Source organism: Enterococcus sp. AMC2644, from assembly GCF_058216475.1.
In genome coordinates, this window is sequence record NZ_CM177095.1 from 2,278,045 (window position 1) to 2,370,000 (window position 91,956).

A 91,956-nucleotide genomic window follows, 5' to 3' on the forward strand; every position below is an offset into this window, starting at 1 on the left:
AGTGATTTGACAACTATTTTAAATAGTTTGTTAAATCAGCAATCTACTGAACTATTTCAGTTGAAGACAATACTTTGGGATGAGACTGGAAAGCAACATCAAAAATTTTATGAAACGTTTTTTGAAGAGAAAACAACGTTATATGATGTTGACTGGGAATTCATACAAGGAACAGAAATTCAAGGCAATGTTATTGGTGGTAACATTCGGTGCTTCCTTAAATTATCAGGAACACGTTATTTACCCGACCTAAGGAATAAGGTTCTATTTCTTGAAAGTTTTGGTGGAGATAAGAATGCAATTTTTTCTATGTTGCATCATTTATTTCAACTGCCAAATGTAGAAAAAATCAATGGTATTTTATTAGGAACTTTTACTAATTATCAGAAAGTAGAAAGTTATCCTATTGAAGAATTGGTAAAAGACGTGTTATCTTTTGATGTGCCTATTGCTAAAACACTACAAATTGGACATGGAAAAGATTCTCGTGCACTTTCTTTAGGAAAAGATATTCAATTACATTCGTGACTATCATATCATTGGTTCTTTCTAAAAAAGGATGTTATTATAAAGATACATTCATGAAAAGGAGAGATACACTATGGTAAACAAAGAACAAGTTGAAGGTAAAGTAACCGAAGCTAAAGGGAAAGTAACTGGTGACGACTCCGAAGAATTAAAAGGCAAAATCAAAGAAAAATATGGTGAAGCCAAAGAAAAAGCTGAAGAACTAGTGGATGATGTTGCTGGTAAAGTGAACGATTTATTTGATAAAAAAGATAAAAAATAAAATCTAATAAAAAAATCAGAGAGTGTGCAAGCACAGTCTCTGATTTTAGACAAATAGATTGAGAATCTCTATTTTAGAGGTTTTCAGTCTATTTTTTTTGTTTATAATTTTTGTTGCATACGTAAGTCACGTTTGGCAAACCACCAGTTACGGATATTGTGAGAATAGACGAGTGTAACACTGGTAGTTATTATCAAAGCAGTTTGTATAAGCAAGTCTCTCCAAATATATGGATAGTCATTGGGAACGGTATTTGTTAAATTAATATTCAATAATCCAAAGAAAATGAAACTACCAATAATTATAGAAAGGCAGACCGGCAATCGGATTTCTGGTGACGTAACAAATTGTCCGTTATTTTCCAGAGAAACTTTATGGAAAATCCGTTCACTGAGATATAAAAATAATATGCTAACAAGTAACATCGCAGCTAGAAAAGTTAACGGAGTACCGGTTTTTCCAGGAATATTAACCAGAAGAGCCGATAATGAAATAAAGCGAACTTTTGGGAAAAAATTCGTGATTAATAAATTTAAGTTTGAATAAGCCCAAGTCGAATTTTCTACTAAAAGAAAAATACCTGCAAGGGTAGATAAAATACTAAAAACCAGATTTCCTAACATTGTTCCAAATAAACTACCAGCTGTCAGTGCAAAAACCAGATAGATCCAATGACTGAATCCAGAATACAGCAATTGCGTCAAGGTCACGTTCATATAAGGTTTTGGAATTCCCAAATAAATAGTTATCAGATAGATAAAAGTGACGAGAGCTAAACATCCGAGTAGTGGCAGTGCCAAATAGACTATTTTTCCAAGAAATAATTCTCGACGTTTGAAAGAAAGTGAGAATAAAAAACGATTGAAATTTGTTTTTTGATCAATAAAAAACAAGAGAAAACCTAAACAAAAAACTAGAAAAACAACTAAAGAGATATCATTATAAAGTGTTGTTACATAATGATTTCCAATTTGATAGGCATTGTCATCATCTTCCAGTAATGCAATCGAATCATCTGGATGGGCAGATAGTGTTTCTTCAGCAGATGGCAGGTAATGACTTTGGGATTGATAAAAAATAGTTAGCGAGCTATCGCGATATTCTTGAATTGATCTATAATAAACAGGAGTTTCGTAATGGTACTCTTTAATCTGATAATCTTTATCTTTATTATAAATTTGACTAAACTTTGCTGAGTACAAATAATCTTTTTGTTCATGCCAAGAATGAACAGAACTAATTCCTGAGCCAACATAAATTAATGTAAATAAACCTATCAAAACAAGTAATATTTTTCCGTAACGTTGATAATAAATATTTTTAAGTAGTGGATTCATACGTACTTCAACTCCTTCATCAGTGACTCGTTTGCTAAATTTGCTTCAAATAAATCTTCTAATGTTAATGGTAACTCTTCAAAAATGATTGGTTCTAATGCATTGATTTTATTTGCTAATTCATCAGTAAAATTCTCAAATAGAGCGGTAACTACGCGACCTTGGAAATCAAGTGCTTTGGAATTTTGTTTGATTAAATCGGGAACTTTTTTTGTTTTAAAGACCATTTGAATTTTTTTAGCTTGTTCACGAACATCTTCCAACCGATAATCGTGTGTAATTGTGTTGCCTTTTAATAGTAAGGCACGGTCAATGATACTTTCTAATTCATTGAGATTATGTGACGCAATCAAAGCTGTTCGTTTGGTCTCACTCATATTTTCTAAAAGTAAACCAATAACTTTTTTTCGGACAATGACATCTAAACCATCAAAAGGCTCATCCAATAACAAGTAGGTTGCATTTGAAGCGATAGCCAAGATCATTTGAAAGAGCCCTTGCATTCCTTTAGACATACGATTATAAGCTAGACGTAAAGGTAATTGATGTTCTTTCATCAATGCTAGAAATAAATCTTGATCAAAATTTGGGTAGGCTGATTGATAAAATAAATTAATTTTTTTCAAAGAATAATGACCTAAAAAATTTTCTTTTTCATCAATATAAAAAATATGCTGGCGTTCTTTAGGAAAGTGTTCGATATTTTCATGGTTAATCGTTATTTCGCCGCCATCACTATAATAATGACCAGCAATTGTTCTAAAAAGTGTTGTTTTCCCTGAACCATTACGCCCGATAAGTCCAACAATTTCATTTGTTGTTAAATCAAAATTGATATCTTCTAAAATCGGTTTTTGATCAATCTTTTTGGTAAGATGTGAGACCTTCATGCTTGTGAACCTCCTAAGTCTTTTTTAGCTTGTGTTAGCCAAGTTTGAATTTCTTCATCGGTAACTTGTAAATGTTTAGCTTCAATCACTAAAATGTGGAATTGTTGCTGTAATTCTCGGATTTTTTGTTCATCACGAGGCATATTTTCTTGCCTCTTTACGAAAGTACCTTTCCCTTGAACGGTTATTAGTACTTGTTCTGATTCAAGTACTTTATAGGCTTTACTCACAGTATTAGGATTCATTAATAACTGTTTAGCCATTTCACGCACTGAAGGTACTTTTTCACCAGGTTCTAAAATACCATGAAGAATATCTTCTTTAATCCCGATGACTAGTTGCTCATAGTAGGGACGACTGCTGTTTTTATTAATTGTAACCATGGCGTGTTCCTCTCTGTATGACTTGAGTGTACTATATACAGTCATACACTTATTTATGTGTACTATTATGCGTGGTACACTTTGGATTTGCAAGCTTTTTTTACATATTTTTGTTAAACTAAGAGAAAAAGGAGGAAAATCATGCGTAAAATTGTGTTTTACGGTGCTATCAGTTTAGATGGTTATCTAGCAGATGAACAGGATAATTTGCAGTGGTTGTTTGATACGGATTTAGCAGGCGTGTCAACTTATGAGTCATTTGATAAACAGGTTGATACAGTTGTTATGGGCAGAATAACTTACGAAGAAACAAAGAAAATTTTAGATGGTGAACCTTTTTATGTAGGAAAAGAAAAAATTATTTTTTCACGAACACGATCAGGAGAAGTGGAAGAAGGTCGCTATGTTTCTGATAACCCTATAACTGTTCTAAAAGAGCTACAAAAACAAGAAGGTAATATGATTTGGATTGTGGGCGGTGGTGGTTTATTTACAGAGTTGCTAGCAGCCGATATGATTGATGAGTTTTGGATTCAGATTGCTCCGGTACTTTTGGGAAGAGGTAAACGCTTATTCGAAGAAGGTGATTACCAGAAACGTTTGGAATTTGTAGAAACTACACAAATGGGCGAATTAACGGAATTACATTTTCGGAAAATAGCAACAAATAAACAATAGCCAAAAAACACATATTGAATAATTGAAACCCTTTTCTTAAGATAGAACTTAAGGAAAGGGTTTTTTTAGGAAAAGAAGGAGCAAAATGACAGCAAATTACAACGAAATGTTCTTTGATAATGGTTATGAAACAAGTTAGCAGCACTGGACAATAGTAATTGAATGATTATTTCCTTATTAAACGAAATGTCTTCTTTATCAGGTTTATTGATGTTGTTAGAGCAATCATTGAAAGATGTATATTGTTACATTGCTTATCTTTTCCATCACAACATTTAGGGTTACAAGAAGCAGCCGCTTAATTATACGAAAGAAGAGGTGTTTACATGACAGAAGTAATTGCTTATCTAGACGACAATAAAGAATGGAAGAAAGAAGATATTGTAGCAGAGGATTTAACTTGTATTAACTACGCGTTTGCTAATATTATTGGTTTAGAGATTGTTCGAGAGTTAAAGAAAATTCATTTGATTAATGAATTAAAGATTGAATACCCTCATTTAAGAACGTGTATTAGTATTGGGGGATGGAGTGCAGATGGTTTTTCAGAGGGAGTGGCAACAAAAGAAAATCGCCAAATATTAATTAAAAATTTAATTAACTACATGCAAAAGTATCAATTTGATGGAATTGATTTGGATTGGGAATATCCAGGGATGGATCTTGCAGGAATTAAAGCATCAACAGACGATGCTCAAAATTTCTTGTTTTTTGTACAAGAATTGCGACTTCAATTAGATAAATTGAGTGAGGAAAATCAAAAAAATTATTGGTTAACAGCAGCTATCGGTGCAGAGAAAAAGTTACTAGATACAATGAGTCCGAATGACCGCTATGACTATATTGATTCTCTCGATTTTGTTAATGTAATGACTTATGATATGCGGGGGAGCTTTACTAAAATTGCAGGGCATCATACTAACCTAGCATCCTATCATCAGTTAGAAGGAGAATTGAGCGCACAGCAAGCAGTGAAAAATTTACAGGCAAAAGGTGTGCCAGCTCATAAAATTGTTATTGGAGCAGCTTTTTATAGCCGTATATGGACAGGCTTTCCTAAAAATATTGTTCATCCGATAGGGTGTCAGGCGGAGACTTATGGAAATCAAACAGAAGATTATCAAATGCTGAAACATAAATTAACAAAATATCCAGAATATACATTTTGGGACAATGAAGCGCAAGCGCCATATTATTTTGACGGAGAAGAATTTATTTCTTATGATGATTTACAATCAATGAAAGAAAAAGCTCTCTACGTCAAAGAAAATAATTTACGAGGGCTTATGTTTTGGGAATATTCTTTAGAACTTGTTGATTTATTACCACCAGCTGCTGAAATTCTACGTAGATAATAACTAATTAGAAGCTATCAAATCGTATCTTTTACACTCTTGCAAGTTGTAAGAGTGTTTTTTAGTTAGTCTAGGAAAGTAGCTGAATTTATCTTGAGTAGGACTTTAAAAAAAACTAAAAAGTGAATAGCGATAACTGCTACTCACTTTTTAGTTTTTTAAGATTAGTCGCCTAGAAAGTTCTTTAGGCTAATTTTTCAAAAAATTCAATATACTTGTTAGTAATTAATTGGAAGAAATTAACTGTATCGTCAATAAAAGTACCATCTTCATTTAATAAATTAGTAACATTACCAATATAGGCTTCTGGTTGTTGCAATGTTGGCATATTTAAAAAGACTAAAGACTGACGTAAATGATGGTTAGCGCCAAATCCACTAATCGCTCCTGGAGAAACACTCACAACTAAAGCAGGTTTTCCATCCCAAGCGCTTTCGCCGTAAGGTCTTGAACCTACATCAAGTGCATTTTTAACTGCTGCTGGAACTGAACGATTGTATTCAGGTGTGAAGAAGTACACGCCATCAACGGTTTTAAGTTCTTCTCTAAAACGTGTCCAACTTTCAGGAACGCTGCCTGCTACATCTAAGTCTTCATTGTAAAGAGCTAAATCACCAACTTCGATAAACACTGCTTCATAGCCTTCTGGTAACAATGTTGCAAATGTTTCTGCTGCTTTACGGTTAAATGAATCTTTACGTAAACTGCCGACGATAATTCCAATTTTTTTGCTCATGATAATTCCTCCTTTAATGTTTACATCTCTATCTTACTAAAAGTTAGTTAAAAAGACAAAAGATAACTACTCCTCTTTTTTATATTCTAAAAGATCACCAGGCTGACAATCTAAAATACGGCAAATTGCTTCTAAAGTTGAAAAGCGAATGGCACTGACATGCCCATTTTTTAGTTTTGAAAGATTAACTTTACTAATTCCAACTTTCTCAGATAATTCGTTGAGACTCATTTTCCGATCAGCCATTACTCGATCAAGTCGCAAGATAATTGCCATTTTATAGCACCATCCTAAAAAATTATTTCTTGTTCATTTTATTTTAGCAATCAATTTAATGAATAACAAATAATAATTAATGTTTATCGTTAAAAATAAAAGAATATATAGTTTTTTTGAAAAAAAGTTTAACGTGTAAAGAAAAAACTCTTTACACCTTTGGGAAAAACTGTTAAACTAGCTCTTGTGATTAAAACCAATGGAGGTGTAAATAATGGCAGTAAAAATTCGTTTAAAACGTATGGGTTCTAAAAAGAGTCCTTTTTACCGTATTGTAGTAGCAGATTCACGTTCTCCTCGTGACGGACGTTTCATCGAAACAGTAGGTACTTATAATCCTTTAACAAACCCAGCTCAAGTAACAATCAAAGAAGATTTAGTTCTTGATTGGTTATCAAAAGGTGCGCAACCTTCTGATACAGTTCGTAACTTACTTTCTAAAGAAGGCGTTATGAAAAAACATCACGAAGCTAAATTCTCTAAGAAATAAGGAGATAAAGTATGAAAGATTTGACAGATTTAGTCTTAACAATCGTTCGTCCTTTAGTAACCAAGCCTGACCAAATTTCTTTAGAAATTGTGGAATCAGACGATTTCTTTGAATACAATTTATCTGTTGCACCGGAAGATATTGGTCGCATCATCGGTAAACAAGGTCGTGTAGCAAAAGCTATTCGTACAATCGTTTATGGGGTGCGTACAGAAGGACCTAAGAAAGTTCGCCTAAATATCTTAGACGGTAAATAAGCATAAACACCAAGTTATCTTATATAGGATAACTTGGTTTTTTTGTTATTTTTAATGAGAAACTAATAAAAATTTTGTATGAAAAATCAGTCTTTAGCACCATGTTCCTTGACCAAATTCCAAGGATAATAGAAAATAAAGAGAGGGGGCGATTAAATGGAACAACTAATTGCTTTAATTATCGTAATTTTACTTATTGTGTTTATTATCAAAGTTGGTTCAGCCATCTGGCGTTTATTAGGAATTTTATTGTTGGCCTTTCTTGTGTGGGTTTTCCGAGCGGAGATTCTAGCACAGATTAATGACTGGGCACGGACGTTAGGTTCTGAGGGTTTTTTAGAGCAGGCAAAACAATTTTTTGTAAGTATTTGGGGAAATTTAGTTCGATGGTTTGGTGATTTTATTGATCAATTTTAATCACCACTAGTAATAGATGAAAGAAGAGGCGAGAAGGATGAAAAAAATAGCATTCGTTGGTATTCCGATGTTTTTACTCTTATTGGTGGGATGCGGACAAAATAGCGAGAAACCAGAAGAAACAGTAACAACAACTGAAACCGAAGTAGCAGAAACAACTCAGACAAGCGATTCATCAAAAGCAGAATCAAGTACGCGAAATACTACAGCTGAGGGGTCAACGACAGCAGAAACGAATGCATCTACATCGATCGTTGAATCAGAAACAAAAGAAACATCGACAGCATCATCTGAAACTCCCGCATCAAGTGAAGAAACGACAGATGCAATGACACAATTACAAACGAACTTTCCTAATGTTGCTTTTCCAACAAATGTTCCACATACACAAGGAAATTTTGTAAATGTTGCAAGTTCAGGTGATGAAAACGAATTATCAGTTTTGTATTATGATATGTCCGAATCAATGATTTTGAATAAGAAAGAATTGAATTTTGAAACACCTATAGCACGTTTCCAACAAGCCGTTTATCCATCAGAAACGGAAGCAAAAATTGCTGTGGAGTTACGTGTAGATACGAGTGGTCAACCAGTTGATTTAGGTTATAACATTACTGGTTATCAACAAGGAGCTGCTGGATCTTCTTATGTAGCATGGAAAGAAGGTAATTGGAACTTGTTAGTACGTGCAAACAACCTTGAACAACAAGATCCAGTAGCGATGGCCAAACAAGTTGTGGAATATCTTGAAGTAGCCTTATTACCAGCACCACAACATATTGGTCAAATTACTATTGATATGGGTGGTTCTGGCTATGAAACGAATCTAGTAACATGGCAAATTAACAATGTCGTATATACTATCAATCACCAAGACCCAATGGCAGCTTTAAAAATGGCTGTTTCAACCTTACAATAGCTAAAAAAATACCGTTGAAATTTTTCAGCGGTATTTTTTAATTACAAATTTTAGCTATCTTAAGCAAATTTATAACACTTACATTTAGTAAGTGTTATAATGAGGTGAAAACAGATGAAAGAGGGTACATAAGATGACTATTCAACAAGCAAAATTTCAACTATCTGAACAAGCACATCCAGGAATTGTTGCTTTAAAAGTAGCTGATTTACAAAAGATGACACAGTATTATCAAGGGATTGGTTTACATGTATTAGAAACAACGCAACAACAAAGTATTTTGGGTGTAGAACAAACGCCACTATTAATTTTAGATCAAATCGCCTATCCTAATGCACTAACTCGCAAAACAGGTTTGTATCATGTGGCATTTCTATTGCCAACCAGAAAAGATTTAGGGAACGCACTTTTTCACTATATTACAGCTAAAATCCCTATCTTAGGAGCTAGTGACCACGGATATAGTGAAGCATTGTACCTTACCGATCCGGAAGGGAATGGGATTGAAGTTTATCACGATAAACCAATGTCTGAGTGGGACATTCGTGAAGACGGAGAAATTGTAGGTATAACTATTGAGATGGATGCTGAAGGCGTGTTAGCTGCTGGAGATCGTAGTCGTAAAGATTTTCCTAAAGGAACAAAAATTGGACATGTTCATTTAAAAGTGGCCGATTTAGAAACAACTGAAACATTCTATACTGAAATTTTAGGCTTTTCATTGAAAAGTGACTTTGGGCAACAAGCAAAATTTTTTGCAGCAGGGAACTATCACCATCATATTGGCACAAATATTTGGAATGGTCGTCAATTACCACCAATGGATGCGCAAGATTTAGGTTTGGAATATGTGACTTTTTTTGTAAATAGCCAGACAGAACTTGATAGATTAGAAACAAACTGGCAAGTAAAAGAAGTCCTTTATGAAAAGCTAGACAATCAATTACAAATTATTGATCCAAATGGTATTAGTTTTTATTTTCAAGCACAGTAATACCGAATAATTCATAACAAAACACGAAACAATTTCTTAAAGAAAAAAGAATTGTTTCGTGTTTTTTGTTTGTATTTTGGAACATTAATGACTAGAAATACGATTTAATGGTAAAATAAAGCACAATAAGTCATAACGAGGTGAAAAAATGTTAGAAGTAAAACAAGTACATGTCGCATTTAAGAATCAATTGATTTTAAACAATGCCTCTTTTACTATTGAAGATAGTGCGATTGCTTTTTTGATTGCACCAAACGGTATGGGGAAAACGACATTACTCAATGTTATTTGTGGTTTATTACCAAGTAAAACAGGTGGCATTAAGTGTAATGGTATTTCTTTACGTTCTAAGCGTCGGGCTTTTTTGCAACAACTATTCTTTGTACAAAGTACAGAAGATTTATTTGGTAATTTAACAGTGAAAGACCACTTACACTACGTGAAAAAAATGTGGCAATCAACAATAGATATAACACATATATTAAAACAAGTGGGACTGATAGATAGTCAAAATAAGCAAATCAAGCAATTGCCTTTGGATAAAAAGCAACTTGTATTATTAGCGATGGCGATTGTCAGTGATGCCTCTGTTTTACTAATGGATGAACCATTGAGTGGATTAGATATGGAAACAACACGAAAATTTGAGGAAATTTTTATGGAATTACGTGAACAAGGGAAAACGTTACTAATTACTTCTCATCAGTTAGATAGTGTTGCGCGAATGAGTACGCACCTATTATTTTTTAAAGACCAACAAATTCTAACTGTTGAAAACATGGGACAAGATATCACAATGCAATATGCAGAAATGTATTTAACTTAGGAGATGAATGAGATGTTTGAACAAATGCGTATAGAAGTGAAGCGCTATATAAAATCAAGGTTTGCATTTTTCTCTTTTTTATTATTAACATTGCTTTTTTTTGCAAGTTTATTTAGTGGAACGGTGAAAGAAGAAACGCAACAATTAACAAATTTGGGCGCCATTCAAGAAACCATATCACAAGTACAAGCGAAAGCTAATCAATTATCAAAAGATAAACAAATAGAAGAAGCGGATCGTGAAAAAGAACGATTAACATATTTGGAGCCGCTGGTTTTAGACTATTCATCAACAGGTGATGCTCAAAAACGGAATGAATTAAATTTAGCATATGCCAATTTTAATTTACAAGAACTTGTTGCAGGACGCCAAAAAGAGATTCAATTGATTCCTTATCCCGATAAAGAACATGAGATTACGCAAGCTACCTTGCAACAAGATGTTTTGTATTATCAATATCTTGTGGATCATAAATTAACGGAAGTGCCGGATAGTAGCAGGCAACCAGCGGTCAATTATTTATCCAATCAACTTATTTATCGGCTGTCGTCCACTTTATTATTTGCTTTTTTAGCCATTCAGGCAGCACACTTCTTTATGATTGATAAACGCCAAGGCTCAATCCGTTTTCTTAATGTACTACCGATTTCCAAGCATAAATTAGTCATGAGTAAAGTTTGGACATTCTTTTTATTGAATACAAGCTTGTTTATAGTGGTGGCAGTTATCGCTTTAGCAGTAGTCACCATTTTAAATGGATTTGGTCATTTAAGTACACCGATTGTTCAATCAATGGTTGGAAAAACGGAAGTAGCAACTCTGGGAGAATTCTTACTTGCATATAGCAGTCTTTTTATCGCAGGTGTTTTCTTCATATCTATGTTTAGTGCGTTTATTAGCTTGTTTACTCGCCATTTTATTTCGCACATAGCTTGGTTATTTGCTCTATTGGTGATTGTACAGTTTGGCTGGTTGCAAGCGAACAATGCCCATGAATGGTTTTATTATCTCCCATTCCATTATTTAGATATTTCAACAATGTTATTTGGTGAAACTTCGATGTTTATGCATCCCGTCGGATTAGGTGTTGTTATTTTAGTTGACTGGGCAGTGGTCTTTTATGTATGTATTTTATTGACATTTGGTTTCCGCAAACGCTTATAAACAAACGTCTTATGTAGAGCTTGTAACTACATAAGACGTTTTTATTTAGGGAATAGAAGATGAGGATTATAACTAGTAAGTCAAGAAACGAGTGCTCAGGGTGCAGAAGGAAGATTAAAAATTGAAAGTATTGTAGTTTTGTAACATAAGGTTATTAACAATGAAATATATCACCTATACAAAGTTAGTAGATTTATATAGATGTTTCATTTCATTTATTTAATTGAGCCACTCGAATAAGATAACCTACTAGAAAAATAAAACCGCTAGCAAATACATAGGCAAAATAATAATTTTTAGTATATATATATATAATGATACTAAGAAGCAATGTAGCAGTAAAGAGCATTAAAAGAGTGATACTCCACAAATCATGTCGCTTTTTGTTTAGACCATTTGTTAATAGAATCAAAGTTAGTTGTTGAACACAATAAAGGCCGATTACAACAAAAAATGCTACCATTTGTTTTGTTGCTGCTAAGCAAATAGAAACTAGTATAATCATATAAGGGCTAGCTGCTAGTATATAATACGAGGCGTCTTTTAAATTCTGTTCTTCACGTTCATCTCGTTTATTTTGAAACCAATTCATCTTATTTACCTCCTTATTTATCAAAAATAAATAAATCTTCAATCAAACAATTAAATACTTGAGAAAGTTTGTATGCTAATTGTAGAGAAGGATTGTATTTTCCTGTTTCTAAAAAATAGATAGTTTGGCGAGAAACATTTACTAATTTAGCCAATTCTTCACGTGTCAGACCTTTTTTCTCTCTTTCTTTTTCTACAAGGTTTTTCAAATTTTACCTCCTTTGTTAAGTAAGTTTAACAGCCTCCTTTCGTTAAGTTTACTTAACGAAAGGAGGCTTGTCAACATAAAATACACAAAGACATTTACAGCCTTCGTGTGTGTTACTTAGGTGCCATCCCTGCTAAAAGAATTTCTGTCCATTCCTCAGTATAAGGCAACATTCGTTCATAGATAGCTGGATGTGACATGCCTTCAACTAGAGATTGAAAATATAGAATTAAAAATTCGTCTGAATATTTTAAGTCAACTTTGCCTTCTTTACGGCCACGGTGAAAGAGATCAAGTAGCATATCAATACTTTCTTTTGTATATTTTTCCATCAAGATAGACAAACCATTTTCGTTTTTTTCGGTCATATAAACCATCATATCTAAATAAAATTGTTTGCTAATTTGATTAATTGCGCGCATTTTATTTTGGCTTAAGGCGATTAATGTTTCTTCAAAGGGGAGATTTTTTTCCATTTCAGCATGGGCTTGTTGGCGAATTTGATCGATAAATACTGCAAAAGTTTCATGAATCAACGTCTCCTTATTACCAAAATATTTAAAAATAGTAGTTTTACCAACATTTGCTTCTCTGGCGATATCTTCAATCTTTAAAGCTTGGATACCTTGTTTCTGATTAATCAAGGCAAAGGTAGTATCAATAATTTGTTGTCTTTTTTCTAATGCTCTTTTTTCAAATCCGTTCATCAAATATCCTCCATTAACAAACTTTTTTTAATTAATTGTTCGCAATTTTCTTTCCTATATAGTATAAGAAATAAATTACATACTTTCAAATAATTAAAGTTCATAACTTGATAAAAATTTGTTTGACGTCAGATTGGAAGCTCACTATAATGGGTGCATGCGTAAGCAAGGGAGGTTCAGAAAATGACAGAAGTAGTCAAAGTAAAAAATGTTCAAAAAAAATTTGGGAAATTCCAAGCATTGTCGGACGTTACATTTACTGTTGATGCAGGTGAAGTTGTTGGATTTATTGGTCCAAATGGTGCGGGAAAATCAACGACCATTCGGATTTTATTAGGAATTATCAATCGTCAAGCAGGAGAAGCTCAAATTTTTGGGAAAGATGTTTGGAAAGACAGCTTAGACATTCATAAACGAATTTCCTATGTGCCTGGTGATGTAGCTTTATGGGGAAGTCTAACAGGTGGCGAAATTATTGATTTATTTATGAAATTGCATGGAGGTGGAGACCAGCAAAAACGAGACGAATTGATTCAACGCTTTGAACTGGATCCCAAGAAAAAAGCGAAGAGTTATTCGAAGGGAAATCGACAAAAAGTTGGATTGATTGCAGCACTATCTGTTCACTCCGATTTATATATTTTTGATGAACCGACATCTGGTTTAGACCCGTTAATGGAAGCTATTTTTCAAGACGAAGTAGAAAAGTTGAAACATGCGGGAAAGGCGATTTTACTTTCGTCTCATATTTTAAGCGAAGTAGAACGTTTAGCAGACAAAGTCGTAATTATTCGGCAAGGCAAGGTCGTTGAAACAGGAACACTAAACGAATTACGCCATTTAACACGTTCAACAATCACTTTAGAAACAATCCAAACAATCAGTAATTTTGCACGAGTAGTCGGAGTACATGATTTTCAACCGCAAGATAAACATAATGCAGTTTTTTCGGCTGATAATCATTTTATTAATGACATCTTAGTTGAAGCTACCAAGTTAGGTGTAAAAAAATTTGAATCTGTCCCCCCAACGTTAGAAGATTTATTTATGCGTCATTATGAAGGATAGCTTAGGAGGGGAATAAATGAATGGAAAATTTGCTCGTAGCGGAGTATTATTTGTCCAATATTTGAAAAGAGATTGGACAAAAATTATTTTTTGGCTCATTGGATTAGGGATTTTTTCTGGTGGTTTTGTACCAGCTTTTGAAGAAATTTCTAAAGGGCAGGGCTTAGTTGGGATGCATGAAACCCTGAAAAATCCTGCGATGATTTCTATGGTCGGCACCACCACTGCAAAAAACGCTACCGATTACACGATTGGTGCTATGTATGCTCATACGATGTTACTTTTTTGTGCGCTATTTGCGATGATTGTTACTGCTTTGCATGTGGTTAGTCATACTCGTAAAGAAGAAGAGTTAGGTTTAACTGAGCTGATTCGTTCTTTCCAAGTGGGGCGCCAAGCTAATTCGTTAGCAGTTGTTTTCGAAATTATTCTCATCAATAGCATATTAACAATCCTCATTGCTAGCATGATGGGATTTTTTCAAGTGTCATCAATTGATTGGGAAGGTTCATTTTTGTTTGGTTTATCGATTGGTATAGCGGGTATTTTTGGTGGCCTTCTGGCACTCGTTTTTGCTCAACTTATGCCGGATTCATCTGGGGCAACTGGTATAACTTTGGGAATAATCGGAATACTTTATATGGTACGTGCAGGAACGGACGTCTCTAACGAGGATTTGACAGCGTGGAATCCGCTAGGCTGGACCTATCTAACATATCCTTTCACTGAAAATAATTGGATGTATCTTTCTTACTTACTGATAGGTACATTAGGCTTGTTTATCTTAGCAGTACTTCTAGAGAATTATCGGGACATGGGAGCTGGTTATCTACCTGAAAAAACAGGACGAGTGTATGCTAAACAGTCGTTACTTTCTATTCGTGGATTTTTGATTCGGATTAATCGGGGAATGATTGTCGGTTGGCTAGTTGCTTTTGCAGCATTAGGTGTTGCCTATGGGTCAATCTATGGCGATATGCAGAAATTTTTAGATAGCAATGAGTTGATGAAACAAATGTTTACACATACTGGCACTTCGATTGAAGCTTCTTTTACGAGTACGATTGTTGTTGTTTTAGTGATGTTCGTAGCCATTTTACCGATTGCGATTATCAATAAATTGTTTGCTGAAGAAACTCATTTACGCTTTAGTCAACTTTATGTAACGAAAGTAACGCGTGCAAAATTATTTGTAACAACTATTCTTTTAGCAATGCTAGTTAGTGTCATTGGTGTTTTTCTATCTGTTGGTATGCTTGGCGGAAGTGCTCTTTATGTAATGAATGAGTCTGCTGCTATCACCTTTTCTGATTTTCTAGCAGCCGGCTTTAATCTTTACCCAGTAATATGTTTTTTCATAGGGATCTCCGCTTTTCTTTTAGGTTGGTTTCCAAGATTAGGTATGGTGAGTTATATTTATTTAAGTTATGCGTTCATATTGGATTATTTTGGGGGGATTTTAGATTTACCTGATTGGTTTGCGAAAACGGGAATCTTTAAGTGGCTACCTAAATTACCATTGGAGGCTTTTGATTTTGTAGTTTTCAGTAGTATATTGGCAATTAGTTTTTCACTGATAATAGTTGGATTTTACGGGTACAAACACCGTGATTTATTGGAAGGTGCGTAGCTTTTTTGTTAAAATAAAAGAAGAAGCTATCCGTAGAAAGGATGTTAATGATGCATAAACATATATTAGCCGCAATTGATGGATCAGCAATGGAGCGTAAGGTTATTGCAAAAGCTGTAGAAGAAGCAAAGCTAAAGGAAGCAAGCTTGACAGTAGTCCGTATATTAGATACTCCTAGCTATTTATTGAATTCACCCCGTTTGATGAAAATGATGGAAGGTACACGCAAGTATTTAGTAGCAGAATTAGCTAGTATCAAACAAGAGATTGCCAAAACCTTACCCGAAGAAAAGTTATCAGTGGTGGTTTCTTACGGTAACCCTAAACAACAAATTATTGCCTATGCTCAGGAAACAGAACGAGCTATTGATTTAATTATCATAGGTGCAACAGGAGAATCTGAAGAAACACTTGCAGGTTCTACAACAACGTATTTAATTAATCGGGCACCGTGCGATGTACTGGTTGTGCGTTAAAAAAGGTTATTTCTGAGATAGAATAAAATGACCCCCAAAGTTAAATTTTTGGTTTAACTTTGGGGGTCATTTTATAATGGAGTCTCTTTTGTCTCTAATAAAGCAGAAGTTAGTTGAATAAGTGCTTCTTCAATTTTAGAAAAATCATTTTCAGAAATTTTAGAATTAATTAGAATAATTGGAACAAGGTTTTGGAAATTAGATAAATAATCATCCATCTCATTCAAAGCTGTTGAACTTAAAATAATATCAGCTTGATGGATATCAGTTGTAAATTCGATAAAATATTGATTACAAAAACGTGTCGAAACGCGAAATTCAATATGTTTTGTATATAAGAAAGTTAAGTCTGAACGAATAAAAAATTTAACTCTTGGAAAGAATATTTTTCGAGGAACGAGGTAAAAACATAATAATAAACTTTCAATTTTAAAATATTTATAAGTTGTTTCAGATGTTTTTTGAATAAATGTGTGCCATAAGCTATCGTATCTATCAAACAAAATTGGGTAAAGCATTTTTAGCTCATCACTATAACGAGTAGTGAAATTATTTAAACTATTTTCATCGGGTTCAAAAAAATAATTAGCCAATAACTGTTTCACAAACTTTTTATAGACAAATTCTTGTTGAATGTCTGTTAGCGGCAAAAACTTTTCTTCAAATAATTCAATCCAAATTTCAACGTCTTTCAACGGTAAAGTTTTTTCAAGAGCAGCTAAATTTACTTGAAGATGAAAATCAATAATGTCAGAACTATAAATAGCCATTACTAATAACAACCAGTCTTCATCTTTCCAATCTGTTAAGAAAGGTGGACGTTTTGGAGAAGCAAAACTTTCTAAAATTTGTTTCTCGTGTTCATTATAAATGAGTTGCCACCCATGTTTCATTGCTGAATGAGTAATAAACACCCATAGAGATAAAATTTCAATTGTTCGACTATTAGTATCAAGTGCTAAATATGATGCGATTTGTTCAGATAGTTGATTAATGGTCTCTTTATTTTCTGCCCAGGAAATAAAAGAAAATTGGCGATGAATAGTAAATAAAAAAACAAAGAAGAAAGAACGTAATTTGTATTCTTCACCATTAATCGTAATTTCATTGGATAAGGTGATGTGAATGTCATGTTTTTTTAAGGATGCATTAATTTCTTTAATTTTCCGCCGCAACTGTGATTCACTAATATAATGGCTATTGCAAAAGGTAAGTGTTGAAATTGAGCGCTTGAGTAATAACTGCTGAAGCAATTCATAACCTAGTTCCGCTGAAAAAATAGTTGCGAGTAATTTTTGATAGTTAATGCAAGCTTGCCGAATTAATTTAATTCCATTTCGTTGATCAATAATCAGTGTTGAAACATCAGTAGGATAGGTTTGTTCAATTTCTTCTTGTAATTCCCGACAAATTTTTTTAATCGTTGATTGACTATAGTCACCCACAATTTGTGTGAGTTCACGACTGGAAATAAACTGTATTTCTTCTTCTAAAGCAAATAAAATATTTTGTTTCAACCAGGCAGTTGAAGAAATTCCGTACATCATAATTGTTGGTCCTTTCCTGATACATACTTGAGATGGATAAAAGTTAAATAATTGTTATTTTAAATTTAGTTATAAATAGTATAGAAAAAGAAAAACACTTTTATTTTATATAAAACTTATGTGTCTTATTATACTTTTTTTCGATGGAAAAAAGATACTACTTTCATTGAATACCCACACTGGTGCAAAAGATGAAAGGGTTATGATAAGAAATATATCAAGTATTATGTTAAAATAAAAATTGTAAGCGGATACTTCGTTCTTGGAGCGAGATGATTACTGTGGTTACTAATTTAAACACTTTTTTATTAATTAGTATAGGTTGTATCCCTTGATAGGATGCGAACGAACGTATTTTTTTATTAATGGATTATCCAGTGTAGGTTAAAAAATGATGGTTATTTTGAAAAAAAGCGTTGTACAATGAATGTATCGATAACAAAGAGAGCAGCTATCAAGTAACATTCTAAGAATCATTTTAGACACTAGAGACACTATTTCTTTTGATTTAAAAATAATCATACGATAAATTTAGTTATCAATTTATGCGTATCCTTTTTTTTCAATAACAAAACATTATAAATTTGTTCGAAATTCGTACGTATTTTGATTTGCTGTTTGCTCTTTTTCGATTGCTCCATTTATCTCCATATATTATATATCATTTTAAAAAGGAATGCGTATTATTTTCTTTTAAGCAAAACTTGTATGATTTATTTTTAAATGCAACCATTTTTTGTAAAAAGAGGTGAAAGTATGAATAAGGTATGGAAGTGGCTAATAGGAATTTTTTTGCTCTTAACAATTAGTATTTTTACTTTTGTGATGATTGAAAATCAAACCGTAACGTATCTCCCATTTAATTTGCTTTCTATGTATGATTACCCACTTATTGGTGGCATCATCCCTTACTTTTTATTTTGGGGAAGTGTGATTTGCTCAATTATCCTTTTAGTCTTGCTCGTAGTGGTAATTTTTTATCCAAGCGCGAAGCATTCAATTACTTTGGAGGATGAAAATGGCAAATTAATAATTCAAAAAAAAGCAATCGAACATTTTGTTTTACAAATTGTTCGCAAGGAGCCTTTTCTTGAAAATCCCTCAGTTAAGGTAGTGATGCATAAGAAAAACATAAAAGTAAAAATTCAAGGGAAAATGCGGAAAGTAATTGCTGTTCCACAACAGCAACGCTTGTTGATTGAAGAGGTCACTGCTGAACTTAGACAATTGTTAGGAACCTCAGACAAACTAACGACAAAAGTTGTTTTAGAAGATTATCAAGAAACGAAAAAAAACAACGACTCTCATCGTGTAGAATAAAGGAGAGGATCACATGAACAGACTATTTCAACAATACCAATATCCGATAATAGGTGGAGTGGCAGGTTTGATCTTGGCGATTCTTCTCATCACTGTCGGCTTTTTCAAAACAATATTGGTTATACTTTTAACAATTCTTGGCGCGTATCTAGGTTTTTATTTGAATTCGATTGGTTTTTTCGATTCATTTAAACGACCTAAAATATAAAATAATTATTAGGAGGAATTAACATGGAAAAACAACCAAATGTACCAGTAGTACCAAATAAAGAAGTGGCACCAAAAAATATTACAGGAGAACTTACTTTTGATGATAAAGTAATTCAAAAAATTATTGGCATTGCTTTAGAGGAAATTGATGGCTTATTAACGGTTGATGGTGGATTCTTCTCAAACTTAGCTGAAAAATTAGTTAACACAGATAATGTAACATCAGGAATTAGCACAGAAGTTGGTAAAAAACAAGTTGCGGTTGATATGGATGTAGTTGTTGAATATGGTAAAGATATTAAAAAGATTTACGATGAAGTGAAAGAAGTCATTTCACGAGAAGTAGGGAATATGACACATCTTGATGTCATAGAAGTCAACGTAAACGTAGCAGACGTTAAATCGAAAAAAGAATATGAAGAAGATAGCCAAACTGTTCAAGATAAAGTAACAGATGCAGCAAGTACTGCAGGTAGCTATATTTCAAAACAATCAGCCAAAGCAAAACGTGGCGTAGATAAAGGGGTTAATGAAATTCAAGAACGTACAGAGCCCCGTGTAGAATAAACGCGATGGGTAAATGAGAGAAAAGGAGAGGAACAGCATGGGATTATTATGGTCATTAATTGTAGGTGGCATCATCGGAGCAATTGCAGGTGCAATTACTAACAAAGGTTCCTCCATGGGAATTATTGCAAATGTTGTAGCTGGGCTAATCGGTTCAGCAGTCGGACAATCTTTACTAGGTAGTTGGGGACCAAAACTTGCTGGTATGGCACTTTTACCTTCAATTATCGGAGCAGTGATTGTTGTAGCAGTCGTATCATTCTTTACTCGAAAGTCTGCATAAGGTCAGTTAATTCCCCAAAATTCTTACTCAATAGGAAGTAGAATTTTTATAATAGAGGTGAGTAGTTTATTGAAAAGTAAGCTACTCGCTTTTTATTTGTCATTTTGTATAGATGTAAGTATTTCAAAAAATCAATTGGTTGTTACAGAGATATCTATTTTGGTTTAAATAAAATTGTCCCACAAGCCGTAAACGATAGGTAATCAATAGATGATGGCAGATAGCTCAAAAACTAATAAGAGAAAATAAAAAATGAATTGTTAAGCAATGTCTGAAAATTACTTCATCTGGATAGGAAGATCTACTAGTAAATACCAAGCAAAGTTCACTATCAAATGAAATACTTAAGTGGTAGTTATTTGAATGCTTTTTAGGTAGAATAGTAGAAAAATAAGAATGACAAGAAAATTTTCTTTACACCATTTATGAAGTATGCTAAGATGTTTCAGTGAGTGTAATGCTCAACTATTACAATATTCCGCTGAAGTGGCAAAATACTTTATGAATATTTGGAAATAAGGAGAATGATAAATTATGAATCCATTGATTCAAGAACTAACTCAAGAACAATTACGTACTGATATCCCAGCTTTCCGTCCTGGAGACACTGTTCGCGTACATGCGAAAGTTGTCGAAGGTACTCGTGAACGTATCCAGTTATTCGAAGGCGTTGTTATCAAACGTCGTGGTGCTGGAATTAGTGAAACTTATACAGTTCGTAAAATTTCAAATGGTGTCGGTGTAGAACGTACATTCCCATTGCACACTCCACGTGTTGCACAAATTGAAGTTGTTCGTTACGGTAAAGTACGTCGTGCAAAATTGTACTACTTACGTGCATTACACGGAAAAGCAGCTCGTATCAAAGAAATCCGTCGTTAATTTTTTATTATCAGACAAACGAGAAACTCTTGTTAAATCAAGGGTTTCTTTTTTTTGTTCTTTTTCTTGACGTATGTATAAGTGCTCTCTGTCAACAAGAATTGATGAGTTGGTTTGAGGGAAAGAGTCCCTTGTACAACAACCCCCTATTCACCCATCACGAGCTATACGAGTCGAATAAGTAGATTCAACAAATTCGTTTACAATCTAATTATAAAAGAAAAGACTGCAGATTTCATCCAGCTTCTTGGACGTTATCTGCAGTCTAAATCCTTGTTAAATCAAGGGTTTCTTTTTTTATGTTAGTTTAATTTGAATTTATTGTCTCTCGCTATGATTATTAGTTAATTGTTAATGCTGATTTTATTTTGCAATACGATATTTTTAAATAATAGAAATATTCTTGTAAGTGGATATTGTCTCATCAGTTAATTTGCCATCGCTAATTAGTAGTTGAATATCTTGTAAGTCAGCAAAATTTATAATAGATTTTTTACCAAATTTTGTACTATCAATAAGAGCAATTGTTTGATCTGCTTCTTTAATCATCATTTTTTTCAACTCTGCTTCATACATCTTAAAATCTGATAAACCATCTTTAGCTGAAATTGCATAACTAGAAGTAAAAAATGTATCAATATTAAATTTTTTAAGCAAGTCAAGGCCTAGACTTCCTTCAACTGAATTTGAATTAGCAGTTACAACACCACCTAGAATAATGACTGTAAGTTGATCATTTTCTTTTAATAGATTGGCAGTTCTTAAACCGCTTGTTAGAACGGTTAATGGATCAGAAAAACCTAGAAGAAGTTGTGCAAGTTCATAACAAGTTGAACTCGCATCCAATAAAATACATTCATTGGGATGAATGTAGTTAAAGGCTTTTTTCGCAATGTTCTGTTTTTCTACTAAATTAACACTTTTGCGAATGTCATATGCTCGTTCCGCTTCCGTAATAACTTTATCATCATTTTTTGTTGCACCTCCATGTGTGCGAATGAGAAGATCTGTTTCTGCTAGTTTATTTAAATCACTTCTTATAGTTGCAGCAGATACATTGAGACAGGTAACTAAATCTTTTACTGTAAGGGAATTTTGTTTTTCTAATAACTCTAATATTTTTTGTCTGCGTTCATTTGTAAACATTATCGACTCATCCTGTTCTAAATTTTATCATGCTTTATTATAACAAATGATTTGAAAGTAATCAATAAATCGACTTCACTTATCGAAAGAAAACGAAAATAAATGAAAAGAATAGAAAAATAATGTTGACTTATAGAAAATATATGATAACATTTGATTATAAACGAAAGGAAGGTGCAAGCAAATGAAATTAGCGGTTGGTGCAGATGTTAATGCATTTGATTTGAAAGAAGAGATTAGAAAATATTTAGAAGACGAAGGGTTTGAAGTTGTAGACTATGGTATTTATAGTTCCGATCCTGTAGATTATCCTGCAATTGCTGCAAAAGTGGCAGAAGGAATTTTAAACAATGAAGCTGAGCGAGGAATTTTATTCTGTGGAACCGGAATTGGTATGGCTTTAGCTGCTAACAAAGTAAAAGGAATCCGCGCAGCACAAACGCATGATACATACTCAGCTGAACGCGCAGAATTAAGTAATCAAGCGCAAATCATTACAATTGGTTCAAAAGTTGTAGGTGTTGAGCTAGCAAAGGAAATTGTAAGAGCTTACTTATCAGTAAACTTTTCATTTGAAGGTTCAGGAGCAAATTCCGCTAGAAAAGTAAAAGAAATCATGGAAATGGAAAATAGATAGAAAGGAAGAGCTAAATGAAATTTTTCTTAGATACAGCAAATATTGAAGAAATTAAACGAATTAATCAGCTAGGTTTAGTAGATGGGGTTACAACAAATCCAACAATTATTTCTAAAGAAGGAAAAGATTTTGAAGAAGTTATTAAGGAAATTTCCCAAACAGTCGAAGGGCCAGTAAGTGCGGAAGTAATTTCTCTAGAAACAGAAGGAATGGTAAAAGAAGCAGAAAAGATTGCCAAATGGGCTAGTAATGTAGTTGTAAAAATTCCAATGACAGAAAGTGGACTTCAGGCAGTCCATGTTCTTTCAAAAAAAGGAATTAAAACTAATGTGACGTTAGTCTTCACTGTTGCACAAGGATTGATGGCTGCGAAGGCTGGTGCAACTTATGTAAGTCCATTCTTAGGAAGATTAGATGATATTTCATCTGATGGATTAGCACTTGTTTCTGGGTTAAGACAAGTATTTGACCGATTTGGGTTTAAAACAGAGATTATTTCAGCAAGCGTTCGAAATATTCAACACGTTGAAAATGTTGCTTTAGCTGGCTCTCACATTGCAACAATACCAGGGAACTTATTCCCTAAATTGTGGAGTCACCCGTTAACTGATTCAGGAATTGAAGCATTCATGAAGGACTGGGAAAATTTTGAAAAAAATAAATAGACAAACATCAATAAAGAGAGTGCCAATTGTTGCAATGAGTTATAAGAACTACTTAAATGTACCACAAGAGGTAGCGAATCTTGTTAATGATATTATCTTAGGTGTTAAAGAGTATACTTCAATGGAATTTTTCTTATTTCCAAGTATGGGAACAATTGAAACGATAGCCAAGGTATGTGAAGGAACAAATCTAGGCTTTGGCGTACAAAATATAGCACATCAAAAAAATGGTGCATATACTGGTGAATTTTCTATAGAAAGTTTACTTGCAATTGGTGGAAAATATGTAGAGTTAGGTCATTTTGAAAGAAAAACAATTTTTCACGAGACGAATCAGCTGATAAAAGAAAAAATTAAACTTGCATTATCACAAGAGATTATTCCAGTTATTTGTGTTGGAGAGATAACACAATGTGAGGATCAACAACTTGAATCATTTTTGATGAACCAATTAGAAGAGTTGTTATCTGATATTCCTTTGCATGAAGCTCAAAATATAATTCTTGCTTATGAACCTGGTTGGGCAATTGGTCAGGATCAAACTGCAAGTATTGAACATATTCATAAAGCACATGCTCTTATTCGTGAATGTTGCCAACAATTGTTCAATTATTCTGTTGCGCAAAAAATTCGCATTATTTATGGAGGATCTGTTTCTATGTCTGGGGCAAGTGAAATTGTTAATCATCCTGATGTGGATGGGGTATTTGTTGGACGTTTTGGACATAAAGTTGAACAATTTTTGGAAATTGTTCAACGCGTTAGTCAAATGAAGGAGGAGTAGCTGTTGGATGGAATTTTATTAGTTTCCCATAGTAAAAAAATTACAGATGGATTAAGAGAAATGATAGAAGAAATGATTGGTGAGGATAATCAATTCCCCTTGTATTCGTTAGGAGGTACAGAGGACGGTCGATTGGGGACAGATGCACTGAAAATTCTTTCTTGTATAGAAGAATGTAGTGATAGTGAGAATATTTATATTTTTTGCGACATTGGAAGCGCTTTTTTAAGTGCGGAAACAGCAATAGATATGGTGTCAGATGAATTGAGGGAAAAAGTCAGTTTAATGGACTATCCATTAGTTGAGGGTGCTTTTGCAGCAGCAGTTCAAGTATCCATTGGTCAATCAAAAGAATTAGTTTTACAGGAACTGAATAATCTATAAAGGAGTGTTTTTCTGATGAAATTTATTCGATCATTTATCGGTTATATGATAGCCGGTGTTTTAGTTATGGCAGTATGGGGATCATTGACACAAGCGGGTGGAATTTTTGGAGGGTATTTAGCAGCAACTATTCTTGTAGGCCCTCTTTGGTTTATGAATCATTATATAAATCTTGTTGATAATAAAAATGATGCCGCTTTCGTAGACATGGGACTGGCAATTGGTGTGTGTGGTATTTTTCGAGATATGTTTTTAACTGGTTCTCAAAGTCTTATTGATTCATTGCCAACAATATTGATTGTTTCTTTGGGGGCTATTGCCGGTGGTCTTGTAGCAGCAGCAGTTGAAAAAGACATGGCGAAAGAAGAAGTTGCTGTTTCTGAAATAGAAAAAGACAAAAATGAGTTTGAAAAAATAGATGCACAAGGAGGAGTAGAAATATGACCTTAGCTATTGGTATTGCAACGTTTGCCGGTGGATTTATATTTCCGTTTTTTATAAGAATGTCATGGGGGAAAATGGTTGATGTTTGGGGCCCTATCGGTGGTTGGATGGCAGCTGCTTTCATTACTGGAACAATTTGGACGCTAAATCATGGTATTCAGACACCTATGATTTTTCAATCTGGCGTATCTTGGGTAGATATGGGGTTAGCAGCTGGAATAGGTTGCTGGGTAGCTACTGCAAGATTAGGAATGAGTAAAAGTAAATCAGTAAAAAACTTAATTGCTGCAGTTTCTGGCGGCATAGTAGGGGCAGTATTATTGTCCATGTTTTTATAAAATAGAAAATTGAAAAGAGGGAAAAAGATGAAACGTTTAGTGAATGATGGATATGATGTAGTAGAGGAAATGTTAGAAGGATACGTACATGCAAATAAAAAATATGTACATTTAGATAATGAAAGCCATAGAGTAGTGGTAAGCCGTTTAATGAGTGAGGAGCCTCGGGTGCGAGTAATTGTTGGAGGTGGCTCAGGGCATGAACCTTTATTTTTAGGATATGTTGGGAAAGATTTTGCTGATGCAGCAGTTGTTGGAAACGTCAATACTTCACCTGCACCAGATGCGTGTTATCGATCAGTTCAGGCAGTTGATTCTGGTAAAGGATGTATTTTTTTATACGGTAATTATTCTGGAGATGTGATGAATTTCGACATGGCAGTTGAAATGGCGGCTGAAGATGGTATTCAAGTAGAAACAGTTTTTGTGACAGATGATGTATGTTCAGCAAAGGAAAGACAAAACCGTCGTGGCATTGCTGGTGATATTCCTGTATTTAAGGTAGCTGGTAGTGCTGCTGCAAAAGGGTATGATTTAGACAAAGTAACTCGTTTGACACAAAAAGCAAATGACAATACTTATTCGATGGGAGTGGCTCTCTCTTCTTCTACATTGCCTGTTACTGGGAAAGAAATCTTCTTTATGGAAGATGGTGATATGGAAATTGGTATGGGTATTCATGGTGAACCAGGCCTAGAGCGAAGAAAAATTGATCCTGCTGATAAAGTTATTGATGAAATTATGGATCATATTTTGGCAGATTCATCTTTGTCTAAAGAAGATGAAGTTTATGTACTGTTAAATGGTTTAGGTGGACTACCAGTAATGGACCAATATATTTGTTATCGACGAGTTTTCCAAATCCTAGAAGAAAAAGGAATTAAAATTCATCGATCTGAAGTAGGTAATTATGCAACATCGATGGATATGATTGGTATGTCAGTAACATTAGTTAAATTAGACGAGGAAATCAAAGAATTGTTGGATGCACCTTGTGATACACCATATTACAAGATTTAAGTTTAATGAATTGGTAATTAATAATGATTATAAAACTAACTATAAAATCAGGGTAGCTTTATTAGAGATTAAATTACTTCTCTTGATTTTTTAGAATACATGGAGGCTTGAATAATGAGTAACGAATTATATCTTGACAAAGATTTTTTTAAACAATCATTACTTGATATGGGAATATTAGCAGAAGAGCAGCGTGATTATTGGACATCATTAGACTCAGATATTGGAGATGGAGATCATGGTGTAAATTTGAGTATTGGCTTTCGTGGAATCACTAAAGAAATGGATCAATTAATTTCTTCTACAAAAGATATTAGTACTTTTTTGAAAAAAGCTGGAATGATTTTACTATCAAAGGTTGGTGGAGCTTCAGGTCCATTATATGGTAGCTTTTTTATGAAAATGGGAGAAACGGTTAATGGAAAAAATGAAGTGAATTATCCAGAATTCTTAGGGATGTTACAGTCTGGTATTGCAGCAGTTCAATATAGAGGGAAAGCCGAAGTTGGTGATAAAACGATGATAGATGCATTTATCCCAGGACTAGAAGTGATCAATGAATTTTCGACGGAAGAATTACCTCCAGTCCATTTTGAAAAATTTGTCCAAGCGATGAAACAAGGTGCTGAAAGTACAATTCCTTTAGTTGCAAACAAAGGAAGAGCAATGCGTCTAGGAGAACGTGCCATCGGGCATAAAGATCCAGGATCCGAATCTTCTTGGATGTTAATGGAGGTTTTTAATAAAAATCTAAAAGTTAGAAGTGATATACAATGAACAAGCGAAAACCTATCGTAGCGATGAGTTGGGCTATGAGACAAAACAAAAGAGAGGACGCAATTTCCTTTGCAACAGCATTGATTCAACAATTAAATCAAGATAATGAGGTAGAAAAAATTATTTTTCCTTCAATGGGTACGTTATCCGCAGTTTCAGAAATAACGAAAGAGACAACTATTGAATTAGGGGCACAAACAATGTCTGATAAAGCACATGGAGAGTACTCTGGTGAATATTCTGTTGAATCTCTGGTTGATTGCGGTGGAAAATATGTGGAAATTGGACATTGGGAACGTCGAGAACTATATGGTGAAACAGATGAGCAAATTAATCGAAAATTGAAATTAGCAATAGACTATCATATTTCTCCGATTTTATGTGTAGGTGAAAAAGAAAAAGATCCAGATAAATTACCATATAGTCAGTTGAAAAGGCAATTATTTAATGCATTATTAGGTGTACCAAAAGAAGAATTAAATCATGTGATTATTGCATACACTCCTCGGTGGGCAGTTGGAAAAACACTTGCAGCTAGTGCTCCCCACGTACATGAGGTCGGTCAGTTAATTAGATCTATTCTAGAAGAATTTTATCCCCAAAAATTTGTTGAAGACGTACGTGTTATTTATGGTGGGTCAGTAAGTCCTGAGAATGCACGATTAATAACATCTAATGATGCAATTGATGGCGTTTTGGTTGGGCGTTTTGGTAGTGAACCACATCGCTATGCGGAAGTCGTTTCAGTTGTTGAAGAAAATAAATTAGAAAAAACAGTAAAAGTTTTAGATAGAAAGAGGTAATCAAATGTTCGACAATACAGATCAACTTGGAGTAAATACTGTTCGTACATTAAGTATAGAATCTATTCAAAAAGCCAAATCCGGTCATCCGGGATTACCTATGGGAGCTGCACCCATGGCTTATACTCTTTGGACAAAATATTTAAAAGTAAATCCAGCGACCTCTACAAACTGGGTGAATCGTGATAGATTTATTCTTTCAGCAGGACACGGTTCAGCGATGCTTTATAGTTTACTACACCTATCAGGATACGATGTGACACTTGATGATTTAAAACAATTTCGTCAATGGGAGAGTCGAACACCTGGACATCCAGAAGTGGGGCATACTGATGGTGTTGAAGCGACAACTGGCCCATTAGGACAAGGAATTGCAATGGCTGTTGGGATGGCAATGGCTGAAGCACATCTAGCAGCAACATATAATCGTGAGCAGTTCAATGTGATAGACCATTATACTTATACTCTTTGTGGTGATGGTGATTTAATGGAAGGTGTTTCTCAAGAAGCAGCTTCAATGGCCGGTCATTTGAAATTAGGTAAATTAATCGTGTTATATGATTCAAATGATATTTCTTTAGACGGTCCAACTTCAAAAGCCTTCACAGAAAACGTTGGTCAACGTTTTGAAGCTTACGGTTGGCAGCATATCCTTGTAAAAGAAGGAACAGATTTAGCAGCTATTTCAAAAGCAATTGAAGAAGCACAAGCTGAAACAGACAAACCAACATTGATTGAAGTGAAAACAGTGATTGGTTTTGGTGCACCAAATGCAGGTACCTCTGCTGTCCATGGCGCACCATTAGGAGCAGAAGGCATCCAAGCAGCGAAAAAAGCGTACGGATGGGACTATCCTGAGTTTGCTGTACCAGAAGAAGTGGCGGCACGTTTTAAAGAAACAATGGTCGACAAAGGTGCTGAGTATGAAGCAGCTTGGAATGAACTATTTGCAGAATATGAAACAGCTTATCCAGAATTGGCGAGTCAATTTAAACAAGCCTTTGCTGGTGAACTTCCAGAGAATTGGGAGGCAGAATTACCAACTTATGAAGTGGGCTCAAGCCAAGCAAGCCGTGTATCAAGTAAAGAAATGATTCAAGCTTTATCCAAAGCTGTTCCTAGTCTATGGGGAGGATCAGCCGATTTATCAGCTTCAAACAACACGATGGTTGCAGCGGAGAAAGATTTCGAACCAGGACAATACGAAGGACGAAATATTTGGTTCGGTGTTCGTGAATTTGCGATGGCAGCTGCGATGAATGGGATTCAATTGCATGGTGGAACACGTGTCTATGGTGGAACCTTCTTCGTTTTCGTAGATTACTTACGTCCAGCAGTCCGTTTATCTGCTATTCAGAATGTTCCAGTAATTTATGTCTTAACACATGATTCAATAGCAGTTGGTGAAGATGGACCAACTCATGAACCAATTGAACAATTAGCGAGTGTTCGTTGTATGCCAGATGTTCATGTCATTCGCCCAGCAGATGGAAACGAAACGCGTGCAGCTTGGAAAATTGCAGTAGAATCAACAGATACACCAACTATTTTAGTATTAAGTCGTCAAAATCTACCTGTTTTAGAAGGAACAAAAGAACTTGCTGATGAATATGTGGCTAAGGGCGGTTATGTATTATCACCACAAAAAGGAGAGACTCCTGAGGGGATTTTGATTGCGACTGGATCAGAAGTTTCTTTAGCTATAGCTGCTCAAAAAGAGTTAGCGATTCAAGGAAAAGATGTTTCTGTAGTTTCTTTACCAAGCTTTGACTTATTCGAAGCACAAGATGAAGTATACAAAGAGTCTATTTTGCCTAAAAAAGTAACCAAACGTCTAGGTATTGAAGTAGCTTCGACATTTGGTTGGGAGCGATATGTAGGAACAGAAGGAAAGATGATTGGTATTAATCATTTTGGTTCATCGGCTCCTGGAGATAAGATTATGAAAGAATATGGTTTCACTGTTGAGAACATTGTAACTGTATTTAATAACCTTTAATCTATACGATGAAGATGAAGGTAAATAGTAATATTAATTGGGAAAGAGTCAATGTACAATTATCGTTTTCCAACATACTATTATTTATTTTAAGAAACTGATATCTTTCTAACTTCGTAAAAAAAGACAAAGGTCGATAGAGTTCTTAATAGGACTACAAATTGTCCACCTTTTTATATAAGAAAAAAATTATACTGTACGAATACTTATTAATTGTAAGTGGAATTAATCTATAGTATACTAGCTTCTGTTATAACTTATTGAAAAGGTGGAAATTGATTTGAAAAAGATTTTAGCTGTTAAAGCAAATAATCGCCCGGATGGCGTCTCTGCAAAAATGTTTGATACGTTTGTAGAAAATTTAGATAAAAATAAAGTGGAAGTAACAACATTTGATGTTTATGCACAATCAATGCCTTATATCGGTCAAACATTATTTGATTCATTTGGCAAATTAGCACAAAATCAAGAATTAAATGAAGAAGAACAAGCATTAATGACTATTCGTCAAGAAGTAATGGATAAATTTGCAGCAGCTGATACAATTGTTTTTGCTTTCCCAATGTGGAACTTAACCATTCCAGCAGCTTTGCATACCTTTATCGATTATATTTTCCAAGCAGGTTTTACATTCTCTTATAATGAAGATGGTTCAATGAATCAATTATTAGCGGATAAAGAGATTGTTCTATTGAATGCTCGTGGTGGCGTTTATTCAGGTGATATGAGTGTGATGGAAAATGCTGTTACTTTTATGGAAAAAGTATTTGGTGGCATGTTTGGTATGACAATTACTGAAGAAGTAATTATTGAAGGTCATAATGCGGACCCTTCAAAAACGGCTGAGATAATCGCCGATGGAATGGAACGCGTTGCCACAGTAGCAAAAAAGTTTTAAGATAATAAATCGGGATCTGTGACATAAGGCAAAACAAGACGAAAATATCCGAACAAAATAGAATGTTAGCCAAACTTCTATTGTTCGGATATTTTATTGTTAGTCAACTTATGTCGCAGTCCTATTTTTTATATAGAAGAAATCACTTAATTGGATGAATGACAAAGATAAAATAATTAATGAAGGATAATGGACGCCCCCTTTTTTTGTCTGCATAATTAATTTTGGGAAAGGTCTCTAATAATCTACATTTTTAAGTAAACGTAATCCATTGAGAATAACTAAAATCGTACTGCCTTCATGTCCAATGACTGCTAGTGGAATGGTTAAAATTTGTAAAGTATTAATTGTAATTAATAATAGAATAATTGAGATACTAAAAATAATATTTTGCTTGATGATTTGTTTCATTTTTTTCGATAATTTATGGGTATAAATCAATTTTGCTAAATTATTTTCGAGAATCACAACATCAGCAATATCCATCGCTATATCTGTTCCTTCGCCCATTGCAATACCAATAGTCGCAGTAGCTAGTGCAGGCGCATCGTTCACGCCGTCACCTAACATCGCATTTTTTCCAAATTTTTGTTTTTGTTCTTTTAAAAAATTAACTTTATCTGCTGGTAATAATTCGGAGTGATATTCAGCAATGTCAATTTCATGGACAATAGTTTTTGCAGTATGTCGGTTATCACCAGTTAGCATTAGTGTATGGACATTTACTTCATTAAAATACTGAATGACTTCTTTTGCACTTTTATTTAAGGTATCTAAAAGAGCGATTGTTCCTATAAATTGTTGGTTACATTCAACATAAATGACCGTTTTTCCTTGCATTTTCCATTCTTGAATCAGAGGGATATCTTCGTAAGAACCGACTTTTTTTCCGATATAATATGTTTTGCCATCAATCACACTTTGAATGCCTTTCGCTGTTAATTCTTCAACTAGCAATTGTTTTTTAGGATGATTTGGCCAATGGTTAACGATTGCTTTTGCTAGAGGATGTGTACTTTTTTCTTCTAAACCAATGACAATCGGAATGATTTCCTCTTCAGAAATAGTCCAAAAAGTATCTGTAACATCTGGCTTACCATTCGTTAATGTGCCAGTTTTGTCAAAAGCAATACTTCTAATTTCTGCTAGTTCTTCTAAATAGGTTCCTCCTTTAAATAAAACACCATGGCGAGCACCATTACTAATGGCACTTAATAGAGCTGGAGTACTACTAGCAACCAAGGCACATGGACTAGCAACAACTAATAAATTTACCCCTCGATAAAGGCTCTCATTCCATGACCAATTTAGACCAAAATGAAAAATTAAAATAGCTAAAGGAACACCAAAGAGAATGAACATGACATAGCGATTTTCAATTTTTTGAATAAACGTTTCGGTTTTCGTTTGACTATTTTGTGCCTCCGCTACTAATTGAATAATTTTTGCAAAGACGGTTTCAGATTTATTTTTATTTACTTCAACAATTAATTCATTTCCTAAATTAATCGTGCCACCAAAGACATCATCATTTTTACTTTTTAAACGAGGGAGGCTTTCACCATTGACGATAGATTCATCTATCTCAGAAGCTCCTTGTAAAATACGTGCGTCGGTAGGAATATTTTCACCTTTAAAAACTGCTAGACGGTCACCAATCGCTAATTGATCAATATCTACCATTTTATACTCGCCATTGTGAAGAAGTTTTCGTCCAACTTTTGGTTGCCGATTTATCAAATGATTAATGGCATGAGCACTTTTGTCTGTTGCGTATTCTTCCATCAAATGACTCAAACTAAATATAAAAATGAGGAGTGCACCTTCCCGCCAGTCGCCAATCATTCCTGCACTAATTGCAGCAATAATCATTAATAAATCAACATTGAAATGCTTCTCTTTCACCAATTCTTGTAAACCTTCAATAGTTATTTCTAATCCTCCAAAAATAATGCCCATAAGATAAATAATCCAACTACCATCCCAATTCATGAAGTCCGCTATTAAACCAGCTATTAGACTGAGAGTACAGGTAATTGTTCCTAATAATGTCAACATAGTTATATCCCCCTTCGTAAACAAAATAGCACTACGATAATTATTTAGGAATCGGAATCCCTTAATTGATAAAGAGAATCGTTTCATAATTTATACTATAGTTCCGGGTTTGTTTACTTTTAAGAAGTTAGAGTGTGGTATGATAAGCTTAGAATAGAAGGTATAAGTTAAAATTTTTTATTTGGAAATTATTATCAAATAATAAAGGTAACTGAATATGACGAGTGGCTTTCTAATGTTGCAGATAGATAGTAACTAATTGATAAAAGATTGCAAAATAAGAGATATATGAAAATAATTTTCGAAAACGAATTGCGGATAAGTACAGTGAGAATAAATGATGTTGTATTGAGTTTATACGAAAAATTATTTTTGTATTCGTACTGGTGAAAATGAGAAGGAGAACCTGTATTGCTGAAATCTTGATGAATGAAGGGAGCGGGATTAATTATTCGAATAAATCATGTATAAAATAAGCAGAGTCTTCTTTTCAAAAGTCGAATTAAATAGGAGGTATTAACATGATTAGCGAAAAAATTTTAGAAGTCGATCCATTTTTAAAACCTTATATTTCAGATATTCGTTTGAGAAGTCAGAATTATTTAGATACAAAAAAGCGACTGCTCACAACAGAAAAAAGTCTTTCCAATTTTGCGAATGGTCATCATTATTTCGGGTTTCATAAACAAGAAGAGGGGTGGTTATATCGAGAGTGGGCACCAAATGCAAAGAAAATTGCACTGATGGGTGACTTTAATCAATGGAGCCGTACTAGCCATTTATTAAAAAAAATTGATAATGGTATTTGGGAAATTCAGCTTACAGAAAAAGATAAGCTGATACATGGTTCTAAAGTCCGCATTGAAATTACGACAGAAAATGACTCATTTGAGCGTATTCCGACTTATTGTAAGCGAGTAGTACAAAAGAAAGAGACGGTGGATTTTGATGGGGAAGTTTGGGAACCATCGAAACTTTTTGAGTGGACTGATAAAAATTTTAAAAGAAATCCTGAAGAACCCGTTTTAATTTATGAAAGTCACGTGGGAATGGCTGGAATTAAAGAAGGAATTTCAACGTTTATGGAGTATATTGAAAACGTTTTACCTAGAGTGAAGCAACTAGGATATAACACCATCCAATTGATGGCGGTCGCTGAACATCCATATTATGGTTCATTTGGTTATCAAGTATCCAATTTTTTTGCAGTTTCTTCTAAATTTGGCACGCCAGAAGATTTAAAATTATTAATTAATACTGCTCATAGTATGGGTATCGGCGTATTGTTAGACATTGTTCATTCACATTCTGCGACAAATGTAGTTGAAGGGCTTGCAGCATTCGATGGCACAGAAACACAATTTTTCCATGAAGGTTCTCGCGGTCTTCATCCTGAATGGGGATCAAAATTATTTAACTATGGAAAAACAGAAGTCATTCATTTTCTATTGTCGAATGTTAAATATTGGCTAGAAGAATATCATTTCGATGGTTTTCGCTTTGATGCTGTGACATCAATGCTTTATCATCACCATGGTTTAGGGGTCGCTTTTGATCACTATGATAAGTATTTTTCTACCAATACAGATACCGAAGCTGTAACATATTTACAATTAGCAGCAGAAGTTGCCAAAGAAGTTAATCCAGATTGTATTTTAATTGCGGAAGACATGAGTGGTATGCCAGGAATGTGCTTACCAATTGAAATCGGCGGTATTGGTTTTGATTATCGTTTGGGAATGGGCATTCCAGATTTTTGGATTAAAACATTAGAAAATGTTTCAGACTATGATTGGAATTTAGGTGAAGTTTGGCATGAATTGCTACAAAGACGTCCACAAGAAAAAGTCATTGGTTATTGTGAATCACACGATCAGGCATTGGTAGGAGACAAAACAATCATGTTTCGCTTGGCAGATCAAGAAATGTATTGGAAGATGGATGTTTTCTCACAAAGTGATCTTATTGATCGGGCAATTGCACTGCACAAAATGATTCGTTTAATTACGTGTACCTGTGCAGGTGAGGGCTATTTAAATTTTATGGGAAATGAATTTGGTCACCCAGAATGGATTGATTTTCCAAGTCCTGAAAATAATTGGAGTTATACAAAAGCCAGAAGACGTTGGGATTTAGCAGAAGATACCAACCTAAGATATCGTTTCTTACAAAATTTTGACCATGCAATGATTGAGTTAGTAAAAGAAACTAATTTATTAGCAAAACCCTCCAAGTTATTATTCCATCATGAAGACAAAAAATTATTAGCTTACCAAAAGGGAAATAGTGTCTTTATTTATAATTTTCATCCGGTAGAACAGCATATGGTTAGTTTGCAAGTTGATGGCACAAAGGCTAAATTAGTGTTACATTCTGACTGGCAAGATTTTGGTGGTTACTTAGATCAGGAAAATGAGCAAAAACCTTCAGTAAGCTCAAACACACAATTTAGTGTTTCAATTAACAGACGTTCCGTAGCAGTATATCAAATTTGATTATGAAGCCGAACAACTTTAAAGCAAGCTTTGCTTTAAAAGTGTTCGGTTTAATTATGTTCGACTATTGCTTTCTATTTGTTCTAATACTACTTCGGCATTCAAACTAACATAAGAATCAATTGTAAAGTTCATCATTTTTATAGCTTTAGGGACTCGTCTTAGAAGAAGATGATTGAGAGAAATTACTGGATCAACTAATACAATTTGTTCATTTGTAAAGCGATATTTTTCTAAGGATTCTAATTTTATAACGATCACTTCCAGTGTATCGTGGCTCATTAATAGGACATTGCGCGCTAAAATTTTAACAACACTTCCTGAAAGAGAAGAATGGTCCACAAACAATACTTTTTTAGTCAAATTTATTCAGCTCCACTATAGTTTTATTATTTAATTAAGTATATTAATTAAATAGAGATTTGTAAATAGCTAATAAAAAAACTACACCTAAATTTTGGAGTAGTTTAATAGCCTGAATAATTCATACTTTGACTTCAAACCGTCTGAAACTGCCTAACGGCAGTCTTCATTTACTTTTTCATTTTCACCTGTTAAGTGATGCAAAAAGAACCCCATTCTGATATGGTAAAGGTGTCGAAACCAACCATAAGAAAGGAGTTCTTCTCATGACTAGCTTACACAAAAACCAGGTAAAATTCAATTCAAATTTGACTATTTCACATACAGGTGGTCGCTTATCGAGTGATTCGGGTTTGGTCTTAGTTAAAGAGGTGATGAATACCTTCGACTTTTCACACGTAGCTAAACAGTGGCTCCATATTAAAGACAAACGTGTTTACTTCACACATGATAACTTAGCGATATTAGAACAACTCATTATGCAGTTAATTGCTGGGTACTCGGCAGACTCATCAGCTAATCTATTAAGACAGGATCCAGTCTTTCAAGCTGTACTCGGTAAAAAAGAGTTGGCCTCACAATCGTCAATCTCACGGTTTTTAGATCGTTTCACCGAGGAGAACATGGATCAACTCCAAGCATTAAATCAGTCGCTGATTGATAAAGCGCGTTTGATTCGCAATGACACCGAGTTAATCATTGATGTCGATTCCACACATTCGGATACCTTTGGACGCCAAGAACAAACAGATTATAATGCCCATTATCAAACCTACGGCTATCACCCATTAGTTGCATTTGACGGATTGACCGGAGATTTCCTAAAAGCTGAACTGCGTTCAGGCAATCAGTACACGTCTAAAGGGGTAAAAGCCTTTATCGACCCGCTGTTACACCACTACAAGAGCACGTTACCTCATACCGAGATATTGGTTCGGGGTGACAGCGGCTTCGCCACACCAGAGGTGTATGAATCTTGTGAAGCAACTGAAAGCCAGTACGTTATCCGATTAAAGAGCAATCGGAGGTTAAGTCAGTTAGCTGAACACTCTGTTCTTTATGGGGATAATAAAAAATGGGAAGACCGAGAAATACAGTATTTTTCACTCCCTTATCAAGCACAATCCTGGTCAAAACCCCGTCGCGTTTGTATTCGATCAATCCGTGAAGCAGGAGAGCTTCTTTTTCACCACGCATTCATTGTGACGAATCTATCCGATAATGTCTCGCCTGAAGTCATATTCTCTCTTTACGGCAAGCGTGGAACAATGGAAAATTTCATCAAAGAAGCGAAATCAGGCTTTTATTTTGACAAAACAGATAGTCCGCGTTTCCTGGAAAATCATGTCAGAATGATGATCAGTGTCCTGGCTTACAACCTCGTCAATTTTTTAAAGACCATTGGATTTGAACAAGTGAATCGGGGGATGACGATTCATTCTATACGATTGACATTGCTTAAAGTTGCCGGAAAACTCGTTAAAACAGGTAGACAAGTCTATCTCAAACTGTCGAGTTATCATGTGTATCAAACTGAATTTTATAAGGTTTTTGAACGCCTACGGCGATCTAGGCAATGGATTTAGGCTAGTTATCGTAAAAATTTTTAACCTATTTTTCCAAGGGATCAGTCTGCCCTTAAATAGACAAATAATTTTTATTATAGCCTTCTTCCGTATATATCCTGTTCGAAAACACATTATTTTGGAAGAATGTATCTGCCTAATTTAAATATAGGCACTTTGTTCAAAAAAATAGCTTAAATTTAGAGCTATGAATTATTCAGGTAATAGATAAATTGTTTACGAAATTTAAGCGGCGTACAATGATATTTTTGTTTGAATTTGGTAATGAAGTAGCTAATGTTATTAAAACCTACAAAGTAACAAATTTCTGAAATAGAATGATCGGTCGTTTGCAATAGTTTTTTTGCTTTATTTAAGCGAAAATCAATTAAATAATTGATTGGTGAAAGTTGTGTGTATTGATTGAATAATGCAGTACATTTATTTTTGTTAATGGGGATTGACTGAGCAATATCGCTAACTGAAAGTTGTTGTTGGTAGTTTGCATGTACAAAGTTAAGTAATTCATAGATATACAACGGGCTTTTTTCAAAATAGGTAGTGCTTGTTTGAACTTGTGACAATAGACCCAATAATAATTCAAAGACACTTAGATAGTTGATTTCGGTTGTTGACAAGATTATTTTTTTTAAAATAGTTTCTTGCCTAGTAGTCAAATGAATAGACGTGAAGATAAAATTAGGGTTCTGTTGAATCATAGCTAGTACTTTTTGATAAAATAACTCATTAATAAGAAATGGAGAGAAATCAATGCAAAGATATTCCACTTTATCAGTAAGTGGTTTTGCACTATGTAACTTTGAACTATTAATTAGAATACCTGACGAAGCGGATAAGGAAATTGTGCTGGTTTCGATAGAATAGTTAAGTGTACCATCAATAACCCAAATAAATTGAAATTCTTCGTGCCAATGAGGCATAATGGTATCTTTTTGTTGTTGATTTAACGTTCGATGATAAATTGCTAGTGGGAAATCATCAGTTACATGTTGAGTGATTTCATTTTGTGATTCGTTAATTTCAAAATACATTTTTTTGCTCCTTACAGAATAATGATAAAAATAGCTAGAATATTGAAAGATTTATAGATGTATGAAAACTATAATAATATAATACAAAAAAGAAATAAAGAGGGGGATACTTATCAAAACTAGAGGAATTCTGTCTGCCTGTGGAGCAGCAAGCTTATGGGCAATTTCGGGTATTTCAGGGCAATTGTTATTTGATCAATTTCATTTTTCAGCAAGCTGGTTAGTGTCCACTCGATTATTCATTGCAGGTCTAGTTTTATTAACAATTGACTTGTTTAGAAATAAGTACAAAATATTTCAACCATTTGCCAATAAAAAAGATGTTGTTGAATTACTTGCTTTTTCTATTTTAGGTATGTTTTTAGTTCAATTTACGTACTTTAAAACTATCGAATTAAGTAATGCTTCGTTTGCAACAATCGTCCAATATACAGGTCCTTTTTTTGTCGTTCTATACGAGTCCTTAAAAGCAAAAAAATGGCCATCGTTAATAACTATTTTTTTGATGGGAAACACTTTACTTGGTGTAACTTTAATTGCCACAAAAGGCAATCTATTAAATTTATTTACTTCTACTAATTCGTTATTGTGGGGAATTTTGTCAGCAATTGCCTTAGCGTTTTATTCCATTCAACCAAGAGCTTTGTTACGAAAATATGGTAGTTTTACGATTGTAGGTTGGGGGATGCTTTTAGGAAGTATAGTGGCTAATAGCTTTCATCCAATGTGGCGAGTAGATGGCATGATAACGTTGGACTCGTTAGTGCAAATTTTAATAGTTGTTATTTTTGGGACAGCAGTTGCTTATCTAATTTATTTATCCAGTTTAAAGTTTATTTCTTCTTCGTTGGCGAGTATCTTAACTGCATTTGAACCCATTTTAGCTACAATTATTTCTATTTTATTTTTTCATTTAGCCTTTTCATGGGTAGAAGTTATGGGCTTTATTTTTGTGTTAGTCTCTATTTTATTTTTACAGAAGCGAGTTTAAAAGGAACTAGAATGTGATTTTCTAGTTCCTTTTTTTACAGATAGTTTCAGTTCAATTGATTTATTAGAAAACTAGCACTTCTTTTAATTGTAGTAATTAAATAAATTAGAGACTTGATAATGGACAAATTGTAACAATAATAGTGAAAGAAATGAACAGTCGGGTTTCTCAAGCACTTCAATTGACTTTGACCAATTTTGACGTATAATAAGTTTAGATTTAAAACTTACATAAAGTAAGCTTTGGGTCTGTCAGTCGAAATCTAAAATAGTTTTCGATAAATTTTTATAGGAGGTTTGTAAAATGGCAAAACAACATTATGACAGAAGTAAACCACATGTTAATATCGGAACAATCGGACACGTCGATCATGGGAAAACGACTTTGACGGCTGCAATCACTACAGTATTAGGAAAACAAGGCCTAGCAAACCCGCAAGATTATGGTAGCATTGATGCAGCACCTGAAGAACGCGAACGTGGGATTACAATTAATACAGCACATGTTGAATATGAAACGCAAGCAAGACACTATGCTCATATCGATGCTCCAGGGCATGCAGACTATGTAAAAAATATGATTACAGGTGCCGCACAAATGGATGGTGCAATCCTGGTCGTTTCTGCAACAGATGGTCCAATGCCTCAAACACGTGAACATATTTTGCTTTCACGTCAAGTTGGAGTAAAACATTTAATCGTCTTTTTGAATAAGATTGATTTAGTTGATGATGACGAATTGATTGATTTAGTAGAAATGGAAATTCGTGAATTACTTACAGAATATAATTTTCCTGGTGATGACATCCCAGTTATCAAAGGTTCTGCCTTATTAGCTTTGGAAGGTGATCCACAAGCTGAGGCAGCAATTATGGAATTGATGGATGCTGTAGATCAATTTATTCCAACACCAGATCGTGAAAATGATAAACCATTTTTGCTACCAGTTGAAGATGTTTTTTCAATTACTGGTAGAGGAACAGTGGCATCAGGCAGAATTGAACGTGGGACAGTTTCTGTTGGTGATGAAGTAGAGATTATCGGTATCAAAAATGAAACCAAAAAAGCAATAGTAACAGGAATTGAAATGTTTCGTAAAACTTTGGATTATGGCGAAGCAGGAGATAATGTGGGGATTCTATTACGTGGGGTTACTCGCGATGAAATCGAGCGTGGACAAGTATTAGCTAAACCAGGTTCTATTACACCACATACGCAATTTAAAGCGGAGATTTATGTGTTAACTAAAGAAGAGGGTGGTCGTCATACGCCATTCTTTAATAACTACCGCCCACAATTTTACTTCCGTACAACAGATGTAACCGGAACGATTCAATTACCAGAAGAAGTTGAAATGGTTATGCCTGGTGATAATGTAACAATTGATGTTGAGTTAATTCACCCTATTGCGGTTGAACAAGGAACGACATTTTCTATTCGTGAAGGTGGACGAACTGTTGGTTCAGGAATGGTTACAGAAATTAAAAAATAATCAAAATTCACTAGATTTTTTAGGGAATGCTGAAAAATAACAACTACTCTTTTACTGGTGTTGAATGTGAATTCTTAAAACTAGTTGAAAAGAAGTTGATTATGAGAAAAGCTCCTCTTTACAATTAGTTCTATAAAACTAAGTGGCAGTAATAAAAGTCCTGATTTTCGGAAAATTGAAAATCAGGACTTTTTTAGTAACTCCATTTTTCTAAGAATCCCAGCTTTTAACGATTGAAAACGCATTATTTGACACAAGTTTGATACTCCGCTAGACTTTTAAGTAACATTTTTTAAGAAAGTGTTGCAAAAGGAGGAGAAAAAATGGAAAGACCGTATGTAAAATCATTAGAAAAAATTGCTATCCAATTAGGGTTATCCTTAGATAAACCAACGGCAACAATCTATGGTATCATGAATGGCTATCAACTTTGTTTGACTCCATTCAACGAGACATATCGTTTCACATTGAAGTTCTCACTGAAACAAGCAGATAAATTACCAGATGTTAATTTATTAAAAGAAGTTGTCACAGAATCAAAAAATATTGTTGAGTGTAAAGTGCAAGGGCATCAAGTTTTTTATATATTAAAAACTGGGATGACTGCGAATAAAAGTAGTGAAAAGTTACAAACTATTTTAGCATTGATTACGCAATTTCTAACTACACATCATTTTCAAAATTGTTGCCAAAATTGTCATGCAGATGGCGAAGCAATTTATAATGTAGCTGGAACCCCAGCGATTTGTTGTGAAGCATGTTTTAAAGAATACTCTGAAACATTACATGCGAATGAACAAGCAGAAAAGCAGAAGAAAGAAAATCTTACAGCTGGAATAATTGGCGCTTTTTTAGGTAGCGTAGTTGGGGTAATTGCAATTATCGTGTTAGGACAGTTAGGCTATGTAGCGGCGTTATCTGGAATTATCTTAGCCATTTGCTCGTTAAAAGGGTATGGATTACTTGGTGGAAAGTTAAGTAAACAAGGCATTATTATCAGCAGCATTCTGATGGTTATTATGGTTTATGTTGGAATGCGTTTGGACTGGTCTATTAGCGTTGCCAGTTATTATCCTGAAGCGGACGTTTTCACTGCTTTCCGAATCTTGCCACAGCTACTACGTGAAGGCTATTTAGAAACGAATGCGTATTATGGTAATCTTGCGATGCTGTATCTGTTCACAGCGTTGGGTGCTATTCCGACCATTTTAAATGTTTTACGTAATCGCAAGTTAAGTAGTGAAAGTTACAAATTAAGTTAAGGCAAGAAATAAAAAAGATAGACAGAAAAATTATTTTTTGTTATTCTAAGAGAAATAAATAACTATACAGGTTGGGCGCAAGCTTTCAAGACAAATCCCCCAAGGGTGAGGGGGAGTCTTGTTAGCTTGCGCTTTTTTGTATTGTTTAAGTGAATGGAAAGGATGTCAGAGATGCAAATTTATCAAGAAACAACAGAAAAAATAATGGAAAAGTATGAGGTGAATCAACAAAAAGGATTATCTGATCAACAAGTTTTGTTCCAACGAGAAATATATGGCGAAAATCGTTTGCCTGAGGAGCAAGCAGCACCTTATTGGAAAATTTTTTTGAAAAACTTCAAAGAACCAATTGTGATTGTTTTAATGGGAGCGGTTCTGTTATCGTTAGTCAGTGCTTTTTATGCGATTCAGGTTAAAGGTGATTTTTCACATGGGGCGGAATCGTTATATGAAGCAGCAGCTGTTTTTATTTTAAAAGAGGTCTTTCATATAAAAATTTGGTAGAAGCAGAAAACAACATAGGTCTATTGTGAAACTATGAAGATACTTGATTCGATAGACTAGTGATTTGTATAGTTTTATGACTCTAGAGATATTTTTCTAATGTTTGTTTTGTAATTGAAAGTTGAATTAAAAAAATTGTTAATGAAGCTTTTGATTCATGAATTAAGCAGAATTAATAGGTAGCTTATTAAAAAAGTGAAAGAGGGATCAATGAATGAACGATTAAAAGAAAAAGCGGATAGACGTCTCTTTGTATCTAGAATATCATTCATTCCTAATAATAAAATTTGACGAATATAGAGATGAAATAGCAAAAAACTCTTTTGCGAGTAGTATTTATCGCAAAAGAGTTTTTTTATTGTTCTTCTTTTTGAATTTCTGTTAGAATTTTTTTCATTTGATCAGTCAAATCTAACTTCTCTAACATGTCTGGACGACGTAAATAGGTTCGACGTAGGGATTCTTTTAATTGCCATTCTTCTATTAATTTGTGGTTGCCATTCATTAAAACAGCAGGAACATCCATCTCGTTAAATGAAGCAGGACGTGTGTATTGAGGATGTTCTAATAGACCAGTTGAATGTGAGTCTGTTTGAGCAGAAATATTATTACCTAAGACATCGGGTAATAAACGAACAGTAGCGTCAATCATTACCATGGCACCTAATTCACCACCAGTTAAAACGTAATCACCTAAGGAAACTTCGTCTGTAACAAGAGAGCGAATGCGTTCATCATAGCCTTCATAATGTCCGCAAATAAATACAAGATGTTCTTCTTCTGAAAACTCTTCAGCCATCGCTTGATTGAATGGTTTCCCAGCTGGATCAAGTAAAATGACGCGTTTTTTAGTCGTGGGTGCTTCTTGTTCGATGGCTTTAATGTTGTCATAGATTGGCTGAACTTTTAACAACATACCCGCACCGCCACCGTAAGGATAATCATCAACGGTTTGATGTTTATTATCCGAATAGTCACGGAAATTGGAAACATTCATTTCCAGTAATCCTTTTTCACGCGCCTTACCGATAATTGATTCACCCATGGGGCCTTCAAACATTCTTGGAAAAAGTGTTAAGACATCAATCCGCATCATCCAACAACCCTTCTGGAATTTCTACATGAACTTCATTAGACTCTAAATCAATTTCCTTGACCACTGATTCGATGTATGGAATTAAAGCATCTTTTTGCCCTTTACGTTGAACGACCCAAACATCATTCGCACCCGGAGATAAAATTTCTTTGATTTTTCCAAGCAAATTACCTTGCTCATCGATGACGTCTAAACCGATAATTTCATAGTAATAATATTCATTTTCTTCTAAGTCTGTTAAGAATTCTTCCGCTACTTTTAGAATACCATCGCGAAATGGTTCTACATCATTAATGTTGGGGTAGTCATTGAAGGTTAACAAGTCAAAATTTTTATGTTTACGATGGCTAGCTACAGTTAAATCTAAGGGGTCTTTACCTTTGCGGAACAAAGTTAGTTTTGCCCCTTTTTTATAACGTTGATCTGGGAAATCGGTTTGTGAAATTACCCGCACTTCACCACGAATCCCATGAGTATTGACGATCTTACCGACATTTAAATATTCAGTCACTTTTTTTCCTCATTTCTTTTAAAGTCCTACTTATTTTAGCATGGTTAGCCATTGAATTCTAGATTTCTTACTTTGAACTTTTATGTTATAACTAAAAAGAAGGAGATTAACTGTATGAAAAAAACAATTTATTTAATTGAAGATGATGAAACGATTGTGACGGTTGTGAAAAAACATTTGGAAAATTGGGATTATTATGTTACGTCACCGCATAATTTTCAAGAGATAGTGGCAGAATTTCAAACTATTACCCCGGATTTAATTTTGCTAGATATTTCGTTGCCGTATTTTAATGGTTTTTATTGGTGCCAAGAAATCCGCAAGTTTTCAGAAGTACCGATTATCTTCTTATCATCTGCAGAAGAGAAAATGAATCAAATTATGGCAATGAATATGGGGGCGGACGATTTTATTGCAAAGCCTTTTGATTTAGGGGTTTTAGTAGCTAAAATCCAAGCGCTTTTACGCCGTAGCTATCAATATGGACAAGCTGTTTTAACCTATTCACTGGCACATGTGACGTTCAATCCCTTAGAAAACCAATTGAAATCTGCTACTGAGTTAGTGACATTATCACCGACTGAAACACGAATTTTAGCAGCTTTAATGCAAAAACAAGGAGACATTGTTCCGCGTGAAGAAATTATTCAAGCGTTATGGAATAGTGATGAATTTATTGATAACAATACGCTGGCTGTCAATATGACGCGTTTACGTAAAAAGTTACAAAGTATTGGTATCGAAAATGTGATTCAAACAGTTAAAAATCGCGGGTATGTGATTGAAAAGGAGTTTAAATGAAACTGATTGGGAGCTATTTGAAAGAAAATTTGAAGGTTTATGTGATGTATGGACTGTTTACAGGGTTAACTTTGGCAACGATTTATTTATATGAGCTACCATTTGATTTGTTTTTAGATGTATTTTTATTTTTGACGTTTATTTTAGTGGTGTATTCTTTGATTGAGGGGTATCGTTATCGCCAAAAAATCAAGCAATTACAGCATCTTCAAGAACATCCGCTAACTTTACAGAGTCTGGCGTTTTTTCCGCAAGCAAGGCAGAAAAATGAAAAAATTTATCAAGAATTATTGCGAAGACTTCTTCAAGAAAAAGAAGTACAACAACAACAATTTTTCGAACAGCAAGAAGTATTTTTAGAAGATTTTGGTTTGTGGATACACCAAATTAAAACACCCATTGCAGCTTTAGATTTACTTGTACAAACTACCGAGAGAGATCGGAAGTTAATGAAGAATGAGTTGTTTAAAATCAATGAATGTTTACAATTGATGTTAAATTACTTGCGACAAAATTTAAACCATGAAGATTTAGTAATCGAAAAAGTCCAATTAGAGCCAATTGTCAAAGAAGTGTTAAAAAAATATGCTATTTTCTTTTCTCAAAAAAACTTGCGACTAGTACTAAAAGGGTTGAATGTAGCAGTTTACACCGATCGAAAGTGGCTCGTGTTCATCTTAGAACAACTAATATTTAATGCCATTAAGTATACAGAAAATGGCGAAATTGCAATTTTTTGGGAAGACCAGTTAATCATCTCGGATACAGGAATAGGTATACGTCCCGAAGATGTTCCGAGAGTATTTGAAAAAGGCTATACAGGTTATAATGGTCGTGAACAGCAACGTGCTAGTGGTTTAGGTTTATATTTATGCACAATGGTGGCTGAAAAAATTGGGCTAACTTTGTCACTGACTTCTGAGGTTGGAAAAGGGACAAAATTAATCATCGATTTTCCAATTGAACAAGACTTTAGCGAATAATCCAAACTTACTGAACTGTAAGCTTGGATTTCTTTTTGTAAGTAGTGAAATCAAACAACTAAAGGTATGATAAATAAAAAGGGGGAGCATAATGTCACGCTTATTAACAGTAAAAAATGTGAAAAAAACCTATCAAAGCCGTTTGAATGGTCAACCAGTTGAAGCACTACGTCAAATGAATTTTACAGTGGAACAAGGCGAATACGTAGCAATTATGGGAGAATCTGGTTCAGGAAAAAGTACCTTACTTAATTTAATTGCAACGTTAGATAAACCAACAGCAGGTTTAATTCAACTTGAGCAAATGAACTTAAGTGAAATTCCAGAAAAAGACGCAGCCCATTTTCGTCGTGAACATTTGGGATTCGTTTTTCAAGATTTTAACTTATTAGAAAATTTTTCTGTCAAAGATAATATTTTGTTACCTTTAGTCTTATCACGTATGTCCTATTCTAATATGCAAACACGATTAAGTTCGGTTACTACTGCTTTAGGAATTGATACTTTAATAGAGAAATATCCGTATGAATTATCTGGTGGTCAGCAACAGCGAGTAGCGATTGCACGGGCTATCATTACACAACCAAAATTACTTTTGGCTGATGAACCAACAGGTGCCTTAGACTCAAAAACATCTAGCCAATTGTTGCAAGTATTTGAACGTTTGAATGGCAATGGTCAGACTATTTTAATGGTCACGCATAGTTCTTTAGCTGCTAGTCACGCAAATCGAGTTCTTTTTGTTAAGGATGGTCAAGTTTTTCATCAGCTATATCGTGGTGAAAAAGACAATCAACAATTTTTTGAGACGATTGCAGAAACGATGACTGCTTTATTGGCAAAGGGGGGATAAAATGTTTTTTGCGAAATTAAGTTGGCAAAACATCCGTAAGAATCTTCCAATCTATTTGCCATTTTTGATAGCAATGACTCTAATGGTAGCAATTAATACGACGATTTATTTATTAGTCCACAATGCTGGTATGGATACTCTCACAGAAAGTGGGGGCGTACGCTACGCTTTTTATCTTGGGCAAGTAGTAATTGTCGTGTTTACTTGGATTTTTGCCATTTACGCTAATCAATTTTTGATGAAACAACGGACACGTGAACTGGGTCTCTTTCATATTTTAGGATTAGGAAAACAAGAGTTATATCAAGTTGTTTTTTGGGAAGCTATTTATGGATTATTACTTTCTTTGCTTGGCGGTCTGCTGACAGGATTTGTATTATTTAAATTTACAGCACTCGTTTTAGTAAAAATGTTAGACATTGGTAAAGTCTTTACGACACAAATGACAATGGCTAGTATCGTTACCATTTCCTTAGAATTTTTATTTATTTTTGGTGTCTTATTTGGATTAAATTGTCGTCAAGTTTATCGAACGAATCCTATTGAATTATTGACAAGTGATAAAAAAGGTGAGAAAGAACCGAAAGCGCGAATCATTATGACAGTGCTTGGTGGCATTTCTTTGGCCATTGGTTATGGCATTGCGCTGAGTATTCATTCGCCAATGCAAGCAATGTTTTTATTTTTAATTGCTGTCTTACTGGTTGTTTTGGGGACGTATTTATTATTTATTGGAGGAAGCATTACTTTACTGAAATTTCTAAAAAAAAGACCTCAAATTTATTATCGACCACGTTCGTTTATTGCAATTTCAGGGATGATTTATCGTATGAAGCAACATGCGGCAGGATTAGCAAGTATTTGCATTTTGTCAACCATGGCGTTAATTACGATTGCGATGACTGCTAGTTTATATTTTGGACGACAAGCGGAATTGGATGCAGAATATGTATACGATGTTACCTTCACTCCTTCAGTAAAAACGACTAAAGTTCAAGATGCAACCTATGAATTAGCAAAAAGAATGGATATACAAATTACCGACTCGTTCAATATAAAAACGTTTCAGTCATTGCCTTATGGACAGAAAAATGGTGAATTAATAGGGATAAGTGACTCAGACTCAAGTCTTGGTGGCGTTGCTGACCTTATTTCAGCGACGTATTATCGTTTTATTATTATTGATGAATACAATCGTGTAACTAATTCGAGCTATACATTGAAAACGGATGAAGTGATTATTGATCAGTTGGATCATGTAATAAAAGGAAAAGAAATTCATTTTAAAGATAGTCGATCCTTTAATATAATCAAAAATACCAATCAATTAGCTCCAGTGTTTCAAGAAGTTGCTTTACCAACGGTGTTGCTTGTTTTTAGCAATGAAGAGCAAATCGAACAGGTACTAAAAGAGACTTTCTCTGAAATAAATGAGGATAGAAGAGCTATCGAAAAGGAGTATCGTTGGTCGTTTAATTTTGTAGAAAATGAGCAGAAGCAACGCCTAAAATTCGTTGAAAATTTCTCAAATATCATTCGAAAAAATAGCTTTAATTACCAACAATCGTATTCCTATGGGTTGAAGATGAAAGATTTAGCAGTTGAAAGCACACGTATATTTGATGGTAGTTTCTTTTTTATTGGATTACTGTTAAGCATTGTATTTATGCTAGCAACTACGTTAATTATTTATTTTAAACAAATTTCAGAAGGCTTAGAAGATCGCCGCCGTTTTGTTATTATGCAAAAAATTGGAATGAGTCAGCAAGAAGTTAAAAAGACCATTCATCAACAAGTCATTATGGTTTTTTGCTTACCTTTAGTAGTAGCACTAAGTCATTTAGTATTTGCTTTTCCAATGATGAAACAACTACTTGTATTATTTGAAATTACTCAAGTTAATACCTTTATTAAAGCTACCCTAAGTGTTGCTAGCTGTTTTGTTTTCCTTTATATAGTTGTGTACTTGTTAACAGCAAAAATCTATTATCACCTCGTTGAACGAGAAATTTAATTACCATGAGTTTTGCTTGTTTGAAACGAGAGTGTTATAATAAAGGAAAAGGAGGCGCTTACAATGTTAGAAACTTATAAAAATTTATTAGTTGCTGTAGATGGTTCCGCCAAATCAGAAAAGGCATTTGATGAAGCAGTTGCAATTGCTAAACGTAATCATTCAACGGTCTACTTAGCATGGATTATTAATGATGTTGAGTTGACAACAAGTGCATACGCGTTTTCCAAATTATTACAAGACGAAAAAGCTTTTGTTGAAGATTTCATGGAGAAAAAAGTTGAAGAAGTAAAAGCTGATGGAATCGATGACGTACATGTAGTAATTGAAGTTGGGTCACCCAAGCGTAAAATTGCTGTAGATATTCCAGAAGAATACGATATTGATTTAATTATCATGGGTTCCACTGGTAAAGGCGCAATTTCGCAAGCTTTAATTGGCTCAACAACGGCATTTGTTGTTAATCATGCGGTTTGTAATGTCATGGTTGTTAAATAAGCATAAAAAAGAACGAGCAAAATTTTTGCTCGTTCTTTTTGCTGTGTATTATTAGGCTCCAATGAATGGTGCAGGATTTACAAAACCTGACCAAATACCTGTTCCAATACCAAAGTGTAGATGAACACCAGTGGAATTACCTGTTGTTCCCATACCACCGACAGTTGCGCCTTGACTAACTGCTTGTCCATTGGCAACACCGATACTACTTAAATGCAAGTAGTGAGAGAAATAACCATCACCATGGTCAATAATGACATAGTTTCCGCCACTTGGATCAAAACCAGTTTGCACAACTGTTCCAGATTTTGCTGCAAAAATTGGGGTACCTGATGAACCAACCAAATCAATGCCATTATGGAATTCTGTTCCTGGACCTGTTGGGTTCGCACGCATACCGAATGGACTTGAAACAGAAATACTACTTACTGGTGATGTCCAACCAGATGAATTTGAAGAGGATGAAGAAGGTGCCTCAACTTTGTCTTCTACAGCTTGCTCAGTGGCTACTTCTTCAACCACAGGTGTTTCCTGACGTTCAACTTTTGTTTCAGTAACAGGTGTTGTCACTTCTAGATTTTTACGATCTACTTTAGTTGTGGCTACATTGGGTTCAGAGGCTTTCACTTCTGCTTGCGTTGCTGCTTGTTCAGCGTTAACTTCTGCAGCTTGTTCTTGTGCTTGGCGTTCTGCTTCAGCTGCAAGGGCTTCTTCTTGAACCTTTTTACGAGCTGCTTCTTCACGAGCACGTTGCTCAGCTAAGGCTTTTAGCTGTTCTTGACGTTTACGTTCGGCTTCCTCTTTTTGTTTTACAAATTTTTGTTTTTGTTCTTTTTCAGTAGTTACTGACACTTGAATTTCTTGAATCGCTACTTCTTGATCTAATTGAGCTTCAACTAATTCTTGCTGCTTTTCATGCAGTTCAGCACTTTTTTCTTCAATTATACGTATACGTTCTTCGGATTCAATTGATAATTCTTCTAAACGTTCTTTATCTTTTTGTTGCTCTTGTAAAATTTCATTATTAGCATCCACAATAGTGTTTAATGCTAGGGCGCGTCCAAAAGCTTCATTGATTGATTCAGAATTGAGAATAGCTGATAGAAAACCATCTGTATTATGGTTAACTTGCACATCACGAGCCTGTTCTTTCAACTTGTCATCTCGTTGCGCAATCACTTCTTTCAAATCCGCAATCTCTGCATTTATTTCATTTAGGCGTTGTTCTTCTTTCAATTTGGAAGCTAAAACATCGTCTATTTCTTGCTCAATTTGATCAATGCGTGTTTGAATTTCTTGTAATTTTTTCTCTGCATTTTGTTGATCTTTTTCTAGAGCTTCAATTTTTTGATCTTGTTCTTGAATTTTTGCATCAAATTCATCTGCTACAGCAAGAGCAGGACCAGCCAGTAAAACAGCTAGTAAGGTAAGTGATGCGACTTTTTTTAACTTAATCATAGATAACCTCACACTTTTTTTAATGTTCACTTTATCCAATATAATGAAAGAATGTGAGTTTTGTGTGAGGGAATGACAATTTGTTAAAAAAATCTTTAATTTTAATCTAATTGAAATAATCCTAAACGATTTGACACAATCTGTTATTTGGAAAAAACATTCTGCATTGTATAATGTGGGAGAGGTGAGATATAATGAATATACAATTACTATCGCATCAACCAGAAAGCTATCAGACCTATGTACAATGGTTAAAAAGCGAATTACCATTTGTAACCTGTACGCTTTCTGATAAAATTGAAAAAAACCAAGATTTAATTTTTGTGTTTCCAGACCAATTTAAACGTTTTGAATGGCGATTAATTTCGGAAGAAGCTAAAGAAAAGACCTGGTATATCTTTTTTGATGATTCATTAACGAGTGAAGAACGTTGCCAATTACTAAATGAAGGAATGGACCTAATTTGGGAATTTTCGATGAAAAAAAATGAATGGATTGCGCGTATTAAAGCAATCTTTCGTTTAATTGAACGTTATCGTTTACCCGAAGCATTAAGTTTTAATGAAGACGAATTAATTTTGCAAACAGAAACTCAACAAGTTTATGTTGAACGAGATGAAGTTTTATTGACAGCTTCTGAATATCAGTTATTGTTACAGTTTATGCAACATCCTAATCGAATTTATTCACGTGATGAGTTGTTAGTGTTATTAAACAATCAAAGGGGAACTCATCGAGCAATCGATACCCACATAAAAAATTTACGTCGGAAAATTGCATTAAAAGGCAGAAATTTCGAGTATATTCGGACTGTCCATGGACGCGGTTATCGTTTCCAATATCAATTAGATGACTAAGGAGTGAAACTTTTGGATAAAGAGAAAAAACGTCAAGCGTATGAATTGTTGTTAGCTCAACAAAAGGGATTATTAGAAGCAGAAACGAATTGGATTGCTAGTCTATCGAATTCTTCTGCCATCTTAAATGAAACATTAGAAAATACCGTGTTTGCTGGTTACTATTTATTTGAAGAAGGCGAACTAATTTTAGGCCCTTTTCAAGGTAGAGTGTCTTGTACGCGAATTAAATTAGGCAAAGGTGTCTGTGGCGAATCTGCTGAAAAACAAATAACATTGATTGTCGATAATGTGAAGGAGCATGAGAATTATATTTCTTGTGACTCTGCAGCAATGTCTGAAATTGTGGTTCCAATGATCAAAGATGGAGAATTGATTGGCGTACTAGACATTGATAGTGGTCAAACTCATAGCTATGATGCCATTGATCGTGAGTTTTTAGAAAAATATGTCGAATTAATCTTAAGTATTAAATAGGTTTTTAATATCGAACGACCTTAAAAACACTTAAATGTAAGAGAATGGCTATATCTCTTATGTTCAGGTGTTTTTTGTTTGGATACAAACGGAGGACACGTCTCTTTTAGATAATGACTAAGTGATTCAACCAATTACTGTTTCTTTCCCGTATAAAAAAATCCCCTAACTAAGACTTATTGTTTCTTTGTCCTAGTTAAGGGAGTATATCAGTGAATCTGTTTTGTTTTATTTTCCATTACCTGAGAGAATCCCGTATAACCAATCAAAAGGTGCAAAGAATAGTTCTTCCATAATCTCGTCCTCCTTTTTATATAAAAAATAGTAGCATGAAAAACGATTACAGCCAGATGAGTTTTGTTACATTTTGTGAAATTTTACGTCAATTGTAACAAAGGAGGATTAGTCAAGACTGGTCAAAACATTTTAGTTGAAATCAATTTTAGTTATGTTATACTAATATTCGGTAGCAATACCCCCTTTATAAGGGGGGCGTTACGGATTCGACAGGCATAGTTCGAACTTGAATTGCGTTTCGTAGGTTACGTCTACGTAAAAACGTTACAGTTAAATATAACTGCTAAAAACAATAACTCTTACGCTTTAGCTGCCTAAAAACAGTTAGCGTAGATCCTCCCGGCATCGCCCATGTGCTCGGGTCAGGGTCCTATTCTAAGTGGGATACGCTAAATTTTTCCGTCTGTAAAATTTAGAAGAGACTATCAGACTAGCAACATAGATAGCCTGTCACTCGGCGATTTATTGAGCGAATCTCTTAAATAGAACTGACTATGAGCGTAGATTTTTGAGTGGCGATATGTTTGGACGCGGGTTCGACTCCCGCCGCCTCCATATGGCTAAAAAGCTTCAAACCTTTGATAATCAATGGTTTGAAGCTTTTTTTTATATTCATTATCGGCAAGAGGTGTCAGGTCCTACTTAAAAATTTGCATGAAAATGAACTGAGTATGAAGCGAAGATGCGCTTTTTTTAGCTAATTTGGTTCGATTGATTCTATGTATAGGAGAAGTGGAAATGTTGATTAATCCCAAAATAAGACAAAAGCTTACTGAAACAAGTCATGAATGTATTGTTTCAGTAAGCTTTTTTTAAATTAAGTCAAAATGTTTCAAGGCGTGAATAATTCCGCCTTCGGTATTTTTTTTCGTTACGAAACTGGCAATTTCTTTTAAACCATCGACCGCATTTCCCATAGCAATTTTATGGTCACAAGCTTCTAATAATGCAAAGTCATTATTACCATCACCAAAACCGAATGTTGGTACATGTTCTAAATGCATTAATTTTTGCAATGTATGGACTGCTTTTCCTTTTGAAGTTCCTTTATTAACGGTATCAATCGAATAAGGACCATTGCGGTAAAAGGTTAGTTCTGGAAACAGCTCATGATAGTAATCATCACCATCTTGAGAAAGGATTAATAACATGTTAACATCCTTTTCTTTGTAACCTAAGGGATCAATCATAGGCATTTCACTATGAATGAAGTTATAAGCTTTGTGCATATTATCGTTATAATTAGTTGTCCAGTAACCGGTCGGATTATAAAACGATAAAGCATGTTGTTTTTGCTCAACTGCATGAAGCATCCGTTCTGAAATTGTTGTATCAATGGTTTCACTATAAACTTCTTTGCCATCAATGCGGATAAAAGCACCGTTCATAGCGATGTTTGACGTAATTCCAGCTGCATCACGGATATGATAAATTTCAGCTTCAGTACGTCCAGTTGCGATAATGGGTAGAACCTTATTGTTTTTTAATTGTGTCATTGCTTCAGTAATTTCAGGGGTGATTTTGGAATGCTGATTCAATAATGTACCATCTAAATCAAAAAAAGCTAGTGCTTGATAAGTCATAAATTACTCTCCTTTAAACCGTATCTTCTTTATCTTAACAAAGAATGAAAAAAAGACAAATATTTATTGTAGAAAATATGAAGTTGTTGGTGTGAAATGAAATTTCGAGTATACTAGAACAAGAATGGAAACTAGGCATGTCAAAATGATTTTTTTGTATGGTGATGGCATTTTTAGGCATGAGCTTAGCGTTTTTAGTATGGTCAATGAAGATAAATCAGTTGATTTATGGGTATCGTTCCTATTTGTCAAAACAAAGTGACGCACATTGGGCTTATGCACAAAAAATCAGTCGTCGTTTCTTTTTGTCGTTTGGTTTTATTATGATGGCTATCGGCTTTTTTTTGAATGAGACATATCGAACAAACTTTTTTATAGTCGAAATGCTAGCAATTCCTTGGGTTAGTGCACCGATGTTTGGTTGTATTGAAATGAAATTAAAAAAGTTTGATTTACAACATAGAGGTGAAGAAGAATGAATATATTAATGATTGAAGACAATGAATCTGTATCAGAAATGATGCAAATGTTTTTCTTAAATGAGGGCTGGGAAGCAACATTTAAATACGATGGGAAAGAAGGATTAGAGACTTTTTCAGCAGAGCCTAAGAAATGGGATATGATTACCCTTGACTTAAATTTACCAAGTATGGATGGAATGATGGTCGCTCGTGAGATTCGTAAAATATCAAGTACGGTACCGATTATCATGCTAACAGCACGTGATTCTGAAAGCGATCAAGTTATTGGACTAGAGATGGGGGCGGATGATTATGTAACAAAACCTTTTAGTCCGTTAACTCTGATTGCTCGCATGAAAGCTTTGCATCGTCGTAGTGAACTAGCTGAGAAAATAACTGTCTCTGCTGATGACGATCAAACTTTTGATGTAGAAACCGACCACTTTAAAATGAATACTAAAACTCGTGAAGCTTATTTAGATAATCACCCAATCGATGGTTTAACGCCTAAAGAGTTTGATTTACTGTATACTTTAGCGAAAAAGCCTCGTCAAGTTTTTTCTCGGGAACAACTATTGGAGCTTGTTTGGGATTATCAATACTTTGGTGATGAACGTACAGTAGATGCACATATTAAAAAGTTACGACAAAAAATTGAAAAAGTAGGACCACAAGTGATTCAAACTGTCTGGGGCGTTGGGTATAAGTTTGATGATTCAGGTGTTGCCTAATGCGATATCTTTATCAACAATTACTTGCTTTTTGGTTTGTTATTGGGATTACGTTGATGACATTGGGGATTGCTTTTATTCAAATGACAAGACAAAGCATTGAAACCAATAACTACAATCAACTACTAGGCTATGCAAATGCAGTGGTAAAAGTGATGCGGGTAACAAGCGATACAATTCCTTCCTATGATTTAGAATTGGATTTGATTCGTGCGTTGAATATTTCAGAAATGACTTTGAACCAACAAGACGTGACTTTTGTGTTTTTGAAACAAGATGGGGATGTCTTATATCCTGTGGCTACTGATAAGCAAATTGTTTTTCCTGCCCAAGAATATTGGAATAAATTACAAGAAGGGCAAACACCACAAGTGACATTACAACAGGATATTTTTGGACAAAAAGGTACGACATCTTACACAATGATTCCTGTAAACTTAAACGATGAGTTTTATGGGGCATTGATTGTGACCCAACCAGCTCGGAATATTCAAGATACTGCTAATGAATTTACATTGAATCTAATAAAAGGCTTTGCGTTATCAGGAATAGTAGCTCTAATTATTAGCTATTTTTACGCAACGTTTCAAGTTAGGCGAATTAATCGGATGAAAAGTGCTACAAAAGAAGTTGCTAGCGGTAATTTCGACATTATTTTACCTGTCCATAATCGGGATGAATTTGATGAACTAGCAGAAGATTTCAATCAAATGACTTTCTCCTTAAAAGAATCACAAGAAGAAATTAAGCGCCAAGAAGAGCGCCGTCGACAATTTATGGCGGATGCCTCTCATGAAATGCGTACACCGTTAACAACAATTAATGGTTTATTAGAAGGTCTAGAGTACAATGCTATTCCAGAAAATCAAAAAGAAAATGCGATACGCTTAATGAAAAATGAGACAGAACGTTTAATTCGTTTAGTGAATGAAAATCTAGATTATGAGAAAATTCGGACCAATCAAATTTCGATTATTGTAAAAAAATTCAATGCGACAGAAGCTTTAGAAGCAATTCTATCTCAATTAGAAAGCAAGGCCGAAGCTGCTAATGACCAACTAGTTTTGGAAACTACCCAAGCAGTTGATGTTTTTGCTGATTACGATCGATTTGTTCAGATTATGGTGAATATTATTCAAAATGCGATTCAATTTACAACGGATGGTGAAATTCGTGTAAAAATAGAAAAAGGGTATTTAGAAACCATTATTGAGATTTCAGATACTGGTATCGGTATGTCTGAAGAGCAGTTAAAAAACATTTGGGATAGGTATTATAAAGTCGATCCTTCCCGTAAAAATCGTAAATTTGGTGAGTCTGGCTTAGGGCTTCCAATTGTGCAACAATTAGTTCGTTTGCATAAAGGAAAAATTGATGTGCAAAGTGAATTAAAACATGGCACTACATTTAGAATCAGTTTCCCTGATACTGAAATTAAAGATTAAAAGATAAAGGGTCTATGACATAAGTTAATTGACAGTAAAATATCCGAATAATTTCGCCTTGATTTGGCGTAACTCATTCTAATTGTTCGGATATTTTCGTCTTTTTCCTTATGTCATAGACCCTTCAATATTTGTTTTAAAGTAGTTTGTCGATATATGGCGTAGAAGTTAGTTGTGGATCTGAGCTGAATAACAGAATTTTTAATTGTTGTGATTTGGCAAGTTTTTGGCAAAATGGCAATAACCATTGAATCTCTTGGACGGTTAATGATTCACAACAATGCATTAAAAAGAGAATCTTCTTTTGTTGTAAAAGCTGACGAATCAGTTGTAGTTTGAGTTTATCTAATGAAGAAAGTTCCTCTATTGCCTGTGTAAAAATAGCTGGTGATAGTTCCACATATCTCAAGTAGAAAGGTAATTTGAACTTCATCCGGCGTCTCACACCTAATAATAAGTTATCTTTTAGTGATAAAAAAGGTAAGAGTTGCCAATCTTCACTAATACTCCCAATATCTTGGCGTCGAGTAGGTATAGCTTGGAACAGCTCTTGTTTACAGTTATCATGTGCAATTAAATAGAAACCCGATTCTAGTTGATTTAATGGGATGAGTTGTTCCAATGTCGGTACCTCCAATAACTATAACTTGTAAGTGTAGTAAAACCAATTAGCGTAATGATTAGGAACAATGTGCGCATGGTTGTTAAAAGTGTTGTAAAGAAAATACTTAACCATTGTTTATTGGTTAGTTGTATTGATGCCAGTAACGCATCATTGGTTGTTGGAAAGCGAATAAACAACTGATTCAGCGTATGGTTTTCACCTAATTGAAGGTTAGGTGAAGTACCATTTAGATGATTCATAAATTCTAAATGAATCATTAAAATTAATTTTCCAATGGAATATTGAAAAAATAGAAAAAGAAACGAAAAAATCATGGTTACTATGAATAATGGAATGAGACATTCACTTAAATTTAAGCGAACCCAATTCCAAAATGAACTTCCAGATTGGTACCAAGCAGCAAATTCTTGTGCTTTTTTTCGTTGATAAATAAATACTAGAAAGAAGAAAATAAAGCTAAATGTTACTAGCAAAAGGGAACGTAGTTGGTCATAATAAGCCAATAATTTTTGACTGTCTATCTGTAATTGCTGGAAAATCACTTGTTTTTCTTCTTGATAACCAGAAGTGTCAAGCAAGTCTTGTGTCTGCTTAATTAGAACAGGTAGAGACTCTCGCAGACTGTCGATTAATAAAAATAAACAACTACTTATGGTCAAAAAGATTATGTAAATAAAGGTAGCGCGTTTATGGTACTTCATGCTAGCTAAAGCAAACTTGAACACGATTTTCTTCCTCCTTCCTTATCATTAAGTATATAAGAGGAATTTGAAAAAAATATGAATATCTTATATTAAAAAAAAGAATCCGTTCAGTCTTGTGACCGAACGAATTCTTTTTTCACTTTGTTTCGCTTTCAGAAGTCGAAGTAGCTGTTTCTTCTGGATGATATTCTTTGTAAGATTTTGTATTGTATAAATCAACGGTTGATTGATTACTATTTTTTGAGAAGAGACTAGTTGATTGATTGCCCAATGTTTTTTCTTGTTCAACTAAGCGTTCCATAATATTTTTATAGCTATATTCAGATGGATCAATTGGTTCTAAATTGCTACCTGTATGGAAACGAAGCAGATCACCATTGTTAACTTTATCAGAAATTTCTAATTGACGGTTCGCTTCTTTTTGTAATTCATCAATTTGTGCTTGTAATTCATCAGATGGTTCTGTGATTGGCAGTTGGGTTTCATTGTCATACAACGTACCATTATAGAACGTGTATTTTGAAGTCATAAATGAACCATCACGGAACACAGCTAAATCTTGATGATTTTTAGAGAATAAATCTTGTCCTAATTGAATATAGTTTTGTGTATCAATACCTAACAAGTGTAATAAAGTTGGTAGGGAGTCGACTTGCGCACCATACGTATGATTGATTCCACCGTTTTCTTGTCCAGGGATATGAATCATAAATGGGACACGTTGCATTTGAGCATTGTCAAAATCATTCCAAGAGCTACTTGTTTTACCAACTAATTCTGCTAGGCTACGGTTACGACCATTTGATACGCCATAGTGGTCACCGTATAAAACAATAACTGAATTATCATATAAACCACTTGCTTTTAAGTAGTTGAAGAATTCTTCGACTGCTTTATCTAAATAATTAGCAGTTGCAAAATAACCATTCACTGTTTCGTCTGGTGTATCTGCCATTGGGAAACCAGCGTCATCATTCGTAAACTCAGCATATGGATAGTGATTCGATACAGCAATAAATTTTGAATAAAACGGTTGTTGCAAGTGTTCTAGATATTGCGTAGATTGTTCGAAAAATGGTTTATCATGTAATCCGTATTGGAATGAGTTATCTTCGTTTACATCATAATAAGAGGCATCAAAGAAATAATCATATCCAAAACGTTTATAAATTTCATTACGATTCCAGAAGTTTCCTGAATTTCCGTGGAAAACTGCTGTAGTATAACCTTGCGTTTGTTTTAAAATATCTGGTGCTGCTTCAAAGGTATTCTTGCCACCGAATTGAGTAAAGAAGGCACCTTGATTTAGTCCGAATAAAGAAGTTTCCAACAATGTTTCAGCATCACTTGTTTTACCAGCTTTTACTTGATGGAAGAAGTTATCAAAGCTATAGGTGCTTTGGTCATGGTAGATGCTATTAACAAATGGCATCACTTCATGTTCCACGCCATTTTCATCTTTTAGTTTATAGTCAATTAAAAATTGTTGAGTACTTTCTAGATGAATGTAAATGACATTTTTTCCTTTAGCAATACCGAACATATCATCATTTGGTTCAGCATAATGCCCTTTGACATAATCTTCCACTTCTTTCATGTCATTTGGACTTGCTTCAGCACGAACTTGAGTAGTCTTGTAAGTTTGAACAGCATCATAAGCAGTAAATGCATTAATCCCTAAGTATTTGACAAGATAATCGCGCGAGAAGGTTCTTGTTAACAATCCTGAACGATCGGTTTCTGCTAAGAAAAGATTACCGGAGAAAACCATGACAGCTAGCGTAGATACAGCTAAAGCGACACGAGCACGAATGGGGCGTTCATCCATTTTAATTTTTTTCGTCATTAATGCGCCACCTAATAAGATGAAATCAACGAAATAAAAAATATCAGTTGGATGGAACAACTTCAAGGCACTGTGTCCTAAGCCTTCTGCAACTTTGCCTGCACCTAATATCGTATTGATTGTAATAAAGTCAGTAAATTCACGATAATAAGTGACGTTTGAGAAAAGCAAGACTGTCATAATAAAATAAATTAGTATCATTGTGATATAGGACAGTTTTGTTCGCCTCACATATAAGGCAATGGATAACAGTAACAAAGTCGTTGCAATTGGATTGATAAACAGAATAAAATACTGCATTGGACTTTCGATTCCTAGATTGAATTCAGTCATATATGCAGCGATATTTTTAATCCAAAACAAAACAGCCAATAAGCTGAAGAAGCCCATACGAGTGTTTAAGAAATTTGGTATTTTTAAATTTTTCAAAGGAGTACTCCCCACTTTCTTGAAATCTTTCGTGAAAAACAGTTTCACTTATTTTCAATCATCTCTATTATTCTACTAAGTACAAGAAAGTGTGTCAATGAAATAAGAAGAACCTTTGGTAAATTAAAATTTTCTTTAAAATCAGAGGTGGCAGACAAAAAAAAATGTTTTTGTTATACTACATACAACGAGTACAAAGCAGGTGGAGGAAATATGAACATAAAAGTGACGCAACAAGCAGCTAAAAAAATTAAAAAAGGCTATCCTTTAATTCAAGAAGAAGATTTGATACAAAAAATTGATACAAATGACTGGGTAACGTTTACTGATTCAAAAGGAACTTATTTAGCCCAAGGTTATTTAGGCCGACAAAATAAAGGAATTGGTTGGTTATTAACAAGGGAAAACTGTGCCATCAACCATGAATTTTTTGTACAACGCTTTGCAACTGCTAAAGCAAAGCGACAAGCTTATTATGTAGATAGTCAGACCACTGCTTTTCGAGTAATTAATGGTGAAGGTGATGAATTAGGTGGCTTAATTATTGATTTGTATGCGGAGTATGCTGTTTTCTCTTGGTATAATGAAACGTTTTATCATCAAAAAGCTACAATAGTAAAAGCTTTTCAAGAAGTTTTTCCAGAAGTAAGAGGAGCTTACGAGAAAATTCGTTTTGAATCGACCTTACCAGAAAGTCAATTTGTCTATGGCGAGAACGCTCCAGAACCACTGGTAATTAAAGAAAATGGAATTCAATATGCTACATATCTTAATGAAGGGCTGATGACAGGCATTTTTTTAGATCAACGTGAGGTGAGAGGTCTATTAGCAGAAGGCTTTGCTTCAGGAAAAAATGTATTAAACATGTTTAGCTATACAGGTGCTTTTTCAGTCGCAGCAGCAATGGGTGGAGCGGTGCAAACCACAAGTGTAGATTTAGCTAAAAGAAGTTTGCCTAAAACCAAAGAACAATTTGTTGTGAATGGGTTAGAAGAGAAGCACCAAAAAATCCATGTAATGGATACCTTTGAATATTTTAAATATGCTAAGAAAAAAGAATTAAGTTTTGATTTAATTATTTTAGACCCACCAAGCTTTGCACGTAATAAGAAAAAAGTTTTCCGTGTGGCAAAAAATTATGGTGAGTTAATTGAAGATAGTGTGGATATCTTGAATGAAGACGGTGTGATAATCGCTTCAACAAATGCAGCTAATTTGTCGCCTCAACGTTTCCAACAAATGATTGAGGATGCTTTTGTAAAAAAAGGTGTGGGATTTGAAAAAATAGCGACATATCATTTGCCGAGTGATTTTGCTGTGTATCAACATTTTCCAGAAGGCGATTACCTAAAAGTTTATTTCTATCAAGTGAAAAAATAAAAATGAGGTGTTTTTTTTGTTGCAAGTACGAAATGTGGAAATTGGATCAGGAAGACCAAAAATTTGTGTGCCGTTAGTAGGTTTGACAAAAAAAGAAATACTTGAACAATGCCTGCGAGCAAATGAATCAGCAGCAGAAATTATTGAATGGCGCGTAGATTATTTTAGTGAAGTAGCTGATTTGGAAAAAGTGTATGATGTGGTAGCAGCACTGCGTGAAATGACAGATAAAGTTTTGTTGTTTACATTTAGAACCAAAGAAGAAGGTGGCGAACAGTCTATTTCATTAACTGCGTATCAAAGCTTATATACCAATATTGCGTATTTAGGTTTAGTTGATTTAATGGATGTAGAATTGAGCATGGCGCAATTTTTAGGTCGAGATTTCATTAGCGATTTAAAAAACGCCGCAATCAAAATAGTTATGAGTTCGCATGATTTTGATCAAACACCTGCCGATGGTGAATTAGTTTATCGAGTTAACGTGATGAACCAGTTTGGTGCAGATATTGGAAAATTAGCAGTAATGCCTCATAATTTACAAGATGTTTTACGAGTAATGGGCATTCCCAAAAAAGTTCAAGTCTTTAACCAACTCCCATTAGCAGTAATGGCGATGGGTGACTTAGGAAAAATTACGCGAGTAAGTGGCGAAATTATTGATTCAGTTTTTACATTTGGTTCATTGGATCAAGCATCAGCTCCCGGTCAGATTCCCGTCGAGCAATTAACGCTAATTCTTGAGGCATTACATGTAACTGAATAATAGGAAGTGACAAATGTGGCAAAGAAAAAAAGTGTCAAAACTAACGCTATTCGTCTAATTGAACAACAGAAAATCCCTTATGTTGAACATCAATATGAATGGTCTGAAGATCATTTGAGTGCAACGGACGTTTCTGAGCAATTAGGTGAGAAAAAGAATATTTACAAAACATTGGTAGCAGTTGGCAATAAAACGGGACCATTAGTAGCTGTAATTCCTGGAAAACATGAATTGGATTTGAAAAAAATTGCTAAAGCCAGTAACAACAAGAAAGTTGAGATGCTCCACTTACGTGAGTTAGAAACAACCACTGGTTATATTCGTGGAGGTTGTTCACCTGTAGGAATGAAAAAATTATTTCCGACCTATGTCGATCAATCTGCTGAATTATTGACCACAATGATTGTTTCGGCTGGTCGTCGCGGTTTACAGATGGAGTTAGCTCCACAAGATTTAGTAAAAATTACACGAGGGAATTTTGTAGATATTATAGAATAGATAAAATCGTAGCAAGTTAATATCCGAACTGATGAGAGATACTCTAAATCCAGAGTGCTCTATAGTTCGGATATTTTTGGTTGTCTATATTTAGTTAGACTTGTTTAATAATGGAAATAAGACGCAACTTCAGCCGCATGTTTTCCAGCAGAATGACCAGTACAAAAAGCAGCAGTAATATTAAAGCCACCTGTATAGCCATTAATATCAATCAGTTCGCCTCCAAAAAATAATCCTGGCATTCGTTTACTTTCCATGGTTTTGGGATTGATTTCTTTTAAGTTAATGCCGCCACCAGTCACAAATGATTTTTCTAATGGGAAAGTTTTAACGATTTGAATAGAAAAATTTTTCCATAAGTCAACAATTGCAGCTAGCTGATCTTCAGTTAGTTGATTTGCTGGTAGATCTCCTAATTCTAATCTTTCTAAATAAAAATGTAAGAGCCGCTCTGGTAAAAACGATTGTAAAGCATTTTTTAGGACTTTTTTAGTATCAGTGAGAGCATCCTGGATCAGTTTAGTTAACTCAGCTTCTGATAAGTCTGGGAAGCAATCTAAGACAACCTTGACATATTTTTGGGTTTCTAGAAGCTGATTGACAAACGATGAACAGCGTAATGCTGCAGGTCCGGATACACCAAAATGGGTAAACAACAGATCCATTTTATGACTAGTGACTGACTTGCCTTGTTCATTTAAAACCGATAAACAAATATCGCGCAAAGAAATTCCTTGTAAGGTTTTCTCACAAATGAAAGGTTCTTCGGAAATGAGAGGGGACTCTGTTGGATAGAGTGGCGCGATGGTATGACCAACTTTTTTCGCTAATTTATAGCCATCACCTGTTGAACCAGTCGAAGGATACGTCCTTCCGCCAGTAGTTAAGACCACGCATGGGGCATAGAAAGTCTCAAATTCAGTTTCCACACCAGTAATTTCTGTTTCGTGTAAAAGTTTCGTAACTACTGTATTGGTGGCAATAGTGACACCTAATTCTTTCACACGATTGACAAGTGTATCGACGATAGTCTTTGATTTGTTAGTAACAGGAAACATGCGGCCATGATCTTCTTCTTTTAATGAAACGCCTTGAGACTCGAAAAAATTCATAATATCTTGATTATTGAACTGGGCAAACGTACTATACAAAAATTTTCCATTTCCTGGAATATGTTGAATCAAATCATCTACCATGCGATTATTTGTAACATTGCAGCGTCCACCTCCAGTCATTAATAATTTCTTACCAAATCGCTTGTTTTTTTCAATTAGTAATACCTTTGAATTGCTTTCTGCAGCTGCGATTGCAGCCATTAATCCACTTGTTCCGCCTCCGACAACGATTACGTCATAGGATGATTCCATATATATCACTCCAATGTAAATAGTCTGAAAATTTAAACTTTTTGTAAAAAAATGCGTGCAAAATCAATTTATTTCTGCTAGAATTCATACTACCAAAACAAGGGGGTATTTTCATGACAAAAGCATCAGAATATGTAAAAAGCATTCAAGAAGAAATTCACGCAAAGGATGCCAATCAACCAGAATTTTTACAAGCAGCAGATGAATTCTTAACAACAGTTGTTCCATTCTTGGAGAAACATCCAGAGTATGAAGATAGCAACTTGTTGTCTCTTATTACAGAACCAGAACGTTTCATTCAATTCCGTGTGCCATGGCAAGATGACAAAGGAAACTGGCAAGTAAATCGTGGTTACCGTATTCAATTCAACTCAGCGTTAGGCCCATACAAAGGTGGTTTACGTTTCCATCCGAGCGTTAACTTGAGTATTTTGAAATTCTTGGCTTTTGAACAAATTTTCAAAAATAGCTTAACTGGTCTACCAATTGGTGGTGGTAAAGGTGGAAGTGATTTTGACCCTAAAGGAAAATCAGATGCAGAAATCATGCGTTTCTGCCAAAGTTTTATGACAGAATTGTCAAAATACATTGGCCCAAGTTTAGATGTTCCAGCTGGTGATATTGGTGTAGGTGGACGTGAAATTAGCTACTTATATGGTACTTACAAACGCTTGAAACAATATGATGCAGGTGTATTAACTGGTAAACCATTAGACTTCTGGGGTAGTAAAATTCGTACAGAAGCAACTGGTTACGGTGCCGTTTATTTTGTAAAACATCTTTTAGCTGATTTAAATGAAAACTTTGAAGGTAAAACAGCTATTATCTCTGGTAGTGGGAACGTTGCGATTTACGCAATTGAAAAATTACAAGCTTTAGGTGCAAATGCCGTAACTTGTTCAGATTCAAATGGTTTCATCTACGACAAAGATGGGATTGATCTAGCTTTACTAAAAGATATCAAAGAAGTAAAACGTGAACGTTTAACCGCTTATGCTGAACAACGTCCAACTGCAGAATACTATGAAGGTTCTGTTTGGGACTTTGATGTAGATGCTGAACTTGCATTCCCATGTGCAACACAAAATGAAATCAATATTGACCAAGCAAAACGCTTAGTTAAAAATGGTGTTCGTGTAGTTGCAGAAGGTGCAAACATGCCAAGTACCCTTGAATCAGCAGAATATTTCATCGAAAATAACGTATACTATTGCCCAGGTAAAGCAGCGAATGCTGGTGGAGTTGCAGTTTCTGCATTAGAAATGAGCCAAAACTCTCAACGCTTACAATGGGAAGCAGAAGAAGTAGATACGCGTTTAGATGGTATCATGAAAAATATTTATGAAGCATGTCGTGACACTGCAAACGAATTTGATGCAGAAAACAACTTTATGTTAGGTGCAAATATTGCAGGGTTTGCCCGTGTTGCCAAAGCAATGTATGCACAAGGTCTAGTTTAGACAAAATTTACTTGAAAAAAAGAACTAAAAAAAGTAAAGTAGTAGTTGTAATGACTACTACTTTATTTTTTAGGAGGATTCAAGATGGGACATATTTCATTTGACCATTCTAAGTTAGCGCCGTTTGTTCGTGAACATGAGTTAGACTACATGCAAACACAAGTTACTGCAGCAGATAAAGCGTTACGTGAAGGAACAGGTCCAGGACACGATTTTACTGGTTGGATCGATTTACCACAAAACTATGATAAAGAAGAATTCGCTCGCATTAAAAAAGCGGCGGAAAAAATTCAATCTGATTCTGACGTTTTAGTTGTAATCGGTATCGGGGGTTCTTATTTAGGTGCTCGCGCAGCAATCGAATTTTTACAACATTCATTCTACAATGTTTTACCAAAAGAAGAACGTAAAACACCACAAGTCTTCTTCGCTGGAAACTCAATTTCTTCAACTTATTTAGCTGACTTAATTGAAGTAATCGGTGATCGTGACTTCTCAGTGAACGTTATCTCTAAATCAGGTACAACAACTGAGCCAGCAATTGCTTTCCGTATCTTTAAAGAATTATTAATCAAAAAATATGGCAAAGAAGAAGCAAACAAACGTATTTATGCAACAACTGACCGCGCTAAAGGTGCTGTAAAAGTTGAAGCAGATACCGAAGGCTGGGAAACATTTGTGATTCCAGATGATGTTGGTGGGCGTTTTACTGTCTTAACACCAGTTGGGTTATTACCAATCGCTGTTAGTGGAGCAGATATTGATGTCTTGATGCAGGGTGCGGCAGATGCTCGTGAAGCGTATTCAAATCCCGATTTGAAAGAAAACGAAGCGTATCAATATGCTGCTTTACGTAATATTTTATACCGTAAAGGCAAAGCAATTGAAATCTTAGTGAACTACGAACCAGGTATGCAATATTTCTCTGAATGGTGGAAACAATTGTATGGCGAGTCAGAAGGAAAAGATCAAAAAGGGATTTACCCTTCAAGCGCTAATTTCTCAACTGACTTACATTCTGTTGGTCAAACAATTCAAGATGGTACACGTAATGTCTTTGAAACAGTTGTCAAAGTTGAAAAAGCCCGCAAATTAATCGACATCCCAGTTCAAGAGTCAGATCTAGACGGTTTAGGCTACTTAGAAGGTAAAGATGTTGACTTTGTGAATACGAAAGCTTTCGAAGGTACGCTATTAGCACATACTGACGGAAACGTACCAAACCTATTAGTAAAAATCCCAGCAATGGATGCTTACACTTTAGGACATTTAGTCTACTTCTTTGAAATTGCAGTAGGAATCTCAGGGTACTTAAATGGTGTTAATCCATTTGACCAACCAGGTGTAGAAGACTACAAACGTAACATGTTCGCCCTTTTAGGCAAACCAGGTTTTGAAGAACTAGCAAAAGAATTAAACGCACGTCTATAAAAGCTTTAATTAACCGCTTACCAAGTTTAGGGTGTCCTAAGCTTGGTAAGCGGTTTTTTATGTATAATTCATGTTAGTTTAGTAAATTTTTTAAGTGACATCTGCTGATACTCGGCTAAGAAAATATCTGGCATATTCATTTGTTCAAAATCCTGATAAGTAAACATACCTTGAGTTATATGATGAAACAAAATCGAAAATGCCGTTCCGTGTCCACAAATAATGATTGTTTTTGCAGAATGATTTAAGATTTCTTGATAGATAGGCAGGATGCGCTGCTTGACTTGATTAAAAGATTCACCATTTGGTAAGTGGTAATCAAAATCTTGCCATTGCTTTTTAGCAAATGCTGGGAAATCATTTACCCATGTGCCAACTTTTCGCTCTCTTAAAGCTACCTCTGTTGAAATTTCTAAATTTAAATGTGCAGCAAGTGGTTGGATAGTTTGAATTGTTCGTACGTAGGGACTGGCAAAGATTTTTTCAATTGATTTATCTTGAAAAAAATCAATCAGCTGAAAAGCTCTTTTTTTCCCTAGAGGTGTTAGCGGTGCTTTCTGGTCGTTTTTATTGGTAGTATCCCGAATTGAATGGCGAACAAAATAAATCTGTTTCATGAAAGGTCTCCTTAGTGATTAATAGTCGATCAATTAATTATACGCAATTTGAAAGAAATAAAAAACCGTCTTTAGTTTGAATGAACTAAAGACGGTGCTAATACGGACTAGGTGAAGTCATGAATTGAGATCCTTTCTATATTAAGCCATAGTTTTTAAGTTTTTGATTGCTTCTTCAATAGTTACGCCATAAGCGATACGCGTATCATCTTTGCTATCAATTGCCATAAACATATTTGTTTGTGTGTCAAAGGCAATGCGATATTCTAAATTTGCTTTTGTGAATGTCATATGAATTCCTCCTTTGTACTAATCATTCAGCCGCGACTTTAATGTAGCACGAATAAGACGAATTTTCAAAGATAAACCTCAAACTTATTAAAACATCTTAAGAAATTACTTACTTTCTTTCAAGCCAATAAGTAGACCAAGGGTGAGCATGAAAAAAATCGTTGTTTGGATAAAGACCATATGTTATTCCTCCTTTATTTTCTAGTTCTAGTATAAAAAATAAAAGAAGAATATACACGAACACAGCAAGAACAAAGAGATAACAAAATTGTCATGTTCTTTGTTTCCACTGTGTATCAACAATTAGCCAACGCCTAGTACAAAGTTTACTAGTTTATCAGAATAAGTCATTGTGTCGTCGGGTTGTCTAATCGTTTTATTTAAAATTCCCATCTGATCGGTAATAATTCCGTCTACACCATAAAAAAGCATTCGATTCATGGTATCTTCATCATTAGGTGTCCATACATAAACTTGTTTATTATCAGCATGAGCAGAATTGATAAAATTACGATTTAAAGTTGTATATTCCATTGTTAGAAAATCCGCTTGTGAAATCGGTGGACCTACTAAACTAAAAGGTAAAATATAACCGGCCTTTAACTCAGGTGCTGTTTGCTTAATCTCTTCGATAACTTGAAAAGATAAGCTTTGAATAATATGTCCTTTTTCAATCAATCGTTCTTCATATCTATCTAAGAATGTTTGAACTAAATGAGAGACATCATTTTTTTGAGTTTTAATTTCAATCATTAAAGGTTGTTCTAATTTATCTGCTGCATCAAGATAGTCATCAAAAGTACTGATTTTTGATTTTTTTCTATTTTCTTTAACTGTTAGTGCCAAAGCTTCAGCTAAAGTTGATTCTTCTGGTTTTTGTTTAAATCCTGTTAGTGGTTTGAAATTAAAGTCATGATACACAATAAATACATTGTCTGTTGTTAATTGGACGTCCATTTCGATATAGTTAGGATGAAATTCTTTGCTAGTTTTTTTCAAAGCTGCAATCGAATTTTGAACGCCATTGCTATTGCTGACACCTCGATGAGAAACTGTTGTTGGTGTCTTAAGTGTGAAATTGGTTAAATAATTATGATTGTATAAACTTACTCCCACACCAAAAAAAATAGCAATAACTAAAACTGTTGTTTGCATTAATCCAGAAAAACGAGCAGGGGCTTTTTCTTGAGTTTCAAACCATTTGGGAATTTCTGGTAGAAATCCTTCGTCATCCATAAAATCAATTGTGACATAAAAAATAGCAACGGTAGATAAAACAATATTGACTAACAATACTGCTTGTAACAAAGTCATTGCAAAAACAGCACTAACTAAAGAATAATCTGGAAAAAATGATTCAACAGCTATTTGAATTGAAATAACGATGAAAAAACTTAAAGATACAAGCAATAATGTACTCCCTGTAATAATGACTAGCTGAGCGATAATTGCCAAAAACCGTTTTTTAGTTAAACGCCAACTTTCTTTTACAGCCAATTTAAAGGGACGATCACGCAAAATCATTTCTGGTAAAGCAAAAATCACACGAATTCCTAGATAAATCATTGCTAAATAAAATAAAACAAAGGAAGATACAAGAATGAGTCGATTGGCAAAAATAAAATCAACAATAAATGCAGGAATTTTAACTTTGGATAGTAAATCAGAGTGAAATGAGAAACCACCAATTGGTAAAACTAAAAAGAAATAGAAGAAGAAAAAAAGAATAGTTTCAATTCGTACTTTTTTTAATTGTAAAAATGTGACCTTTAACAGTTCTGTCAAACGAATGGGTTGTTGTTTTTTTATGAAATAAACACTTAATAATAAAAAAGTAAATTCAAAAAAAACGGCCAGTACAATACCAATTAAAACAATGAACAAAGAAAGCGAGACTCCAGGGTGATTGGTGAGGATTTCACCAATATTATCAAATGAAATATAATTGATTTGACCTTGTTTTAAAATAAATTTTGTTGAGCTGCTTAGCAATGGTATCAGTAAAAAAAGCATGAAACCATGCATAAGTAACACATTTTTGAAGTAAGAACGTGTCCCTAATAAAAAGTCTCGAGTATTAATAAGACTATGTTTGAAATAATTCACTGTAATCACCTTTTTCTTTCCATGATTCTCCCATCATACTACAAAAAAACAAGCTATCCAAGATTTTTGGGTAGCTTGTATCTTCTTTTAAAATAGTTGTGTAAGGAATGATCCACCATAAACTAATCCCATGCTGTAAAGCAAAATAGAAGCGGGTTTAGCTAATAAAATAATCCAAATATATTTTTTTACAGAGATATTTGTTAAACCAGCCATTAGACACAAGGCGTCATCTGGAGCAATGGGTAAGAAAATTGCGAGAGCAAACAACTTATCAAAACGACTTTGATTTTCCAGCCAGCCTGCATATTTATCATAAGTTTTTTCGCTAACTAGACGCAAAACTAATGGTTTACCGTATTGGCGACTTAACAAGAAGATGATTATTGAACCAAGACAGATACCGATGTAGTTATAGATAAACCCTTCGACAGGACCAAATAATAAAACGCCTGCTGCTAAGGAAATTCCTCCTGGGATAATCGGGATGATTACTTGTAAAATTTGAATCAAAATGAATAAAATAGGTCCAGTAAGTGTCGAGTGTCCTACGAGACTTTGTAAGGCATTCATATCTTTAAAGACACCTAGTTGAAAGAAATAAACAGTTAGTACAATTGAGACTGCCATCCCGCTAAATGAAATCAAATTTAGAATTTTTTTTGTTTTTGCTACACTCATTAATAGACACTTCCTTTGCCGTATTTATCTTGATTATAATCGGAAACTATTAAAAAAGCATACATCTAAAGACCTAAATTTGATTAATTTATCTTTTTATTAAACTTTTTATGAAGGCTACTTTTTTTCCATTTGATTATAATCCGTTCGACTAAACCTGTCATCATGAAAGCGGCAGCAATGCTACCAGCAGTGATTATAACAATCATGATATTTTCAAAGGCAATGCTGTTATTTCCTAAGACCAATTCACGAACTGCTTTATATGCGGGACCTCCTGGAACAAGTGGAACCAGACTGGGAATATTAAAAATAATCATCGGAATTTGTTTTTTTCGAGAGAAAAAAATACTAAAACAGCCTATAACAAATGCTGCTAAAAAATTAGCAATACCTAAGCGACTACCATTTGTATAAACACTGACATAGACTAACCAACCAATACAACCAGTAATCCCGCTTGCTAGAAGGGCTCGACGAGGAACATTGGTTAGAACTCCGAAAGCAACCGTACTAAAAAAACCAGCAATGATATGCACGAAAAGCATCATAAAATATTCCCTCCAAATAGCATAAAGACTGTCGCTATACCTACACCAATTGATGCGGCAATGATAACGGCTTCTGTTCCTCGAGCTAAGCCACTAATTAAGTGTCCAGCTAAAATATCCCGAAAGGAGGTTGTAATAGCGACACCAGGAACCAAAGGCATTACAGCGCCGATGATAATATTATCAACATTGTTTGCCCAACTAAGTTTAACCATTAAAAGCGCCAGTGCCCCAATAATAAAAGAAGCTAAAAAATTGTCGAAGAATTGTAATTTTAAAGTTTTATTGGCATAATAATTTACTGAGAAGCCAATCATACCAATAATAAATGTAGAGATAAAATCATAGGATGAACCACCAAAAGCATACATTAACAAACAGCTCATGACGCCTGCACAAACAATTTGTAACCAAATTGGGAACATTGGTGTATCGTAATCGATTTTTTTTAAGGAGTTATACAAAGTCAGTAAATCAATTTTATGTTCAGCAAATTCGCGTGATAATTGATTGACTGCAACGACTTTCTCTAAATTGATAGAGCGGGTACCAACATTTTCAACTTGAGTATAATTGCTAGTGCGTAACCCCATGAAAATACCAGTTGCTGTTACATAACTGACACTATTGGGTTCATTTGCATTTGTTGCAATGCGTTTCATTGTGTCTTCTACACGATAGACTTCAGAACCACTTTCCATCATAATTTTCCCGGCTAACAAACAGGTTTCTACTACTAATTCTTTTGATGCAGTCATTTTGAAGCTCCTTTATCTAATTCATTTTTTTAAGATGATTTTATTCTATCTGTTTGCTTAGAAACCTACAAGAATTGTTTGCTGAAATTCAATAACATAACGATGATATTTGGAGGCATTCTTTCATTGCTTTTCCGAAAATTTCCAATGAAACGCTTGTTAAAATGAAAAGGAAGAGAAGATAAACCTTGAAAAAATCATTTTTTTAATGAAAAATCTAAATTTTGTTTTTTTTAATAAAAACACTTTAAAAAATCGTGAATGTCGGTTAAAATAACATTGACAGATTAAATTTTGATGAGGGGGGTTATTATGCGACATAAAGTATATACACGTGAACATATCTTGAAAGCAGCTTATGAAGTTATCGCAAAAGATGGCTTTACGAATTTTACTGCTCGAAATGTAGCAAAAAAAATGGGGGTGTCCACACAACCCATCTACCTTGAATTTGAAAATATGCAAGATTTAAAAAATACACTTGTAGAAACAGTTTATGAAGACTTAAAGAAAAAAGTTTTTTCCGTTGAGCACACGGGAGATAAATTGATGGATTTAGCAATCAACTATATTGATTTATCTCAAAAAAATCCGAAGCTATTTATTGCTTTGTTTATTGATAACTATGGTGGTGGTAAGTTGATGTATAAGCAATCTTACGATCATTTTTGTCAAACAATTCATGACCATAAAGAGTATGCCAATTTGTCTAAAGAACATTTGAAAGCGTTGCATACAGGCATTTGGATTTCTGTAACAGGTGTAGCAGCTTTGATGTCTTCAGGAGTTATTGAACCAACACGTCAACAGATTATTACCGTGATTCAACAAACAATTGATTCGATTTTAGCAATTGAAGCTAAGAAAAACGAAGAACAAGATGATTGAATCAATAAAGCTGTCCAAAAATGAATTGGACAGCTTTATTTGTTTATTAAGGAGAGTACGGGATTTGAACCCGTGCACCGCTTAACACGGCTCGCTGGATTTCGAGTCCAGTGCATTACCACTCTGCCAACTCTCCACATCGATATATTTTCTTCCTTTTTTGGAAAAAATGCAAGTGAAAAATAAAAAAATACCAGAGAAGGTTCTCTGGCAATTAATTTATAGTGAAAGGTATTTTTCAAGATAGTCAGCTAGACCATCGTCATCGTTTGTTTTTCCGGTCACGTCATTTGCAATATCTTTTAGTTGTTGTGTACCATTGCTCATTGCTACACCCCAACCTGCATAATCGATTAATTCTAAATCGTTATGTTCATCACCGAATGCAATCACATCTTTTTGATCGATTTTTAGATAATCCGCAATTACTGATACGGACATTGCTTTTTGGACACCTTTTGGTACAATCTCTAAAATAGCGTTAGGACCACCCCATGTGCGCACATCGATTTTATTTTCAAATTGTTTTTTCAATGAATCTGAAACGTATGCAGAAAACTTATGTTGTGTTTTAACGAGTAACGAAGTTGGATTCGTTGTTAAATTACTAAATAAGTTAGCCTCAGTTACTTTATCTGTTGCAAAAAAATGACCTTCAAAATCATTCAAATCATTAATATAGAATGTTTCCCGATTTTCAGCTGCAACAAAGTCTAAATTTAGTTTTTCTTTTTGTGCCAAAATTTCAAAAGCAATATCTCTTTCAATGGATAATTCACGTTCGAATTCCCATTTTTGATAAGGTTTGTGGACAAGAGCGCCATTGAAATTTACCATAGGTGTATCTAATTTTAACTGACGATAAAATTGTTCACTCATACGAAAAGGACGTCCGGTTGCAATACTAACGTAATGACCTGCTTGAGTTGCTTTGGTTAAAACCTCAGCTGTTCGAGAGCTAATGAGAGACTGACTATTTAATGTTGTTCCATCTAAATCGATAGCAATTAATTTTCGAGACATAAAAGGATTCCTTTCTTTAAATGAAATGCTCATCCAAAGTGTAACACATTCTAACAATTTAACAAATGTGGGAACTTGAAAATTCCTTGTTCTATAAGGTTTGTTAAAAAATGGGTGGCTTAAACACGAACGATTACTATATTTATTAAAAAATTTGTTAATAAAATGTTGAAAAAAACCTAGAAGCTTACTATAATCGGTAATTGTTCAACGGAAAGCCTAAAACCGCATTTATTTTTCTTTTTCTTTCCGGTGTTTAATTAAATTTAGGAGTGAATATGTATAATGGAAAAGTTTTTCAAATTAAAGGAAAACAAAACAAATGTATCAACTGAAGTCGTAGCAGGGATTACAACATTTTTTGCAATGAGCTATATTTTATTTGTTAATCCGTCAATTCTGTCAGCTTCTGGTATGCCATTTCAAGCTGTTTTCTTAGCAACGATTATTGCATCAGTTATCGGTACGTTAATCATGGGGTTATTTGCTAACGTCCCTTACGCACAAGCACCAGGAATGGGATTAAATGCCTTTTTCACATTTACGGTTGTTTTTGGATTAGGTTATACTTGGCAACAAGCACTAGCAATGGTCTTTATTTGCGGATTAATTAATATTTTTATTACAATTACTAAAATTCGTAAAATGATTATTCGTGCAATTCCCGAAAGCATGCAAAATGCAATTGGTGGCGGAATCGGTATTTTTGTTGCTTATGTCGGACTAAAAAATGCCAACTTACTAAACTTTTCAGCTAGTTCAGATGTGATTACTAGTTCTGCAGTCGAAGGCGATCAAGCTGTAAATGTTACAATGAATGGCGGTATTGTTCCAGCTTTGGCGAACTTTAATAATGCACCAATCATACTTGCATTGATTGGTTTAGTGCTAATGACAATCTTAGTGGTAATGAATGTTCGTGGCGCTGTTTTATTAGGAATTGTTGGAACTACGATTATTGGTATTTTAATGGGTGTAGTAGATTTAGGATCGATTGATTGGAAAGCTAATTCATTAGGTAGTTCAATTGGTGAATTGAAAACAACTTTTGGTGCAGCTTTTGGCGCGGAAGGGATGCAATCATTATTTAGTGATTCATCAAAAATTCCTCAAGTCATTATGACAATTATTGCTTTTAGTCTTTCAGATACGTTTGATACGATTGGTACTTTCATTGGAACAGGCCGTCGTACAGGAATCTTTTCTAAAGAAGATGAAGCAGCGTTAGAGGATAGTAAAGGTTTTAGTACAAAAATGGATCGAGCATTATTTGCTGATGCAACAGCAACTTCAATTGGTGCAATCTTTGGAACATCGAATACAACTACTTTTGTAGAATCAGCAGCAGGAATTGGTGCGGGTGGACGTACTGGTTTAACATCTGTCGTGGTAGCAGCTTTATTTGCCTTAAGCAGTTTATTCTCACCATTAATTGCCATTGTACCTGCTCAAGCAACTGCACCAGCTTTAATTCTAGTTGGGGTAATGATGATGGCATCATTTAAAGATATTGAATGGACGAATTTAGAAGAGGCAGTACCTGCGTTCTTTGCTTCAATTTTCATGGGCTTATGCTACAGTATTTCATACGGGATTGCAGCTGGATTTATCTTCTTTGCTATTGTCAAAGTAGTCAAAGGCAAAGCTAATGAAGTTTCGCCAATTTTATGGTTTGTCAATGCCTTGTTTATCTTGAATTTTATTATTTTAGCTTTATTATAATAAAAGAGAACACTCTTCATTCGTGAAGAGTGTTTTTGTGTCTAAAAGAGTGAAAGGTTGAAGAGTTTCCTCTAAGCTTATATAATAAAAATGACAGATTAAAAAAGTTTAATTATAAACGTAATTTTTGTTAGAAAGATAGAAGGTTCTCTTTTTTTGCTGATTAAAAAATAATGAGATTTTTTTGTAAGGAACGCTTCTCTTCGCATTTCAGTTTACTGAACTTGAAAATTTATGAAAATAGTCTATATTTGAATAGAAAGAAGGTTTGTGTATGAAAGTAGATTGGAAAAGAAATTTACTGATTTCTTGGATAGGATGTTTCTTCACAGGAGCGAGTTTTAGTTTAGTGATGCCGTTTATTCCAATATATATTGAAGAATTAGGAGCGCCTCAAAATCAAATTGAACTGTTCTCAGGTCTAGCCATATCAGTAACAGCATTTGCTGCTGCTATCGTGGCACCTATTTGGGGGAATCTAGCCGATCAAAAAGGTAGACGTTTAATGATGATACGTGCATCTATTGGCATGACTGTGACTATGGGATCTTTGGCATTTGTTCCCAATGTTTATTGGCTATTAATTATGCGTTTTTTTACAGGCGTATTATCAGGTTACATACCAAATGCCACAGCATTAATTGCTTCACAAGCACCTAAAGAAAAGAGTGGTAGTGCTTTAGGTACGCTAGCAACTGGGGCGATTGCAGGTAATTTAATTGGTCCCTCAATGGGAGGTGCGCTTGCCGAAGCATTTGGAATTAAAAATGTTTTTATTATTACAGGGGTCGTCTTATTTATTACCTCATTATTAACCATTTTTATGGTTAAAGAAAATTTTGTACCAGTTGAAAAACAAGAAATGTTAACGATGAAACAATTATTCGAAAAAATGACTAATTCTCAGGTGTTAATTGGCCTATTTATTACTTCGTTAATTTTACAAATTGGTATTACAAGTATTAGCCCGATTTTAACTCTCTATATACGTCAATTAAGTGGTGATACAGGGAATATTTTATTTGTGAGTGGCATGATTGTTTCCATCTCAGGTGTTTCTGCTATTATTTCGTCACCCATCTTAGGAAGAATCGGTGATCAAATTGGAAATCACAAAATTTTATTAGGGGGGTTAGTTGCTTCTCTGCTTTGTTTCATTCCCATGGGGTTTGTACAAACACCATTTCAACTAGGTGTGTTGCGCTTTTTATTGGGATTTTCAACCGGTGCGCTAATGCCTTCCATTAATACATTGATTAGTAAAATTTCGCCACCAGAAGGAGTTAGTCGAATTTTTAGTTATAATCAAATGTTTATGAACTTTGGACAAGTCTTAGGTCCATTGGTAGGTTCAACAGTTGCTCATAGCATGGGATATTCTGCAGTATTTTGGGTAACAAGTTGTTTTGTTGGCTTCAACATTTGTTTATCACTATTTAATTTTAGAAAGTATTTGAAAAAAGATACAATTAGTTGAAAAGAAAAAAAAACCAGTTACAATAAAATGTAACTGGTCTTTTTTATGCATGTTTTTTATCATTTGGTACAGCAAATTTTCCAATAATGATTACAAAAATTGCTGCAATAATGGAGGCGATTAAGGTCATCGTAAAATCGTAAGGAGATTTAGATAAAGCTCCTCCAAGGAAACCGACGATTTGACCTAAAAGAATTGCCCATATAAACGTTACAATGTAGTACATTGCTACACCTTCTTTCAAACTTGAAATGTTGCCCTTAGTTTACCACATTTTTAAGACTTGTAAAGATTTTCACGTTTTCAATGAAGAATAATCTAGGAGGAATCAATATGACCCATGCCGCTCAATTAACGACAAAGACGGCGTATTCTCTGTTACAAAGTACGATTAAAATTCCTCAGTATGTCACTATAGCCAAACAACTCGGTTATCAGCAATTAGGAATAACCGATGTAGACAATCTACATGGCGCTTTAGAGTTTATGCAAGCCTGTCAACAAGCGGATGTTAAAGGAGTTGTTGGGCTGTTATTAATCTATCATTCTATTGAAACAGAACAAGAACATCCTATCTTTTTATTTGCTAAAAGTTATGCAGGTTATCAACAGCTAATGAAACTTTCTAGCCAAAAAATGATTACAGGAACAGTTACTTTAGAATCATTAGAAACAACAAGCCAACTGGTTGCTATTTTACCTACCCAAAATGAATTAAATAATTTATTTTCATTAGATGTTTCACTAGCAACAAAACGCCTAAACGAATTGCAAAAAATATTTGGAAAAGAAGCATTCTTTTACGGCGTAACCCCAGAAGAGGAATTCTTACCAGGGGAAGTTGAATGGCTTACCTCACAACAAGTTCTTCCTGCAGCCTATCAACTGATTGATTCGTTACACCAAGAAGAAGCTTTTGCAGTCAATGTTCTTCACCGAATTAAAGAAGGAACAAATATCGAGGATTTGCGTCAAGAATTACAGCAATTATCCGATCACAGCTTAGTTGCGGCGAATGAACAGCAAGCATGGTATGAGACGCATTGTCCTGAAGCATTGCAAAACACATTAGCAATTGCCGAGAGTTGTCAACTTGAAATACCTATTCATCAAAAATTATTACCTCATTATCCATTAGAAAGTCAATCAGCCCAAGCCTATTTGCATGAGCTTTGTTTTGACTTATTACCAAAACGCGTCCCACATTTCGATGAACGTTATCAAGAACGTTTGAACTATGAATTGTCTGTGATTAATAAAATGGGATTTGACGATTATTTTTTAATCATTTGGGATGTCATGGCATTTGCACATCATAAACAAATTGTGACCGGTGCGGGCCGTGGTTCTGCTGCTGGTTCATTAGTAGCGTATGTTTTATCCATTACCGATGTAGATCCAATTCAATATCAGCTACTATTTGAACGCTTTTTAAATCCAGAACGTTATACTATGCCTGATATTGATTTAGATATTCCAGACAATCGTCGAGAAGAAGTTTTATTATATGTGAAAAATAAATATGGTCAAGAACATGTTGCGCAGATTGCTACCTTTGGAACAATGGCTGCCAAAATGGTTTTACGTGATGTAGGTCGAGTATTTGGGCTTTCTCAAAGTGAAGCAAATCGCTGGTCACGGGCAATCCCTAATGCACTAAAGATGACATTAGATAAAGCGTATCAAGAATCAAAAGCGTTAAGAGAGTTAGTTGAGCTAAATGAACGCAATCAACGAATTTATCAAGTAGCTAAACTTTTGGAAGGATTACCTCGGCATGTGTCAACGCATGCTGCTGGTGTGGTAGTTAGTGACCATGAATTAACAGAGATTGTTCCTTTGCAAGCAGGTTCAGAAGAAATCTGGTTGACGCAGTTTACGATGAATGACGTAGAAACAATCGGTCTTTTAAAAATGGATTTTTTAGGCTTGCGGAATCTGTCAATAATTGACGATACTTTGCAAGGAATTCGTCAGCTAACGAAACAATCTTTTACGCAAAAGGATATTTCATTAGAAGATAAAGAGACATTGGCATTGTTCCAACGAGGAGAAACAGCCGGCGTTTTTCAATTCGAATCTGCAGGTATTCGCAATGTTTTACGCCGATTACATCCTGAAAATATTGAAGATATTGCAGCAGTGAATGCCTTGTATCGTCCAGGTCCAATGCAAAATATTGATACCTTTATTCGTCGTAAACAAGGGAAGGAAGCCATTACTTATCCTGACGATAATTTGCAACTTATTTTAGAAAACACGTATGGCATTATGGTGTATCAAGAACAAATTATGCAAGTAGCTTCACAAATGGCGGGCTTTACTTTAGGCCAAGCTGACATTTTGCGTCGAGCAATTAGCAAAAAGAAAAAAGAGGTTTTAGACGAAGAACGTCGACACTTTGTAACTGGAGCGCTAGCCAACGGATATAGCGAAGGGAAAGCAAATGAGGTTTATGATTATATTGAACGTTTTGCTGATTATGGCTTTAATCGGTCACATGCGTTTGCTTATTCATTTGTCGGTTTCCAAATGGCCTATTTAAAAGTTCATTATCCAGCTCCTTTTTTTAAAGCTTTGTTGCAATCAGTTCGCCATAATCCTACTAAAGTGAAAGAATATATGAATGAAGCACAAAAAAATAATATTCAATTATTACCACCCTCAATTAATCAGAGCGGTTATGGTTTTTGGTTAAAGTCTCTAACTGAAATACGTTTTGGATTAGGAACGATTAAAGGGATGCGTCGCGATTTTTTAACTGATATTTTAGAAGAAAGAAAAGCAAATGGCCATTATACATCATTAGATCAATTTTTAGTTCGTTTAAACCAACGCAATAGCAAATGGTTGAAGGAAGAATTAATAATTCCTTTGATTTCAGTCGGCGCTTTTGATGAAATTGAAGCAAATCGTCAACAAACGATTACGCAACTTGAAGGGAAAATTCAAAATGTACTTTATAGTGGCGGGAGTATGGAATTACTGGGAATGATGACATTAAAAGATCAATTGATACCAGATTATCCATTGGAGAAGAAACTGGCGATGGAAGAAGAATTACTAGGTGTTTATTTATCTGGACACCCGGTGCAACAGTTTTCAAAGATTCGTCAACGGAAAAAGGTTCAAGATGTGGCAGAGCTCGTGACTAATCAATCTGCCCGGATTCTGCTATATATTAAAAATATTCGAGAAATTCGAACGAAAAAAGGCGAGCAAATGGCATTTTTAGAAGGAAATGATACGAGTGGGGATGTTTCAGTTACAGTTTTTCCAGCACTTTATCGTCGAGTTCGCAAAAGTATCGAGACAAACCACGTACTGTATATTGAAGGGAAATCAGAAACTAGTTCGTTTAACGGTGAACTACAAATTTTAGCATCACGTATTGAACGAGCCAGCGAAATGGAAGAGTCGATTGCAGATAAAACATGCTATTTGAGAATTACTACACAAGAAGAACAAAGTATTTTGCCTGGTTTAGCCCAATTGTTAGCAGAATATGCAGGAAATGTACCTGTGATTCTCTTTTTTGAAGCTAGTAATAAGAAACAATTGCTAGATGAAAAAAGTTGGATTGTTTTTACAGACAAGTCAGAAATGGCGTTAAAACAGCTATTAGGCAGTGATAATGTCGTCTTTCGCTAGTTTTCTGTAATTTTTCATTTTCTTGGTTTTTTTCTTCATATTTCAAGACATTTGTCACAATTAATGGTAGAATACTACTCGTAGTTAATGCTTATTAAGCAATTAATTGGAATTTACCAAAATATAAATATGATGAGGTGAAATTGAATATGAAACGCATCGGAATCTTAACCAGTGGCGGAGATGCACCTGGTATGAATGCTGCGATTCGTGCGGTAACTCGTAAAGCTATTTTCAATGGAATGGAAGTCTATGGAATTAACTATGGTTTTGCCGGATTAGTTGCAGGTGATATCCGCCAGCTAACAATTGCTGATGTTGGCGATAAGATTCAACGAGGAGGAACGTTCTTATATTCTGCACGCTACCCTGAATTCGCAACCGAAGAAGGGCAGTTAAAAGGAATTGAACAATTAAAAGCACATGGAATTGAAGGATTAGTCGTTATTGGTGGAGACGGTTCTTACCATGGTGCCTTAGCCTTAACAAAACGTGGTTATCCTGCAGTAGGTATTCCAGGAACAATCGACAATGATATTCCAGGGACTGACTTCACGATTGGTTTTGATACAGCCATCAACACTGTATTGGATTCATTGGACCGTATCCGTGATACTGCTACTTCTCACGTACGTACATTCATCATTGAAGTAATGGGCCGTGACGCAGGCGATATTGCTTTATGGGCTGGTGTTGCAGGTGGAGCAGACGAAATCATTATTCCAGAACACGACTTTGATATGTCAACTGTGGCAAAACGCATCAAAGAAGGTCGCGATCGAGGCAAAAAACATTGCTTAATCGTTTTAGCTGAAGGCGTAATGGGCGGAAATGAATTTGCAGAAAAATTAAAAGAATACGGCGATTTCCATGCGCGTGTAACTATCTTAGGACACGTAGTACGTGGAGGTTCACCAAGTGCGCGTGACCGCGTTCTTGCAAGTAAATTCGGTGGCTATGCTGTTGAATTATTACAACAAGGTAAAGGTGGACTATGTGTGGGAATGTTAGATAATGAAGTTGTTGCTTCTGATATTATCGATACATTAGAAAATGGAAAACATAAACCAGACCTTTCACTATATGCATTGAACCAAGAATTATCATTCTAAGCAAATGAGATTATATTGTTTTGAGTAAAAGGCATTAAGCTGTTATAAAAAAACGAATAGGAGCATAACATTCAATGAAAAAAACAAAAATCGTTAGCACATTAGGACCAGCTAGTAATACTGTGGAAATTATCTCTCAATTAATCGAAGCAGGAGCAAATACGTTCCGTTTTAATTTCTCTCATGGTGATCATGAAGAACAATTAGATCGTATGAACTTAGTTCGTGACGCAGTAGAAGTAACAGGGAAAGATGTGGCAATTCTTTTAGATACAAAAGGTGCTGAAATTCGTACAACTGTTCAAGATACAACAGATGAAGACTATGGTCGCGCTGGTTACATTAAGTTTAACGTAGGCGATATCACTCGTATTGCAATGGATCCAGAATTAAAAGGAACAAAAGAAAAAATCTCAGTGACTTATCCTGGATTATTTGATGACGCTCGTGTTGGTGGACACATCTTATTTGACGATGGTCTAATTGACATGGAAGTTATTGAAAAAGATGAAGCAAATCGTGAATTAGTAGTAGAAGTTAAAAATAACGGTATGTTAGGTTCTCGTAAAGGGGTTAACGCACCAGGTATTTCAATTAGCTTACCAGGGATTACTGAAAAAGATGCAGAGGATATCCGCTTTGGTTTAGATCATGAAATCAACTTTATTGCTGCAAGTTTTGTACGTAAAGCACAAGACGTTTTAGAAATCCGTGAAATCTTAGAAGAGAAAAACATGACTCACGTTCAAATCTTCTCAAAAATTGAATCTCAAGAAGGTATTGACAATATCGATGAAATTTTAAAAGTTTCTGACGGTATCATGGTTGCTCGTGGTGACATGGGTGTAGAAATTCCAGCTGAACTTGTACCAATGGTTCAAAAAGATATCATTAAAAAATGTAATGCTGCCGGTAAAGCTGTTATTACAGCAACACAAATGTTAGAATCTATGCAAGCAAACCCACGTCCAACACGTGCAGAAGCATCTGACGTGGCAAACGCAGTATTTGATGGAACAGATGCAACAATGTTATCTGGAGAATCTGCAAATGGTTCTTATCCAGTTGAAGCAGTTGCGACAATGGCTCGTATTGATGAAGAAGCTGAAAAATCAATGCTTAAATTAGGCACTTATCAAATTAATCAATTTGATAAGACAGACGTTACTGAAACAATTGGTTTATCTGTTGCCCGTGCAGCGAAAAATTTAGGTGTTAAATGTATCGTAGCAGCAACTGAATCTGGCCATACTGCTAAAATGATCTCTAAATATCGTCCAGATGCAGACATCTTGGCTGTAACTTTTGATGATCGTACAAAACGTGGTTTGATGTTAAACTGGGGTGTTTATCCAACTGTTACTGAAAAACCATCTACAACAGATGAAATGTTTGATTTGGCAACTAAAAAAGCTGTTGAATTAGGTTTTGCTGAAGAAGGCGACTTGATCCTTATTACAGCCGGTGTACCAGTTGGCGAACGTGGAACAACAAACGTAATGAAAATTCAACTAATTGGTTCTAAATTAATTGAAGCTCAAGGTGTTGGTGGACGTGCAATCGTTGCTAACTCAGTTGTTGCAACAAGCGCAGAAGAAGCAATCGCTAAAGCGAAAGATGGCATGGTTTTAGTTGTACCTACAACAGATAAAGAATATATGCCAGCAATCGAAAAAGCAGCAGCGTTAGTTGTTGAAGATGGTGGATTGACTTCACATGCAGCTGTAGTGGGCATTGCGAAAGACCTTCCAGTAATTGTTGGTGCAAAAGATGCAACAACAATTATCCAAGATGGTGAATTAGTAACTGTAGACCCTCGTCGTGGAATTATCTACCGTGGGGAAACAACAGCAATCTAAGACATTGTGTTCGAAGCAGGGAGTTAATAGCCCCTGCTTTTTTTGTAAAAAATCGCAACAAATAAGAGAATTCCTACAAGTTAAATGAGATATTTTTCATAAAAGATAGTTTAAAAATAACAAATTTACTCTATTTTTGAGAAATGAAAAAGGTGTCAAGAAAATTTCATTGACAAAGGAAAATAACCTCTGTATAATAGCTTTTGTTGCTTAGAGGTGATGAAAAATGAAATGGTCTTTATTAGAATTAAGAAAATATCAAGACATGCCCCTAACGTTTGAAGAGGAATTAACTCTTAAAAACGAATTGATGGAGCGAGACAATCACATAATCGATTTAGCTCCAGTCAAAGTACAGGGCTTGGTAACTGTAAGTAAGAAAGAATACATCTTGCATTATACTGTGGATACAGTGATTACATTACCATCTACCCGTTCTCTTGAACCAGTAAAATTGCCTTTGCAATTTTCAGTCAATGAGGTATTCATGACACCGGAGCAATATCAGCAAAAAGATGAGCTTCTTCCAGAAGAAGAGATTCTAATTTTAGAAACTCAAACACTGGATTTAGATGACTCTGTAGCTGATAATATTTTGTTAGAGATTCCGATGCAAGTATTGACGGAAGCAGAAAAAGCGTCAAATGACTTGCCATCAGGTGATGATTGGGTAGTTATCTCTGAAGATGATTTCCAACATCAACAAGAATCACAAGAGCAATCAACTATCGATCCTCGTCTTGCAAAACTATCCGCTTTATTTGAAGAGGAAGAAGAGTAAGATTGGAATATATCGCAGCCAAATAGGTTGCTTGCAATTTTAAGGAGGTGTAGCAAAATGGCAGTACCAGCTAGAAGAACTTCAAAAGCTAAAAAAGCTAAACGTCGTACACACTACAAATTATCTATCAACGGTTTAAACGAATGTCCAAACTGTGGTGAATTGAAAAAAAGCCACCACGTTTGCGGAAACTGTGGACATTATGATGGTAAAGATGTAGCAACAAAAGAAGCTTAATTCATTTTTTCAGAAAATGAATTTCAAACCTTAGGCTAACCATGGGGCCTAAGGTTTATTTTTTTTATGCTATTTTCGAAAAATTCCAAAAAGTTACCAAACTTAGAATAGTTTTGATTTGAATGAGTAGCATTTTGAGTTATAATAAAAGTGGTTAAAAATTTCCAATGATTGATATAGGAGGAGTACAGATGACAAAACAACAAATTGGCGTTGTTGGGATGGCCGTAATGGGTAAAAACTTAGCGCTAAACATCGAGAGCCGCGGCTATTCTGTTGCTTTATACAACCGTACCGGTTCAAAAACAGAAGAAGTGGTTAATGAAAATCCAGATAAAAATTTAAAAGGCACATATAGTGTTGAAGAATTCGTAGATTCTATCGAAAAACCTCGTCGAATTGTGTTGATGGTCCAAGCAGGTCGCGGAACAGATGCTACAATTCAAGCATTATTACCGCATTTAGATCAAGGAGACGTGCTTATTGATGGTGGAAATACATTCTTCCAAGATACGATTCGTCGCAGCAATGAATTAGCGGACTCAGGAATTAACTTTATCGGAACAGGCGTTTCTGGTGGAGAAGAAGGGGCCTTAAAAGGACCATCGATTATGCCTGGCGGACAAAAAGAAGCCTATGATTTAGTAGCGCCTATTTTAGAACAAATTTCTGCGAAAGCAGAAGACGGCACACCTTGTGTGACTTATATCGGTTCAGATGGTGCGGGTCACTACGTAAAAATGGTGCATAACGGTATCGAATATGGCGACATGCAGTTAATTGCTGAATCGTATGACTTGATGAAAAATATTTTAGGTTTATCAGTCGATGAAATGGCAGAAATTTTTGCGGAATGGAATACGGGTGAATTAGATAGTTTCTTAATCGAAATTACTGCCGATATCTTAACACGTAAAGATGATTTAGGGACAGGCCAACCAATTGTCGATGTGATCTTAGATGCTGCTGGCAATAAAGGTACTGGGAAATGGACAAGTCAAAGTGCGTTAGACTTGGGTGTGCCACTACCATTAATTACCGAATCTGTTTTTGCACGTTATATCTCCGCTTATAAAGAAGAACGCGTGCAAGCAAGCAAAGTCTTGCCAAAACCAGCTGCGTATACATTTGAAGGCGATAAGCAAGAATTTGTTGAAAAAATTCGTCAAGCCTTGTACTTCAGTAAAATTATGAGTTATGCGCAAGGATTTGCACAGTTACGTTCAGCATCGAAAGAATATAACTGGGAGTTACCATTCGGTGAAATTGCGAAAATTTGGCGTGCAGGTTGTATTATTCGTGCGCAATTTTTACAAAAAATCACAGATGCCTATGAGAAAAAATCTGATTTAGAAAACTTATTGTTGGATGAGTACTTTAAAGATATCACTGCGAACTATCAACAAGCAGTTCGTGATGTGGTAGCGTTGGCTGTTCAAGCAGGCGTTCCTGTGCCAACATTCTCTTCAGCGATTTCATATTTCGATTCATATCGTTCAGAACGCTTACCAGCGAATATTATTCAAGCACAACGTGATTACTTTGGAGCACATACGTACGAACGTACGGATCGTGAAGGTATTTTCCATTATTCATGGTATGATGAAAAATAAGAACAATTTTTATTAAGAAAGAAAGAGATTTGTCTATTATGAGAAGAAATAGACGAATCTCTTTTTTAATTTGGCTATCCATGATAAAATTGAAATAACATTTTAATATGTAATGACTGATAAAAGGGGAATATAATTAAATGAGTAATATTCTAATCATAGAAGATGAAAAGAACCTTGCTAGATTTGTAGAATTAGAATTGAAGCATGAAGGTTATAAAACAGAAGTTCACTATAATGGCAGAACAGGTCTGGATGCTGCGCTAAATAGTGAATGGGATGCTATTTTGCTTGATTTAATGTTACCTGAATTGAATGGATTAGAAGTATGTCGTCGCATTCGCCAAGTAAAAAATACACCAATTATTATGATGACAGCAAGAGATTCTGTGATTGATCGTGTATCTGGCTTGGATCATGGGGCTGACGATTACATTGTGAAGCCATTTGCTATTGAAGAATTATTAGCGCGTTTACGTGCATTATTACGTCGAATTGATATAGAAGGCGATAAAAATGTTGCTAAACAGACAACGATTACCTATCGTGATTTGACGATTGAAAAAGAAAATCGTGTTGTACGTCGTGGATCTGAAATCATTGAATTAACAAAACGTGAATATGAACTGCTACTAACTTTAATGGAAAATGTCAATGTAGTATTAGCAAGAGATGTTTTATTAAATAAAGTGTGGGGTTATGAAACCGAAGTTGAAACAAATGTAGTTGATGTGTATATTCGTTATCTACGTAATAAGATTGATGTTCCTGGAGACGAAAGTTATATTCAAACAGTTCGTGGAACAGGATACGTGATGCGTTCATGAAACGTTTAAAATTAAGAATAATGAAATTGCGAGAACTACAAAAGCCCTCTTTGACAATCAAATGGGCTTTTGCCAGTTCTTTCTTTATATTTGTTGTGTTTACTATCTTTTCTGTAATGACTTATAAGTCAGCAGTTGCTTTATTTGTTGAGAAAGAACGTAAAAATGCTGAACAAGCAACTTATGAAGTTGTATCTCGTTTAGCAAATGCCAATAGTCAACTTAGTCTGGTAAATACGTATCGAAATCTAACAAATAGCGCAAATGGTGAAAATCGGTTGTATGACCGTACTTCTACCTTAGAAGGTATCTTAATGAATATCGATCCATTTATTTCTGAATTAGGACAGCCTGAGTTAACTTTATATGTGTATAATCTAAGTGAAGAGTTAATTTTCAAGACACGGGAAAAGAATTTGCAACTAACACAAACAGAAGTCAAGAAACCTTCAGTAGTGGAAATTGATGGTTTAACTGGTTTTATTATAGTTCATCCTATTTATTCTAAAGAAACACGTGAGAAAATAGGTTACGTACAAACATTTTATGAATTGACATCTTTCTATGCTATCCGTGAACGATTGTTGATTCTTCTAATTGTTATCGAAGTTGTTTCTATTATAGTAAGTAGTATTTTAGGATATTTCTTATCTTCGTATTTCTTAAAACCTTTAAAAATTTTACGTGATACAATGGAAAAAATTCAAGAAGATCCTCAAACGGATATTCATACACCTAAAATTGATACAAATGACGAATTAGCTGATTTAGCTGAAATATTTAATGGTATGTTAGATCGTATGCGTTCCTATACTGAACAACAGGAACAATTTGTAGAAGATGTTTCCCATGAATTAAGAACCCCGGTTGCAATTATTGAAGGCCATTTGAATATGTTAAATCGTTGGGGAAAAAATGATCCGGAAATTTTAGAAGAATCGTTAGCGGCTAGTATGCAGGAAATTAGTCGAATGAAAACTCTCGTACAAGAAATGTTAGACCTTTCGCGAGCAGAACAAGTTGATGTCTATTATGGAAATGAAACGACGCAGGCAAAAGAAGTGGTATATCAGGTTTTCAATAATTTTAAAATGTTGTATCCAGAATTTGTCTTTACATTGGATGATGATTTAGCAACAGAAAAAATCTTGAAAATTTATCGTAATCATTTTGAGCAAATATTAATTATTATTATGGACAATGCTGTTAAATATTCGACAGATAGACATGAAGTCCATGTTTCTATTTCAAGTAATGCCAAAGACTTTGAAATTGTGATTCAAGATTTTGGAGAGGGAATTTCCGAAAAAGATATCGCCAAAATATTTAATCGCTTTTACCGAGTAGATAAAGCACGCGCACGAACCAAAGGTGGAAATGGTCTTGGTCTTTCAATTGCGAAACAGTTGTTGGAAAGTTATAAAGGTAAAATTATTCCTGAAAGTAGTTTAGGAAAAGGAACAATTTTTAGAATTTATATTCCTATTGCTAAAAATATTTCAGAATTCTAAAAAACAAGGATAATATTACCCGAAAAATCAATTGCACAACAAGTGATTTTTGTGAGAAAAAACATTTTTTTACGAACGTTAGGAGCGAAGTTTTTTTATAAAATTCGCTTCTAATTTTTTTTATAAAATAATCATATATTCTAGTTGCTTTTTGGTTTCAGACTTGCTATATTAATAAATGTCCTCAACGACAAATGAAAAAAATAATTTTTAAAAAGTTGTTGACGAAACAAAAAACAAATGATATTATAACAAAGTCGCTAAGATTTGAACAGCTTGAAACGTTGAAGTATCAACGGAAAAAGTTAAAAAACTTGTTGACAAATAACAAATGACTTGTTATTATTTAAAAGTCGCTAAAGTAACGATGAGAAATCACTTGAAGATTTCTTGAGAAAATATTTTTAAAAAAGACTTGACGTTAAAACGTCTTTCTGATAAGATATAAGAGTTGCTAGAGCAACACAGTAGACCTTTGAAAACTGAACAAAGCAAGCAAACGAACCAATTGTGTAGGACACTTCTATTAGATAGAAGTTATACAACAAGCAAGCAATAGCTAGCAAAGTTAATTTTTTATTGAGCTTAACAATCGAAAGATTGTTTCAAATTTTTTATGAGAGTTTGATCCTGGCTCAGGACGAACGCTGGCGGCGTGCCTAATACATGCAAGTCGAACGCTTCTTTTCCGCCGAACTTCGGTTCACTGGAAAAGAGGAGTGGCGAACGGGTGAGTAACACGTGGGTAACCTGCCCATCAGAGGGGGATAACACTTGGAAACAGGTGCTAATACCGCATAATGCTTTTTCTCGCATGAGAGAAAGCTGAAAGGCGCTTTTGCGTCACTGATGGATGGACCCGCGGTGCATTAGCTAGTTGGTGAGGTAACGGCTCACCAAGGCAACGATGCATAGCCGACCTGAGAGGGTGATCGGCCACACTGGGACTGAGACACGGCCCAGACTCCTACGGGAGGCAGCAGTAGGGAATCTTCGGCAATGGACGAAAGTCTGACCGAGCAACGCCGCGTGAGTGAAGAAGGTTTTCGGATCGTAAAACTCTGTTGTTAGAGAAGAACAAGGATGAGAAGAGAATGTTCATCCCTTGACGGTATCTAACCAGAAAGCCACGGCTAACTACGTGCCAGCAGCCGCGGTAATACGTAGGTGGCAAGCGTTGTCCGGATTTATTGGGCGTAAAGCGAGCGCAGGCGGTTTCTTAAGTCTGATGTGAAAGCCCCCGGCTTAACCGGGGAGGGTCATTGGAAACTGGGAGACTTGAGTGCAGAAGAGGAGAGTGGAATTCCATGTGTAGCGGTGAAATGCGTAGATATATGGAGGAACACCAGTGGCGAAGGCGGCTCTCTGGTCTGTAACTGACGCTGAGGCTCGAAAGCGTGGGGAGCGAACAGGATTAGATACCCTGGTAGTCCACGCCGTAAACGATGAGTGCTAAGTGTTGGAGGGTTTCCGCCCTTCAGTGCTGCAGCAAACGCATTAAGCACTCCGCCTGGGGAGTACGACCGCAAGGTTGAAACTCAAAGGAATTGACGGGGGCCCGCACAAGCGGTGGAGCATGTGGTTTAATTCGAAGCAACGCGAAGAACCTTACCAGGTCTTGACATCCTTTGACCACTCTAGAGATAGAGCTTTCCCTTCGGGGACAAAGTGACAGGTGGTGCATGGTTGTCGTCAGCTCGTGTCGTGAGATGTTGGGTTAAGTCCCGCAACGAGCGCAACCCTTATTGTTAGTTGCCATCATTTAGTTGGGCACTCTAGCGAGACTGCCGGTGACAAACCGGAGGAAGGTGGGGATGACGTCAAATCATCATGCCCCTTATGACCTGGGCTACACACGTGCTACAATGGGAAGTACAACGAGTTGCGAAGTCGCGAGGCTAAGCTAATCTCTTAAAACTTCTCTCAGTTCGGATTGTAGGCTGCAACTCGCCTACATGAAGCCGGAATCGCTAGTAATCGCGGATCAGCACGCCGCGGTGAATACGTTCCCGGGCCTTGTACACACCGCCCGTCACACCACGAGAGTTTGTAACACCCGAAGTCGGTGAGGTAACCTTTTTGGAGCCAGCCGCCTAAGGTGGGATAGATGATTGGGGTGAAGTCGTAACAAGGTAGCCGTATCGGAAGGTGCGGCTGGATCACCTCCTTTCTAAGGAATATTACGGAAACTACACAAACGTTTGCCTTTGTTCAGTTTTGAGAGGTTTACTCTCAAACAGATTGTTCATTGAAAACTGGATATTTAAAGTAAAGAAATCAAAACAAACCGAGAACACCGCGTTGAATGAGTTTTTTAATAAGTTCAATTGCTTATTTTTCTTGATAAAACTTCTATCGCTAGAAGATCTTTATCAAAACCCAACCGTAAGGTTGATAAGGTTAAGTGAATAAGGGCGCATGGTGGATGCCTTGGCACTAGGAGCCGATGAAGGACGGGACTAACACCGATATGCTTTGGGGAGCTGTAAGTAAGCTTTGATCCAGAGATTTCCGAATGGGGGAACCCAGCATCTTTTATAGGATGTTACTTGTCAGTGAATACATAGCTGGCAGGAGGTAGACGCAGAGAACTGAAACATCTAAGTACCTGCAGGAAGAGAAAGAAAATTCGATTCCCTGAGTAGCGGCGAGCGAAACGGGAAAAGCCCAAACCAAGATGCTTGCATCTTGGGGTTGTAGGACTCCGATATGGTAGTTTTTTCAGATAGTTGAATAACTTGGAAAAGTTAGCTAAAGAGGGTGAAAGCCCCGTAGACGAAATGTGAAAGACACCTAGGAGGATCCTGAGTACGGCGGAACACGAGGAATTCCGTCGGAATCCGGGAGGACCATCTCCCAAGGCTAAATACTCCCTAGTGACCGATAGTGAACCAGTACCGTGAGGGAAAGGTGAAAAGCACCCCGGAAGGGGAGTGAAATAGAACCTGAAACCATGTGCCTACAACAAGTTAGAGCCCGTTAATGGGTGATAGCGTGCCTTTT

91 protein-coding genes, 1 tRNA gene, 2 rRNA genes, 1 other RNA gene and 1 other annotated feature (2 of these 96 cut by a window edge) are annotated in these 91,956 nt (G+C 35.0%); of the genes, 65 read left to right on the forward strand and 30 right to left on the reverse strand.

Annotated features, from left to right (window positions below):
- Both AC4BC5_RS11090 and AC4BC5_RS11095 read left to right on the forward strand, forming a co-directional pair.
- Positions 1–528: the 3' portion of a S66 peptidase family protein gene (locus AC4BC5_RS11090; RefSeq protein ID WP_490495450.1), read on the forward strand. Its footprint begins 306 nt before the window's first position; 528 of the gene's 834 nt are visible here — the last part of the coding sequence; the start codon falls outside the window, past its left edge; it ends in the stop codon at positions 526–528.
- Between the two features lie 73 nt (positions 529–601).
- Positions 602–790, forward strand: coding sequence for a CsbD family protein (locus tag AC4BC5_RS11095; protein WP_490495451.1), 189 nt, complete (start codon positions 602–604; stop codon positions 788–790).
- Positions 791–891: 101 nt separating this feature from the next.
- Here AC4BC5_RS11095 and AC4BC5_RS11100 read toward each other — a convergent pair whose 3' ends face one another.
- From AC4BC5_RS11100 to AC4BC5_RS11110, 3 genes are read right to left on the reverse strand one after another with little or no spacing between them, the layout of a single operon-like run.
- On the reverse strand, positions 892–2,127 hold the full coding sequence (locus AC4BC5_RS11100) for a hypothetical protein (protein ID WP_490495452.1): 1,236 nt from the start codon (positions 2,125–2,127) through the stop codon (positions 892–894).
- A complete protein-coding gene (locus AC4BC5_RS11105) occupies positions 2,124–3,017 on the reverse strand; it encodes an ATP-binding cassette domain-containing protein (protein ID WP_490495453.1) in 894 nt (297 codons plus the stop codon). The genes AC4BC5_RS11100 and AC4BC5_RS11105 overlap by 4 nt, the downstream gene beginning before the upstream one ends.
- Complete coding sequence (locus AC4BC5_RS11110; RefSeq protein ID WP_490495454.1) at positions 3,014–3,400, reverse strand: GntR family transcriptional regulator; 387 nt, start codon at positions 3,398–3,400, stop codon at positions 3,014–3,016. The genes AC4BC5_RS11105 and AC4BC5_RS11110 overlap by 4 nt, the downstream gene beginning before the upstream one ends.
- Before the next feature lie 141 nt (positions 3,401–3,541).
- Between AC4BC5_RS11110 and AC4BC5_RS11115 the strand changes: the two genes are divergently transcribed.
- Together AC4BC5_RS11115 and AC4BC5_RS11120 are read left to right on the forward strand one after the other, a co-directional pair.
- The gene (locus AC4BC5_RS11115; RefSeq protein WP_490495455.1) at positions 3,542–4,078 is read left to right on the forward strand and encodes a dihydrofolate reductase family protein; all 537 of its coding nucleotides are present in this window, start codon (positions 3,542–3,544) and stop codon (positions 4,076–4,078) included.
- A gap of 326 nt (positions 4,079–4,404) precedes the next feature.
- Positions 4,405–5,433 (forward strand): glycoside hydrolase family 18 protein, encoded by a 1,029-nt coding sequence (locus AC4BC5_RS11120; protein WP_490495456.1) that lies wholly within the window; start codon positions 4,405–4,407, stop codon positions 5,431–5,433.
- Positions 5,434–5,617: 184 nt separating this feature from the next.
- Here AC4BC5_RS11120 and AC4BC5_RS11125 read toward each other — a convergent pair whose 3' ends face one another.
- The gene (locus AC4BC5_RS11125; RefSeq protein WP_490495457.1) at positions 5,618–6,169 is read right to left on the reverse strand and encodes an NADPH-dependent FMN reductase; all 552 of its coding nucleotides are present in this window, start codon (positions 6,167–6,169) and stop codon (positions 5,618–5,620) included.
- Positions 6,170–6,235: 66 nt separating this feature from the next.
- On the reverse strand, positions 6,236–6,445 hold the full coding sequence (locus AC4BC5_RS11130; RefSeq protein ID WP_490495458.1) for a helix-turn-helix domain-containing protein: 210 nt from the start codon (positions 6,443–6,445) through the stop codon (positions 6,236–6,238).
- 214 nt (positions 6,446–6,659) lie between these two features.
- On the opposite strand from AC4BC5_RS11130, the gene rpsP reads away from it, so the two are divergent.
- The 7 genes from rpsP (at position 6,660) to AC4BC5_RS11165 (ending at position 11,512) form a co-directional block, all read left to right on the forward strand.
- Positions 6,660–6,935 carry a 30S ribosomal protein S16 gene (gene rpsP / locus AC4BC5_RS11135; protein ID WP_016175618.1) on the forward strand — a complete coding sequence of 92 codons (276 nt, stop codon included), beginning with the start codon at positions 6,660–6,662 and terminating at the stop codon, positions 6,933–6,935.
- Positions 6,936–6,946: 11 nt separating this feature from the next.
- Entirely contained in the window at positions 6,947–7,192 is a 246-nt protein-coding gene (locus tag AC4BC5_RS11140) for a KH domain-containing protein (RefSeq protein ID WP_490495459.1), read from the forward strand.
- Positions 7,193–7,348: 156 nt separating this feature from the next.
- Entirely contained in the window at positions 7,349–7,609 is a 261-nt protein-coding gene (locus AC4BC5_RS11145) for a hypothetical protein (protein WP_490495460.1), read from the forward strand.
- 37 nt (positions 7,610–7,646) lie between these two features.
- Positions 7,647–8,528 carry a hypothetical protein gene (locus tag AC4BC5_RS11150; protein ID WP_490495461.1) on the forward strand — a complete coding sequence of 294 codons (882 nt, stop codon included), beginning with the start codon at positions 7,647–7,649 and terminating at the stop codon, positions 8,526–8,528.
- Between the two features lie 133 nt (positions 8,529–8,661).
- Positions 8,662–9,522, forward strand: a complete 861-nt coding sequence (locus AC4BC5_RS11155) for a VOC family protein (protein ID WP_490495462.1) — start codon at positions 8,662–8,664, stop codon at positions 9,520–9,522.
- Positions 9,523–9,670: 148 nt separating this feature from the next.
- Entirely contained in the window at positions 9,671–10,348 is a 678-nt protein-coding gene (locus AC4BC5_RS11160) for an ATP-binding cassette domain-containing protein (RefSeq protein ID WP_490495463.1), read from the forward strand.
- Positions 10,349–10,360: 12 nt separating this feature from the next.
- Complete coding sequence (locus AC4BC5_RS11165; RefSeq protein ID WP_490495464.1) at positions 10,361–11,512, forward strand: ABC transporter permease subunit; 1,152 nt, start codon at positions 10,361–10,363, stop codon at positions 11,510–11,512.
- Positions 11,513–11,723: 211 nt separating this feature from the next.
- On the opposite strand, the gene AC4BC5_RS11170 is transcribed toward AC4BC5_RS11165, so the two are convergent.
- The 3 genes from AC4BC5_RS11170 to AC4BC5_RS11180 all read right to left on the reverse strand — a co-directional run bounded on the left by AC4BC5_RS11170 (position 11,724) and on the right by AC4BC5_RS11180 (position 13,018).
- Positions 11,724–12,104 (reverse strand): hypothetical protein, encoded by a 381-nt coding sequence (locus AC4BC5_RS11170; RefSeq protein ID WP_490495465.1) that lies wholly within the window; start codon positions 12,102–12,104, stop codon positions 11,724–11,726.
- Positions 12,105–12,117: 13 nt separating this feature from the next.
- The gene (locus AC4BC5_RS11175; protein ID WP_490495466.1) at positions 12,118–12,312 is read right to left on the reverse strand and encodes a helix-turn-helix transcriptional regulator; all 195 of its coding nucleotides are present in this window, start codon (positions 12,310–12,312) and stop codon (positions 12,118–12,120) included.
- A 112-nt stretch (positions 12,313–12,424) separates the two neighbouring features.
- The gene (locus AC4BC5_RS11180) at positions 12,425–13,018 is read right to left on the reverse strand and encodes a TetR/AcrR family transcriptional regulator (RefSeq protein WP_490495467.1); all 594 of its coding nucleotides are present in this window, start codon (positions 13,016–13,018) and stop codon (positions 12,425–12,427) included.
- A gap of 183 nt (positions 13,019–13,201) precedes the next feature.
- Between AC4BC5_RS11180 and AC4BC5_RS11185 the strand changes: the two genes are divergently transcribed.
- The 3 genes from AC4BC5_RS11185 to AC4BC5_RS11195 are packed head-to-tail and all read left to right on the forward strand — an operon-like array spanning position 13,202 to position 16,192.
- Positions 13,202–14,086: an ABC transporter ATP-binding protein gene (locus AC4BC5_RS11185; RefSeq protein ID WP_490495468.1), complete on the forward strand. Its 885-nt coding sequence runs from the start codon at positions 13,202–13,204 to the stop codon at positions 14,084–14,086.
- A 16-nt stretch (positions 14,087–14,102) separates the two neighbouring features.
- Positions 14,103–15,716, forward strand: a complete 1,614-nt coding sequence (locus tag AC4BC5_RS11190) for an ABC transporter permease (protein WP_490495469.1) — start codon at positions 14,103–14,105, stop codon at positions 15,714–15,716.
- Positions 15,717–15,763: 47 nt separating this feature from the next.
- Positions 15,764–16,192 (forward strand): universal stress protein, encoded by a 429-nt coding sequence (locus tag AC4BC5_RS11195; protein ID WP_490495470.1) that lies wholly within the window; start codon positions 15,764–15,766, stop codon positions 16,190–16,192.
- Between the two features lie 71 nt (positions 16,193–16,263).
- On the opposite strand, the gene AC4BC5_RS11200 is transcribed toward AC4BC5_RS11195, so the two are convergent.
- Positions 16,264–17,739: a helix-turn-helix domain-containing protein gene (locus AC4BC5_RS11200; protein ID WP_490495471.1), complete on the reverse strand. Its 1,476-nt coding sequence runs from the start codon at positions 17,737–17,739 to the stop codon at positions 16,264–16,266.
- A gap of 756 nt (positions 17,740–18,495) precedes the next feature.
- Here AC4BC5_RS11200 and amaP point away from each other — a divergent pair.
- The 5 genes from amaP (at position 18,496) to rplS (ending at position 21,001) form a co-directional block, all read left to right on the forward strand.
- Complete coding sequence (gene amaP / locus AC4BC5_RS11205; protein ID WP_490495472.1) at positions 18,496–19,059, forward strand: alkaline shock response membrane anchor protein AmaP; 564 nt, start codon at positions 18,496–18,498, stop codon at positions 19,057–19,059.
- A 13-nt stretch (positions 19,060–19,072) separates the two neighbouring features.
- The gene (locus AC4BC5_RS11210; RefSeq protein WP_490495473.1) at positions 19,073–19,267 is read left to right on the forward strand and encodes a DUF2273 domain-containing protein; all 195 of its coding nucleotides are present in this window, start codon (positions 19,073–19,075) and stop codon (positions 19,265–19,267) included.
- A 23-nt stretch (positions 19,268–19,290) separates the two neighbouring features.
- Positions 19,291–19,836 (forward strand): Asp23/Gls24 family envelope stress response protein, encoded by a 546-nt coding sequence (locus AC4BC5_RS11215; RefSeq protein ID WP_490495474.1) that lies wholly within the window; start codon positions 19,291–19,293, stop codon positions 19,834–19,836.
- 37 nt (positions 19,837–19,873) lie between these two features.
- Complete coding sequence (locus AC4BC5_RS11220; RefSeq protein ID WP_490495475.1) at positions 19,874–20,119, forward strand: GlsB/YeaQ/YmgE family stress response membrane protein; 246 nt, start codon at positions 19,874–19,876, stop codon at positions 20,117–20,119.
- A gap of 534 nt (positions 20,120–20,653) precedes the next feature.
- Positions 20,654–21,001, forward strand: coding sequence for a 50S ribosomal protein L19 (gene rplS / locus AC4BC5_RS11225; RefSeq protein WP_069699980.1), 348 nt, complete (start codon positions 20,654–20,656; stop codon positions 20,999–21,001).
- A 384-nt stretch (positions 21,002–21,385) separates the two neighbouring features.
- On the opposite strand, the gene AC4BC5_RS11230 is transcribed toward rplS, so the two are convergent.
- Positions 21,386–22,147, reverse strand: coding sequence for a DeoR/GlpR family DNA-binding transcription regulator (locus tag AC4BC5_RS11230; RefSeq protein WP_490495476.1), 762 nt, complete (start codon positions 22,145–22,147; stop codon positions 21,386–21,388).
- 184 nt (positions 22,148–22,331) lie between these two features.
- Here AC4BC5_RS11230 and rpiB point away from each other — a divergent pair, with 184 nt between their 5' ends.
- The 11 genes from rpiB (at position 22,332) to AC4BC5_RS11285 (ending at position 30,896) form a co-directional block, all read left to right on the forward strand.
- On the forward strand, positions 22,332–22,784 hold the full coding sequence (rpiB, locus tag AC4BC5_RS11235; protein WP_490495477.1) for a ribose 5-phosphate isomerase B: 453 nt from the start codon (positions 22,332–22,334) through the stop codon (positions 22,782–22,784).
- Positions 22,785–22,798: 14 nt separating this feature from the next.
- Complete coding sequence (gene fsa / locus AC4BC5_RS11240; protein WP_490495478.1) at positions 22,799–23,449, forward strand: fructose-6-phosphate aldolase; 651 nt, start codon at positions 22,799–22,801, stop codon at positions 23,447–23,449.
- Positions 23,450–23,483: 34 nt separating this feature from the next.
- On the forward strand, positions 23,484–24,233 hold the full coding sequence (locus tag AC4BC5_RS11245; RefSeq protein ID WP_490495479.1) for a triose-phosphate isomerase family protein: 750 nt from the start codon (positions 23,484–23,486) through the stop codon (positions 24,231–24,233).
- A 3-nt stretch (positions 24,234–24,236) separates the two neighbouring features.
- On the forward strand, positions 24,237–24,617 hold the full coding sequence (gene dhaM / locus AC4BC5_RS11250; RefSeq protein ID WP_490495480.1) for a dihydroxyacetone kinase phosphoryl donor subunit DhaM: 381 nt from the start codon (positions 24,237–24,239) through the stop codon (positions 24,615–24,617).
- Positions 24,618–24,632: 15 nt separating this feature from the next.
- Entirely contained in the window at positions 24,633–25,061 is a 429-nt protein-coding gene (locus AC4BC5_RS11255; protein WP_490495481.1) for a Lin0368 family putative glycerol transporter subunit, read from the forward strand.
- Positions 25,058–25,399 carry a Lin0368 family putative glycerol transporter subunit gene (locus tag AC4BC5_RS11260; RefSeq protein ID WP_490495482.1) on the forward strand — a complete coding sequence of 114 codons (342 nt, stop codon included), beginning with the start codon at positions 25,058–25,060 and terminating at the stop codon, positions 25,397–25,399. Before AC4BC5_RS11255 ends, AC4BC5_RS11260 begins: the two co-directional genes overlap by 4 nt.
- Positions 25,400–25,426: 27 nt before the next feature.
- Positions 25,427–26,419, forward strand: coding sequence for a dihydroxyacetone kinase subunit DhaK (locus AC4BC5_RS11265; protein WP_490495483.1), 993 nt, complete (start codon positions 25,427–25,429; stop codon positions 26,417–26,419).
- Positions 26,420–26,533: 114 nt separating this feature from the next.
- On the forward strand, positions 26,534–27,196 hold the full coding sequence (gene dhaL, locus AC4BC5_RS11270; RefSeq protein ID WP_490495484.1) for a dihydroxyacetone kinase subunit DhaL: 663 nt from the start codon (positions 26,534–26,536) through the stop codon (positions 27,194–27,196).
- A complete protein-coding gene (locus AC4BC5_RS11275; RefSeq protein WP_490495485.1) occupies positions 27,193–27,999 on the forward strand; it encodes a triose-phosphate isomerase family protein in 807 nt (268 codons plus the stop codon). Before dhaL ends, AC4BC5_RS11275 begins: the two co-directional genes overlap by 4 nt.
- A 4-nt stretch (positions 28,000–28,003) precedes the next feature.
- Positions 28,004–29,998 carry a transketolase gene (gene tkt / locus AC4BC5_RS11280; RefSeq protein ID WP_490495486.1) on the forward strand — a complete coding sequence of 665 codons (1,995 nt, stop codon included), beginning with the start codon at positions 28,004–28,006 and terminating at the stop codon, positions 29,996–29,998.
- A 280-nt stretch (positions 29,999–30,278) separates the two neighbouring features.
- Positions 30,279–30,896, forward strand: coding sequence for an FMN-dependent NADH-azoreductase (locus tag AC4BC5_RS11285; protein WP_490495487.1), 618 nt, complete (start codon positions 30,279–30,281; stop codon positions 30,894–30,896).
- A gap of 237 nt (positions 30,897–31,133) precedes the next feature.
- Here the strand turns inward: AC4BC5_RS11285 and AC4BC5_RS11290 are convergent, their stop codons facing one another.
- Positions 31,134–32,954 (reverse strand): heavy metal translocating P-type ATPase, encoded by a 1,821-nt coding sequence (locus AC4BC5_RS11290; protein WP_490495488.1) that lies wholly within the window; start codon positions 32,952–32,954, stop codon positions 31,134–31,136.
- 521 nt (positions 32,955–33,475) lie between these two features.
- On the opposite strand from AC4BC5_RS11290, the gene AC4BC5_RS11295 reads away from it, so the two are divergent.
- On the forward strand, positions 33,476–35,449 hold the full coding sequence (locus tag AC4BC5_RS11295; protein ID WP_490495489.1) for an alpha-amylase family glycosyl hydrolase: 1,974 nt from the start codon (positions 33,476–33,478) through the stop codon (positions 35,447–35,449).
- A gap of 54 nt (positions 35,450–35,503) precedes the next feature.
- Here the strand turns inward: AC4BC5_RS11295 and AC4BC5_RS11300 are convergent, their stop codons facing one another.
- Positions 35,504–35,812, reverse strand: a complete 309-nt coding sequence (locus AC4BC5_RS11300; protein ID WP_490495490.1) for a hypothetical protein — start codon at positions 35,810–35,812, stop codon at positions 35,504–35,506.
- Positions 35,813–36,078: 266 nt separating this feature from the next.
- On the opposite strand from AC4BC5_RS11300, the gene AC4BC5_RS11305 reads away from it, so the two are divergent.
- On the forward strand, positions 36,079–37,398 hold the full coding sequence (locus AC4BC5_RS11305) for an IS1380 family transposase (protein ID WP_003140845.1): 1,320 nt from the start codon (positions 36,079–36,081) through the stop codon (positions 37,396–37,398).
- 185 nt (positions 37,399–37,583) lie between these two features.
- Here AC4BC5_RS11305 and AC4BC5_RS11310 read toward each other — a convergent pair whose 3' ends face one another.
- Positions 37,584–38,429, reverse strand: coding sequence for an AraC family transcriptional regulator (locus AC4BC5_RS11310; RefSeq protein ID WP_490495491.1), 846 nt, complete (start codon positions 38,427–38,429; stop codon positions 37,584–37,586).
- Between the two features lie 106 nt (positions 38,430–38,535).
- Here AC4BC5_RS11310 and AC4BC5_RS11315 point away from each other — a divergent pair, with 106 nt between their 5' ends.
- The 4 genes from AC4BC5_RS11315 to AC4BC5_RS11330 all read left to right on the forward strand — a co-directional run bounded on the left by AC4BC5_RS11315 (position 38,536) and on the right by AC4BC5_RS11330 (position 42,677).
- The gene (locus tag AC4BC5_RS11315) at positions 38,536–39,420 is read left to right on the forward strand and encodes a DMT family transporter (protein ID WP_490497544.1); all 885 of its coding nucleotides are present in this window, start codon (positions 38,536–38,538) and stop codon (positions 39,418–39,420) included.
- A 303-nt stretch (positions 39,421–39,723) separates the two neighbouring features.
- Positions 39,724–40,911 (forward strand): elongation factor Tu, encoded by a 1,188-nt coding sequence (gene tuf / locus AC4BC5_RS11320; protein WP_490495492.1) that lies wholly within the window; start codon positions 39,724–39,726, stop codon positions 40,909–40,911.
- A 323-nt stretch (positions 40,912–41,234) separates the two neighbouring features.
- Positions 41,235–42,173 (forward strand): VIT1/CCC1 transporter family protein, encoded by a 939-nt coding sequence (locus tag AC4BC5_RS11325; protein WP_490495493.1) that lies wholly within the window; start codon positions 41,235–41,237, stop codon positions 42,171–42,173.
- Positions 42,174–42,242: 69 nt separating this feature from the next.
- Positions 42,243–42,288, forward strand: a sequence feature (sodium ion sensor (DUF1646 type); this cis-regulatory element may regulate processes involved in with the transportation of sodium ions).
- A gap of 56 nt (positions 42,289–42,344) precedes the next feature.
- On the forward strand, positions 42,345–42,677 hold the full coding sequence (locus AC4BC5_RS11330) for a cation-transporting P-type ATPase (RefSeq protein ID WP_490495494.1): 333 nt from the start codon (positions 42,345–42,347) through the stop codon (positions 42,675–42,677).
- 355 nt (positions 42,678–43,032) lie between these two features.
- Here the strand turns inward: AC4BC5_RS11330 and trmD are convergent, their stop codons facing one another.
- Together trmD and rimM are read right to left on the reverse strand one after the other, a co-directional pair.
- Positions 43,033–43,770, reverse strand: a complete 738-nt coding sequence (trmD, locus tag AC4BC5_RS11335) for a tRNA (guanosine(37)-N1)-methyltransferase TrmD (RefSeq protein WP_490497545.1) — start codon at positions 43,768–43,770, stop codon at positions 43,033–43,035.
- Entirely contained in the window at positions 43,760–44,284 is a 525-nt protein-coding gene (gene rimM, locus AC4BC5_RS11340; protein WP_490495495.1) for a ribosome maturation factor RimM, read from the reverse strand. The genes trmD and rimM overlap by 11 nt, the downstream gene beginning before the upstream one ends.
- Positions 44,285–44,398: 114 nt before the next feature.
- Between rimM and AC4BC5_RS11345 the strand changes: the two genes are divergently transcribed.
- The 5 genes from AC4BC5_RS11345 to AC4BC5_RS11365 all read left to right on the forward strand — a co-directional run bounded on the left by AC4BC5_RS11345 (position 44,399) and on the right by AC4BC5_RS11365 (position 49,433).
- On the forward strand, positions 44,399–45,085 hold the full coding sequence (locus AC4BC5_RS11345) for a response regulator transcription factor (RefSeq protein ID WP_490495496.1): 687 nt from the start codon (positions 44,399–44,401) through the stop codon (positions 45,083–45,085).
- Positions 45,082–46,068, forward strand: coding sequence for a sensor histidine kinase (locus AC4BC5_RS11350; RefSeq protein WP_490495497.1), 987 nt, complete (start codon positions 45,082–45,084; stop codon positions 46,066–46,068). The genes AC4BC5_RS11345 and AC4BC5_RS11350 overlap by 4 nt, the downstream gene beginning before the upstream one ends.
- Before the next feature lie 91 nt (positions 46,069–46,159).
- A complete protein-coding gene (locus AC4BC5_RS11355; RefSeq protein WP_490495498.1) occupies positions 46,160–46,921 on the forward strand; it encodes an ABC transporter ATP-binding protein in 762 nt (253 codons plus the stop codon).
- Between the two features lies 1 nt (position 46,922).
- A complete protein-coding gene (locus AC4BC5_RS11360; protein ID WP_490495499.1) occupies positions 46,923–48,935 on the forward strand; it encodes an FtsX-like permease family protein in 2,013 nt (670 codons plus the stop codon).
- A 63-nt stretch (positions 48,936–48,998) separates the two neighbouring features.
- On the forward strand, positions 48,999–49,433 hold the full coding sequence (locus tag AC4BC5_RS11365) for a universal stress protein (RefSeq protein WP_490495500.1): 435 nt from the start codon (positions 48,999–49,001) through the stop codon (positions 49,431–49,433).
- A gap of 51 nt (positions 49,434–49,484) precedes the next feature.
- Here AC4BC5_RS11365 and AC4BC5_RS11370 read toward each other — a convergent pair whose 3' ends face one another.
- Positions 49,485–50,891, reverse strand: coding sequence for a peptidoglycan DD-metalloendopeptidase family protein (locus tag AC4BC5_RS11370; RefSeq protein ID WP_490495501.1), 1,407 nt, complete (start codon positions 50,889–50,891; stop codon positions 49,485–49,487).
- 194 nt (positions 50,892–51,085) lie between these two features.
- Here AC4BC5_RS11370 and AC4BC5_RS11375 point away from each other — a divergent pair, with 194 nt between their 5' ends.
- The 3 genes from AC4BC5_RS11375 (at position 51,086) to ssrA (ending at position 53,080) form a co-directional block, all read left to right on the forward strand.
- Positions 51,086–51,748: a winged helix-turn-helix domain-containing protein gene (locus AC4BC5_RS11375; RefSeq protein ID WP_490495502.1), complete on the forward strand. Its 663-nt coding sequence runs from the start codon at positions 51,086–51,088 to the stop codon at positions 51,746–51,748.
- Between the two features lie 12 nt (positions 51,749–51,760).
- A complete protein-coding gene (locus tag AC4BC5_RS11380; protein WP_490495503.1) occupies positions 51,761–52,225 on the forward strand; it encodes a GAF domain-containing protein in 465 nt (154 codons plus the stop codon).
- Between the two features lie 488 nt (positions 52,226–52,713).
- Positions 52,714–53,080: a transfer-messenger RNA gene (gene ssrA / locus AC4BC5_RS11385) on the forward strand.
- A gap of 254 nt (positions 53,081–53,334) precedes the next feature.
- Here the strand turns inward: ssrA and AC4BC5_RS11390 are convergent.
- Positions 53,335–54,105 carry a Cof-type HAD-IIB family hydrolase gene (locus AC4BC5_RS11390; RefSeq protein ID WP_490495504.1) on the reverse strand — a complete coding sequence of 257 codons (771 nt, stop codon included), beginning with the start codon at positions 54,103–54,105 and terminating at the stop codon, positions 53,335–53,337.
- Positions 54,106–54,263: 158 nt separating this feature from the next.
- Between AC4BC5_RS11390 and AC4BC5_RS11395 the strand changes: the two genes are divergently transcribed.
- The 3 genes from AC4BC5_RS11395 to AC4BC5_RS11405 are packed head-to-tail and all read left to right on the forward strand — an operon-like array spanning position 54,264 to position 56,742.
- Positions 54,264–54,584: an SdpI family protein gene (locus AC4BC5_RS11395; protein ID WP_490495505.1), complete on the forward strand. Its 321-nt coding sequence runs from the start codon at positions 54,264–54,266 to the stop codon at positions 54,582–54,584.
- A complete protein-coding gene (locus AC4BC5_RS11400; RefSeq protein ID WP_490495506.1) occupies positions 54,581–55,297 on the forward strand; it encodes a winged helix-turn-helix domain-containing protein in 717 nt (238 codons plus the stop codon). Before AC4BC5_RS11395 ends, AC4BC5_RS11400 begins: the two co-directional genes overlap by 4 nt.
- Complete coding sequence (locus tag AC4BC5_RS11405; RefSeq protein ID WP_490495507.1) at positions 55,297–56,742, forward strand: ATP-binding protein; 1,446 nt, start codon at positions 55,297–55,299, stop codon at positions 56,740–56,742. The genes AC4BC5_RS11400 and AC4BC5_RS11405 overlap by 1 nt, the downstream gene beginning before the upstream one ends.
- 136 nt (positions 56,743–56,878) lie before the next feature.
- Here AC4BC5_RS11405 and AC4BC5_RS11410 read toward each other — a convergent pair whose 3' ends face one another.
- The 3 genes from AC4BC5_RS11410 to AC4BC5_RS11420 all read right to left on the reverse strand — a co-directional run bounded on the left by AC4BC5_RS11410 (position 56,879) and on the right by AC4BC5_RS11420 (position 60,346).
- Positions 56,879–57,364: a hypothetical protein gene (locus AC4BC5_RS11410; RefSeq protein WP_490495508.1), complete on the reverse strand. Its 486-nt coding sequence runs from the start codon at positions 57,362–57,364 to the stop codon at positions 56,879–56,881.
- Positions 57,343–58,092 (reverse strand): hypothetical protein, encoded by a 750-nt coding sequence (locus tag AC4BC5_RS11415; RefSeq protein WP_490495509.1) that lies wholly within the window; start codon positions 58,090–58,092, stop codon positions 57,343–57,345. The genes AC4BC5_RS11410 and AC4BC5_RS11415 overlap by 22 nt, the downstream gene beginning before the upstream one ends.
- A gap of 115 nt (positions 58,093–58,207) precedes the next feature.
- The gene (locus AC4BC5_RS11420) at positions 58,208–60,346 is read right to left on the reverse strand and encodes an LTA synthase family protein (RefSeq protein WP_490495510.1); all 2,139 of its coding nucleotides are present in this window, start codon (positions 60,344–60,346) and stop codon (positions 58,208–58,210) included.
- 213 nt (positions 60,347–60,559) lie between these two features.
- Here AC4BC5_RS11420 and AC4BC5_RS11425 point away from each other — a divergent pair, with 213 nt between their 5' ends.
- From AC4BC5_RS11425 to ybaK, 3 genes are read left to right on the forward strand one after another with little or no spacing between them, the layout of a single operon-like run.
- Entirely contained in the window at positions 60,560–61,726 is a 1,167-nt protein-coding gene (locus tag AC4BC5_RS11425; RefSeq protein ID WP_490495511.1) for a class I SAM-dependent rRNA methyltransferase, read from the forward strand.
- A 16-nt stretch (positions 61,727–61,742) separates the two neighbouring features.
- Positions 61,743–62,492 (forward strand): type I 3-dehydroquinate dehydratase, encoded by a 750-nt coding sequence (gene aroD / locus AC4BC5_RS11430; RefSeq protein ID WP_490495512.1) that lies wholly within the window; start codon positions 61,743–61,745, stop codon positions 62,490–62,492.
- A gap of 15 nt (positions 62,493–62,507) precedes the next feature.
- Positions 62,508–62,990 (forward strand): Cys-tRNA(Pro) deacylase, encoded by a 483-nt coding sequence (gene ybaK / locus AC4BC5_RS11435; protein WP_490495513.1) that lies wholly within the window; start codon positions 62,508–62,510, stop codon positions 62,988–62,990.
- A gap of 104 nt (positions 62,991–63,094) precedes the next feature.
- Here the strand turns inward: ybaK and AC4BC5_RS11440 are convergent, their stop codons facing one another.
- The gene (locus AC4BC5_RS11440) at positions 63,095–64,357 is read right to left on the reverse strand and encodes a BaiN/RdsA family NAD(P)/FAD-dependent oxidoreductase (RefSeq protein ID WP_490495514.1); all 1,263 of its coding nucleotides are present in this window, start codon (positions 64,355–64,357) and stop codon (positions 63,095–63,097) included.
- 113 nt (positions 64,358–64,470) lie between these two features.
- On the opposite strand from AC4BC5_RS11440, the gene gdhA reads away from it, so the two are divergent.
- Positions 64,471–65,817: an NADP-specific glutamate dehydrogenase gene (gene gdhA / locus AC4BC5_RS11445; RefSeq protein WP_490495515.1), complete on the forward strand. Its 1,347-nt coding sequence runs from the start codon at positions 64,471–64,473 to the stop codon at positions 65,815–65,817.
- A gap of 84 nt (positions 65,818–65,901) precedes the next feature.
- Positions 65,902–67,248: a glucose-6-phosphate isomerase gene (locus AC4BC5_RS11450; RefSeq protein WP_490495516.1), complete on the forward strand. Its 1,347-nt coding sequence runs from the start codon at positions 65,902–65,904 to the stop codon at positions 67,246–67,248.
- Positions 67,249–67,316: 68 nt separating this feature from the next.
- On the opposite strand, the gene AC4BC5_RS11455 is transcribed toward AC4BC5_RS11450, so the two are convergent.
- The 6 genes from AC4BC5_RS11455 to AC4BC5_RS11480 form a co-directional block, all read right to left on the reverse strand.
- Positions 67,317–67,865, reverse strand: a complete 549-nt coding sequence (locus AC4BC5_RS11455; protein WP_490495517.1) for a histidine phosphatase family protein — start codon at positions 67,863–67,865, stop codon at positions 67,317–67,319.
- A gap of 141 nt (positions 67,866–68,006) precedes the next feature.
- Complete coding sequence (locus AC4BC5_RS11460; RefSeq protein WP_016175557.1) at positions 68,007–68,156, reverse strand: hypothetical protein; 150 nt, start codon at positions 68,154–68,156, stop codon at positions 68,007–68,009.
- 303 nt (positions 68,157–68,459) lie between these two features.
- Positions 68,460–70,262 carry a glycerophosphoryl diester phosphodiesterase membrane domain-containing protein gene (locus AC4BC5_RS11465; protein WP_490495518.1) on the reverse strand — a complete coding sequence of 601 codons (1,803 nt, stop codon included), beginning with the start codon at positions 70,260–70,262 and terminating at the stop codon, positions 68,460–68,462.
- A gap of 87 nt (positions 70,263–70,349) precedes the next feature.
- Positions 70,350–70,943, reverse strand: a complete 594-nt coding sequence (locus tag AC4BC5_RS11470) for a TVP38/TMEM64 family protein (protein WP_490495519.1) — start codon at positions 70,941–70,943, stop codon at positions 70,350–70,352.
- Between the two features lie 83 nt (positions 70,944–71,026).
- Positions 71,027–71,494: a threonine/serine exporter family protein gene (locus AC4BC5_RS11475; protein WP_490495520.1), complete on the reverse strand. Its 468-nt coding sequence runs from the start codon at positions 71,492–71,494 to the stop codon at positions 71,027–71,029.
- Positions 71,491–72,252 (reverse strand): threonine/serine exporter family protein, encoded by a 762-nt coding sequence (locus tag AC4BC5_RS11480; RefSeq protein ID WP_490495521.1) that lies wholly within the window; start codon positions 72,250–72,252, stop codon positions 71,491–71,493. Before AC4BC5_RS11480 ends, AC4BC5_RS11475 begins: the two co-directional genes overlap by 4 nt.
- A 312-nt stretch (positions 72,253–72,564) precedes the next feature.
- On the opposite strand from AC4BC5_RS11480, the gene AC4BC5_RS11485 reads away from it, so the two are divergent.
- Complete coding sequence (locus tag AC4BC5_RS11485; RefSeq protein WP_490495522.1) at positions 72,565–73,140, forward strand: TetR/AcrR family transcriptional regulator; 576 nt, start codon at positions 72,565–72,567, stop codon at positions 73,138–73,140.
- Positions 73,141–73,189: 49 nt separating this feature from the next.
- Here the strand turns inward: AC4BC5_RS11485 and AC4BC5_RS11490 are convergent.
- Positions 73,190–73,276: transfer RNA gene (locus tag AC4BC5_RS11490), tRNA-Ser, on the reverse strand.
- A gap of 83 nt (positions 73,277–73,359) precedes the next feature.
- Complete coding sequence (locus tag AC4BC5_RS11495) at positions 73,360–74,163, reverse strand: Cof-type HAD-IIB family hydrolase (protein ID WP_490495523.1); 804 nt, start codon at positions 74,161–74,163, stop codon at positions 73,360–73,362.
- A 285-nt stretch (positions 74,164–74,448) separates the two neighbouring features.
- Between AC4BC5_RS11495 and AC4BC5_RS11500 the strand changes: the two genes are divergently transcribed.
- Positions 74,449–75,885 (forward strand): NCS2 family permease, encoded by a 1,437-nt coding sequence (locus AC4BC5_RS11500; protein ID WP_490495524.1) that lies wholly within the window; start codon positions 74,449–74,451, stop codon positions 75,883–75,885.
- A gap of 274 nt (positions 75,886–76,159) precedes the next feature.
- Positions 76,160–77,362 (forward strand): multidrug efflux MFS transporter, encoded by a 1,203-nt coding sequence (locus AC4BC5_RS11505; RefSeq protein WP_490495525.1) that lies wholly within the window; start codon positions 76,160–76,162, stop codon positions 77,360–77,362.
- Positions 77,363–77,405: 43 nt separating this feature from the next.
- Here AC4BC5_RS11505 and AC4BC5_RS11510 read toward each other — a convergent pair whose 3' ends face one another.
- Positions 77,406–77,588: a YjzD family protein gene (locus AC4BC5_RS11510; protein WP_490495526.1), complete on the reverse strand. Its 183-nt coding sequence runs from the start codon at positions 77,586–77,588 to the stop codon at positions 77,406–77,408.
- 107 nt (positions 77,589–77,695) lie between these two features.
- Between AC4BC5_RS11510 and dnaE the strand changes: the two genes are divergently transcribed.
- From dnaE to AC4BC5_RS11560, 10 genes are all read left to right on the forward strand, one after another.
- A complete protein-coding gene (gene dnaE, locus AC4BC5_RS11515; protein WP_490495527.1) occupies positions 77,696–81,013 on the forward strand; it encodes a DNA polymerase III subunit alpha in 3,318 nt (1,105 codons plus the stop codon).
- A 149-nt stretch (positions 81,014–81,162) separates the two neighbouring features.
- Positions 81,163–82,125, forward strand: coding sequence for a 6-phosphofructokinase (pfkA, locus tag AC4BC5_RS11520; RefSeq protein WP_490495528.1), 963 nt, complete (start codon positions 81,163–81,165; stop codon positions 82,123–82,125).
- A gap of 74 nt (positions 82,126–82,199) precedes the next feature.
- Entirely contained in the window at positions 82,200–83,984 is a 1,785-nt protein-coding gene (pyk, locus tag AC4BC5_RS11525; protein ID WP_490495529.1) for a pyruvate kinase, read from the forward strand.
- Between the two features lie 226 nt (positions 83,985–84,210).
- Positions 84,211–84,765: a YceD family protein gene (locus AC4BC5_RS11530; protein WP_490495530.1), complete on the forward strand. Its 555-nt coding sequence runs from the start codon at positions 84,211–84,213 to the stop codon at positions 84,763–84,765.
- 57 nt (positions 84,766–84,822) lie between these two features.
- Positions 84,823–85,002, forward strand: coding sequence for a 50S ribosomal protein L32 (rpmF, locus tag AC4BC5_RS11535; RefSeq protein ID WP_016175541.1), 180 nt, complete (start codon positions 84,823–84,825; stop codon positions 85,000–85,002).
- Between the two features lie 191 nt (positions 85,003–85,193).
- On the forward strand, positions 85,194–86,615 hold the full coding sequence (gene gnd, locus AC4BC5_RS11540) for an NADP-dependent phosphogluconate dehydrogenase (RefSeq protein ID WP_490495531.1): 1,422 nt from the start codon (positions 85,194–85,196) through the stop codon (positions 86,613–86,615).
- 140 nt (positions 86,616–86,755) lie between these two features.
- Positions 86,756–87,442, forward strand: coding sequence for a response regulator transcription factor (locus AC4BC5_RS11545; RefSeq protein WP_016175539.1), 687 nt, complete (start codon positions 86,756–86,758; stop codon positions 87,440–87,442).
- The gene (locus AC4BC5_RS11550) at positions 87,439–88,953 is read left to right on the forward strand and encodes a HAMP domain-containing sensor histidine kinase (RefSeq protein WP_490495532.1); all 1,515 of its coding nucleotides are present in this window, start codon (positions 87,439–87,441) and stop codon (positions 88,951–88,953) included. Before AC4BC5_RS11545 ends, AC4BC5_RS11550 begins: the two co-directional genes overlap by 4 nt.
- A 612-nt stretch (positions 88,954–89,565) precedes the next feature.
- Positions 89,566–91,123 (forward strand): 16S ribosomal RNA (locus tag AC4BC5_RS11555).
- 228 nt (positions 91,124–91,351) lie between these two features.
- Positions 91,352–91,956 (forward strand): 23S ribosomal RNA (locus AC4BC5_RS11560); it runs 2,309 nt beyond the window's last position.
- Together the 16S and 23S rRNA genes form the textbook arrangement of a ribosomal RNA operon.

Bases quoted from the DNA above. Each gene is read 5' to 3' on its own strand.
- AC4BC5_RS11120 (WP_490495456.1), top strand. From the start codon at position 4,405: ATGACAGAAGTAATTGCTTATCTAGACGACAATAAAGAATGGAAGAAA.
- AC4BC5_RS11095 (WP_490495451.1), top strand. From the start codon at position 602: ATGGTAAACAAAGAACAAGTTGAAGGTAAAGTAACCGAAGCTAAAGGG.
- AC4BC5_RS11290 (WP_490495488.1), bottom strand. From the start codon at position 32,954: ATGTTGACATTATTAGGAACAATTACCTGTACTCTCAGTCTAATAGCT.
- AC4BC5_RS11170 (WP_490495465.1), bottom strand. From the start codon at position 12,104: ATGAATTGGTTTCAAAATAAACGAGATGAACGTGAAGAACAGAATTTA.
- AC4BC5_RS11550 (WP_490495532.1), top strand. From the start codon at position 87,439: ATGAAACGTTTAAAATTAAGAATAATGAAATTGCGAGAACTACAAAAG.
- AC4BC5_RS11325 (WP_490495493.1), top strand. From the start codon at position 41,235: ATGGAAAGACCGTATGTAAAATCATTAGAAAAAATTGCTATCCAATTA.
- gdhA (WP_490495515.1), top strand. From the start codon at position 64,471: ATGACAAAAGCATCAGAATATGTAAAAAGCATTCAAGAAGAAATTCAC.
- AC4BC5_RS11355 (WP_490495498.1), top strand. From the start codon at position 46,160: ATGTCACGCTTATTAACAGTAAAAAATGTGAAAAAAACCTATCAAAGC.
- AC4BC5_RS11500 (WP_490495524.1), top strand. From the start codon at position 74,449: ATGGAAAAGTTTTTCAAATTAAAGGAAAACAAAACAAATGTATCAACT.
- AC4BC5_RS11450 (WP_490495516.1), top strand. From the start codon at position 65,902: ATGGGACATATTTCATTTGACCATTCTAAGTTAGCGCCGTTTGTTCGT.
- AC4BC5_RS11140 (WP_490495459.1), top strand. From the start codon at position 6,947: ATGAAAGATTTGACAGATTTAGTCTTAACAATCGTTCGTCCTTTAGTA.
- dhaL (WP_490495484.1), top strand. From the start codon at position 26,534: ATGAGTAACGAATTATATCTTGACAAAGATTTTTTTAAACAATCATTA.
- AC4BC5_RS11105 (WP_490495453.1), bottom strand. From the start codon at position 3,017: ATGAAGGTCTCACATCTTACCAAAAAGATTGATCAAAAACCGATTTTA.
- AC4BC5_RS11485 (WP_490495522.1), top strand. From the start codon at position 72,565: ATGCGACATAAAGTATATACACGTGAACATATCTTGAAAGCAGCTTAT.
- AC4BC5_RS11310 (WP_490495491.1), bottom strand. From the start codon at position 38,429: ATGTATTTTGAAATTAACGAATCACAAAATGAAATCACTCAACATGTA.
- rpmF (WP_016175541.1), top strand. From the start codon at position 84,823: ATGGCAGTACCAGCTAGAAGAACTTCAAAAGCTAAAAAAGCTAAACGT.
- AC4BC5_RS11165 (WP_490495464.1), top strand. From the start codon at position 10,361: ATGTTTGAACAAATGCGTATAGAAGTGAAGCGCTATATAAAATCAAGG.
- AC4BC5_RS11510 (WP_490495526.1), bottom strand. From the start codon at position 77,588: ATGTACTACATTGTAACGTTTATATGGGCAATTCTTTTAGGTCAAATC.
- AC4BC5_RS11245 (WP_490495479.1), top strand. From the start codon at position 23,484: ATGAGTTATAAGAACTACTTAAATGTACCACAAGAGGTAGCGAATCTT.
- AC4BC5_RS11475 (WP_490495520.1), bottom strand. From the start codon at position 71,494: ATGATGCTTTTCGTGCATATCATTGCTGGTTTTTTTAGTACGGTTGCT.
- AC4BC5_RS11115 (WP_490495455.1), top strand. From the start codon at position 3,542: ATGCGTAAAATTGTGTTTTACGGTGCTATCAGTTTAGATGGTTATCTA.
- AC4BC5_RS11480 (WP_490495521.1), bottom strand. From the start codon at position 72,252: ATGACTGCATCAAAAGAATTAGTAGTAGAAACCTGTTTGTTAGCCGGG.
- AC4BC5_RS11395 (WP_490495505.1), top strand. From the start codon at position 54,264: ATGGTGATGGCATTTTTAGGCATGAGCTTAGCGTTTTTAGTATGGTCA.
- trmD (WP_490497545.1), bottom strand. From the start codon at position 43,770: ATGCGGATTGATGTCTTAACACTTTTTCCAAGAATGTTTGAAGGCCCC.
- pyk (WP_490495529.1), top strand. From the start codon at position 82,200: ATGAAAAAAACAAAAATCGTTAGCACATTAGGACCAGCTAGTAATACT.
- dnaE (WP_490495527.1), top strand. From the start codon at position 77,696: ATGACCCATGCCGCTCAATTAACGACAAAGACGGCGTATTCTCTGTTA.
- AC4BC5_RS11265 (WP_490495483.1), top strand. From the start codon at position 25,427: ATGAAACGTTTAGTGAATGATGGATATGATGTAGTAGAGGAAATGTTA.
- AC4BC5_RS11365 (WP_490495500.1), top strand. From the start codon at position 48,999: ATGTTAGAAACTTATAAAAATTTATTAGTTGCTGTAGATGGTTCCGCC.
- amaP (WP_490495472.1), top strand. From the start codon at position 18,496: ATGAATAAGGTATGGAAGTGGCTAATAGGAATTTTTTTGCTCTTAACA.
- rplS (WP_069699980.1), top strand. From the start codon at position 20,654: ATGAATCCATTGATTCAAGAACTAACTCAAGAACAATTACGTACTGAT.
- AC4BC5_RS11255 (WP_490495481.1), top strand. From the start codon at position 24,633: ATGAAATTTATTCGATCATTTATCGGTTATATGATAGCCGGTGTTTTA.
- AC4BC5_RS11305 (WP_003140845.1), top strand. From the start codon at position 36,079: ATGACTAGCTTACACAAAAACCAGGTAAAATTCAATTCAAATTTGACT.
- AC4BC5_RS11275 (WP_490495485.1), top strand. From the start codon at position 27,193: ATGAACAAGCGAAAACCTATCGTAGCGATGAGTTGGGCTATGAGACAA.
- AC4BC5_RS11190 (WP_490495469.1), top strand. From the start codon at position 14,103: ATGAATGGAAAATTTGCTCGTAGCGGAGTATTATTTGTCCAATATTTG.
- AC4BC5_RS11455 (WP_490495517.1), bottom strand. From the start codon at position 67,865: ATGAAACAGATTTATTTTGTTCGCCATTCAATTCGGGATACTACCAAT.
- AC4BC5_RS11425 (WP_490495511.1), top strand. From the start codon at position 60,560: ATGAACATAAAAGTGACGCAACAAGCAGCTAAAAAAATTAAAAAAGGC.
- AC4BC5_RS11110 (WP_490495454.1), bottom strand. From the start codon at position 3,400: ATGGTTACAATTAATAAAAACAGCAGTCGTCCCTACTATGAGCAACTA.
- AC4BC5_RS11350 (WP_490495497.1), top strand. From the start codon at position 45,082: ATGAAACTGATTGGGAGCTATTTGAAAGAAAATTTGAAGGTTTATGTG.
- pfkA (WP_490495528.1), top strand. From the start codon at position 81,163: ATGAAACGCATCGGAATCTTAACCAGTGGCGGAGATGCACCTGGTATG.
- AC4BC5_RS11230 (WP_490495476.1), bottom strand. From the start codon at position 22,147: ATGTTTACAAATGAACGCAGACAAAAAATATTAGAGTTATTAGAAAAA.
- AC4BC5_RS11530 (WP_490495530.1), top strand. From the start codon at position 84,211: ATGAAATGGTCTTTATTAGAATTAAGAAAATATCAAGACATGCCCCTA.
- AC4BC5_RS11215 (WP_490495474.1), top strand. From the start codon at position 19,291: ATGGAAAAACAACCAAATGTACCAGTAGTACCAAATAAAGAAGTGGCA.
- AC4BC5_RS11360 (WP_490495499.1), top strand. From the start codon at position 46,923: ATGTTTTTTGCGAAATTAAGTTGGCAAAACATCCGTAAGAATCTTCCA.
- fsa (WP_490495478.1), top strand. From the start codon at position 22,799: ATGAAATTTTTCTTAGATACAGCAAATATTGAAGAAATTAAACGAATT.
- AC4BC5_RS11345 (WP_490495496.1), top strand. From the start codon at position 44,399: ATGAAAAAAACAATTTATTTAATTGAAGATGATGAAACGATTGTGACG.
- AC4BC5_RS11150 (WP_490495461.1), top strand. From the start codon at position 7,647: ATGAAAAAAATAGCATTCGTTGGTATTCCGATGTTTTTACTCTTATTG.
- AC4BC5_RS11130 (WP_490495458.1), bottom strand. From the start codon at position 6,445: ATGGCAATTATCTTGCGACTTGATCGAGTAATGGCTGATCGGAAAATG.
- AC4BC5_RS11545 (WP_016175539.1), top strand. From the start codon at position 86,756: ATGAGTAATATTCTAATCATAGAAGATGAAAAGAACCTTGCTAGATTT.
- AC4BC5_RS11180 (WP_490495467.1), bottom strand. From the start codon at position 13,018: ATGAACGGATTTGAAAAAAGAGCATTAGAAAAAAGACAACAAATTATT.
- AC4BC5_RS11145 (WP_490495460.1), top strand. From the start codon at position 7,349: ATGGAACAACTAATTGCTTTAATTATCGTAATTTTACTTATTGTGTTT.
- AC4BC5_RS11295 (WP_490495489.1), top strand. From the start codon at position 33,476: ATGATTAGCGAAAAAATTTTAGAAGTCGATCCATTTTTAAAACCTTAT.
- tuf (WP_490495492.1), top strand. From the start codon at position 39,724: ATGGCAAAACAACATTATGACAGAAGTAAACCACATGTTAATATCGGA.
- AC4BC5_RS11260 (WP_490495482.1), top strand. From the start codon at position 25,058: ATGACCTTAGCTATTGGTATTGCAACGTTTGCCGGTGGATTTATATTT.
- AC4BC5_RS11160 (WP_490495463.1), top strand. From the start codon at position 9,671: ATGTTAGAAGTAAAACAAGTACATGTCGCATTTAAGAATCAATTGATT.
- AC4BC5_RS11370 (WP_490495501.1), bottom strand. From the start codon at position 50,891: ATGATTAAGTTAAAAAAAGTCGCATCACTTACCTTACTAGCTGTTTTA.
- AC4BC5_RS11405 (WP_490495507.1), top strand. From the start codon at position 55,297: ATGCGATATCTTTATCAACAATTACTTGCTTTTTGGTTTGTTATTGGG.
- AC4BC5_RS11155 (WP_490495462.1), top strand. From the start codon at position 8,662: ATGACTATTCAACAAGCAAAATTTCAACTATCTGAACAAGCACATCCA.
- AC4BC5_RS11210 (WP_490495473.1), top strand. From the start codon at position 19,073: ATGAACAGACTATTTCAACAATACCAATATCCGATAATAGGTGGAGTG.
- AC4BC5_RS11400 (WP_490495506.1), top strand. From the start codon at position 54,581: ATGAATATATTAATGATTGAAGACAATGAATCTGTATCAGAAATGATG.
- gnd (WP_490495531.1), top strand. From the start codon at position 85,194: ATGACAAAACAACAAATTGGCGTTGTTGGGATGGCCGTAATGGGTAAA.
- AC4BC5_RS11200 (WP_490495471.1), bottom strand. From the start codon at position 17,739: ATGATGTACGGAATTTCTTCAACTGCCTGGTTGAAACAAAATATTTTA.
- AC4BC5_RS11185 (WP_490495468.1), top strand. From the start codon at position 13,202: ATGACAGAAGTAGTCAAAGTAAAAAATGTTCAAAAAAAATTTGGGAAA.
- AC4BC5_RS11195 (WP_490495470.1), top strand. From the start codon at position 15,764: ATGATGCATAAACATATATTAGCCGCAATTGATGGATCAGCAATGGAG.
- rpsP (WP_016175618.1), top strand. From the start codon at position 6,660: ATGGCAGTAAAAATTCGTTTAAAACGTATGGGTTCTAAAAAGAGTCCT.
- AC4BC5_RS11330 (WP_490495494.1), top strand. From the start codon at position 42,345: ATGCAAATTTATCAAGAAACAACAGAAAAAATAATGGAAAAGTATGAG.
- AC4BC5_RS11125 (WP_490495457.1), bottom strand. From the start codon at position 6,169: ATGAGCAAAAAAATTGGAATTATCGTCGGCAGTTTACGTAAAGATTCA.
- AC4BC5_RS11495 (WP_490495523.1), bottom strand. From the start codon at position 74,163: ATGTCTCGAAAATTAATTGCTATCGATTTAGATGGAACAACATTAAAT.
- AC4BC5_RS11220 (WP_490495475.1), top strand. From the start codon at position 19,874: ATGGGATTATTATGGTCATTAATTGTAGGTGGCATCATCGGAGCAATT.
- tkt (WP_490495486.1), top strand. From the start codon at position 28,004: ATGTTCGACAATACAGATCAACTTGGAGTAAATACTGTTCGTACATTA.
- AC4BC5_RS11390 (WP_490495504.1), bottom strand. From the start codon at position 54,105: ATGACTTATCAAGCACTAGCTTTTTTTGATTTAGATGGTACATTATTG.
- AC4BC5_RS11460 (WP_016175557.1), bottom strand. From the start codon at position 68,156: ATGACATTCACAAAAGCAAATTTAGAATATCGCATTGCCTTTGACACA.
- AC4BC5_RS11470 (WP_490495519.1), bottom strand. From the start codon at position 70,943: ATGAGTGTAGCAAAAACAAAAAAAATTCTAAATTTGATTTCATTTAGC.
- AC4BC5_RS11505 (WP_490495525.1), top strand. From the start codon at position 76,160: ATGAAAGTAGATTGGAAAAGAAATTTACTGATTTCTTGGATAGGATGT.
- AC4BC5_RS11100 (WP_490495452.1), bottom strand. From the start codon at position 2,127: ATGAATCCACTACTTAAAAATATTTATTATCAACGTTACGGAAAAATA.
- rpiB (WP_490495477.1), top strand. From the start codon at position 22,332: ATGAAATTAGCGGTTGGTGCAGATGTTAATGCATTTGATTTGAAAGAA.
- AC4BC5_RS11440 (WP_490495514.1), bottom strand. From the start codon at position 64,357: ATGGAATCATCCTATGACGTAATCGTTGTCGGAGGCGGAACAAGTGGA.
- AC4BC5_RS11375 (WP_490495502.1), top strand. From the start codon at position 51,086: ATGAATATACAATTACTATCGCATCAACCAGAAAGCTATCAGACCTAT.